A 113323-nucleotide genomic window follows, 5' to 3' on the forward strand; every position below is an offset into this window, starting at 1 on the left:
GGTTCCCCTCAAACCCCGAAGGCTTTTCGCTGAACCGAGCCGCCCATCATAGCGGCTTTTTTGTTGCCGTCAATACCCTGATTTATCAGGAGGTTGACGCCGCTTCTTGCGGAAGACCCTGAGGTCTTTTCGTTGAAGCGAGCCGGCCATATTAGCCGTTTTTTTCACGCCGTCAACACCCGATGTTCGCTAGGTGTTTCCGGCCCGTTTCGCTTCTGTCGAGCCGAAGATCGGCAGCTGCGTAGCGGGCCGCGCAGTCTACCGGGCCAGGAAAAAACGTCAACCGCTTTCTTGCGCGCGGTGCGTATGCGGCCATTGCAGGCGCTTCCGGCAGCGTTCCCATCAGTAGAACGCGCACGCGCCGCGTCCGCGCGCGGCGGCGACCCCATGCCGCTGCTGCCGTTGGCGGCCGCTTCGCCGAGAATGCGGGTTCACCCCCTGCAGGATCTCGCAATGCCCTCCACTGCCGGACGCTCCCTATGGCGCGACGCCTCGCTGCCGGCGCTGGTCGCCGGCTTCGTCACTGTCCTGGTCGGCTTCGCCAGTTCGGCGGTGATCGTGTTCCAGGCCGCGCGCACGCTGGGCGCCTCGCAGGCGGAGATCGCCTCGTGGATGTGGGCGCTGGGGCTAGGCATGGGCGTCACCTGCATCGGCCTGTCGCTGCGCTACCGGATGCCGGTGGTGACGGCCTGGTCCACCCCCGGCGCGGCGATGCTGATCAGCAGCGGCGGCGGCTTGCCGCTGTCCGATGCGATCGGCGCGTTCGTGGTGGCGGCGCTGCTCGGTACCGCAGCCGGATTTTCCGGCGTCTTCGAGCGGATGATCCGGCGCATCCCGGTGTCGCTGGCGTCGGCGATGCTGGCCGGGGTGCTGCTGCGCTTCGGCCTGGACGTGTTCGTGGCGATGCAGAGCCGGCTGGGCATGGCGCTGGCGATGTTCGCGGTCTATCTGCTGGGGCGCCGCGCGTTCCCGCGCTATGCGGTGATCGCGACGCTGGCGGTAGGCATCGCGATCGCCGCCGGCAGCGGCACGCTGCATCTGGAGACCGCGCAGCTGAGCCTGGCGCGGCCGGTGTTGGTGTGGCCGACACTGTCGTGGCAGGCGCTGTTCGGCATCGCGCTGCCGTTGTTCGTGGTGACGATGGCCTCGCAGAACCTGCCCGGGGTGGCGGTGATCCGCGCGTCCGGCTATGCGGTGCCGATCTCGCCGACGATCGGCTGGATCGGCGTGGTCAATACGCTGCTGGCGCCGTTCGGCGCCTATGGCCTGAACCTGGCGGCGATCACCGCGGCGATCTGCATGGGCCGCGAAGCGCAGGAGGATCCGCAGCGGCGCTACATGGCCGCGGTGTTCGCCGGCCTGTTCTATCTGCTGATCGGCCTGTTCGGCGCGACCGTGGCCGCGCTGTTCGCCGCATTCCCGAAGGAACTGGTGATGGCGATCGCCGGCATCGCGCTGTTCGGCACCATCGGCAACAGCCTGGCGATGGCGCTGAAGGACGAGGGCGAACGCGAGCCGGCGCTGATCACCTTCCTGGTCACCGCCTCGGGGCTGTCGCTGTTCGGCATCGGCGCCGCGTTCTGGGGCCTGCTGGCCGGCGCGGCGACGTCGCTGCTGTGGCGGCGCACGCGCTGAGCGTGCGCCGCCACGGATTCGCTCAGCGCGGATCGCGCAGCTGCAGCAGCCAGTGGGTGGAGACGCCGGACGGACTGGGCAAGGGTTCGAAATCGAACTGGCGATGCACCGGCGCGGCGGCTTCGATGCGCAGCGGCAAGGTCACGTAGGCGGCGCGGCCCTGGCGCAGCAAGGTGGCGATGCGCTGGATTTCGGCGGGCGCGGCGTCGCTGGCGTACAGCTGATCCAGTTCGCAGCCGATCAGCTCGGCGACCTCGCGTTGGTACAGCACCGCGAAGGCGTCGTTGACGAACGCCAGCCGGCTGGGGCGGCCGTCGCTGCCGCGCTCGATGATCGCCACCGGTTCGCGCAGCCGCGACAACGAGGCCTCCAGCAGCGCGAAATCCTGCTGGAAGCGCTTGCGCTCCATCAGTTCGATCAGTACCCGCAGGCTGCGCGCCGACTCCAGGCTCAGCGGCGACCACGGCCGTGCGCGGCCGCGCACGGTTTCCTGCCACAGGTCGAAGCTCTTGCGCGGCGACAGGCGCGAGTTGGGAATGTCCTGCAGCTTGGACAGCTGCGGGTTGCCGGCCCAGTTGACCGTGCGCACCTGCTCGCGCCGCGTCCACAGCAGCGCGCTGCGCGCCTGCGGCATCAGCGGCACGAAGATGAAGCCGGCGGCCAGCGGCGCCAGGTCGGCCAGTTCCGGGAAGGTCGCGCCGATCTGGTCGGTATGCAAGGCGCCGACCGCGTCGTGGCGCAGCGCTTCATGATGGCTGGACTCGATCTGTTCGCGGATCCGGGCAAGTTCGGCGGCGCTCGGCACGGTGCCGTGGCGGGTGACGTGGTCGCCGTGGAACACCGCCACGCCGTCGGCATCGACCACGTCGAGCAGGTCCGACGCCATGTCGTCGAGCATGTCGCCGGTCAGCGTCTCGGCTTCGTTGAAGTTGGTGATCAGCTTTTCGCGCACGGTCAGCAGCACCGTTTCCACGCGCGCGCGCGACACCGCGGTCAGCGCGCCGATGCGCCCGGCCAGGGCGCGGCTGACCGCGTCGGTGACGTCGCGCATCTCGTGGTTGCAGAAGTACGGGCGGTAGTGGTGGCAGGCGATCAGCCCCCACAGCGCGTCGTTGACCACGATCGAGGCCACCAGGGTGGCGGTGACGCCCATGTTGGCCAGGTATTCCAGGTGCACCGGGGAGACGCTGCGCAGGCTGACGTCGCTCAGGTCCACCGGCGCGCGCAGTCGCGGATGCAGGGTCGGCTCGATCGGCGAGGGAACATAGCCGACGTCGGCGATCTGGCGCACGCGGTTGCGCAGGTACAGCGTGCGCGCCTGCACCGGGATGTCGCTGGCCGGATAGTGCAGGCCCAGATAGGACTCCAGCTCGGGCGTGCGCGCCTCGGCCACGACGTCGCCGTTCCACTCGTCGTCGAAGCGGTAGATCATCACCCGGTCGTAGCCGATCAGCGTGCGCAGGCTCTTGGCCGCGCGCTGGCAGGCTTCGTCGATGCTGTTGTCGGTCTCGAGCCGGCGCAGCAACGGCAATGCCTCGCGCAAGGTGGCGTCGGCCAGCGGCGCATCGCGCGGCTCCAGTTCCAGCAGCCATTGCTCCGGGTACAGATGCCAGGCGCCGACCCAGCGCTGGCGCGGAGCCGTGGCGCGGCGCGGGAAACCGACGTCGACGTACGCGAGCTGGGTGCGTTCGGAGGCGTCCGCCGACAGGCGCGGTTCCTGCAGCGTCAGCAGCGCGTCGTAGCGCTGTCCGAGCAGGTCCGCCAGCGGCACGCCGAGCAGGTCGGCGGCGCTGGTGCTGGCCTGCACGATGCGGCGGTCGCCGGGTTCGATCACCAGCAGCGCGCCGTGCGGCTGGATCGATCCGGGAATATGGATCGGCTCGCGCGCGCAGGCGTCCATGTCCAAGGGCACGGCGGTCTCGCTCATGCGACTGTCTCCAGGGAAAAGTGGGTGTGGAAGTGCGCGAACATCGCGCGTGCGCCAGCGACGGCGGCCTGCCGCGATTGCGGCGTCGGCAGGGCCTGCTCCAGGCGTTGCTGGAAACGCCGCCAGCAGGCCGGATCGGCATGACCGAGCTCGAAATAGGTCAGCGCCGGGGCGGCGGCGGCGAGGCTCTGCCGCAGTTGCCGGGCGATCAGGCGCCCGCCCAGGCGCGAGCCTTCGACCACGTACAGCATCCCCCAGCGGCTGCCGGCGTCGGGCGCTGGCGGCGCTGGCGCCGGCAGCGGCGGCGTGGCCCGCAGCGCGGCCAGGTCCTGTTCCAGCAGCGGACTGCGCGGCTGGTAGCGCCAGGGGGCGTCGCCAATGGCGTGCAGCCAGGCGCCCTCGCGCTGCTCCCAGCCGGCCAGCGCGGCGTGATGGCGGCGCAGCACCTGGGCGTAGTCGTGCACGGACAGGGAATCGCGCATCAGCGCGCGCATCGCCGGCAATTGTTCGACGGCCAGATGCTGTTGCGCGGTGGCTTCGCGCAACAGGCGCGAGGCGGTGAGGGGCGCGGCGGAACCGTCGGGGGGCGACATCATGGAGGGCGTGCGGTCTACAGCAGCCGGACCGGCCGCGACGGCGGAGAGGCCGTACAGCGTAGCATCGTGGACGCGTGGCACCGGGCGACAAGGCGGCCACGCGCGGCTGCGCGCCGGTTCAAGCTGAGCAATTCATCCGCCAGCGGCGGGCGCCACGCCCTCCAGGCGGGCAACGGTCCGCCGCAACGCGGTTCGGCGTGCTAAGCGGTGGCGCTGGCGGGCAGGCGCGCACGGCGCCAGGCCACGACCCAGCCGGCAGCCAGCAACAGCGCGGCCAGCAGCCACGGCGCGCCGGGCAGATGCGCCGGTGCGTGCGTGCCGATGAACAGCGCGAACACCCACGTGTACAGCAGCGGCCCGACGATGCCGGCCAGGCTGACCAGGCTCATCAGCGCGCCCTGCACGCGGCCTTGCGCATCGGCACCGACGTGGCGGGTGACGATGGCCTGCGCGGACGGCGATGCCACCGCCCACAGCGCGCTGACCGGCACCCCGAGCAGGAACATCGCGCCGCTGCCGGCGACGCTGTAGATGGCGAAGCCGGCCACGCCGCAGCCCAGCCCGAACAGCAGCGCCCCGCGTTCGCCGAGCCGGCGCACCACGCGCGCGACCAGCAAGGCGTTGACCACGATGCTGCACACCCCGACCAGGGCCAGCACCCAGCTGACCTGCTTCGGTCCCCACTGGTACTGGTACTCGGCGAACAGCACGAAGATGCTCGGATACACGTAGTGCGCCAGGTTGGCCAGGAAGATCACCGCGGCCAGCGCGAATACCTGCGGGTAGCTGCGCAGCAGCCGCAGCGCGCCGAACGGATTGGCGTGCTTCCAGTCCAGGCGCGGGGTGCGCCGCTCCGGCGCCAGCGATTCGGGCAGCACCCATAAACCGTAGAGGAAGTTGAGCAGCGCCAGCGCCGCGGCGAACCAGAACGGCGCGCGCAGGTGGTAGCTGCCGAGCCAGCCGCCGAGCAGCGGCCCGATCACGAAGCCGAGCCCGAACGCGGCGCCGATCATGCCGTAGGCCTGGGCGCGCTTGTCCGGCGTGGTGATGTCGGCGATGTAGGCGTTGGCGGTGGTGAAGCTGGCCGAGAACACGCCCGACACCACCCGCGCCAGCAGCAGCAACGGCAGGCTCTGCGCCAGCGCCATCACAACGAAGTCCACGCCCAGGCCCAGGCACGAGGCCAGGATCACCGGGCGCCGGCCGTAGCGGTCGGACAGCGCGCCCTGCAGCGGCGAGCTGACGAACTGCAGCGCGGCGAACAGGAAGCCGAACCAGCCGACCCACTTCGCCGCCGCGGCGAAATCGCCGCCGGTGAAGCCGCGCACCAGCCCCGGCAGCACCGGAATGATGACGCCGAAGGCCAGCACGTCGATCAGCAGGGTGATGAAGATGAAGACCAGGGCGGCATTGCGCGTGCGCGCGGCAGGGGGCGAGGAATGCACGGCATGGTCTCCCGGTGGAGGCGGCAGTGTAATCGGCGGGCGCGGGGTTTCGGGGTGGGGCCGAGCGGCGGCGGTGGGAATGGTACGGTCCCGGCGCCTGTCGGTAGCGCGCGTCGGGACTGAAGTCCCTCCCACAGAGGGATCGAGGCGGCCCCACGCTTGGTCGATAGAGCGGCTGGAGCCGACAGCCTGAAACCACCGAAAGTCCCTACCTGGACGAGTCGCCCGGCAGGAGCGTCTTTGCGAAGGGCGCGAGCGCGGCGGCGAGGTTCGGCCCCGATACCGCGTCGGTAAAGCACGTCGGGACTGGAGTCCCTCCAACAGGTGGGTCGAGGCGGCCTGATGCCTGGTCGATAGAGCGGCTGGAGCCGATGGCCTGAAACCGTCGAAGCCCCTGACTGGACGCGCCGCCCGCAGAGCGTCTTTGCGAAGGGTGCGAGCGCGGCGGCGAAGATGGGTTCCGACGCATTGTCGGTACAGCGCGTCGGGACTGAAGTCCCTCCCACAGGGGGTCGAGGCGGCCTGATGCCTGGTCGATAGAGCGGCTGGGGCCGATGGCCTGAAACCGCCGAAGCCCCCGCCTAGGCGCGCCGCCCGCAGAGCGTCTTTGCGAAGGGCGCGAGCGCGGCGGCGAAGATGGGTTCCGAGGCATTCTCGGTATAGCGCGTCGGGACTGAAGTCCCTCCCACAGGGGAGCGGATCGGCCTGGGCCGGTCTATTCCTTCTAGTGCCGGTCGATCTGGTAGCGGTCGATGACGCGGTTGCGACTGATGGCCAGAGGCCGCCGCCTATCCGCAGCGAACCCTCGCGGCAGCGCGCGCCGTTACAGCGGCGCGACCGCGATGGTCTGCTGCAGCACGTGCTGCGCGCCGGCGGCCAGTTCGATCACCTCGGGGCCGGCGTTGGCCGCTTCCAGGCACACGAACTGGCGCCAGTGGGCGCCGACGTCGACCATCTTCTGCGCGCCGGCTTCGCCCGGATTCCAGGCCACCAGGGTGCGGCTGCCGGCGGTGGCGATCTCGATGCGGCGCTGCAGGCCGGGATCGAGCAGCGTGTAGCGGCCGCCGGCGCCGGTGTAGATGCGGTCGCTGCGGCCGGGATCGCGCGGGTCCTGCAGGCTCCAGTCGCCGTGCTGGCGGTGCGGCGTGGCGTAGTTTTCGAACTTGTCCAGGTAGTCGAGCCCGTCCAGGCCCTGCACCCGCACCCGGGTGGCGTCGGCGACGTGGAAATAGTTGTGCAGCGCCTGGGTGAAGCGCGCCGGTTCGCGGCCGACGTTGTCGGTGATCAGGCGCTGCTCCAGGGTCGCGCCGATGCGCAGCTGCATGCGCAGGCGCAGCGGCAGGTCGTCGAAGTCCGGCGGCGCCAGGGTCAGCAGCATGCTGCCGTCGGCCTCGCGGCGCGCGTCCTGCAGCTGCCACGGCACGGTGCGCACGAAGCCGTGCGCCGGCACGTCGGCGCTCTGGTCCTGGCGGCCGAAGTACGGCCAGCACACCGGGGTGCCGCCGCGGATCGGGGTGGGCGTGGGCTGCGCGCTCGGCGACAGCCACATCACCTCGGTGCCGCCCTTGGGCACGAACGACAGCAACTGGCCGCCGAACAGGCTGATCGCGGCAGTGGAGTGCGGAGTTTCCACCAACAGCGAAGGGTAACCGTGGAAATCGCCTGTGCTCAGGCCGGGGATCTCGGACATGGGGGGGATGCTCCGTGGCGCGGGGGATTGGACGAAGGCCGGATAGCGCGCCGGCACGCGGAACGCGGTCGCGGGCTTGCCGCCGAACGGCGTGGGTGGCGCGGGTGTGAGCGTGGTCGGCGCGGCGGGTGCGGTGGCCGGAGCCCCAGACGCCTCGCGGCGCAGCGCATCGAGGATGCGCTGCCCGGCGCGGCCGTCGGCCGGCTGCAGGCCCAGGCGCAGCTGCTCGGCCTGGATCGCGCGGCGGCTGGCGCTGCCGATCATGCCGTCGGCCTGGCCGATGTCGTGGCCGCGCGCCAGCAGCAGGGTCTGCAGTTCGCGCCGCTCCGGACGGCCCAGGCCGGGATCGTCGGTGGGCCAGGCGGTGACCAGGCCGGGCTTGCCGCGCAGTTGGTCGGACAGCAGCGCGATCGCCAGCGCATAGCTTTCGGCGGCGTTGTAGGCGTAGATCGCGTCGTAGTTGCGGAACACCAGGAACGCCGGGCCGTTGGTGCCGGCCGGGATCAGCACCGCGGCCGGCGTCTGTGGCGCCAGCGCAGGCAGGTCGAGCGCGCTGCCGTCGATGGCGGTCACGCCGCGCGTGCGCCAGTCGGACAGCGGCCGGCGCTGGGTGCGCCCGGCCAGGGCCGGGTCGAACCCGGCCGGCAACTTGACCTCCATGCCCCACGGCTGCCCGCTCTGCCAGCCGGCCAGCTTCAGGTAGTTGGCGGTGGAGGCCAGCGCATCGGGAATGCTGGCGACCAGGTCGCGGCGGCCGTCGCCATCGCCGTCCACGGCGACGCGGGCATAGGTGCTGGGCATGAACTGGGTGTGGCCGAACGCGCCGGCCCAGGAGCCGCTCAGGCCGTCGGCCTGCAGGTCGCCGGCCTGCAGCAGTTTCAGCAGCGCGAACAGTTCGCCGCGGAAGAACGGCTGGCGGCGGCCGTTGCACGACAGGGTCAGCAGCGACACCAGCAGCGGGCGCTTGCCGGAGACGCGGCCGTAGTCGCTCTCCACGCCCCACACCGCGACCACTGTCTCCGCGTCCACTCCGTATTGCTGCGCCACCCGGGCGAGCAGATCGCGATGCGTGACCAGCATCGCGCGGCCGTCGGCGACGCGCTGGGTGTCCACCAGCCCGGCCAGGTAGTCCCAGATCGGCGTGGTGAATTCGGGTTGCGCGTCGAGCAGCGGCAGCACGCTCATGTCCGGCTGCACGCCGGCGGTGAAGCGGTCGAACGCGGTGGCGGCCACGCCGCTCTTGGCGGCGGCGGTGCGCAGCGTGGACAGGCAACCGACGAAGGCGGGGTCCGGCGCCACGGGCGGCGCGGGCAGGGTCTGCGCGGCGGCGCAGGGCGCGGCCAGCAGCAAGGCCCAGGCGAAACGCATCATCGGAACTTCCTCGCCAACAGCAGGCCGGACATCATAAACAACCGCCGGGAATGGCTGCTCACGCGCGGTGGCGGGTTCACGGGGGTCCGGCGCGTTTGTAGGAGCGGCTTCGGCCCCGACAGGCGTTACCGATAGATCCTGTCGCGGCTGAAGCCGCTCCTACACGGGTCCTGCGCCGGCTCAGTGCACGGCGACCACGCGGTTGCGGCCGCCGCTCTTGGCCGCGTACAGCGCTTCGTCGGCGCGCTGCACCAGGCCGTTGGCGTCGTCGCCGGGGCGCAGTTGGACCACGCCGATGCTCACGGTCGGCTGCAGCTCGGGAAAGGCGAGCGCGGCCTGCGCGCGGAAGCGTTCGCGGATCCGCTCGGCGATCGGGGTGGCCTGCGCCGCATCGAGGCCGGGCAGCGCGATCACGAATTCCTCGCCGCCGTAGCGGCCGATCAGGTCGTCGCCGCGCAGTTCCTCGCGCAGCGCCTGGGCCAGCGCGCGCAGGCCGTCGTCGCCGGCACGGTGGCCATAGCGGTCGTTGAGCCGCTTGAAGTGGTCCACGTCCAGGAACATCAGCGCCAACGGTTGCCGCCGGCGCCGGGCGGCCTGCTTCAGCGCGGTCAGGCGCTCGTGCCAGGCGCGGCGGTTGAGCAGGCCGGTCAGCGGATCCAGGTCGGCCAGCTGCCGCGCCTGGTCGCGGTCGCGGCGCAGCGAGGTGCTGCGCTCGGCCAGGCCCAGCGACAGCACCAGCGCCTCGAACGCACCGGCGGCCAGTGCCGCCTCTTCGCTCCACGTCCAGTGCGCCACCATGCCGAAGCCCTGCAGGCTGCTGAGCGCGGTGACCAGCAGCAGCGGCGTCCAGCCGAGCAGGAACAGCCCGGCATAGCGCGAGCCGCGCCATGCCGCCACCACGGCGATGCCGATCAGCAGCGGCCCGCCGAGGATCAGCAACGGGTTGACCAGCGCCCGGCCGAGCGCGTCCAGCCACGGCAACGGCAGCAGCGCCGGCAGCGCGATCAACGCGACCAGCAGCGCATAGCCGCGCAGCCAGCGCCGCGCGCGCGGCAGGTACTGCGCCAGGTCGGCGAAGCGTTCCAGGAACAGCACCGCGGCCACGATCGACGTGGTGACGCCCAGGCGGCCCCAGAACCGCGCGGCCTGGCCGATCGCTTCCAGGCCCAGCGGATGCACCACGTAACCGGTCTCCAGCGCCATCACCAGGCCGTAGCCGAGCACGTAGACGGCGTAGTACAGGAACGTCGCCTCGCGCAGCCGCCAGGCGAACACCAGCGCCATCGCCGCCATGCTCAGCATGATCGCGAAGCTCAGGCTGGCGACCACCAGCCAACGGCTGTCCTGGCGCAGGTAGTCGGACTCGCTGCGCAGCTGGAAGCGCAGCGAAGCGGCCATGACCCCGCGCTGGTCCACCCACAGCCGCAGCGGCTGCCCGGCGGCCGGTGCGGCATCGATGCGGAAGCCGAGGCGGCCGTTGCCGGGCAGCGCCTGCGGGTCGTCGCGCATCAGCCCGCGCTGCTGCGGTGCCGCGCCGGCGACCGGCGCCAGCAGGGTGACCCGCTGCAACGCAGGACTGGGCACTTCCAGCACCCACGGCGCCGGCGGCCACTGCCCCTGCGCCGGCCACAACAGCACCCAGGCGCCGGCATCGCCGCCGTGCAGCTGGGTCATCCGGTTCGGATCGAAACGCTGCAGCGCCGGATCGGCGCGCGAGGGCGGCACCCCGCGGTCGGCGGCGGCGACCGGGCGCCAGGCGCCTTGCAGCGCCGGCATGGGCGCGGGCGCCGCCGCGGCAGCGTCGCAGGCGAGCAGCAGGCAGCACCACAGCAACGCCCGGCCATGGCTGCGCCAACGGCGCAACCGGGCGAAGAACGCGGCAAACACGAAAGACATCACGACTGCAGGGGCGGCGGACACTGCAACATCATCGGCCAGCGCCGCGCAAACCTGATGCCACGCCTGCCCATCGGTTCAGTCCAGCGCATCCAGGTAGTACCAGCGGCCGTCCTCGCGCACGAAGCGGCTGTGCTCGGTCATGCGCACGGCGCTGCCGCCGCCGATGCGATAGCGCGCCAGGAAGGCGACCTCGGCGCTGTCGGCGCCGCTGGCGACGACCCGCTGCACGGTCAGGCCGAGCCAGGCGGTGTGCGTATCCAGTTCCAGTTCCGCCGGGCGCGTGGACGGGTGCCAGCTGGCGCGCAGGTAGTCGGCGTCGCGGCGCACGTAGGCGCTGTAGCGCGCGCGCATCAGCGTTTCGGCGTCGGGCGCGGCGGCGCCGGCGTGGTAGAGCCCGCAGCACTGCGCGTAATCGCGCGGGCGGCCGCAAGGGCAAGGATCGGCGAGGCGCGGGGCGGACGGAGACATGCGCCGATTGTGCCGGCTGCGGCGGCGCGGCGCACGCCGGCGCTGCCGTGCGCGGCGGCCCCGGCTATGCTTGCGCGCCCATCGCCCGGAGCGCCGCCTTGCTGGAGCTGATCCCGACCGAACTGCCCTGGCTGCTGTGCATCGCCTTCGTCGCCGGGCTGGTGGATGCGGCGGTGGGCGGCGGCGGCCTGATCCAGTTGCCGGGGCTGTTCGCGACCCTGCCGCAGCAGGCGCCGGCGGTGCTGCTGGGCACCAACAAGTTCAGCGCGATGGCCGGCACCGGCGCGTCGGCCTGGCGTTATGCGCGCAACGTGCGCTTCCCGTGGCGGCCGGTGCTGTACGCCACCGCGGCGGCGTTCGCGTTCTCCTTCCTCGGCGCCACCGCGGTCAGCCTGTTGCCGAAACAGGCGGTACGGCCGCTGATCCTGGCGCTGCTGATCGCGATGCTGGTCTATACGCTGATCAAGAAGGATTTCGGCGCGCTGCACCGGCCGCGCCACATCGGCCGCCGCGAACTGGCCATCGCGCTGGCGATGGGCGCGGCGATCGGTTTCTACGACGGCTTCTTCGGGCCCGGCACCGGCAGCTTCCTGATCTTCCTGTTCATCCGCTTCTTCGGCCTGGACTTCCTGCGCGCCTCGGCCGCCTCCAAGGTGGTCAACCTGGCCACCAACCTGGCCGCACTGTGCTTCTTCGTGCCCAGCGGGCAGGTGCTGCTGGCGGTGGCGGTGCCGATGGCGGTGGCCAACATCGCCGGCGCGGTGGCCGGCACGCGGCTGGCGCTGCGCGGCGGCACGCCGTTGATCCGGCAGCTGTTCCTGGTGCTGGTGGTGGTGCTGATCGGCAAGATGGGCTGGGACCTGCTGCGCTGAGGCGCGGCGGTCGCTGCGCGCGCCGATCGCATCCGGCGTCGATGGAGCCGACGCCAGCGGCGCGCCGCTGCCGTGATCGGTGTCGGCGCGATTGACGCACGCGCGTCGACGGCGCCGTCCGTGAGCGCGATCGGCCGGACGCGCTCAGCGGCGGCTGCGCGCCTTCGGCGAGGCAGGGGGCTTGGTCTTGGAGGCCGGCGGCGGTGCCTTCACGGGCGGTGCCGCGCGCTCCGGTGCCGCGCGCCTGGCGGCGGAAGGCTTGGCTGCAGCAGGCTTGGTTGCCGCGGTCGCCGTGGCGGGCTTGGCCGCTGCTCTCGCCGATACCGGCTTGGTCGAGGTTGCCGCCTTGCCGCCCTTTGCCAGCGTGCCGCTGGCGGCAGGCTTGGCAGAACGAGTCGGTTCCGCGGATCTGGCGCCGGGCGCGGCGACGGCAGCAGCGGTGCCGCGCTTCGCGGCCCGGCGCTTGTCGCCATGGGGAGCGTGCACCGCATCGGCGATGTCGGTCGCCGCAGGCACGGAAGCGGCGCTCCCGACATCCGCAGCGGCACGCGCAACCGCGATGGCAGCAACGTTCGCGACCGTCGGCGCAGCCGGTACCGTCTGCGCGCGCGCCGCCTGGGCCGGCGCCGCCTCGTGCAGCGCCGGCTCGTCGCCGCGCGTGCGTTCCGGCAACTTGAGCCGATGCTGCTGCTCGTCGTACTCGATCAGCAACACGCCGGAGGTGTGGCGGCCGCTGATCTCGACGAAGCAGGCGCCGCCGATGAACGGCTCCAGCGTCATCACCGACTTCAGCGGCGTGGCCACCACCATCTGGAAGCCGAAGTTCTCGAAGATGTTCATCGCCAGCGCGGTGAACTCGTTGTCGGCCTTGTCGAACGCCTCGTCCAGCACCACCGCCGCGTAGCGCGGCAGTTCGCCGTCCTCGCCGCCGAGCTGGTAGCGCAGCGCCGCGGCCAGGCAGGTGGTGGCCAGCTTCTGCCGCTGGCCGCCGGACTTGCCGGCGCCGCTGCGGTAGATCTCCACCTGCGCGCGGCTGTGCGCATCCAGCTCCACGCCGACGAACTCCACGTGCTGGCGCACGTCCAGCACCTGCTCGCGCCAGCGCCGCAGTTCCGCGTCCTGCGCACCGAGCCGCTGCACCAGCGTGCGCAAGGTGGCGAACTGGGCCTCGGCCAGCGCGCGGTCCTCGGTCTGCTGGTGGCCCAGCACCTCGCGCAGTTGCTGCTGGAATTCCTGCACCTCGAGCAACCGGCGGTCGCTGACCTCGATGGTCAGCAGGGTGCCGCGGTTGAACGGGACCTGTTCGAGGCTGGCGTTGACCTCGTCCATGCGCTGCTTGATCGCCTTGTGCGCTTCGGCGGTATGCCGTTGCAGGGCCAGCAGGTTGTTCTTGCTCTGGGTCTGCAGCAGGTCGAAGAAGCGGCCCTCGTGGCGCGGCAGGCCGTCGCTCTCCAGCCGCTGCAGGCGCGCCAGGAAATCGTCGGCGCTGGCCAGGCTGACGGTGAAGTCGCCGCTGTCCTCCGGCCATTGCTGGCAGTAGCGGCGGAAGCAGTCGAGCAACTGCTGGCCCAGCCGCGCGTCCTGGCCATGGCTCTGCGCCAGCTGCTCGCCGAGGCCGCGCTCGACGCTGCGCAGGTGCGCTTCCAGGTTGTCCAGGCTCAGCGGCGACAACGCCGCCAGGCGCGCGTCCAACCCCTGCGCCTGCGCCGGCGTGATCGCCGCGGTCGCCACGCGCGCGGCGCAGGTCTCGCGCTGCGCCTGCAGCCGGCTGCGCTCGCGGCCCAGTTGCGCGCGTTCCAGGCGCACGTCCTCGTAGGTGCGCCGCGCCTGGTCGCGCAGCGCCCGCGCCACGGCGATCTGCTCGCCCAGCGCGCGCAGCGCGGTGTCGCCTTCGCGCAGCTGCAGCAGCTGCTCGGCGATGTCGCTCAGGCGCTGCAGCTTGGGCGCCACGTCGATCTCGTCCCAGTCGCGCTCGGCCAGGGTGTGCGCGGCCAGCTGGCGGCCCTGGTCGAGTTCGCGCTGCTTGCGCAACGCGGCGACGTCGGCGTCGCAGGCGGCGATGCGCTGCGCCAGGGCCTGGCCCTCGCGCTCGTAGACCTTGAGCTTGTCGCGGTTGTCGTAGCCGAGCAACCAGCGCTTGCGGTCGCCGACGGCGTGGCGGTCGTCCTTCTCGTAGCGGTCGCCGGGATGCTTGAGCTGGCCTTCGCGGGTGATCGCGCGCTCGGCGTTGCGCAGCTGCGCGGCGCTGTCGACGCAGGCGTAGTCGAAGCGCCGGCCCAGTTCGTGGCGCAGCCAGGTCGCGTAGGGATGGTCGCGCAGCTGCAGCTTGCGCAGCAGCGAGCGCGGGTCCGGTTCGCGGCTGTGCAGGGCTTCGTTGTGGCGCACCCGGTAATAGACCAGGCGGGTGCCGAGCTGGGTCTGGTTGACCCACTCGGCGACCGTGGCGTGGTGGCGCTCGTCGACCAGCAGCGACTGCGCGAAGCCGTGCAGCACGCGCTCGATCGCGCCGCGCCAGGCGGCCTGCGCCTCGTCCACCTGCATCAGCTCGCCGACGAACGGCAGCGCCGCCTCGGCCAGGCCGGTGTCGGCGCACAGCCGCGCGCGCAGCGCCTGCATCGGCGCGGGGATGCTCGACGGCGCCTTGTGCAGCGCGTCGATCTCGGTGCGGATCGCGGCGAAGCGGCGCTCGTCCTCGCGGCGCTCGGCCATGCGCTCGGCGATCGCTTCGTCCAGCGCGCTGGCGTCGCCGGCCACGCCCTCGCGCAGCGCACGCGCCTGCGCCACCTGTTCGGCGAAGCCGGCGGCGCTGCCGGCCAGGCCCATGCCGAGCTGGCGGCAGGCCTGCTCGACCTGGCTGCGCCGGCGCATGCGTTCGTCGCGTTCGCGCTCGACCCGGCCGCGCTCGCGCTCCAGCGCCTCGACCCGCTCGCCGCCCTGCGCGCGCTGCTCGGTCTCGCGTTCGGCCAACTTCTGTTCGTGGTTGTCCAGCGCCTCGCGGCGTTGCCCTTCCTCGCCGGCCAGGCCGCGGTCCTGCGTGTCCAGTTCCTGCAGGCGCGCGTCCAGCAGCGCCAGCCGGCGCTGCTCGCGGTAGCCGTCGATGCCCAGCTGCAGCTCGCGCAATTCGCCGACGCTGCGGCGCAGGGCCATCAACTCGGCGTAGTGCTGCCGCGCCGGGACCAGCGTCTCCACCTGGCGCCGCGCGGTCACCACCGCATGGTGGGCGCCGTCGAGTTCGGCGAAGTCGTCGACCAGGCGGTCGGCGGCCTCGAAGGTGCGCGGCTCGTCGAGCATGAAGCTGCGCAGGAACGCATTGAGATCGCCCAGGTTCTTCGCCGACTGGGTCTTGTGCAGCAGCCGCAGCGCCATCTCGTTGCCGATGCCGAGCAGGTGACGGAAGCGCTCGGCATAGCCGGCGAAGCTGTCGAAATGGTGCACCTCCTCGCCCAGGCGCTGCTTGAGCCGGCGCAGGTCCAGGTCGAAGCCGTCCAGCTCGGCGGCCACGTCGAAGCCGCGCGGCGCCACCATGTAGTGCTTGCGCACGTCGGCCGCGGCGGTGCCGCTGCCGGCGATCCAGAACAGGCGCACCAGGCTCACCGCCTGGCCGTGCGCGTTGCGGTATTCCAGCGCCAGCGCCGACCAGGTCGCGCCCTTGCGCAGGTACTGGGTGGCGATCTCGCCCGAGGCGCTGTCCTGCTGGTCGGCCCAGGCGCCGCGCACGTACGACACCAGGCTGCGGTCGCGGCCGCTGCGCTCGGCCTCGCGCGCGGCGGCGTTGAAGTCGACGATGCTCGGCGGGGTCAGCAGCGCCGACATCGCATCGAGCAGGGTCGACTTGCCGGAGCCGGAGCGGCCTACGAACAGGAAGCCCTTGTCGGCGACCGGCACGTCGGTCAGGCCGTTGAAGGTGCCCCAGTTGTGCACCTGCAGGCGGCGCATGCGGTATTGCTGCGCGCGCTGCTCGGCCAGCGTGTCGGCGAACAGCGACGGCGCGGGGACGGATGCGGACGCAGACGGATCGGACAGGGACGTCATCGGGTGCTCATCGGAAAATCGAGATCGCCAGGGCGCCTGGCGGTGGGCTGGGCGGGCCGGCGGTGGGTCGCGGCTGACGCCGCTCCTGCAGTCACTGCGGGGCGTCCGCGGCCGTGCCTTCGCGCAAGCCGCGGTAGGCGGCGGCCAGCGCCTGCACGTCCTCCGCGGAGAACAGCAGTTTCAGCGCCGGCGACACCTCGTAGCGGTCCTCGCTGCCGCGCAGCTTGGACAGCAGGTGGTTGTCGCGCATCTTCGCGATCGCCGCCAGCACCCGCCGCGCAAAGCCCGCACGGTCGGTGGACACGTTCTTCTCGTACACCGACAGCACTTCCAGCAGCTGCGCCTCCTGCACCACCGCGCGTTCGCCGCGGGTGTCGGCTTCGGCCAGCTGCTGGCGCAGGAACAGCAGCAATACCGACTCGATGAAGGTCAGCGGCGCGGTGCGCAGCAGCGCCGGGGTCTCCAGCTCGGCGGTCTCGGCCTGGCGGGCGAAGGCCACGCCGCCGTCGCGGTCCAGCACCAGTTCCAGGAACAGTTCGCATAGCACCCGGCGCACCGCGGCCTCGTGGCGCAGCAGCGCCGGCCACAGCGGTCCGTGGCGGTAGGCGTCGATGCTCGGCCCGGACAGCAGCTGGCACAGCGCGCGGCGCGCCTCCAGCGGCAGGGTGCCGGTGTCGCCGGCGAACAGCTCGCTGCGGCCGTCGGCCTGGGTCGCGGCGGCGGCCGCGGGGTCGAAGCCGTCGGCGTCGCCGCCGGGCATATCGTCAGACCAGTTCATTGCGTTTTTCCTTGGTGAACCACACCAGCGGGATGCGGGCGCGCCGCAGCTGGCCGTCGTTGCCTTCCCACTGCACCGCTTCCCATTCGTCCGCGACCACCACGCCGTGGCGCGTGCCCAGCGCCAGGTAGCCGATCACGCTGCCCAGCCCCTGCTGCGCCGGACGCTGCCGCAAGGCCTCGCCGATGGTCAGCTGCGGCTGCTGGCCGAGCAGCGCGTGCAGGTCCTCGCGCAGGCCGCGCAGGTCGATCTCCGACTGCGCGACCAGGTCGCCGACGCTGTCCAGCGAGATCATCGCCGCCTCCGCCGCCTGCACCCGGCCATCGACCTGCTGGCTGCGCGGGTCGTGCAGCCGCCACTGCGACAGCGAACGCAGCCGCGCGCTGCTCAGCGGCAGCGTGTAGCCGGTGGCCGCGGTGGCGTGCAGCCGGTCGCGCAACTGCAGCGCCTCGCCCTGCGCCTGCTTCAGCAACTGGTTGAGCCGGCGCTGCTCCAGGTAGCCGCGGCTCTGCACGAAGCCGCGCAGGCTGCGCGCGAAATGCTGCATGACCTCGTGCACCTGGCCGCCGCGCTCGAGCAGGGTGCCGGTGAGTCCGCGCAGGAACGCGCGTTCCTGGCGGTCGAGCCGGCGCGCGAACCCGCGCGCCAGCAGCGTGTCCAGCGCCGCGTCCAGCTGCACGCTCTGTTCGGCGTCGTTGAGCAGGCTCCAGAACGCCTGGAAGCTGCGCCCGGCGTCGCTCTCGCCGATCACGTCGATGCCGGCGAACAGCTTCTCCAGCACGTCGCCGCGCGCACCCTCGTCGTCGATGATGCGCTCGCGGAAATCGCGGTTGAGCTGTTCGAAATCGTCGCGAACGCGGCGGAAGTCCTCGGCCAGGTCGTCGGACAGGCGGATGATGTCGCGGGTGCGCTCCAGCGCGCGCTTGCCGTCCAGCGCGGCCAGCTTGCCGGCGGCCACGCGCTCGATCTCCGCGTCCAGGCGCGCGCGTTCGGCGCGCAGCGCGGCCAGCCGCGCGTCCGGATCGGTCTCGGTCTGCCCGGCCAGCTGCACCAGCTGCTCGATCACCAGCGACAAGCGGCTCTCGGTGGCGACGCTGGCGCTGCCCTGCACCCCGGCGATGAAGCGGATCGCCTGCGCGGCCTGGCGCGACAGCTCGTACTCTTCCTCGGCATCGCCTTCGGGCAGGCGCCGCTCCAGCCAGCCCTGCGCCAGCCAGTGCGCCAGGTAGGCCTGCGCGGTGCGCGGCAACTCGCGCGACAGCTCGTCGTCCTTCAGCGCATCCAGCTGGCGCTGCAGGCGCTCGTGCAGCACCGACGACGGCAGCCGCCGCTGCGCATCGCCCAGCAGGGTCTGCAGCAGGCCGATCAGTTCCGGCGCATGGTCGGCGGCGAGCAGCTTCCACAACGGCTGTTCGCGCAACTGGCGATAGCCGGCGATCCGGACACGGTGCTTCATGCAGGAACCGACGACCGCCCCATCCGCACGCTCAGCGCACGCCGCCGTCGATGAAGCGCAGGAACTCGGCGCGGGTGCGCGCGTCCTCGCGGAAGGTGCCGAGCATCTTCGAGGTGACCATGCTGACGCCGCGCTTGTGGATGCCGCGGGTGGTCATGCACTCGTGCGCGCCTTCCACCACCACGCCCACGCCCAGCGGCTGCAGCACGTCCTGGATGCACTGCGCGATCTGCGCGGTCATCTTCTCCTGCACCTGGAAGCGCCGCGCATAGGCCTCGACCACGCGCGCCAGCTTGCTGATGCCCACCACCTTGCCGCGCGGCAGGTAGCCCACATGGACCTTGCCGATGATCGGCGCCATGTGGTGCTCGCAATGGCTTTCGTATTCGATGTCGCGCAGCACGATCAGCTCGTCGTAGCCGGCCACTTCCTCGAAGGTGCGCAGCATGTACTCGCGCGGATCGGCCTTGTAGCCGCTGAACCAGTCGCCATAGGCCTCGGCCACGCGCCGCGGCGTGTCCAGCAGGCCTTCGCGGTCCGGGTCCTCGCCGGCCCAGCGCAGCAGGGTGCGCACGGCGGCTTCGGCCTGGTCCTGGGTCACAGGGGAGTCGGGGGTCTTCTTGGAGTCGGCCATGAGCGAAAACGCCCGTGAGGGGGGCTGCATGGTACCCGAGTCGCACGCGCGCCGCCGAACCCGCAGGCCGACGCCCCGCCGGGAGCGCGGTGCTTGCCGCGGCACGGGCGCGGTGGTCGCGCCCGTGCCGCCGCCGGCCTCAGCCGCGCCCGGCCGCCGCCTTCGCGGCCTTGCGCTCGCGCATCGCGCGCTCGTCGTCCAGCCAGTTCGCGCCCTTGTTGGTCAGGAAGAACATGTACACCACCAGCGACACCGCGATCACCGCCGTGGCGTACCAGACGAAGGTGGTCACATGGCCGGTCTTCAGCGAGGCCTGGTACAGCAGCGGCGCGGTGCCGCCGAAGGCCGAGTTCGCCAGCGCGTAGCCCAGGCCCACGCCCAGCGCGCGGATGTGGGTCGGGAACAGCTCCGCCTTGACCACCGCGTTGATCGAGGTGTAGCCGGTCAGGATCACGAAGCCGCCGGTCAGGATCGCGAACGCGGTCAGCCAATCGCTCTGCTTGGGCAGCTCCAGCACCAGGAACCAGGTGTAGAGCACGCCGCCGATGCCGAAGAACACCAGCAGGGTCTTGCGCCCGATGATGTCCGACAGCCAGCCGCCGACCGGCTGCATCAGCATCAGCACGGTCAGCGCGACCAGGTTGATGATGGTGCCGGCCATCACGTCGTCGCCGGCGAACGCGGTCTGGATCATCTTCGGCCCGGTGACCGAATAGGTGTAGAAGGCGATGGTGCCGCCCGCGGTCACCAGGAAGCACAGCAGCAGCGGCCGCCACTGGTGCACGAACAGCTCGTGCAGCGAACCGGCCGAGCGCGCCCCGCCCTTCTTGGCCTCGGCGATGGAGTCCGAGCCCAGCGACTCGTCCATCGTGCGGCGCAGCCAGAACACCACCAGCGCGCCGATGCCGCCCAGGCCGAACGCCAGGCGCCAGCCCCATTCGGACACCCAGCCCTTGTCGGCGAAATGCAGCATCAGCAGCAGCGTGGTCTGCGCCAGCACATGGCCGCCGACCAGGGTCACGTAGTGGAACGAGGACAGGAAGCCGCGCCGGCCCGGGATCGCCGCCTCGGACATGTAGGTGGCGCTGGTACCGTACTCGCCGCCGGTGGCGAAGCCCTGCAGCAACCGCGCCAGCAGCAGCACGATCGGCGCGGCGATGCCGATCGTGGCCACCGTCGGCGTCACCGCGATCACGAACGAACACAGCGCCATCAGCGACACCGAGATGGTCAGCGCCAGGCGGCGGCCGAAGCGGTCGGCGAAGCGGCCGAAGTACCACGCGCCGATCGGCCGCATCAGGAAGGTCATCGCGAAGATCGCCCACACGAACATCGTGGCGTTCTTGTCTTCCTTGGAGAAGAACTGCGATTCGAAATAGGTGGCGAACACCGAGTAGACGTAGACGTCGTACCACTCGACCAGGTTGCCGGCCGAGCCCTTGAGCGTATTGGACACCGAGCGGCGCAGGCTGCCGGGTGCGGCGCCGGAAGCGGCGGTGGTCGGGGATGCGGGTGCGCTTATGCGATGAGACCCTTCAGCAGATGGACACCGCCGGAGTATAGGTGGCGGTTTGCGAGGACGATGTCGCGGCAGCGGCGGCCCTCGCGCTGCGCTAGCGCTGCAACGTATTGCGGCGCGTCATTGCGCCGCCTTCGGCGCGCCGAGCGACTGGCTGTACATGCCCGAGCGGTCGAAGCAACAGGCGCGGCGCTTGCCCGAGGCGAGCATGTCGCAGGCGCTGGCGATGCGCTTGGCGCGTGTGTCGGCCTTCTTGCCCGAGACGATCCAGAAGATCCAGTCGCGCCGCGCCAGCGCGGTGATGGCGTCCCAGGTCACACGCGCGGCCGGATGCGCGGCCAGCGCCGCGCCCAGGTCGGGCGGCAACACCGGCTCCGGCTCCACCGCCATCGGCGCGATCGCCAGCGCGACCGTGTCGCCCGCGGCGACCCCGGCCGCCACCCGCAGCGCTGCTTCAACCTTCAGCCAATGGCTGCCCTGCCCGTCCGGTTCCAGCGTGGCTTGGAACGGCTGCCCGGCGAACGTGCCGTCCACGCTGACCATGCTGCGCGTCGGTAGCTTGGCGCTGGCCTCGGCGGGCAGCACCAGGAACGTCCAGGCCGAGTCCGGCGGCGTCGCCGGCCGCAGCAACGTCGCCTCGAAGCGGAGGGTGGCGGTGGCCTTGGACATGGCGCGGACGATAGCACTGGGCGGCGGCGCCCTGCCTGCACGCGGGCACATCCCCGTGCCGAGCGTCCCGCGGGAGTGGCCGCCCGATCCGCGCGCAGTTCCCGCTGATGCTGTACGCCGCCGACCACAGGCAGGCGCGGCCTGGACGCATCCCCTGTCCCGCCAACAGCAACAGACCCTAAGCGTGGTGTGGCCCGACAAATGAACCGGCCCTCGCACGCGTTACGATGGCGCCCCCACCGGCCGCACCCTGCAGACCCCCCATGAAGGCCCGCACTCCCGACGCCCCCGCGGCGGCATGAGCAACGCGTCGCATCGCGCGGACCCCCGGGCCAAATCCTGGGTCGAACGCCTGGACCCGTGGATTGCCGCCATCGTCAGCGCCGTGCTGCACCTGCTGATGTTGCTGCTGTTGCTGCTGGCCGACCCGCCCACCATGAGCACGCCGCAAGGCGCGGCCAGCGGCGGCCGGACCAAGGTGGACTTCATCGGCGCCACGCGCCAGCCGGTGCATCCGGCCAAGACGCCGCCCAGCCCCACCCCCGCGCAGAAGCCGGTCGCGGCCAAGAAACGGCGCGCCACTTCGCCGGTGCAATCCACGCTGGTCGCGCAGTCCGACCACCCGGTGCCGCCGCCCGATCCGGCCGCCACGGCCAGCACGCCAGCGCCGCCCGCGCCCACGCCCGCCGAGCAACCGGCGCCGCCGCAGCCGGACCCCGCCACGCAGCAGCAGGCCCAGGCCGCGGCCAGCGAACCCGAACCGACCCAGCGCCGCGAGACCTGGACCGGGCGGCCGCCGGGCGCGATCGACCAGGACCTGGGCCCCAACGAGACCGGCCTGGTCCGCGACGGCGGCGGCCGTGGCGGGCGCCGCGGCGACCCCAGCGACGCCGGCCCCAGCATGGAACTGGGCGGCTACCTGGTCTATTACGACCTGCGCAGCGAAACCCTGCTGCGCGCCTGGATGGACCAGGGCATGAAGGAATTCTTCATCCTGCTGCCCGGCACCCAGTACCGCATGGCCTGCCCGCTGGAGATCGCGATGAAGCGCGGCTCCGGCAAATGCCGCGCGCTGCCGCCGGACTCCCCGGAACTGAAGGCCATCGGCGACGCCCGCGAGGTCATCACCATGCTGCAGGTCTACAAGCAGGGCGAACTGGTCTGGCGCGGCCCGGGGCCGTACAAGTAAGCCCCTCTCCCCTGGGAGAGGGATTGGGGCGAGGGTCCGGCGCGAAAGCGACTCACGGAGTTGGGTGCACGAGGCTGCGCCCGTACCCTCATCCGCCCCTGCGGGGCACCTTCTCCCGGTGGGAGAAGGAACAGCCTTAGCCCCTCTCCCCCCGGGAGAGGGGTTGGGGTGAGGGTACGGCGCGAAAGCGACTCGCGGAGTCGGGCGCGCAAGGCTTCGCCCGTACCCTCATCCGGCCCTGCGGGCCACCTTCTCCCGAGGGGAGAAGGAACCGCCTTAGCCCCTCTCCCCCCGGGAGAGGGGTTGGGGTGAGGGTCCGGCGCGAAAGCGACTCGCAGAGTTCGGGCGCGCAAGGCTTCGCCCGTCCCTGCATCCGGCGTTGCTGCACGGAGACGACAGCGCTTCCACCCCGATGCGCAGTGCAGCAACTCGAAACGTTCGCTCACCCTCCGCAGCGATGCCGACACCTGAGCGCGCCAGGCAATGCGCACGCGCGTGTCGCCGCGCTCCCCGCATACCTACCGCCACTGGGCCAGTGCCTTTTCGCCGCCGCCATCGATCAGCACATGCAAGGTGAATGGAAGCGTGCACGAGGTCACGCGCCATCACGCTTCATTTGCAATTGTCCATCGACCTTGTTGATAGAGTCGCCGCGCGTCCCCGGCAGCGGCCCACCTATGCAGCGTGGCCCACCGCGACGTCTGGAGTAATTCATTCAATAGGAGGTGTCACGTGCACTGGAAGTCCACTGTCGCAATGCTCGCCCTGTCCGCCGCCGCCCTGCCGGCCTTCGCCCAGCCCGATCGGCAAGTGGTCGAGGACATGCTGCTCCGCTCGGCCAACGTCTGCCCCGGCCACAGCACCGACCGCACGGCGCCCACCGTGAAAGCCGTCCCCGTTGGCGCACTGCGCGTGATGCTCGATCGCGGCCTGGTCATGTGCCCCGACCGCCGTCTCGACGCCGACGCGCCGGCCGTGTTCTACGGCAGGCTCGGCGTATTCGCCTGGAACCCCGAAGTGAAGGCCGGCTCGACGGTGATCGTCAAGCAGATCGGCGCCATGACCCGCAACGAGGAATACCCCGCCGAGACCCTGGTGTGGGATGCCAACGGCAAAGCACTCAAGCAGCAGACCGTGCCCATGTTCGAACCGAAGCCCGGTGCGGCGGTGCTGTACAAGGTGCGCTGATCCGCTGCGTCCGGCCTGCGCAGCCGTGCAGGCCGCTACACCCGGCCGGCATGCCCTGATGGGGCAGCCGGCTTTTTTTCGTCTACGCCGCGCGCGCTGCTGGACGCCTCCACGCGCGCGGCATGCGCCATGACCTACGGCGAAACCAGGCGGCCCCCCGACGCCGCTGCCTCGCCGCTTCGCGCCCCCCAATCGATGCGATCGCCCATCCCCGACATGCAAGGCATGCCGGATTATCTTTCAGTGCGCGGCGATCACCTTTATCTCGAGATTATCGAATACCGAAAGATCCATTATTGAATGAAGCGCGGCGCCATTTTTTATTTTTCCGCCATTGGCGAAACAGGCAGAAATCCATCGAAATCATGCGGATTTAAGGCGAATTTCTGCATCAGTGTGCCGCTCCGCACGCCGCCACACATACGCGGTACAAGATTTATTTTCGCTCCGTGTCTCGATATTCGCCAGATTGCCGCGCGAATCCATACTGCAGATAAACATTGCCGCGAATTGTCAGAAAAACCATCGCAGCGCCGTAGTAGTGTTTGGCCCTCAACCCCACGGCCCCGTGCAACCGGGATTTAATTGCGAGGACGTTGTTCATGGCCACACTGCGGAATCGGCTGGCGCTGCGCGTACTGTCCACCATCGGCGTTGCGGGCGCGATGCTGCCCCTGGCCGCGTCGGCCGCACCGGCACGCGGCACCCTGCTCAAGAGCAATGTGCTGACCAGCTACACCCACCAGGCGATCGGCACCCTGCTGGCCAACGACCAGTCCACCGACCAGGCCAAGTGCGACGTGCGCGTCGCCGAGTTCACCTACGCCACCATCGGCGTCGACGGCGAACCCGCCACCGCCTCCGCCGCACTGCTGGTGCCGGGCGGCAGCCAATGCGCCGGGCCGTTCCCGCTGGTGAGCTACAGCCAGGGGACCGAGTCGCTGCGCCGCGCCGAGCAGGCCAAGGAGATCCGCGACGCCAAGGGCGACGACACCATGGTCACCCACCTCGCCACCCAGGGCTACGTGGTGGTCAGCAGCGACTACCTGGGCATCGGCCAGTCCACCTATCCGTTCCATCCCTACCTGCACGCCGCGTCCGAGGCCAGCGCCACCATCGACGCCCTGCGCGCCGCGCGCCAGATGCTGCAGCGGCTCAACATCCCCCTGTCGGGCAAGGTCATGCTGACCGGCTTCTCGCAGGGCGGGCATGCCGCCATGGCCACCCAGCGCGAGATCGAAGCGCACCTGTCCGACGAATTCCACCTGGTCGCCAGCGCGCCGATCTCCGGCCCGTACGCGCTCAGCCAGACCTTCCGCGACAGCTGGAGCGGCCGCAGCGCCGTGGGCGAGAACACCTTCGGCATCGTGCTGGCCAGCTACGCCATCGTCGGCATGCAGCACACCTACCACAACCTCTACCTCGACCCGGCGCAGGTGTTCCAGGATCCGTGGGCCAAACAGGTCGAAGCGCTGTTCCCCGGCACGCAGAGCCTGACCGACCTGGTGCTCGGCGACACCCTGCCCGGCGTCGACAAGATCCGCCAGTACTTCCAGCCCGGCTTCTACAAGGACTTCGCCAGCAACGCCAACGACCCGTTCCTGCGCGACCTGGAGCGCAACGACCTGCTCGACTGGGCGCCGCGCACCCCGACCCTGCTGTGCGGCTCGGACAACGACGCCACCGTGCCGCTGAAGAACGCCACCACCGCCGTCGCCGCGTTCAAGGCCCGCGGCAGCAACCAGGCGTCCGTGCTCGACCTGGGCAGCGGCAAGCCCAGCGACAACAGCGCCGTCGAGCACCTGCTGACAGAAGACGCCTGCACCGTCGCCGTGCGCCAGCAGCTGTTCGACAAGCGCCGCTGAGTTCGCCGCAGAGGATCGCAGGGGCAACCTCCTCCCCCATGCCCTTGCGATCGCCAGCGAACGGACGCTGCCGCGCCTGACCATCGGCGCGGCAGCGTCCGGGGCGATGGCCGCGCGGACTGCGGCGATCGCACATCGCGGCTAGCGGGCGTGGCCGAACCGGCGTGTCGCGAACGCGGACCAACAAGGCGCGGACCTTCCGCGCAAGCGCGACGCACCACCGCACTCCCGGCACGCACTCCTCGATCAGCCGGCATCGCCCCCGATGCGGGCAGCTCCCGCAACCGGCGCTGCCTGCATGCCACCGCGCAGCGCATGCACCACCGCGCGACCAACCGCATACAGCAGCAACGGCACCATCCAACTGGCCCACAGCAACAGCGCGATCAGGCCGGGCGATGGCGTCATGCCCAACCCGATCGCCGTGGGAAGCGCCAGCCGGAACAGCACAGGTGCCAGCGTCGCCAGATAGGCGCGCACCATCCAGCGCTGGTGGCGCAGCACCTGGCCGCGCAGGATCGCCAGCAACCCCATCGACGCGGTGACCAGCCACACCAGCGCCGTCACGGAAAACGCCAGCCGGATCGACAGCGGCGCCGGCGACGTGGCGATCAAGCCGACCGCCCCGACCATCGCCACCGCCATACCGGCGAAGTAGACCCGCCCCACCCAGCGGTGCAGCCGCGGCCACCGCCGCCAACGCTGCGTCGCGAACTGCAGCGCGCCGAGCAGCAGGCCGACTGCGCCGCCACCCAGATGGCACCACAGCCAGCCGCGCCGGGTCAGGAACATCGCATAGGCCGGCGACTGCAGCGATGCGTACTTCGCGTACACCGAGTGCACGAACTCCCCCGCGAACACCGACAAGGCCAGCCACAACAGCCACCAGGCCAGGCGCACGCCTGGCTTGGTGCGCGGCGCCACCACGCGGCGCTCCACTGGCACTGACTCAATGCGCATGCCTGCCCCTTCGCATTGCCGGACTCTCGGCAGCGGCACGCTAGCACGGCGGCGCCCACCGGGCAGCCGCAGCGCCAGGCCATCGTCGGACCGACCCGACGCACAGCGGAGCATGCCGCAGCGGCCGGCCGGGCCGGTGTTCAACCGTCCATGCGCACGCCCGCGCGTGGCCGTACGCGCGTCACTCCTCCCCGGCCATGCGCACCACCAACGCGCCATCGCGCACCTCGATCCGCAAGGTGCTGCCGATGGCAAAGCCCAACTGTTCCAGCCAGCGCCCACGCAGGCGCAGCGACGGCACCACCTGGTTGCTGGCCGGGTAATAGCCGTAGCCCATCTTGCAGCGCTGCGGTGGGCGCCGGCGGCGGGGTGCGCGCGGCGTGCGGGCCTCCTCGGCGGCAAGTTCGGCGGCGATCTGGTCGGGCGTCAGCATCGGCGTGAGCGATGGCTCCACGATGGTCCAGTCGCGAAATTGCGCTGTCTGGCGCGGCGCACGCTTGCGCGAGGCGGCGGCGGTAGGGGAAGGCGGCTTACGCATGGCGCGGCTCCCCGTGCGACACCGGCGCCAGGCCATCGCCGCCCAGCCGCTGTGCGTGGATCTCGTCCACGATCCCGCGCACCGCGCGGGCGGCCGTGAAGATGCTCTCGCCCAGGATCGACACGCTCTTGTCGTCCAGCGGCGCCCCGCTGCACACCGCCACCATGTCGCTCTGCGCGGTGATGGTGCGTAGCAGCGCGTGGAAGCGGTCGATCTGATCGAGCGTGACGCCGAAGGAGAAGTGCTCCTCTTGCGAGTCTAGGGTGCCCGCCGGCGCGACGCGCGGCCGGGCAAGGGTGGTGCGGGCTTGCGAAGTCGTCATGGCATCCGTCCTCGACGTGGGCGGACTGGGTGTCCGCACAACCACCGTAACGCGCTCTTTTTGATATCCAAAAGTCAGATATTCACTGGGAGCTTCAGCCGCGAAATGCCCCCGTGGCCGTCACCTCGAACCGGCCGCTCGACCGCTACGCCTGAAGCACCTCATGTCTCGTTTCGTAGACGCCGCAATCGCCAGGCGGACAACTGCTGATTCCGGCGCTATGTTTGGTTCTGGGACGGGGGTCGCATGGGACGCAAACGGGGAAATACCACTTTTGATGCGCTGGCTGCATTGCCGTGGCCACTTGGGCTAGCGGTGGGCATCGCTGGCTTTCTTACCGTGCGCTATGGACTCGCATGGTGGCTCTCCCAGCACGGCGGCATGCTGGCGCAAGGCATCGTGCAGCACTCGGACAGCACGCTTGCACCTTTTGCGTGGATTGTGCTGATCGTCTGCTGGATCGCTGCGCTCTTCTCCTTCCTAGGCGCGCGCCATCGCCGCCGCTTGCTGGACACCCGCACCACCCTGGAAAGCCTCGCCGCCGGCGGCTGGCGCCAATTCGAACTACTTGTCGGCGAAGCCTTCCGCCGACAGGGCTACAGTGTGGAAGAAACCGGCCTGGGCGGCGCCGACGGCGGCATCGACCTGGTCCTGCGTAAGGACGGCCGCCGCACGCTGGTGCAGTGCAAGCAATGGAAGCGGCAGCAGGTCGGCGTCAGCGTCGTGCGCGAGATGTATGGGCTGCTGGCGCATCACCAAGCGGATGCAGTGAAGATCGTTTGTGTGGGTGGATACACGGCCGATGCAGCGCGGTTTGCGCTTGGTAAGCCGATCGAGCTGATCCGCGGAGAGCAGTTACTGGACATGATCCAAACGGCGCAACGTGGCAGCGCTCTTGGAATACCTCTCTATTCCCTCATCGAACCGGCGCTCGGCTCGACGATCGAAACTCCCTCTCAATCACCAACCTGCCGACGGTGCGGAAGCGTACTCGTACAGCGGACAAACAAACGCACGGGTGAGGCATTTCTTGGCTGCAGCCAGTTTCGGCGCTGCCGAGGAACTGGGTAAGTGAACATGACCCGTCACTTAGACCCAGTTACCTAGCTGCGATGGGTCTCGCGACGCAGGACGCTTCTTGAACGCCCTAGGCGCGCGAAGTGAACTAGTCCCTCCTTTCCACAATCTCGGCATTCTGCAAACCCTCCAACTACAACCGGGCAGTTTGATCATGCAACTAATTACGGCGATCGAGATAGCTTACTTCCGGTCAATATATAAAGAGTCATTAAATGAACTCAAGGACATCACAATCCTCTTTGGAAGGAACGACTCCGGGAAGAGTAATTTCCTCAGGGCCCTCAATCTGTTCTTTGAATCTCAAACCAATCCAGGAACTTCTTTTGATTTTTTAACAGATTTTAACCTAGCAAGAAGAAGCGAAACGGATTTGAGCAAGGGCGCCAGAAAGTTTGCTTATATAAAAATCTGGTTCGCCGCACCCAGCAGCTGGAAGAATTCTCTTGGAGAATCCTTTTGGGTTAAAAAGCAGTGGAGCACTCTTAACCAAGAAGAGCCAAATATAGAAAGCTCGGTCGCACAGAACAAACGGCATTATCTAACAAGATTTCTCAATACCGTCAGATTTCACTATATTCCCGCCATCAAAGACCGAAGAATTTTCGAATACCTTCTTGGCAATGTTTACAGCATTCTTTCGAATAAGGCGAGCTTTAGAGAGTCACTGGGGCCATTCTCCAATGCAATTCGGGACGAAACGGAGAATCTGAGTAACTTCTTAAAGTCAACACTCAATCTAGATAGCGTCATAACTCCGCCTACAGACCTAACCAATCTTTTTAGGTCGCTTGATTTCGGCACAACTGACGAGTACGGAGATAAATTTTCTCTCACAACTCAGCGGGGTGATGGAATACAAGTTAGACACATTCCTGCTGTTTTGAACTTTCTCTCCGAACATGGCAAAGAGGACTATCACATATGGGGCTTCGAAGAACCAGAGAACTCGCTTGAGCTTGCTAGCGCCATTGAGGAAGCAGATGAATTCAAGAAATACGGGAAAAGCTCAAAAAAGCAAATATTTGTCACCAGCCACAGTCCCGCATTTTTCAGGCAACAGGGCCCCGAAATTAAGAGATTCTTTATTTTCAAGAAAGTGCCTGACACCCTCAGTAAACCTTGCTCCTCAGTGCTCGAAATAAACGGCTTGAAGCCTGGAAGCCTACCGGGTGAACTCATGGGTGAAACCCCGCATCTAGCAATTATGGGGTCGCATCTAGAGGAAATCTCCAAGCAGATTGAAAGATTAAAATCTGACGGGGCTGACCTGACGCGACAAATAGAAGCAGCCGCCGCACCAATACTATTTGTGGAAGGCGAATCAGATGCTAAACTGATGGAGTGCGCTTGGAGTCTTTTCGCCGGGGAAATACCAGCCCCATCCATCCAATCTTGCCAAGGAACCACGAAAATGGAGAGCTTAGCAGGTGATGGATTGGTTCTTAGCAGTCTTGTCCCAGGAAAACAAATATATGTGCTTGTGGACAATGACAGAGACGGCAGAGAGCTAAGAAAAGACAAAAGACTCACGGCCCGGGGTGGCATTTGGAAACAACACAATTCCAATAAGACATTTTGGTGTCGACTAGCTGCCAGTGATGAATTTGTTTCAATGATGTCTTCAAAAGGAATTCCCGAACAAAATTGGCCAGCAACTCTTGAGAATATATTTCCATCTTCCACTCGAGTTCGAGCGGGAGATAACTATCAAAGATCAACTACTCCATTCAAAGAACTTTTGGAACCGTCAATCTACCCTAAAATCTCCGGATCTCTACAAGAAAGTGACGAAGAAAGTTTCTATTTTTTAGCTCCAACTCCAGAAACCAAAGATCTGTTCGTGGACTGGCTTATAGAGCAGTCTCGACATAACTCTGATTTGTTGGAACCGGTAAGATCAGTAATCGAGGACCTCAGGAACCTGATCGTTCAGTCGGAGCAAGGCGCTGGCTAGCTACTTCCTAATAGGAGCTGAAGTCGGATGACTGGAGCTAGATTTCAATTTACCCTTGCCACCAAAGCATGCGGGGCATTGATTTCGGCTCCAGCCCACCCCCGGTTGTCCGATTGACGGCCACCCAGAGTGCGCACAGAATCCATTCCCGCCCCACAGTAGGTTCTCTTTGCCGTTGCGCCTCATGCGGCACTCTCCCACAGAGTACGACTGTCCGTTCTGCGGGATCGCGGCCACGCGGCCGTCGCCTGCACCAGAATCGGCCGTTGTCCTGCCGGATGCCAGCGCGCCCTTGGCCACGATGCTTCTGCTATATCGTTGAGACCAAGTTCCACTGTTTCGCTTGCATCAAGCCCCGTCATCAATCCCGCAAGCCAACCACGGCTACTGCTAAGTGAACCTGAGCCCGTTGCTCGCTAGAATAACATCGACCGAAAGCATCAGCTGAAACGTCCAACGCAACCGCATCCACGATGGAAGCCAAAATGAACGAACAGACTGCTATTCCCGTCACGATTGCGAGCATATCTCAAGGGAAATTTTTTGTCCTTGAGCCAAGCTTTTGGGGCAATGGCAAACAGCCTGGCATAGAGATTGCCAACAAGAAGCAGCTTAGGCTTCCCGGGACCTTCATGATCGAGCCACCCAACGGCGATCCAGGCCAGTACCCAGAAATGCCCCATCTGGTCCAGGTACCGGAACTGGGCGGGATGCCAAGAGATTTTGAAAAGGTGGCGGGCAAATGGATCGTCTCCGATGCGTTGAAACGCGTCTTTGAGTCTGTTGATCCACATGGATTCGCCTTTGCCTCCTGTAACTTTACTCTCGCCGATGGCTCGACAGGGCCACAATATTATCTTTGTGGGGTACTGCGTTCGCTTGATGCGCTTGATGAGGAGAATTCGCAGGTAAAAGTCGAATACGAGCGGGATCATCAAAGCGGAGAGGATCTCAAGTTCTACAGCGTGGCTGGTGGCGCCAGCCTCGTTTTCAGACAAGACATTGTTGGGGACGCACATGTCTTTCGGCAACCACGAATTGGACTGGATGCGATTTGCGACAACGTGCTTGCAGATGCGCTAAGGGCTGCGAACCTCGATGGTGTTCGACTACGGGACGCTGCGGAGATTTGATTTCCCCATCGGTTTGAAGCGTTTCGCCGCAGGAGCATTGTCATGTCCGACACACCTGTCTTCCAGGGGCATCACGTCATCGAGCAAGCTGCGTATGGCCGCAGCGAGCTATTGCAAGCGCTATCAGAACGCGGCTTGTTCGATCTCCATGGTCCGCGCAATATCCTCAATCTGCCCGCCGACAAAGCGTTGGCAGCACAGATGGGGTTATCGCCTCACCCGGGCGGACCACTCGGCGCCTACACTGACGAACTTGCGGCCGCGCTTCAGCGGCTGGAAATTTCTCCGGACGGCCAAGCCACGCTGCTTGGGGACCAAGCAGCAGCGCAACGCATCGCGGCCAGGGTCAATGGCCTGACCGACACGCTTAAAGCGGGGCTGGTCAATGGCGACCTCGTAAGCAACACGCCGCAAGGCATGACACCAGAGCTGGCAAATGCGCGGATCCGCGCGTTTCATGGCGATCTCGCGGGGTACCAACAGCGCCACGCTGCCCAGATTCGCGACTTGGGAAGGATGGCAGGGGCCGAGGCGCAATGGGCTGGGGTCACGCGGTCGGAAGGCAACGTCAGGCTGGCATTGGACGCCATCGACCAGCCTGGGTCTTCGACCCTCAGCGACAGATGGGGTGGCCGGCAATCACTCGGCACAGCGATTGCCGAGGCGAACCAAGCCGGCCGCTTGCCACTCACCGAATCGGTGGAAACGCGTCTACGCCTCGCGTTCGCCAGGGAGATGCCGCCGGTTCTCGCGCGGCCGCCGGCTGCGCCCCGGATGCCCGGTGCCCCAGGCGAAGGCGGCGGCGTGGCAGGTGAAGGTCTCGCAGCAGAAGCGGCTGTAGCACGCGGGTCGATTTCTGGGGCTCGCGTCCTCGGTGCTGCCGGCGTAGCGCTGATGGCTTATGACTTCACGGTTACCGGCCACCGCGTCGTCCAACTTCATACGCAGGGCAACGACACCGGTGCTGCGTCGGCAGCTACCCACTTTGTTGGCCGCAACGCTGGCGGCATCGCTGGCGGTTTTTTGCTCGGTGCAGGCTATGGGGTCGCCACCGGCTCGTGGACCGGTCCGGGCGCGCTCGCGACCGGTCTGGTCGGTGGCGTCGCTGGCGCCTACCTTGGCGAGCGCTGGGCCGAGAAACAGGACATCGACCGGATCTACACGCAGCCCGACCGCAGTGGCAACGAGTGGACCCGCAACCCGGAGGATCCACAAGGCACGTGGACGCGCACCGTCAGCGCTCCGTTGCCGAACGGCGGCTATCGGGAGACGCGCCTGGTTGCCGCTGGCCGCCTTGCCGATGAGCTGAATTATCGCGCGGCCAACGACTCGTATTCACTCGGACTGGCGAATCCACCCAAACCCCAGGATCCGTACCGCCTGGATGCCAAGGCCGAAACGCATCCGCCACGCGAGCCTTTTGAAACCGGCCGCGACTACGTGCGCGATCCGCAGACCGGAGGTTGGCAGCTTGAAATCAGGGAGAATATCGACGGCAAGATACCGATCACCCGTAACACGCCGGTCAGCCCGGAGCGTGCGACTGCGTTGGAGCAACAATCGCAGACGATCATCGCGCAGAACGCCGCCAACACTCCGGAAGCGATAGCGGCCCGTTACCAGATCGCCTATCACCAGTTCGGCTGGAGTGAGTTCACCAATCGCGAGCCAGTGCCACAGGCAATTACCAACGCCCGTACGCAACCGCAGCCGCTCCAGGCTTCCGACGGTAATGCCTATACCCGCGACGCCAACGGCGAATGGAGCACACCTGGCACGTTCTATGGCACCAATCCAGCGACCGGCAACACGCGCGAGGAATTGAACCGTACGTGGCAGAGTCAGCAGACCGGGCTTCAGGACATGGCGGCGATGGCTGAGGTAGCGCGCAACAACCCTACGCCCACGCAGAGCGGCTTGCGCAGCCAGGTCGCCGGCATCTACGCACGCGCTCACATTCCACGCACCGACGCGCAGATCGACGCGGCGACGGCCGCAGTGGCGCAAGACCACGCGCGTGACACAGGCAAGCAGATGCCCTTCTTTCTGCAGCTGCAGAAGGATGGTTCGATCAACACCGTGGTTGGCGAGAATGACGACCGCATGGAGATCAGAACTACCACGACGGCAGAAGAGATATCGCAAGCAGAAAGACAGCAGGCGAAGCCGGCCGACGCTACCCAACCCAATCCCTCCACTCAAGCGCCCCAGACACAGCAACCTGCAGCGCCGTCGTCGGGAGCGCCCTTGCCCAGTACGCCGTCGCCGGAGGCGGTACCCGGGAGGTCGTCATCGCTGGATAGCCCGACACCGAAGCATGCAGCGGCTACAAGCGCGATTACGGCGCAGGTCGACGCACCGGCAATGCAGGTGGGCGCACGCTCGAACATAGCGCAGGATTCGCACGTAGACGATCAGCCGCCCGTGGATCGTCAGAGCATTGCCGGCCCGAAGCCGCAAGACGCCGCGTTGGTGGGCCAGATACGGTCCTCCATTGCCAAGCTCGATGAAAGCGCCAACAAGCCTTGGGACGAGCGCAGTGATCGCATGGTCGCTAGCGCCTACAAGATGGCAGTTGAAGCAGGATTCAAACCCGGCGACAAGGTGGACGTTGCATTGAATGCGCCGACCGATAAGTTCGCTGGGGGGGAGACGATGTTCGTGATGCGCAGTGGCCCTGGCGCCTCCCCGGATCCTTTCGCCAACCGTGCCCAGATGCCAACCAGCGAGGCGCTGGCCGCAGCCCCGGAACAACAGTACCTGGCCGCTAGCCAGGCACGCGATACCCAGGAGCAAACGCGATTGCAAGAGCTCGCGCAGGCACGCGACAACAGCCAGAACGACCCGAGCAGAAGCGGGCCAAGAATGTCCTAGCCGGGCTAAGCATCTGACTGACACTAATTTGAGACTTTGACGCTGAAAGAAGCCATCTTCCGCGCTAGTGTCTCTACGGTGCTTCAAGCTAGGAACAACAATGGCCAAGAAATCTGACGCAAAACGAAGATCTAAGTTGAAGGAACGCCGAAAAAGAGCTGAAGAAGCTCAGGCGAGACCAAAGACTGGGCTGAGTAAGGTTGAAAGGTGGATGGCGGCTTTTGATGCTGAGCGCAACATCATTGCTGAACTCATAGGGGAAGACGGAACTGTTCTCGCCTACGTTGAAGGTGACGATACCGATTCCTGGACGGTCGTAGTGGATAATGACCCTGTCGCCGGCACAAGTGATGAGGTAGCCACGCTTGGCTGGCTTCTCGATGCAGCGGTCGATGACATCGCAGCTGGCAACGCGCCTGTACTGGTTTTATCGCTCTGGCTCGTTGAGCAAGTTGAAACACGCTGTGAGGCAGCGAACATCGAATGGCACGATTTCCTGCGCTCTCTCTTGCCCATTGAGAAGCAACATATGCCGCTCCCACAACAACGCACGATGTGATAGCTCTTGCACCAAAGATCGGGGCAGCTCAACCTGACCCCATTACTCGGACGTGGCAGGAATTGAAAGCCGTGTTGGGTGCACGCATCGACGAGGGGCTTGCGGGCAAGGTGTCCGCCAAGAGCGTCGGCGACATTCTCGATGAAGAACTGGCCGGGGGCCGCCGCGTTTGACCAAGCGCTACGTCCTCACCGAGGCGGCGGAGGCCGATCTGCGCGGGGTCGTCCGCTACACGATGCAGCGCTGGGGCGAACCGCAGGGGCGCCGTTACATCGCAGACCTGGAACTGGGCATTGCTCGCCTCGCAGAGGGTGACGGACCTTTCAAGGAGCTGAGCACGCTCTACACCCGGCGCTGCGGGTGGCGCACTACGCACACCACTACGTCTTCTGCTTGCCCCGTGAGAGCGCACCAGCGTTGATCGTGGCGATCTTTCACGAACGCATGGACTTGATGGCTCGCCTGGCCGACAGGCTGTAGTTCCACTTCCAGGCCACCGTCCGGCCATCCAGGCCGCTCCGCTTAGCCCGTGCCCCACCACTCGAACAGGGCCGACATTTGCGGCCGCCGGCCAACTTCTCGCCCTGTGTGCCAGCAGCCATGCGCATGCGCTGCAGACAGAATTTGGTGCGACCTAGCAAACGGCGTCGCGGTGGCGGATGACAGAAGCCACTAGCGCGCGCCTACGCCCGCACAGGTTCCCGAGACGGAGACCAGTGTCCGGTTGTGGTTGAACCCGTAGGCGACGTGCTCTCCCTCGAATGTCGCCCCTTCGAGTTTGCCGACATAGGCGTCGTAACTGTCGCAGAGTTCATTGACCAGCAAAAAGTCCCGACCCCCCAGTATTGACAGAGCCGACCAGCGTCACAGTTCAATGCCGCTTAGGCCTTTGTCTAAGCGGCATGCCCTACACGCGTAGTAACATTGGGTCGATGCATACGATTTGCATCGCGTAGACCATAAGGAAATCAGATGATTAAGTATATTTTCGGCGTATCGCTTCTTTTGGCTTCCACAGGTGCGAATGCGGCGATTCCTGTCCCTTGCAGCACGTGCAAAACGGACGACGACTTCCGGACGCGGGCCATGCTTGAGGAAGCCATCGGAAATCGGGGTGGCACTTATTGGGTCTACAATCTCGCTGACAACACGGTTCAGAAGTGGACGATCAAGGCAAGCAGTGGCGGAGGCGGCGGTCCAGTCCCTACCTCAGTGCCAAGCTATCTTCGAGGCGTCGCACCGGCAAGCAATGGTCAAACGAAGGGCACAGTGGAAGCCTCCGTAGTCGGCGAGGTTCAAGCAGGGCACAAGGTATTTATCGAGGGCGGCGGCTCTCTCCGCCCGATCTACAGCGTGCCAGTTTCAATGCTAAATATGGCCGTTACGAACAACCAGACGGCGTACGACGTAGTTTGGGACCAAAATCTCAAGGGTCAGATCGAATCAAAGTTTGCGAACAGAGATTTCGTTTTGAGTGTGGTCAAGGCAACCTTCTTGGCCGAACTGACCAACATGCTTCAATACACATCAAACTATCTTGGCCTTAAGGATCAAGCGCGGGTCGTATTTCGTCTAGTCCTGTCAGATGGCTCGTACGTCGATTTCTTCTGGGATCCCCTAGACACGACCGCGGATGCTCAGGAGAACAGCGCCAGAACCGCTACCGGCCAAGTCATCCCCGAGAATATCCAACAGCTGCAAGGAAAGTGGGTCGGCGAGACCGATAATTTGGGCGCTTTCGTCGAGCACGCGGCTAGGCTCGGTGCTTCAATCGAATATGTGGGTGAAGGCAACTGGATAAATTCCATATCTTGCTCGCCGAAGAGCTGTATCGTTGAGCGCAACATGCGCTGACGCTTGGCTTTTTTTCTAAGCTCCGGAATTGAGCTACCTAACCGGTCCTGGACGCCCAGGACCGGCGAAGTTACGACACGCGGAACGTGGATGTATGGTCGTGGAATTCGCAGCGGAGAGCCGCAGCGCCCTGAGCTTATCCCTCGACTAGAGTCAACTTTTCACCTAATTCGCCCGGACAGGCATACCAAATGCGGCAGAAGCTAGGGGTAGAGTGCACTTCCCTTCGGCCATCATCGCCTGGCGACGCAAAGATCTGTTATAGCTCACCACCCGGATTGTCCGATTGACGGCTAGCCAGAGCGCCCCACAAAATCCGTTCCCGCCCCACAGTGGGTTCTCTTCGCCGTTGCGCCTCATGCAGCACGCTCCCCCCGGGTACGACTGTCCGTTCTGCGGGATTGCGGCCACGCTGCCCTCGCCTGCACCGGAATCGGCCGTTGTGCTGGTGGATGCCAACGTGTTCGCCTTGGTGCCGACGCACCACTATGGCGGCATCCAAGGCAACTGCCTGGTGATCCCGCGTGGCCACTACGAGAACGTGTTGGACATGCCGGACGACCTGGGCCGCGAGGTCTTCCGCGCCACGCGGCGCCTGGCGCACGCGATGCTGGCGGCCTTCGGCTGCGACGGCATCTCCACGCGCCAACACAACGGGCCGGCCGGCAATCAGGATGTGTGGCACTACCACCTGCACGTGTTCCCGCGCTACACGAATGACGGGCTGTATGGGGGGCAGAAAGTGCGCTACGCCACCGAGCAACGCATTGCGCTGGCCGCACGTCTCCGGGCTGCTTTGCCGTAGCGTGCCCGCCCTGGTGGTGCCGGACTTCGTGGCGCTGTGCCGGCGCGTGCTGGAACATCATGGCTACGCGGTGACGCTGCTCGCCGGCTGACGCCGCGCAGGGCGTGCCTCCTCGGTAGCCGGCGGGCCACGTGCCCCGCAGCGCGCTCTTCCCGTGGCCGGTTGCCGCCAGTTTCGACGTGATGGCAATGCGCCAGGAGCGGGTTTTGCGCGCGCTCCGGTGCTCCGCCCCCGATGTGCGCGCTGCGAGGTCGGCGCTGCTGCCTGCCAGGCGCATCGCGATGGACTTTCGAACAGGACAGGGGAAAGATGCAGCGAGCTCCGTCTCTCAACGGCCAGGTGTCATGAGCGCCAAACGCTTTGTTGCCGCATCCCTCCTGGCCATCGTGGTTGCGGCCGATGCATCGGCTCACGACCCCATGCACGACCATGCCGCGATGGAGCGGCTGGGCAGCGTCAGCTTCGCGACCTCGTGCAATGCGGCGGCGCAGCCGCGGTTCGATCGTGCGGTGGCGTTGATGCATTCCTTCCAGTTCGGCCCGGCGATCGAGGGTTATCGCGCGGTGCTGGAGGCCGACCCCGGCTGCGCCATCGCCTATTGGGGCATCGCGCTGAGCAGTTGGAGCAATCCGTTCGCCGGGTTCAAGTCTCCCGCGCAACTGCAGCAGGGGTTGAACGCGGTCAACGCGGGGCGGGCGCTGAAGGCCAAGACCCCGCGCGAGCAGGCCTATCTGGAGGCGGTGGCGCATCTGTATGTGGACGCCGACCGCCTGGACCAGGACGCGCGCACCCTGGCCTACGAGCAGGCGATGGCACGGCTGGCCGCCGCCTACCCCAAGGACACCGAAGCGCGCATCTTCTACGCCCTGGCGCTGGCCGCGGCCGCCAATCCCGCGGACAAGACCTATGCGAAACAGCTGAAGGCCGGCGCGATCCTGGAGACGCTGTTCGCCAAGTATCCCGATCATCCGGGCCTGGCCCACTACATCATTCACGCCTACGACGAGCCGGCCCTGGCGTCGCGCGCCGCGGGCGCCGCAAAGCGCTACGGCGCGATCGCGCCGTCCACGCCGCACGCGCTGCACATGCCCTCGCATACCTTCACCCGGATCGGCGACTGGCAGGCGTCCATCGACACCAACCTGGCCTCGGCCGCGTCGGCGCGCGCCGCAGGGCAGCCGGCCGATGAGCTGCACGCCAGCGACTACATGATCTACGGCTATCTGCAGACCGGGCAGGACAAGGCCGCCGGGCAATTGGCCGATGCGTCGGCGCAGGTCTTCGCGCGGTTCGATCCGGCCAAGGCGAACGGCGCGGCGCCGGCCTCGGCCGCCTATTACGCCCGCGCCGCGATTCCGGCGCGCTACGCGCTGGAGCGCCGCGATTGGGCGCAGGCGGCCACGCTCGAGTCCGTGCCGAGCCGTTTTCCCTATGCCGATTCGATCACCTATTTCGCCCGTGGGCTGGGCGCGGCGCATCTGAACGACGGCGCCGGCGCACGCGCGGCAATCGCGTCGCTGGACCAACTCCACGCCACGTTGGCCAAGCAGGGCGAGGACTATTGGGCCGAGCAGACGGATATTCAGCGGCGGGAAGTGGCCGCGCTCCTGGCGCTGCAGGAAGGGCATGTGGCCGACGCGCTGACGGGCATGCGCCAGGCGGCCGATCTGGAGGACAAGACGCAGTTGGCCTCGGTCACGCCCGGCCCGCTGGCACCGGCCCGGGAAATGCTGGGCGAGATGTTGCTGGCCCAGAATCAACCGGCCGACGCGCTGACGGCGTTCGAAGCCTCGCTCGTGCAGGAGCCCAATCGCTTCTGGTCGCTGTACGGCGCGGCCGCGTCGGCCAGGCAGGCGGGCGACGGCGACAAGGCCCACGTCTATTTCCAGAAGCTGCTGGCCGTGGCGCAGCGCGCGGACCGCCCCGAGCGTCCGCAATTGATCGAGGCGCGCCAGCAAGCCCGGCAGTGAAGGCGCCGCGCTGGTGCAACGGAAACGCAGGCCATTGATCCGCGCGCCGATGGCGATCCATCGGCGCCAACTCGCCAGCCATCCGCGGCCTGGCACATGGGGTCACCATTCCTGCGGGATGCATCTGGCGATGATGGGACGACGCCTGGTCAGGTTCACCGCTCGCCGCCAGCCGACCTCGCCCGGGTCACGACGTGGCGATGCCCATCTGCCGGCGATACCGGCTCAGTTCGTCACCGCCTTGCCTGGTTCGCCCTGCTTGGTTGGATAGGTCAGCAGGTAGAGAAGGACCAGGATGCCTGCGACCGGCGCCAGGCTGATCAGCTGCCACCACGGGCTGAGTCCCGCGTCGCGCAGGCGGCGGGTGCAGGCCGCAAGCCAGGGCAGCAGGACCAGCAGGCCAGTTAACTGCGCCGGCAGCGGCCCGGTCGCGTCGGCGAGCAGTTGCGCGAAGGCCAGCAGCATGGCCACGGCGAGCGCGAACCACCAGAAATCCGCCCGCGCGGTGGTGCCGCCGAAGTCCAGGCCACGCAGCACGCCCTCGCGGATCGCGCCGAGGGCCGGTTGGCCAGGCGTCGGGCGGCCCGCCAGCAGGCTCTCCGCAGGCACCTCGAACACGGCCGCCAACGCCTGCACCGACTCGGCCGAGGCCTTGGCGCCCGATTCGAGCCGCTGGATGGTGCGTAGATTCAGGCCGCTCAGCGTGGCCAGCTGCTCCTGCGACCAGTGGCGGGCGGTGCGCAGCGCGCGCAGTCGGGCAGCATCGAGGAACATCGGCGTCTCGGCATCGGGCTTGGGTGCAGCCATCATCCTGCCGCATCGCGCCATCCCGTGACGACGGCGATGCGACACGGGCACGACAGGACCCCGACAGTGCGCTGTCGGGCGTGCCGTGGACGAGGCCGACGGGGTGGCAGGGCGGCCGGCCTTGCTGTTCGGCGCAGTGCCATGGGCGGCGTTCGGCCTGCTCCCGGCATTTTGACCTCCCATACATCCAGCACTGCGCATCCTTGCCCCGACTTCAATACCGGAGCGCTGGAAATGACGAAGTGGATGGGTGCCGCGCTGGCCGCGGCGATGCTGATGACCGGCTGCGCCAAGGTGGAGGGCGAGAAGTTCGTCGGCCATTGGGTCAATGTGGAATCGCAGGACGACACGATGGACATCGAGCGCAACGGCGACTCCTTCATGGTGCGCAACACCACGCCGCGGTTCTTCAGCCGCAAGCCGAAGACCGAGAGCTACCCGGCCATCTACAAGGACGACGTGCTGCAGGTCTCCAACGACGGCGAAACGGTGAACTTCGCCATCGACCAGGCCAATGGGCACCTGCGCACCGGCAGCGACGAGTACCAGCGCGTTCCGGCCAAGTGAGCGCGTCGCCGGGGCGCTAGGTCTGGAAGGAACGCCGCGCCGCTGCCTCTCGGGCCGGCGCGGCGGCTCCACGCGTCGCGATGGAGCACCGTGCGACGGGCGTGCCTCGGGTAACGCGGCTAACTGCGCCGGGGCTCCATTTCTCCCCTCTGCCGTTCTTCGCTAAAGTAGGCCTGTCCCTGTAGCGGAGCACACCCATGCCCAACAGCATGAAAACCGAAGCCGAACAGCTAGTGCGCAGCCTGCCGGAACAGGCCAGTTGGGACGACCTGATGTACGAAATCTACGTTCGCCAGAAGATCGAACAAGGCTTGCGTGCAGCCGAAGAAGGTCGTGTGGTACCACATGATGAAGTCAGAAGGCGCTTCGCTCTCGACCGATGAACATCGTCTGGGCCGAACCTGCCGTCGATTCCCTGCAAGCCATCCGCGACTATGTCGCCCACGACAGCGTTTTCTACGCCGACCTCTTCGTCAATCGCCTCATCGACGCAGCGGAGTCGCTGCAAGCGTTCCCCGAGCGCGGCCGAGAAGTGCCTGAGGCCGGCAATTCTGCAGTGCGCGAGTTGCTTTTCCAGAATTACCGCATCATCTATCGCTCGCACGCGGCAGTTGTCGAAATTCTCGCCATCGTGCATGGCGCGCGCGACCTGTCGCTGATGCCCCGTCCGCCGTGGGAAGCCGGCTGATCTGTGCGATGAGAGTGTTTCCATAACGCTTGCGGCACGCGGATCAGATCAACGTTGTGGCTCGTCCGAATAGGTTAGAACAATGCGCCTTGGAGGGGGAACGGCTGGCCTTCTGTTTGAAGTGTTGACGACGGCGGTGCAGAAACCTGTTCCACCCCACCCAAGCGCCACGCCAATCCCGAGATCCGCGCGGCATGCCTTGCCAGCGCGCCACGCAACACAGCCTCGCTGGCGGCCAGGTGCAGGCTCTGCCGCGCGCGGGTGATGCCGGTATAGACCAGTTCGCGGCTGAGCACGCGAGCGTCGCGGGTGGGCAGTTGCAGCCAGACGTCGTCGAACTCGCTGCCCTGCGCCTTGTGCACGGTCATGGCGAAGGCGCTTTCGTGCGCGGGCAGTGCGGCGGGGTGGAAGCCGCGGACCTGGCCGTCGCCCTCGCCTTCGAACCAGCCCACCAGGGCGCCCTGCGTATCTCTGAGGCAGATACCGACGTCGCCGTTGAACAGGCCGTGGCGGTAGCTGTTCTCGGTGATCAGCAGCAGGCGGCCGTGGAACCAGGGCGAGGCCGCGCCCAGGCGGCGCGCGCCGGCGCCGCTGTCGGCCAGCAGTTGTTCGATGCGGGCGTTGAGGCCGCGTGCGCCTTGCGCGCCGGCGCGTACGGCGGTGAGCAGGCGCAGGCGGGCGGCGTCGCGCAGGGCGGCCGCGGGATCTTCGGCGTCGGCCAGGGCGCGCCAGTGCGCGAGCAGGGCGTCGCGGCGGGTGGCGAGCGGGTCCTCGCTGTCTTCGTGGAAATGCACGCCGGCCAGTTCGCCGCTGCGCAATAGGGCGAGCGCGGTGTCGGCGTCGCCGGCGCGTACGGCGTCGGCCAGTGGCGCGAGTTCGAAGCCCTGCGCCTGGCGGTAGCCGCGCAGCAGGTGCACGCGGTGGCCGGCGAGTCCGCCGCTGCTGTGCGTGTCGCTGGGGGTATGGCCGAGCAGCGGGTGCAGCGCTTGCGCGTCGTCCGGCTGCAGGGCGTCGCCGGGGCCGGCGGCCTGCAGGATGGCGGCGAGCACGTCGCCGGCTTCGACCGAGGGCAGCTGGTCGGCGTCGCCGAGCAGGATCAGTTGGGTGCCGTCGGCGACGGCTTCGACCAGTTTGCACATCAGCGGCAGGTCGACCATCGAGGCTTCGTCGACCACGATCAGGTCGAACGGCAGCGGGTTGTCGGAGTCGTGGCGGAAGCGCGGCAGGTCGGGGATGACGCCGAGCAGGCGATGCAGCGTGCTGGCGCCGGCGGGTAGCGCGGCGGCCAGGGCCGGGTCGATGCCGTGGTCGAGCGCGCGTGTCACCGCCGCGCGCAGACTTTCGGCCATGCGTTCGGCGGCGCGGCCGGTGGGAGCGGCCAGGGCGATGCGCGGGGCGGTGGCCGCGCTGGCCTGCGCTTGCGCGATGCGCAGCAACAGCAGGCGCGCGATGGTGGTGGTCTTGCCGGTGCCGGGGCCGCCGGTGACCAGCAGCAGGGCGCGGCGCAGGGCGAGTGCGGCGGCCTGGGCTTGGCGGTCGGTGGGGTGGTCGGGGGCGGACGTACCCTCGCCCGCGCTTCGGGCACCCTCTCTCCCACGGGGACTTCCTTCGGTCGCCGATGGGAGAGGGGAAGCGGCTGCGTTTGGAAACAGCTGCGCGAACAGCGGAGCGAGCGTAGCGACGTCGAAGGCGGGCAGCGGTTGCGCGGCAAGGCGGCGCAGGCCTTGCGCGAGGCGGCGCTCGTATTCGCGGTAGCGGCGCAGGTAGAGCAGGCCGTGTTCCAGCACCAGCGGGCAGTCGGCGGCCGCCGGCTCCTCCGGCGCGGGCTGGGCGATCCAGCGCGAGGCGGCGAGGACGCGTTGCCAGTCGGTGTGGTCCGGGAGTTGCGGCGGCGGGCCGTCGCGTGGGTCGAGCAGGACGTTGGCGTGGGCGGGATCCAGGCCGGCTTGGCCGCTGGCGACGGCCAGGGAGGCCAGTGCGGCGCCGGCCAGGACCAGGTCGGGGGTTTCTGCGTCCAGGCGGCTCAGGGTTTGGGCGAAGGCGTGGTCGAGCGTGCGCAGGGTGCCGCTGCGGTGGAGGGCGGCCAGGAGGTTGGGCTGGTTCACGGGGTGGGCGCTCCGTGGGCGGACGTACCCTCACCCCAACCCCTCTCCCGGGGGGAGAGGGGCTCGAGCGCGGCGCCGGCGGACAGGGCGTCGACGGCTTTGAAGGCGTGGTCGAGGGGACTTAGCGTGCCGCTGCGATGGAGGGCGGCTAGGAGGTTGGGTCGGTTCACGGGGTGGGCGCTCCGTGGGCGGACGTACCCTCACCCCAACCCCTCTCCCGGGGGGAGAGGGGCTTGAGCGCGGCGCCGGCGAGCTGAGTGTCGGCGGCTTCGACCTGGCTCTGGGCGAAAGCGTGGTCGAGGGTGCGCAGGGTGCCGCTTCGGTGGAGGGCGGCTAGTAGGTTGGGTCGGTTCACGGGGTGGGGGCTCCGTGGGCGGACGTACCCTCACCCCAACCCCTCTCTCCCACGGGGACTTCCTGCGGTCGCCGAGGGGAGAGGGGCTCGAGCGGGGCGCCGGCGAAGAGGGCGTCGACGGACGCGACCAGGGCGGGGTCGAAACGCCAGGCGTGGACGCCCGGCGAGGGGTCGCGGGTGGCGTCCAGGCCACGGCAGAACAGGTAGCGCACGCCGCCGAAGTCGCGGGCGTAGTCGTAGGCTTCGCCCAGGCGGAAACGCAGCCAGCGGTGCAGCGCGACGGTGTAGATCAGCGCCTGCAGTTCGTATTCGCTGTGCGCCATCGCCCGCGCCAACGCGTCGGGGTCGTAGCTGGGCAGGCGGTTGGATTTGTAGTCGAGCACGTACCAGCGCCCGTCGTGCTGGTAGGTGAGATCGATCAGGCCGGTCATCAGGCCTTCCAGGCGCTGGCGCGCGCCGAACGCCTGGCGTTCGCCGACCACGCCGAAGCGGTGCAGCAGCGCCAGCAGCGCATCGACCCGGGTGGGGCGCATGGCGAAGTGGAATTCCATTTCGTTGCGGCGTTGCGGTTCGGGCACCGCGGCCAGGTGGGTGCCTTCGGGCAACGCGACGGTCAGGGTGTGGCCGACCAGGGCGGTGAGCATGGCCGCGCCATCCTCCAGTTCGTCCTGGGCGTAGCCGCCGCGTTGCAGGGCTTCGAGCAGTGCCGCGGTCTGCCCGTCCGGCGCCGGCTGGCCGGGATGCCAATCGCGCCAGGCGGCGAAGTCGCAGCGTTCGAACACGTCGTGCATGGCCACGCCGAAACGGTTGCCGGTGAAGCGCCGGTCGAACGCTTCCACGTCCAGCGTCGTCGCGACGGCCTCGCTGGTGGACGGCTCGTCGCTGCCGCCGCTGCCGACCACGGTGGCGCTGGCCATCGGGTCGGCGGCGGCGCCGGCATCGGCATTGGCCAGCTGGGTGAAGCTGTACACCCACCACTCCGGCACGACATGCCGCTGCGGCACGCGCGCCGGCGGCACCTGGATCGCGTCGGCCAGCGGCAGGCGCGGCAGCGTGGCCGGCGGCGGTGTGGTGTCGATGGCGATCGCGCCCTCGCCTGCGGCGGCCTGCAATGCGTCCAGGTCGCCGACCATCGCCGCCAGCGCGGTGCGCTCGTGCTGGTGGAAGGGGCCGGTGGCGATCCACAGTGCGTGCTCGGCGCGGGTCAGGCCGACGTAGAGCAGGCGCGCGTCCTCGGCGCGCTGTTCCTGTTTCCACGCGGCCTCGGCGGCGCTCCAGGCCGGGTCGTCCTTGCCCGTGTTCCAGTGCAGCTGGCGGCCGAGCGGCGGCGCGTGCACGACGCAGTGGCGGCCGGCGCCGCGGTCGCTGCGGCCGATGCCGACGTAGGGCAGGAACACCAGCGGATACTCCAGGCCCTTGCTCTTGTGCAGGGTCACGATCTGCACCCGGCGCGCGTCCGATTCCAGGCGCAGCTGCTGGGTCTCGTCGTTGTCGTCGGCATTGGCGATGCGCCGCGACAGCCAATCGACCAGTCCGTGCGGGCCGAGCGCGCGGGTGTCGGCTTCCTGCAGCGTTTCGGCCAGTTGCAGGTAGTTGGTCAGCCGGCGCTCGCCATCGACCAGCGCCAGCAGGCGCTGCGCGTGCGCGGCGCCGAGGTCGCCGATCAATGCCAGCGGGCCGCCGCGCTGCCAGCGCTCGCGCCAGTCCAGCGCCTGCTGTTGCCAGCTGCGGTGCCGATCGCCGTTGTGTTCCAGCGCGGCGATCGCCGCGGCGTCTTCGCCGATCAGCACCGTCGCCAGCGCCGCGCGCAGGCGGCTGTCGTCGCCCGGATCGAGCAGCGCCTGCAGAATGGTTAAAAGCTCCAGCGCCTCATCAGTCGCAAATATGCTTTTTTTGCCAGCCACCACCGCGGGAATGCCAATCGCGCCCAAAGCCTGTTGAATACGCGTGGCTTGCTTATGCTCGCGCACTAGCACCGCAACGTCGCTAGCCTGCACAGGACGACCTTCAATAGTTGCCTCGCCAGCGCGGCCATCAGCGAGCCAGCCATGGATTGCAGCTACACAGGCATCGGTGCACATCTCCTGTGAAAGTCCCGATTTCCAGGTAGGTCTGCTGCTAGGAGATTTCTTGGATGCCGTCGCAGCAGCTGGCGCTAATTCGGCAGGTTGCGGCGCGCGCCACAGGGTCAGCGCCGGCGCGGTGGCGCCGTTGCGCTGCAGCTCCGCGTCGTGGCGCTTGCTGCCGGGCTGCACCGGATGGAAGGCGATGCCGTCGGTCAGGAACGCCTGCGCATAGCCGGCCTGCGCGTACAGCGCATCGATCGCCGCCAGCAGCACGGGGCGCGAGCGGAAGTTGTGGCCGAGCGGCGGCGCCGGTTCGGCATCGGCGGCCGCGGCCAGGTAGGTCTGCACGTCGCCACCGCGGAAGCCGTAGATCGCCTGCTTGGGATCGCCGATCACGAACAGCGCCGGTTCCAGCCCCGCCTCGCGCGCCAGCGCGCCTTCGCCGAACACGTTGGAAAAGATCGCCCACTGGCGGTCGTCGGTGTCCTGGAATTCGTCCACCAGCGCGATGGCGTATTGCGCGCGCAGCCGCCGCGCCAGCGCTTCGGCCTGCGCACTGTCGGGCCGCAACGCGTGCGCGACGCCATCGACCAGATCGTCGTAGGTCTGTACGCGGCGCTGGCGCTTGAGCAAGGCCAGCCGCTTCACTGCATCGCCGCGCAGCGCGTGCAGCAGGCGGATGCGGCGCCTGGCGCGCGCTTCTTCCAATCGCGCCAGTGCGGCCAGATAGCCGTCGATCTCGTGACTCATCGGCGAGGCCGGCGTGCGCCCGACGAATTTCTTGTTGGTGCCGGACGCCAGTTCCGCTGCCGTGAGCTTGATCAGCTTGGCGTGCGGCGCGAGGCCCGCCGCAGGCGCGGCGGCGAAGCCGTCGCACCAATGCCAGAGCGATGCCAGCCATTCCGGCTTGTAGCTGACCTTGCTCAACACGCCGTCTTCGATGGCGGCGGCGATCGCGTCGAAGAATGCGGTGCCGTGCGCGTGGAACGCGGCGGCGAGCGCGGCGGCCGCGTCCTGCACCTGCTGCGTGGCCGCGGCGACATCGTCGGCCAGCACCGGTGCCGCCGGCAGCAGGTGCGGATGCCGCACCAGTTCGCGCAGGTCGCTGGCCAGCGCGTCGGGTCCGCCCGGCCATAGCGCGACCAGGTCGTCGGCCATCGCTGCGTCGGCGGCGCGCTGACGCCACAGGTCGGCGGCGACTTCGCCGAGCAGGTCGCGATCGTTGGCCAGCAGTTCCGGCGCGGCGAAGGTCTGGCCACTCTCCAGCGCGTGCTCGCGCAGCACGCGCGCGCAGAAGCCGTGGATGGTGAAGATGGCGGCGAGGTCGATTTCCTCCACCGCCTGCTGCAGGCGGCGGCGCAGGGCGGCGGAGGTTTCGTCGCTGGCGGCCAGGTGCGCGTCGAGGATCGCGCGGGTGAGAACGCCGTCCGGCGCTTCCTGCAGGAGCGGCTTCAGCCGCGACGGGGTGTCTGCGCTCCGGGACGGCGACAGGTCGTCCATGCTCTCTGTCGCGGCTGAAGCCGCTCCTACAGGAAGCGGGGCAGCGTCGGGCACCAGCGTCGCCGCGAGCGCCAGGCGCTCGCGGATGCGCCGGCGCAGTTCCTGGGTGGCGGCTTCGGTGAAGGTGACCGCCAGGATCTGGCCGATGCGCAGGCCGCGCTCGACCACCAGCCGGGTGAACAGGGTGGCCAGGGTGAAGGTCTTGCCGGTGCCGGCGCTGGCCTCGATCAGGCGCACGCCGTGCAGCGGCAGGGTCAGGTACGGGTCGTGGGCGGGGGCGCTCATTCGGCGTCCTCCTGCGCGCCGCGCCACTGCCGCCAGCTTTCGGCCAGCCGTGCCGGATCGAGCGCGCTGTCGGCGCTGCCGCGTTCCAGCAGGGAGTACAGCGTGTGGCTGGTGGCGGCGAACTCGGCGAAGCGCTGCGCATCGGCGAACGGGTCGCGCCCGCGATGCACCAGGCGCAATTCCGGCGTGGCCGCTTCGCTCCAGCCGAAGCTGGCCTGCCATTGCGCGGCGGCGTCCTTGATCGCCTTGTCGAGGTCGTCGTTGCGCGCGGTCTGGTAGTACTTCCAGCTGCTGTAAGGCGCGAACGCCAGCGGCGCCTGCAGGCCCTGCCGATACAGCCGCAGCAGGTCGGCCAGTGCCGCCTGCGCCTGTGCTGGCGGCAGCGGTTCAGCCGCGGTCGCGTCCATCGGATGCGGACCGAGGCCGTCGTCGTCTTCGAAGAAACGCACGAACGGCGCGCGCTCGCCGGCGGCGCGCAGCAGCAGCCATTCCAGGCCGTGGCGGATCGCGGCGCGGCCGCCGATCGCACCGACCTGCACCCGGCCCACGCCGTTCGCATACCAGCCGGGCAGGCGACCATGCAGATCGACGCCGTCGAGGTGCAGCTGCAGCCGCTGCGATTGCGCCGGCGCGTCGCCACGCCACTGCGCGAACGCTTCCGCGTACGGGCGCAGCTGGCGCAGGCGTTCGTCGAGCAGGCGCCGGCCCAGCGGCCCGGACGGCAGCAGCGCGCGCGCGCGCAGGCGGGCGTACAGCGCATCGGTGGCGCCGCTCAGCACCGCCTCCAGCACCTGTTGCTGCAAGTCGTGTTGCTCCAGCCCGCTGCCCGGCGCCAGCAACGGTTCCAGATCGCTGTCCTCGCCGGCCGGGTCGGGCAGGCGCATGCCCAGGCGATGGCGCAGGAACTGCCCAGCCGGATCGGCGAACAGGCGGCGCAGGTCGTCGATCGAAACGCTGGTCGGCGCGGCCATGTCATCCGCGGGCAATGCCGCGGCGACCCAAGGCAGCAGCGCCTGGCGCTGTCCGGCCAGGCTGTCCACCGCCGGTCGCCACTGCCGGCGATAGCTGAAGCGGCGCGGATCGGCGCCGTCCTCGCCGAGCGCGCCGAACGCGGCGGCGGCGAACGGCTGCAGCGGGTGGCGCACCACGAGGGTTTCGCTGGCCTTCGGGTCGGCGTGGTACTGCGCGGCGCTGGCCAGCAGTTCGCTGACCAGCACCGACGGCTCGCGCACGCTGCCGTCGCGCGCATCGGCGCCGAGATAGCTGAGGTAGAACACGTCCTGCGCCGAGGCGAACAGTTGCAGGAACAGGAAGCGGTCGTCTTCGCGAGTGGAGCGGTCGCCGTGGCGGCGGCGCTCGCTGCCCAGCTCGGCGGTGAGGCGGTTGAGCCCGGCGGCCGGGTCGCGGCGCGGGAAGTCGCCATCGTTCATGCCGAGCAGGCAGATGACGCGGAACGGCAGCAGCCGCATCGGCACCATGCGGCCGAAGCTGATGCCGCCGGTGAGCAGCGGCGCGCGCGTGTCCGATTCGCCCAGCACCGCGGCGAAATGCGCGCGCACCACCTCGGCCGGCACCTTGCCGGCGTATTCGGCGCGCGCGGCGTCGCGGGCGAACTGGTCGATCACGCTGCGCAGCCGGTCCAGCGCGCGTTGCGCGCGCGGCGCCGACGGCGCCTGCGGGATCAACGCATCGAGCAGGCCGAGCAGGCATTCGCGCCAGTCGGCCGGGGCCATCGGCTCGGCCAGCATGGCCTGGTGGCGGTCCAGCACGCGCAGCAGCCGCAGCAGCGTATCCAGCGCCACCAGCGCGCTGCCTTCCAACTGCGGCCATGGCGCGACGCCGGCGATATCGTCCTCGGCGCCGCTGGCGTGGCCGAGCAGCAGCCGGTCCAGCGCGAAGCGCCAGGTGTAGGCGTCGTCGGCGGGCGCCTGGTGGTGGAACCGGTGCGCCGCATCCAGGCCCCAGCGCACGCCGGCGGCGTGCAGCCAGCCGCGCAGGCGCTCCAGCCCGGTCTCGTCCAGCCCGGCGGCCTCGGCGATCGGCGCGCTGGCCAGCAGGTCGAGGATCTCGTGCAGGCCGAAGCGCGACAACGGCAGGCCGAGCAGGCTCAGGAACACTTCGGCCAGCGGCTCGCTGGCCAGCGGGCTGGCGTCGGCCAGCGCATACGGCAGCGCGTCGTCGCGGCCGTGGCCGCCGAACACCGCGTCCAGGTACGGCACGTAGGGATCGATGTCCGGCGACAGCACCGCGATCTCGCGCGGCTGCAGCGGCGGGTCGAAGCGCGGGTCGTCGAGCAGCGCGCGCAGCTGGTCGTGCAGCACCTGCAGTTCGCGCAGGCGGGTATGGCAGGCGTGGATCTGCAGGCTGGGATCGGCCAGGTCCACCCGCGGCAACGGTGGCGACACGGCGGGCGCGCGGCGGTGGAACAGGTCGCTCTGCATGCGCCGCAACAGGCTGTCGCCGAGGCCGCCGTCGGCGAGTGGGCGCTGGCCGGAGGCCAGCGGATCGGCGTAGACCGCGATCTCGGCCAGCGGATGCACCACTTCGTAGTCGCCGACCAGCGCCATGAAATCGCGCCCGGCCGCGCCCCAGGCCTGCAGCAGCGGGTTTTCCTGCACCTGCGCGGCGAACAGGTCGACGGCGCCGTCCTCGCGGCGGCGCTGCCACAGCGTCTGCAGATCGCCCCAGTAGCCCTGGGTCGGCGTGGGCAGGTAGAAGTGCAGCGTGCCCACCCGCGCCTGGGTGGCGAGCACGCGCAGCACGTCGGGCGAGATGTTGAGGATGGCGAAGGCGAACAGCCGTTTCGGCAGGCCCTGCGGCAACGGGCCGTCGGGTCGCGCGTAGCGGTCCAGGTACTGGCCGATGCGGCGCGCGCGGTACTGGCGGCCGCTGGCGATCCTGCGCCACAAGCGCGCCTGTGGGTCGTCGGCGTCGGCGCCGCCTTCCCAGCGCAGCAGCCAGTCGCGGCGCCAGGCCTGGTATTTCTCGAACACGTTGCCCAGTTCGCCGGCCAGCGCCCAGGGCTTGAGCACGTCGCCGTCGACCAGGTAGCCGGCCAGCGGTGCCAGTGCCGCGTCGCTGCCGAGATCGGCCTGCAACGCCGCGTACAGCCGCCACTGCGTGGTGGCCATGTCCAGATCGTCGGCGGCCGCGCCGAGGTTGGCGTCCAGCGCGCGCGCGACGAATTCGCCGGGGGTGAGGAATTCCAGATTGGCGGCGACGCCGTGCGCGGCGGCCAGCGTGGACTGCAGCCAGCGCCGCATCGCCACCTGCGGGATCAGCACTACCTCCGGCGCCAGCAGGTGCTGCTCCGGCACCGGCCGGCGCAGTTCCTCGGCGAGCAGGGCGGCCAGGGTATCCAGCGCGTTGGACGGGTACAGGCGGAAATCGGGCGCGGAAGGGGCGTGCATGCGTGCGGCATTGTGCCGGATGCGCGGGTGCGGCGTCGTTGCGGGATGGTGGTGGCCTAGGGTTGTTCCTTCTCCCATCGGGAGAAGGTGACGCGCAGCGCCAGATGAGGGTACGAGCGCAGCCTCGTGTACCCAAACTCCGCGAGACGCTTCGCACCGGACCCTCACCCCAACCCCTCTCCCGGGGGGAGAGGGGCTAGTCGGCTGTTCCCTTCTCCCCTCGGGAGAAGGTGCCCCGAAGGGGCGGATGAGGGTACGGGCGCAGCCTCATGTACCCGAACTCCGCGAGACGCTTCGCGCCGGACCCTCACCCCAACCCCTCTCCCGGTGGGAGAGGGGCTAGAGCCGTTCCCTTCTCCCATCGGGAGAAGGTGCCCCGCAGGGGCGGATGAGGGTCCGGGCGCAGCCTCGTGCACCCAAACTCCGCGAGACGCTTCGCGCCGGACCCTCACCCCAACCCCTCTCCCGGTGGAGAGGGGCTATAGGTCAGTACTTCTTCTCGACGTTGAACATCCAGGTCTGGTCGTTGCCGCTGTCGCCGTCGGTGACGCCGCGGTATTCGACACGGGTGGACAGGCCCTGCTCGGTGGTGAACACCGCGCCCAGCCCCAGCATCAGCCGGTTGCGATCGAACACGCTCAGCCCGGTGCGGTACAGCAGGCCAGCGTCGACGATGTCGGCATAGCTCAGCGTGGCGTCGCCGCGGCCCTGGAAGTCGCGCTGGTATTCCACGCGCAGCTGCGGGGTGAACTGACCCCAGCTCGTCTCGCGACGCCACTCCAGGCGCAGGCCGAGGTTGCCGGTGGTGGTGGACACGTCCATGTCCGCGTAGTGCAGCGCGTACGGCGCCATCGCCGCTTCGCTGTACGCGTCCAGCGTGGCGCGGGCCATGTCCACGCGGGCATACGGCGTGATCTGCCAATCGCCATGCTGCAGGTCGGCGCCGGTGGACACCGAGCCGATCCACTGGCTGCCGTCGCGGCGGCCTTCGGCCAGTTCGCCGTTGCCGGTCACGTAGCGGCGCAGGTCGTAGGACAGCAGCTGGTAGCCGACCAACGTGTCGAAGAAGAAATGCCGGCCCGGGTGGAAGCTGGCATACAGCGCCAGCGTGTACGCGGTGGCCTTGCTGCGGCTGCCGTTGTTGCCGACATCGCTGTCGTCGCGGCCCCAGCCCACGCCCGCACCCAGCGCCAGCGCATCCGACGCGCGGTAGTCGGCGCCCATGCTCAGGCCGTCAGTCTGGAAGTCCACGCCGGCACGCTGGCTCTGCTTGTCCAGGCTGCCGGAGCGGATCGCACCGCCCACCCACAGGCCGAGTTCGCCGTTGACCGCGGTCTTGCCGGTCGACGGCGCCGCCGCCGCATCGCCGGTGTCGGTATCCGCATCCCAGGTCGGCTGGCTGCACGGCTGTGCGCCCATACCACGCTCGGCTTCGCGGCAATGCGACCGCGAGGTGGACTGGAAGCTCAGGTTGTTGTCGAAGCCGCGATCGCCGCGATGGGTCGCCTCCAGCCGGCGCTGGAAGTTGTCGATCTGCGCCTTGGCGAAGCGCCGGGTCGATTCGGCCTGCGCATCGATCAGGCCACGCACTTCCGCATCCAGGCTCGGATCCGGACGCGGCGCGACGACGAACACGATGGCCGCTTCGGCCGACGTCGCATACGCGTTGGACAGGGTGAAGCGCACCGTGGCCTGGCCGGAGAACGCCGGGTTCGGGGTGAAGGTCATCACGAAACTGGGGCCATCGGCCGCCGCCGCGGTCGGAACGCCCGCCGCCGCCGCACCGCCGCTGCGGGTGATGGTCGCGCTACCGGCATTGGCCGGCATGATCGCCACCAGCGCGGCGGCCACGAATGGCCCGCCGGTCGCGTTGCGGGTCAGGTCGACCGTTTGCGCTTCGCCGGGTACCGCCTGCGCCGTCGCCGAGACCGCAACCGGGCGCGCATTGACGGTGATGGTGACCGTGGCCGGCGCCGACGTGCCGCCGGCACCGGTGGCGGTATAGCTCAGGGTGTCGGCGCCGACATAGCCGGCCGCCGGCGTGTAGACCAACTGCACGCCACTGACCACCGCGGTGCCGTGGGTCGGCGCGGTGGTCACCGCGATCGTGTCGATGCTGCCGGTGTCGTTGCCGGTCACCGCCAGCGTCAGCGCGGTATCGACCAGCGTGCCGCCAGTGTCGTTCACCGCCACCGGTGCCGGCACCGCCGCAGCGATCGCCAGGGTGTAGGCCTGCGCGGCGCCGAAGCCATGCGCGTCGGTCGCGCTGACGGTGAAGGCGGCGTTGCCGGCGGCGGTCGGCGTGCCCGCGAGCACGCCGGCGGCGGTCAGGGTGAGGCCGGCCGGCAGCGTGCCGGCGCTGACTCTGTAGCTGTACGGCGCAGTGCCGCCACTGGCGCTCAGGGTCTGGCTGTAGCCGGTGCCCACCGTGCCAGCGGCCAGCGTCGGCGGCGCGATGACCAGCGTCGGCGCGGCGACGCTCAAGGTGTAGGCGTAGCTCACCTGTGCGGCCACGCCGGCCGTGCTGTCGGTCGCGGTCACGGTGAAGGCGAAGCTGCCGGCCACGGTCGGAGTGCCGGACAGCGCGCCGCCCGTGGTCAGGGTCAGCCCGGCCGGCAGCGCGCCGGCGCTGATCGTGTAGCTGTACGGCGCGGTGCCCCCGCTCGCGCTCAGGGTCTGACTGTACGCGGTGCCGGCGATGCCGGCGGGCAAGGTCGGCGGGGTGATGGTCAGCGTCGGCGAAGCGATGCTCAATGTGTAGCTGCGGCTCGCCTGCGCGGCCACGCCGGCCGTGCTGTCGGTCGCGGTCACGGTGAAGGCGAAGCTGCCGGCCACGGTCGGGGTGCCGGACAGCGCGCCGCCCGCGGTCAGGGTCAGCCCGGTCGGCAGCGCGCCGGCGCTGATCGCGTAGCTGTACGGCGTGGTGCCGCCGCTCGCGCTCAGGGTCTGGCTATACGCGGTGCCGATGGCGCCGGCCGGCAGCGTCGGCGGCGCGATGGTCAGCGTCGGCGAGGCGATCGACAGCGTATAGGCCTGCGCGGCGCCGAAGCCGTGCGCGTCGGTGACGCTGATGGTGAAGGCGAAGTTGCCGGCCACGGTCGGGGTGCCGGACAGCACGCCGCCCGTGGTCAGGGTCAGGCCCGTCGGCGCTACACCGGCGCTGATCACGTAGCCGTACGGCGCGGTGCCGCCGCTGGTGCTCAGGGTCTGGCTGTAGGCCGTGCCGATGGCGCCGGCCGGCAAGGTCGGCGGCGCGATGGCCAGCGTCGGCGACACGATGCTCAGGCTGTAGCTCTGGCTCGCCTGCCCGGCGGTGCCGGTAGTGCTGTCGGTCGCGGTCAGGCTGAAGTTGAAATTGCCGGCCACCGTCGGCGTACCGCTGAGCGCACCGGTCGCGCTGTTGACGGTGACGCCGGCCGGCAACGCGCCGGCGCTGAGCGTGTAGGTGTACGGCGCGATGCCGCCGGTCGCCGGGTTGATCGCGGCCGTATACGCCTGGCCGGCGGTGCCGCCGGCCAGGGTGGTGGCCGGCAGGGTGATCGTCGGGCTGGCCACGGTCAGCGTGTAGGCGCGGCTGCCGCTGGTGGGGCTGCCGCCGCTGTCGGTGGCGGTCGCGGTGAAGTTGAAGCTGCCGCTGGACGTCGGGGTGCCGGACAGCACGCCGCCCGGGCTCAACTGCACTCCGACCGGCAACGTACCGGCGCTGACGGCGAAGCTGTACGGCGCAGTGCCGCCGCTGGCGCTCAGGGTCTGGCTGTAGGCACTGCCTGCGGTCGCCGCCGGCAGCGATGCCGGACTGACCGTCACCACCGCATCGTCGTTGAGGATGGTACCGGTGCCGGTGGCGCGGGCGATGCTCGCGTTGCTGGCGCCGGACAGGCCGACGCTGAAGGTTTCGTTGGGTTCGACCGCGGTGTCGCCGTTGACGGTGATGGCCACGCCCTGCGCGGTGACGCCCGGCGCGAAGGTCAGCGTCCCGGAGCGCGCGACGTAGTCGCTGCCGGCGGTGGCGGTGCCGTCGGCGGTGGCGTAGTTGACCGACACGGTCTGGCCGCTGGCCGCACTCAGGCTCACCGTGAAGGTGGCCGTGGTGGTGCCGCTGTTGCCTTCGTTGACGCTGACGTCGTCGATCGACAACGCCGGCTGCGCATCGTCGTTGACGATGGTGCCCTGGCCCTGCGCATCGGCGACGGTGGCGCCGGTGACGTTGCTGACGTTGACGAAGAAGGTCTCGTTGGGTTCGTTGAGCGTGTCGCCGTTGACCAGCACGGTGAAGGTCGCGCTGCTGCTGCCGGCGGGGATGGTCTGCCCGGTCAGGCTGGCGGCGACGTAGTCCACGCCCGCGGTGGCGGTGCCGTCGGCGGTGGCGATGTCGAAGCTGACGCCGCCGGTGCCAGCCGGCTGGTCGAGCGAGACGGTGAAGGTGGCATTGGTGGTGCCGGCATTGCCCTCGTTCACCGACACGTTGTTGATGTTCAGCACAGGCTGATCGTCGTTGGTGATGGTGCCAGTGGCACTGGACGGCGAACCGACCGTGTAACCGGTTCCGGCATTGAGGCTGATCACTACCGTCTCGTCGGGTTCGACGGTGGTGTCGAGGGTGGGATTGATGGTGATGGTGCCGCTGGTCTGGCCGGCGGCGATCACCAGCGGCGAACTCACGGCCGCGTAGTCGGTACCCGAGGTGGCGGTGCCGCCGACGCTGAAGGCGACCGACACCGCGCTCTGCGCGGCCTGGTCGAGGCTGACGGTGTAGGTGAGATTGGTGGCGCCGTCCTCGGATACGCTGGAGGGGGACACCGTGATCGACGCGGTGGGCAGGTCGTCGTTGAGGATGGTCGCGGTCGCGCTGGACGGATTGCCGATGCCATAGCCGCTGCCGCTGGCCACACTGAACACGACCGTCTCGTCGGCCTCCACCGTGGTGTCGGCGACCGGGGTGACATTGAAGCTGACCGAAGCGGTATTGGCGGGGACCACGACGCTGGTCACCGCACCCGTGTAGTCGGTGCCGCTGGTGGCGGTGCCGCTGCGGGTGAGGTTCACCGTGGTCGCCGAGCTGCTGGTCTGGCTCAGGGTCACCGTGTAGGTGAAGACGGTGCCGCTGTCTTCGTTGGCGCTGGACGGCGAAACCGCGATGCTGGCGCTGATCGCAGGATTGATGGTGATGTTGAAGACGACCTGGTTGTTGTCCTCGTCCAGCAGGTAGAACGAGTCCGAGGTCGCACCGTCGCCATTGTTGGTATAGGTCACCGTTTGCGTGCCCGGACCAGACTGTCCGCTGAGGACGTAGCTGCCATGCGCAGGCGGCACGCCGTCATCGGTCATACCGGTATTGGAAGGACCGTCGCAGTCGCTGACATCGAAGGTCACCGAGCTACCGGAGTTGATGGTGGCGCTTTTCGGGCTTGTGCAATAGGCCGCCAGCGCGACGTGAGATGTCGCCAGCAGCAACAACCCCAGCATCCAACGCAACAGCGGGCGCACGCCGCCCAACGCGGTGCAATTCGTAGACATATTTCGATTCCCCCAAAACGCGCCACCCCATGGGCGCTGGCAGCCATCCTGGTGCCTCGGACGACGCGGAATATCGATCCAGCAAGGATCGGCACGCGCGTTGCGCGGCTATTGAAACAACAAGTGATCCGCCACGTAAAGCAACAAATGCGTCATGTCTGTCTGGTTCAGCGAAATCGTCGCTTGCATGTCGCCAGCGTCGTGCTTAAGTATTCTCGCGTCAGACACGAGGTCTGGCGTTACCAACTCCGGGGGGAGATCCGCATGAGCGAGTTCTTCATCGGTCAGATCATGCTGACCGGTTTCGCGTTTGCGCCGAAGTATTTTGCGCAGTGCAACGGGCAATTGCTGCCGATCAATCAAAACCAGGCCCTGTTCAGTCTGCTCAGCACGCGCTTCGGCGGCGACGGCAAGACCAATTTCGCATTGCCGGACATGCGCGGGCGCACACCGATGGGCTACGGGCCCTCGGCCGATCCGAGTTGGCAGCCGCCTGCAATGCCGATGGGCCAGGCCGCCGGTGCGGAGACGGTAACGCTGGTGGTCGACAACCTTCCCGCGCATACCCATCTGATGGATTGCAGCAGCGCCAATGGCGACAACCGCACGCCGACCGGCCGCCTGTTCGCGAACAACAGCATGAATACCGGGACCCCGCATGCGTTGTATGCCGCGCCCGGCGCAATGGTGCCGCTGTCGCAGTCCACGGTCGCCAACAGCGGCGGCAGCCAGGCGCATCCGAACCTGCAGCCGTACACCACGATCAATTTCTGCATCGCGCTGTCCGGCATCTTCCCTTCGCGCAGCTAGGCGCATCCGCATCCGGGCGCGCGCAGCGCACGCAGCCTTGCGCAGGGCGCCTCATCGACCAGGAAGAATTTCATGGGCACTCCCTTCATCGGCGAAATCCGCATGTTCGGCTTCGGCCGCACTCCCCAGGGCTGGCAGGCATGCGACGGCTCGCTGCTGCAGATCTCCGAATACGAACCGTTGTACGTCCTGCTCGGCACCGTTTACGGCGGCAACGGCACCAGCACGTTCGGCGTGCCTGATCTGCGCGGCCGCGTGCCGATCCACCAGGGTCAGGGACCGGGCCTGAGCAACTACGTACTCGCCCAGCGCGCCGGCACCGAGACGGTGACGTTGACCGACCTGCAGATGCCGGCGCACACGCACACCGCCCAGGCCACCACCGCGGCAGCGACCGCCACCGCGCCAGCCGGTCTGCTGCCGGGCACGGTCAACGGCAGCCTGTTCTACGCAAGCGACACCACCGGCTCCACCACGCTGGCAATGTCCGGGCAGAGCACCTCGTTCACCGGCGGCAACCAGCCGCACGACAACATCATGCCGACGCTGACGGTGCAGTACTGCATCGCCACCACCGGCATCTTCCCGCAACAGGCCTGACCCCATGCGCCGCGCCGACATGGCTGCGGCACGCATCCGCTCCATCGGAGGAATCCGCTCATGACCGAACCCTATATCGGCGAAATCCAGCTGTTCGGCTTCGACTACAACCCCTACGGCTGGGCGTTCTGCAATGGCGCCACGCTACCGATCACGCAGAACACCACGCTGTACTCCCTGCTCGGCGTGGCCTATGGCGGCAACGGCAGCAGCACCTTCCAGTTGCCCAACTTCTCCGCGCGCGCCGGCTGCCAGCAGGGCGCGGGGCCGGGGCTGACCCCGCACACGCTGGGCAGCGACTTCGGCTCCGCCTCGGAAAGCCTGCTGAGCACGCAGATCCCGCTACACCAGCACGGCGTCAACGCGTTCTCGCAATCGGACGCGACCAAGAAGACCGGCACACCGGCCAACGGTGTCGCCCTCTCATCGCTGAACGTGAATACCGAGCGTCCGTTCCTGGCGGTCGCGCCGGACAAGCAATTCTCCCCGACCATGCTGTTGCCCACCGGCACCGGCCTGGCGCACGAGAACCGGCAGCCCTATCTGGCGGTGAACTTCTGCATCGCGCTGCAGGGCAACTACCCGGCGTTCAACTGAGACGCAGATGAGCGCTAGCGCCGCCGCGCAGGCGCCGGACTTTCCGGACCGCGCTGTTTCCTTCGCCCCGTCGGCGGCGTTGCAAACGCGTGGCCTCGGTCTGCGACCGGCGCGGGCGGCGGACCTGCCCTGGCTGCGCGACCTGTACGCCAGCACCCGCAGCGCGGAGCTGGCGGCAGTGCCATGGCCGGAAACGGCCAAGCGCGCGTTCCTCGACCAGCAGTTCGCGCTGCAGCACGCGCACTACCTGCGCCACTTCGCCGACGCAGACTTCCTGATCGTGGAAACCGCGCAGGCGCCGCTGGGCAGGCTCTACCTGCAGCGCGGCGCGGCGCAACACGTGCTGGTCGATATCAGCCTGTTGCCGGCCTGGCGCGGGCAAGGCGTGGGCACGGCGCTGATCGCGCAGGCGCAAGCGCTGGCGGCCGCGGCCGGATGCGCGCTGTCGCTGCACGTGCTGCATGCCAATCCCGACGCGCAGCGCCTGTATGCGCGACTGGGCTTCGTCGCCGGCGACGCCAGCGACACCCACCTGGAGATGCATTGGCGCGCCGCCTGTGCGGCGCCGGCGCTCAGTTGAAGACCGCCTGGTACAGGAAGCCGTCGCGTTCGCGCGCCACCGGCACCAGGAAGATCCCCAGTTCGCCCAGCCGCGCGTGCCGCATCCGGTAGGTCTGCTGCGGGAACAGGAACGAGGAGGTATTGCGGAACAGCAGCGAGAACGGCGCACGCAACGCGGCTGGTTTGGCCGGCAACGGCCGCGCCTCGACCAGCACGAACGAAATCTCGCCCTCGTTCAACTCCGCCGCGAAGGTCTCGTTCACGCTCCCGGCGAAATGTTCCAACGTCAGCAATTCCATGCACGACTCCCTGTCGCGGCGCCATCGCCGCCCTGCATCGTGGCGCGACCCGGCACTGCATACAAGACCGGTACCGCGACGGCACCCGGATCCAGCGATTCGGCGATGGAGGCGGCCTGGCTTGAGCGGCACCGGACCGCGCGCAGCGGCGGCGGCGACGGCCATGCGGTTCCTGCCGCGACGCGTGATCGCAAGGCCTGCGGACACCCGCGCCGGAGCCGCCGGCGCTGTGTCACCCGCACCGGCAAACCGGACAGCCCCAGGCCCAATACACGCTGTTGCATGTACGGCATCCCCGGACCACGCGCACACGGGCTTCACGGATGCGACAATACTGCACGGCCCAGTTCGGTTAAGTTCAGCGGACTGGTTCAATCCTGTGTTGATTTTTCGTTAAAGGCCGCGATGGCGTCTTCCGAATCCAATGTGGTGCAGCTGTTGGGCGTGCGCATCGACCGTGGCGGCCGCGCGATCCTGCGCGATGTCTCGCTGGTGGTGCCGCGCGGCAGCATCACCGCCGTGCTCGGCCCGTCGGGCAGCGGCAAGTCGACCCTGTTGGCGGCGCTGACCGGCGAGCTGGTGCCGGTCGCAGGCACGGTCGAGGTCTTCGGCCAGCCCTTGCCGCGCGGCAGCCGCGCGCTGCGCGAGACGCGCAAGAGCATCGGCGTGCTGCTGCAGGGCAACGGCCTGCTCACCGACCTGAGCGTGGCCGAGAACGTGGCGCTGCCGCTGCGCGCCCACACCCGCCTGCCCGAGCCGGTACTGCAACGGCTGGTGGCGCTGAAGCTGCATGCGGTGGGCCTGCTCGCCGCCGCCGACGCCTGGCCGCGCGAGCTGTCCGGCGGCATGGCGCGGCGCGTGGCGCTGGCCCGCGCGCTGGCCCTGGACCCGCCGCTGATGATCTACGACGAACCGCTGACCGGCCTGGACCCGATCGCCTCCGGGGTGATCATGAGCCTGATCCAACGCCTCAACGACACCCTCGGCCTGACCAGCATCATCGTCAGCCACCACGTTCACGAGACCCTGCCGATCTGCGACCAGGCGGTGGCCATCGCCAATGGCGGCGTGGTCTTCGCCGGCACCCCGGACGCGTTGCAGGCCAGCGCCGATCCGCTGCTGCAGCAGTTCCTGCACGGCCGCCCGGACGGCCCGATCCCGTTCGATGCGCCGGCGCGCCCGCGGAGTGCCGCCTGATGGGCGCCGTCGCCTCGATCCGTGCGCTGGGCCGCGCCGGGCTGTTCTCGATCACCGTGCTGCGCGGTTCGCTGCCGACCCGCGATTTCCTGGCCGAACTGGTCCGCGAGATCTACAAGGTCGGCGCGCGCTCGCTGCCGATCATCGCCGTCGGCGGCGCCTTCGTCGGCCTGGTGCTGACCCTGCAGGGCTACCGCACGCTGCAGACCTACGGCGCCTCCGATGCGCTGTCCACGCTGCTGGGGCTGTCGCTGTACCGCGAGCTGGCGCCGGTGCTGACCGCGCTGCTGTTCATCGGCCGCGCCGGCAGCTCGATCGCCGCCGAACTGGGGCTGATGCGCGCCACCGACCAGATCAAGGCGCTGGAGCTGATGGCGATCGACCCGGTGGCCAAGGCGGTGGCGCCGCGCTTCTGGGCGGCGGTGCTGACCGTGCCGCTGCTGACCGGCATCTTCTGCTCGCTGGCGATCAGCGCCAGTTACTTCGAAGCGGTGCACGTGCTGGGCCTGGACAAGGGCACGTTCTGGTCGGCGCTGTCGAGCAGCGTGGATTTCTGGGACGACTTCGGCGTGGCGATGCTGAAGTCGGCGGTGTTCGGCGGCACCGCGGCGCTGGTGGCCTCGTATGTGGGCTTCCACGCCGAGCCGACCATCGAGGGCACCTCGGTGGCCACCACCCGCGCGGTGGTGAACGCCTCGCTGCTGGTGCTGATGTTCAATTTCGTCCTGTCGGCGCTGCTGTTCCAGTAGGGACCGCGCGCCACCCTCCGCCCTCGCCGGCGGGCGCTTGCGCAACACCGGCCGCGGCACTGTCGCCGCGGCCCAGATGAATCAACAAGGTAGACACGTTATGGCTATCCGTGGTCCCCGTCTCGAGTTCGCCGTCGGCGCCTTCCTGCTGCTGGGTCTGGCCTCGCTGCTGGTGCTGGCGCTCGCTTCCACCAACCGCCAGTGGGGCTTCGGCGGCGGGCGCTACGAGCTGACCGCCCGTTTCTCGCAGATCGGCCAGCTGCGCCAGCAGGCGCCGGTGAAGATCGGCGGGGTGATCATCGGCCAGGTGGCCAAGATCGAGCTGGACCCGGCCAAGTTCGACTCGGTGGTGACCCTGGCCATCGACGACCGCTACAAGGACCTGCCGGCCGACACCTCGGCCGGCATCCTCACCAGCGGCCTGCTCGGCGAGAGCTATGTCGGCCTGCAGCCCGGCGGCGACCCCGACACGCTCAAGCCCGGCCAGGAGATCGCCTTCACCCAGCCGGCGGTGGACCTGATCCAGCTGGTCGGCAAGTACATGTTCGGCGGCGGCAGCGGCAGCGGCGGTAACGCCGGCGCGACGCCCGCTGCCGCATCCTCCGCGAACACCGCCACTCCCTCTACGGAAACGGAACCCAAGCCATGACCAACAAACTGCTTTCCGCCGCTCTCGCCGCCGCCCTGGCCGCCGCCGCACCCGCCATCGCGCTGGCCCAGGCCGCGCCTGCCGCTGCCGCCGCCCAGCAGGGTTCGGCCAGCAAGGTCGTGCTCGACAACAGCACCCGCATCCTGACCACGCTGGAACAGCGCCGCGCCGAGTTCAAGAACAACAACGCCGCGCTCAAGCAGTTCATCGACAGCGAGATGAACAAGTCCTTCGACCGCGACTACGCCGCGCGCCTGGTGCTCGGCGTGCACGGCCGCGGCGCCTCCGATGCCGACGTCAAGCTGTTCGCCGACGCGATGGCCGACAACTTGATGCAGCGCTACGGCACCTCGCTGCTGACCTTCGAAGGCAAGCCGCAGGTGCGGGTGAAGTCGGAAACCCCGCTGCCGGGCGGCCGCGGCGCCAAGGTCTCCACCGAACTGCTGCGCAGCGGCGGCGACCCGATCCCGGTCGATTACCTGGTGCGCAACGTCGGCGGCAGCTGGAAGATCTTCGACGTGATGGTGGAAGGCGTGTCGTACGTGCAGACCTTCCGCAACCAGTTCGACACGCCGCTGCGCACCAAGTCGATCCCGCAGGTCGCGGCCGATCTGCGCAACGGCGCGCTGCAGGTGGCACCGGCGAGCAACAGTGGCAAGTGAGCCACGCCTGCGTCGCGACGGCGACACGCTCGCGCTGAGCGGCGTGCTCGACCGCGCCGCGGCCACCGCGCTGTGGCCGGCGGCGCTGCCGCTGCTGGCCGGCGCGCGCGCGCTGGACCTGCGCGAGGTGGCGCAGGTGGACAGCGCCGGCCTGGCGCTGCTCGCCGAACTGGCCGCACGCCTGCGTGCGCAGGGCCAGGCCGAGGTCGCCATCCATGGCGCCCCGGCCGGCCTGACCGAATTGAGCGCCGCCTACCGGCTGGCGCCGACCCTGGATTTCCAATCTCCCCTGGCGGCGAGCTGACCCCATGAACGTGCTGCGTATCCTCACTTCCCTGGCCCTGGCCGCCGCCCTGGGCGCCTGCGCCGGCGCCCCCAAGCGTTCCCCGCCGCCGCCGGCCGCGACCGCGGTGCCGGCCACGCCGGCCGACGCGGCCGTGGCCGATAGCGGCGCCATGGACGCGGCGCCAGCGGCCGATGCGCAGGCCGCGCCGGCCGCCGTCGCCGGCGACACGCTGGCCGCACCGGCGAGCGTGCCGCCGACCGCTGGCGCAGCCACCACGGCCGAAGACGACTACGCCGCGCTGTACGGCGGCGACCCGTACAACCCGGTGGCCGATCCGACCCTGCCGGCCGGCGTCGCCGTGCCGCAGAGCTACGATCCGTGGGAGAAGTTCAACCGCAAGGTGCACAAGTTCAACAACGTGGTCGACCGCACCGTGGCGCGGCCGCTGGCGCGCGCCTACGTCAACGTGGTGCCGCGGCCGGTGCGGCTGGGCGTCACCAACTTCTTCGACAACCTCAGCTCGCCGCTGACCATGGTCAATCAGCTGCTGCAGGGCCGTCCGCTGCAGGCCGGGCAGACCCTGGGCCGGTTCGTGATGAACAGTACGCTGGGCATCGGCGGCATCTTCGACCCGGCCAGCGACGCCAAGCTGCCGCGGCGCAGCGAGGACTTCGGCCAGACCCTGGGCGCCTGGGGCTGGCGCCGTTCGCGTTACGTGGAGCTGCCGCTGTTCGGGCCGCGCACGGTCCGCGACGTGTTCGGCCTGGCCGGCGACGCGCCGCTGTCGCCGCTGCGGCAGATCGAGGAAGACACCGTGCGCATCGGCCTGCAGGGCCTGCAGTTGGTGGATACGCGCGCGCAGTTGCTGTCGCTGGACAGCATGCGCGACAACGCGCCGGACGAGTACCAGCTGACCCGCGACGCGTGGATGCAGCGCCGTGCCTACCAGATCGAAGGCGACCTGCGCAGCCACAACAAGCGCCAGGACAACGACCTGCCCGACTATCTGCGCGAGGAAGAGACCAATCCGACCGTCCCGGTGGACGCGATGCCGATCCCGGAATGGCGCGGCGGCAGCCGCTGAGTCGCGCCGATTCGGGCGACCCTGAAGAAACCCGGCTTCGGCCGGGTTTTTTGTGGCTGGATTTTTCCTGCCACCGCCAAGGTAGGAACATCGCGCTCGCAAGCGGTTATTGGTGCACGCCACGTAGCGCAGCACGCGATGGGCACGACGAATGTCCCGCACCCCAACGTACTTGCTGTTGCTCCTGCTGTTGCTCCTGCTGTTGCTCCTGCTGTTGCTGTTGCTGTTGCTCTGCTTTTGATCTACCGGGTCCCCTCAGCGCGGCAGGTCCGGCGGGCGAATACCCGAAGGGCGGCGCGCAGGATGCGCGACGTTTTTCGTTGGCACATGGGTGAGCCGGATAAAGGCGAAGCACTGCTTCGCCCCGGCGAACGGGCAGGCGCCGCGAGGCGCCTGCCCCGGGCTTGGCCGCGTAGCGGACAAGTGCCATCGAAAAATGCCCGTCGGGCCTGCGGACCTGGAGCGCGCAGCGCGGAAGGCGCGCTGCGGGGTGTGCTTGACCAGCCTTCGGCTGTGGTAAAGCGCCTCTTTTGGTTAATTTTCTTTGCACAAGCAAAGAAAAGTGACCCGCCGTAAGGCGAAAGCTGTTGCTGCTGCTCTTACTGTGCGGTGGAAGAATCTTTGTAGGAGCTGCTTCAGCCGCGACGCCTTCCTGACAGAACCAGTCGCGGCTGAAGCCGCTCCTACAAAAACAAACGCCGAAGCAAACAAACGCCGAAGCAAAGGCTTCCGCCCTGGGGCGGGTCACTTTTCTTTGCTCGCGCAAAGAAAAGTAACCAAAAGAAAGCGCGCCCTGCCGAGCGCCCTCCGCGCTGCGCGCTCCGGGTCCGCGGATGCACCGGGGATTCGCGGAAGGGGCATCCTGCCCCTGCCGCGAACGGCGCACATCCATGTGCGCCGCCCTTCGGGTTTTTCCCCGGTCCATCCGCCGCTGCGGAAGGGAACCCGGAAAGTCAAAAGCAACAGCAATGCCAAAGCAACTGCAACTGCAAAGGCAAAGACGGCGGCGACGAAAGTGCCGGCAGGAACCGCAGCAGACTGAGCGCCATCGCGGCGACCATCGGGACGCCTTCGCATCAGATCGCTGGCTGTAATGCCCTGACGGCCGCCGTGAGACGACTCCGAATGCGTTCGGCCTTCCGAAGCGATGAACGCATGGAAGCAGCTCCGACCTCCGTCGATCCCGGAACCGATGACCAGCGTCCCTCCTATCGTGCACTCGGCAAGCCAGCCGCGCTCCTGTAGGAGCGGCTTCAGCCGCGACGAACGGAGCCAGGAATCGTTACGCGCTCGGCGAATTGTCGGAGCTGAAGCCCCTCCTGCAGTGCATCCGGATAGCCAGCAGCGCCTGCGGCATCCAGCAGGCTGCGGACACCGCGGGCGTTTAGGCGGCCAGCGCCGCCTCGAGCGCCGTGCGCAGGCGCGGGTCCTCGGCGGTCACGTCCGGGGCGAAGCGGCCCAGCACCTGGCCATCGCGGCCGACCAGGAACTTCTCGAAGTTCCACAGCACGCCCGGCGCCGGATTGGGCTCGATGCCATAGCCGACCAGCTTCTCGCGCATCGGGCCTTCGCCCTCGGTGTGCGGCTGCGCCTGGATCAGCGCGCGGTACAGCGGATGCGTGGCCTCGCCGGTGACCGCGATCTTGGCGAACATCGGGAAGGTCACGTCGTAGGTGAGCTGGCAGAACTGCTGGATCTCCGCCTCGCTGCCCGGCTCCTGGCCCTTGAAGTCGTTGGCCGGGAAACCGAGCACGTCCAGCCCGGCGGCGTGCTTTTCGCGGTACAGCGCTTCCAGCCCTTCGTACTGCTTGGTCAGGCCGCACTTGGAGGCGACGTTGACGACCAGCAGCACCTTGCCGCGATGCGCGGCCAGCGAAGCGGGCTGGCCGTCGATGGTGGTCAACGGGATGTCGTAGATCGATTGGTTCACGTGCGACTCCTGCAACAAGATGGAGCGCAAGCATAGGCGCCTGGCCGCGCAGCGGCTATCGCGCCGCGACCTGGGCGTGTCCTTTATCCAAGCAAGCCGCACCGCTCCTGTCCGTCCACGGGGCAGGAAGCGCGCATGCGTCCAAGCCGCAGTCATGACGCTGCCCCGCGCGCAGGAGCGGCCCTGCGGGTTGGTGACGGCAGACCCAGCGCGCCCCGCTCGGCGCTGGAGCGCGCGCCGCCCTCAGTCGATGCAGACCTGCGATCCGCCCACGCCGCCTTGCACGGCCTGCCGGCAGCCGTAGTTCTCGCTGATGTCGCGCTGGCATACGCCCTGCGCGGCGGCGCCGGTGGGCACCGGCGTGACCGCCAGGCAGTCGCCGCGGCACTGGCTCTTGTCGCTGCACGTCTTGCCGGCATCGGCGAACGGGATCACGCACTTGAGCAGTCCGCGCCGGCCGAGCGGGCGCAGGCTGCCGCCCTGCGCCGTGCACGCCGCGGCGTCGGCCGCAGCGGCGCCGTCGCCGCCCGCCTGCGGCGCGGATGCCGCGGGGGTCGCCTGCGGGCGTGGACCGCTACTGCAGGCAGCCAGCAGCAGGCAGGACAACAGGGGCATGCACCATCGCATCGACATCGGCGTCTCCATTCGGCCAGGTTTCGGCGCGCAGTATCGCAATGCGCCTGTGGCGAGCGGGTGCATGGGCGTGCGCGATAGCGCCGCTTTCTTGTCCTGGCGCGTGAGATCTCGTCGCCGGTATCGGCGATGGGCAACTCGAAGCAGCGCGGCGAGGTGTGTGGCGTGCCCGATACCGCCTATTCCTGCTCGTCGCGCGCCGGATCCTCGTCCGCCTCGGCATCGGCGATGGGCAACTCGAGATCGAGCAGCGGGGTGAACTGCGCGTCGGCCAGCGTCTCCACCCCGCGCAGGCGGCGCTCGATGGTGCGGGTCTTGCGGCTGGCATCGCCCAGGCTCTTGCCGACGGTGCTGATCTGCTTCTCGGCCTTTTCCAGGATGCCGGCGAACTTGCCGAACTCGCTCTTGACCGCGGCCAGCACGCCCCACACTTCGCTGGAGCGCTTCTCGATGGCCAGCGTGCGGAAGCCCATCTGCAGGCTGTTGAGCAGCGCGGTGACGGTGGTGGGGCCGGCGATGACGATGCGGTGCTCGCGCTGCAGCAGGTCGGCCAGGCCGGGCCGGCGCAGGGTTTCGGCGTACAGGCCCTCGGTGGGCAGGAACATCACCGCGAAATCGGTGGTGTGCGGCGGCGCGATGTACTTGTCGCTGATCGACTTGGCCTGCACCCGGATCGCGCGCTCCAGCTGCGCGCCCATCGCCAGCACCTGGTCCGCATCGCCCTGTTCCTGCGCGTCGAGCAGCCGCTCGTAGTCCTCGCGCGGGAACTTGGCATCGATCGGCAGCCACACCGGCGTGTCCTCGTGGCCGCGGCCGGGCAGGCGCACCGCGAAATCGACCGCCTCGTTGCGCTCCGGGCGCACCCGCACGCCGTGCGCATACTGTTCCTGGGTCAGGGTCTGCTCGAGGATGTTCTCCAGCTGCACTTCGCCCCAGCCGCCGCGGTTCTTGACGTTGCTCAGCACGCGCTTGAGATCGCCGACGCCGGTGGCCAGCTGCTGCATCTCGCCCAGCCCGCGCTGGACCTGCTCGAGCCGTTCGGAGACCAGCTTGAACGAGGCGTCCAGGCGCGTGTTGAGGGTGGTCTGCAGCTTCTCGTCGACGGTGCCGCGCATCTGCTCGAGCTTGGCCGCGTTGTCGGCCTGCAGTTCCTTCAAACGCTCTTCCAGGGTGCTGCGCATCTCGCCGATGCGCTGCTCGTTGCGCTGGATCAGTTCGTTGAGCCGCTGGCCGAGCGTGTCGGCGAAGCGCTGCTGCGACTCGGCGCCTTCCAGGCGGCCCTTGCGCGCATCCTCGACCAGGGTCTCGCGCAGCGCGGTCAGGTGCGCGTCGATGCGCGCGATCAGCTCGCTCTGCTGCTGGCCGAAGTGCAGCATGCGCGCGTCCTGCTGCTGGCCGAAGGCGTCGAGCTGGCTGCGCATTTCGACCAGGCGCTGGTTGAGCAGTTCGGCCACGCGTTGCTGCGCCTCGCCGGCCTCGACCCGGCCGCGCCGCGCGTCTTCGGTCAGCGCCTCGCGCAGCAGGTCCAGGCGCTGGTCGGTGCGGGTGGACAGGTCGGCGAGATGGCGGGCGAAGCCTTCGCTGCGCGCATCCTGCTGCCGCGCCAGGCTGTCGAGCTGCTCGCGCAGTTCGCCGCGGCCGCCGCGCTGTTCCTCGCGCAGGGCCTGCTCCAGCGCCGTGTGGTTGGTCCGGCGCAGCAACAACGCCAGCAGCAGCACGAGCACGGCGCACAGCAGGCCGGCCAGGATCAGGAAATGGGGATCGGTTTGCATGCCGCCAGTGTAGCCGGCCGCGTCTAAGGCGCTGCGCCATGCGGCGACCTTCGCACTGCCGTGCCTGCGCGGAGGGCCTGCCGATGGTGCAAGCCAGGCGCGCCACGGTACGCGCCATCTCGGCGACCGCGCTGCGGCTGCATTGCACAGGGCGACGTACTGATGCAGGCTCGATCGCTCCAACCTGGCCCGGATTTCCATGCTCACCCTCTACGGCAAATCGTCCTCGATCAACGTGCGCAAGGTGCTGTGGCTGTGCGCGGAACTGGAGCTGCAGATCGAGCAGCTGCCCTACGGTACCGGCTTCGCCGCGGTGGACACGCCGGCGTTCCGCGCATTGAACCCGAACGCGCTGGTGCCGGTGCTGCGCGACGGCGACTTCGTGCTGTGGGAGTCCAACAGCATCTGCCGCTACCTGGCGGCACGCCAGCAGCGTGCGGACCTGCTGCCGACCGCGCCGCAGGCGCGGGCAACGGTCGAGCAGTGGATGGACTGGCAGGCCACCGAACTCAACAACGCCTGGCGCTACGCGTTCATGGCGCTGGTCCGCGACAGCCCCGCGCATCGCGATGCGCAGGCGCTGGCGCAGGGCGTGGCCGGCTGGCACCGACACATGGGCATTCTCGACGCGCAGCTGCAGCGCACCGGCGCCTATGCGGCGGGCGCGGACTTCACCCTGGCCGACATCGTGCTCGGCCTGTCCACCCAGCGCTGGATGGCCACGCCGATGCAGCGGCCGCCGCTGCCGGCGGTGGCGGCGTACTACGAACGCCTGTCGGCACGCCCGGGCTTTCTGGCGCACGGCCGCAACGGCATGCCGTAACCGTTCCTGCGCAGCGCGCGCCGCCGCGGCGCTGCCTTTGCCCATGGCGATACGTTGGTATAGGCGGGCGATGCGCATGGCCATGAAAAAGCGCCGCATGCGCGGTGGCCGTCGCCAGGCCACGTATGCCAAGCTTTGCCGCGTCGCGAAGCTGCAGCCCGGCCAGCGCGGCAAGACCTCGTGCGTCCCCACTTTCGCCCGCGTTGGCGGCGTGCGGACGCCGTGTCTTGTCGCAGCGCCAATGCCGCCGCCGCGTCCACGCCCGCAACGCCTGCGTCCGCCGCCGACGCCGCAACCGCGCACGTTCCGCCCTCATCAGGAGACCGCCATGGACCCCGACCCGCATCCGCGTGGCGCCATCGCCACGCTCCCGCCTGCGCTGTCCTTTTCCCGCTTGCCCGGTCCCGCCCCGGAGACGTCCGCCCATCCGCAAGGGTGAGGCGCCCCTTCCGGCAGCGCGCCGGAAGGAGCTTCTCATGCTGCTGTACACGTCCCGTTTCCAACGCACCCTGCAACGCGCGCTGCGCGCGGCGGTGGCCATGCACCGCGCCGATATCCTGTGCCAGCTGCTCGCCGCCCATGGCGTGCGCGCGTTTGCCAAGGCCTTGTCCGGCTTCCCCGGGCGCGTGCTCGCCGATGCGCTGTCGTTGCTGCCGGGCGAGGACCGCATCCGCGTGCTGGTGCGTCTGTCGCGGCCAGCGCGGCGGCGCCTGTGCCAGCCCGGTCCCGCCGTGGCGATGCTGCCGGGCTGGCGGCAGAGGATGCTGGAGTGGTGGTCGGATTCGGTGGCGGCGCTGCGACGCGCGATTGCCACGCATCTACCGCATCATGCCCGGTCCCTGTCGTCCGACATCTCCGCAGGCATTGCGATGACCCCTCCGCTCCGCCACCGGTCGCCGCGCTGATGGAAGCGCTGCGCCTGTTCAATCTCGACTCGCTGCTCGACACCCTGGTGAGCCTGTCCACCGCTTTCGCGCTGGGCGCGCTCATCGGCTTCGAGCGGCAGGTGCGGCAGCGCACCGCCGGCCTGCGCACCAACACCCTGGTCGCGGTCGGCGCGGCCATCTTCGTCTCGCTCGGCGACCGCCTGTTCGAAATCCATGGCGGTACCCAGGGCGCGGTGCAGGTGGTGGCCTACGTGGTCTCCGGCATCGGCTTCCTCGGTGCCGGCGCGATCATGAAGGAAGGCGCCAACGTCACCGGCCTGAACACCGCGGCCACGCTGTGGGGGTCGGGCGCGGTCGGCGCCTGCGCCGGCGCCGGGCTGGTCGCCGAGGCGGTGCTGGCGGCGCTGTTCGTGCTGCTCAGCAACACCTTGCTGCGCCCGGTGGTGAACCGGATCAACCGCCGGCCGCTGGAGGAATCCTCGATCGAGGCGACCTACGTGTTCTACGTGATCTGCGCCCGCGGCGTGCACGGCGAGGTGCGCGAGCGGCTGATCGAGCTGCTGGAAACCGCCCACTACCCGGCGCGCGAGGTGGACCAGCATCCGTTCGGCCAGCACGACGTGGAGATCGCCGCGACGCTGTACGCGACCGCGGTGCGCGCCGAAGAGCTGGATACGGTGATCCAGCACCTGGAAGGCGAACCCGGTGTACAACAGGCGTTCTGGAACGCCGGGGCCGAAGGCTGATCGCCCGGCCCCGCACCCGCATTCGCCCACCGCCATGACGCCGATGACCCGCTGCTTCACCTCGCCCTCGCCGCATCGCCGCCTGCTCGCGCTGGCGGCGCTGCTGCTGGCGCTGGGCGCGATCTTCGCCGCCGATACGCTGACCGACTACGGGGTGGCCGCCGCGTTGTTCTACACGGTGGTGATCCTGTTCGCGGTGCGGTTGCTCACCCGCATGGGCATGCTGCTGCTCGCCGGCGCGTGCATCGTGCTGATCGTGCTCAGCTTCCAGCTCAGCTCCGCCGGCGCGTACCGGGTGGGGGTGATCAACTCGGCCATCAGCATCGTGGTGGTGGCGGTGACCACGTCCATCGCGGTGCAGATGGAACGCGCCAAGGCGGCCGCGCACGCCGCGCAGGCGCAGCTGCTGCGCCTGGCCCGCGCGCGCAGCCTGGGCAGCCTGACCGCCTCGATCGCGCACGAGGTCAACCAGCCGCTGGCCGCGATCGTCACCAGCGGCAATGCCTGCCAGCGCTGGCTCGGCCAGCAGCCGCCGAACCTGGAGCGGGCGCAGGCGGCGTTGCAGCGGATCCTCGACGACGCCAACCGCGCCAGCGAGGTGATCGCGCGGATCCGCAGCCTCAGCAAGGGCGAGGCGCCGCGCAAGAGCGCATTCGACCTCAACGCCGCGGTGCTGGACGTGCTGGCGCTGTCGCGCGGCGAACTGGAGCGCAACGCCATCGCGGTGCGGGTGGAACTGGCGCCGGCGCTGCCGCCGGTACTGGCCGACCGGGTGCAGAGCCAGCAGGTGGTGGTGAATCTGTTGTTGAACGCGATGGAGGCGATGGCGGACACGCCGGCCGAGGCGCGGTCGATCCTCATCGGCACCGCGCAGGAGGATGCGGGTTCGGTGCGGCTGACCGTGGCCGATGCCGGCGTCGGCCTGTCGGCCGAGGCGCAGGCGCGCCTGTTCGACGCGTTCTGGACCACCAAGCCCGACGGCATCGGGATCGGTCTGAGCATCAGCCGCAGCATCATCGAAGCCAGCGGCGGGCGCATCTGGGCCGCGCCGCGCAGCCCCTGCGGCGCGGTGTTCGGCGTGTGCCTGCCGATCGCAAAACCAGGAGCTCGCCCATGAACCTGCCGCTGTCCGAACAGCGCCCGGTGGTGTATCTGATCGACGACGACGCCTCGATCCGCGCCGCGCTGGAAGACCTGTTCGCCTCGGTGGACCTGCAGGTGCACGCGTTCGGCTCCAGCCGCGAATTCCTGCAGCACCCGCTGGCCGACGCGCCCAGCTGCATGGTGCTGGACATCCGCATGCCCGGGCAGAGCGGCATGGAATTCCACCGGCAACTGCTCGAGACCGGGCTGAACCTGCCGACCATTTTCATCACCGGCCACGGCGACATCGCGATGAGCGTGGAAGCGATGAAGAACGGCGCGATCGAGTTCCTGACCAAGCCGTTCCGCGACCAGGACCTGCTCGACGCGATCCAGCACGGCATCGCCCGCGACCGCGAGCGCCGCCAGCGCGAGGCCGCGCTGGCCGAACTGCGCGGCCGCTGGGCGACGCTGACCCCGGGCGAGCAGGAGGTGACCCGGCTGGTGGTGCAGGGGCTGCTGAACAAGCAGGTCGCCGCGCGGCTGCAGCTCAGCGAGATCACGGTGAAGGTGCGGCGCGGCCAGGCGATGCGCAAGATGAAGGCCGGCTCGCTCGCCGAACTGGTGCGGCTGGCCGAGCGGATCGGGTTGTAGCGAGCGCGACAGCGACGGTGGCCGCGCATCGCGATGCCAGCGGCGTTCGCCACCGTCCCGCCGGCGGGCAAGGCGGCCGGGCATAGCATTGCTGCACCGCATTCGGCGACACTCGCGGGCTTGTCCTGTCGCTCCCCGAGGCCCGCATGTCGTTCCTGTTCCGGCGCAAGTCGCTCGATCTGGTCACCGTCCACGAAGCCGGGCGCCGGCTGGTGCCCACGCTGAGCTGGCCGCACCTGGTGGCGCTGGGCATCGGCGCGATCGTCGGCACCGGCATCTACACCCTGATCGGGGTCGGCGCGCACCTGGCCGGGCCGGCGGTGCTGCTGTCGTTCGCGGTGGCCGGGGCGATCTGCGCCTGCGCCGCGCTGGCCTACGCGGAAATGGCGACGCTGATGCCGGCCGCCGGCAGCGCCTACACCTACAGCTACATCGCGCTGGGCGAGAGCATCGCCTGGGTGGTCGGCTGGAGCCTGATCCTGGAGTACTCGCTGGTGGTCAGCACGGTGGCGGTGGGCTGGTCGGGCTATGCGGTCGGCTTCCTCAAGGGCGTAGGCGTGGACCTGCCGCTGTGGCTGACCGCCGGGCCGCACGCCGGCGGCGTGGTCAACCTGCCGGCGGTGCTGATCACCTTCGTGGTCGCCGGCATGCTGATGCTCGGCACCCAGGCCAGCGCCACGGTCAACGCGGTGCTGGTGGCGGTGAAGATCGTCGCCCTGACCGTGTTCGTGGTGATCGCGCTGCCGCATTTCGACAGCGCGCGGATGGAGCCGTTCATGCCGTTCGGCTTCGCCAAATCGATGGGCGCCGACGGCGTCGAGCGCGGGGTGATGGCGGCCGCGGCGATCATCTTCTTCGCCTTCTACGGCTTCGACGCGATCTCCACCGCGGCCGAGGAAACCAAGAAGCCCGAGCGCGATCTGGCGATCGGCATCCTCGGCTCGATGGTCGGCTGCACCCTGATCTACGTGCTGGTGGCGCTGTCCGCGGTCGGCGCGATGAGCTACACGGTGTTCGGCCAGAGCGCCGAACCGCTGGCGCTGATCCTGCGCGAACTTGGCCAGGGCAAGGCGGCGACGCTGATCGCCGCGGCCGCGGTGATCGCATTGCCGACGGTGCTGCTGGCGTTCCTGTACGGGCAGAGCCGGATCTTCTTCGTGATGTCGCGCGACGGCCTGCTGCCGCGCGGCCTGTCCAAGGTCAGCGCGCGCACCGGTACGCCGGTGGCGACCACGCTGTTCACCGCGATCCTGGTGGCGGCGCTGGCCGGCGTGGCGCGGCTGGATGAGATCGCCGCGCTGGCCAACGCCGGCACCCTGGCCGCGTTCATCGCGGTGGCCGCGTGCCTGCTGGTGCTGCGCGTGCGCGAGCCCGACCGGGTGCGCAAGTTCCGCACGCCGCTGGCGTGGGTGGTGGCACCGCTGGCGATCGGCGGCTGCCTGTACCTGTTCTGGAGCCTGCCGCACACCACGCAGAAGTGGTTCGCGTTGTGGAACGGGATCGGCGTGGTCGCCTACCTGCTCTACGGGCGCCGTCACAGCCTGTTGCAGCGCGGGGAACCGCGACCGTGACGCCGGCCTTCCAGGCCCTGCTGGCGCGCCATATCGGCACCGCCTTCGCCCGGCAGATGGCGCTGGCCGACCTGCTCGGCGAACGCGGCTGGCGCCTGGATCTGGCCGAGGGCATTGCGCACTTCGGCGACGACCTGCACTTCCCGGTGCAGCTGCTGGGCAGCGCCGCCGAGGACAGCGCCAGTTGGCTGTGGGCCTGGGCCAACACCGCCAGCAACCTGCCGGAGAACCTGCTGGTCGCGGCGAACGCGCTGCGCGAGCGTGGCGAGCGCGACGGTCCGGCCGAACTGGCCACGGCGTCGCTGCCGCTGGACGACGAAGGCCATACGATTGCCCTGCTCGCCGCCGCGCTGAGCGCGCGCTGCTACTACCGTGGCCCGTACCGCGGCGGTGCGCTGTTCTTCCTGCTCGACGACGTCCCCGCCGCGGTGTTCGCGCCGTGCGACGATCCGCGCGTACTCAGCCTGCTCGGACAATTGGTCGCGCAGTTCCCGCTCGACCACCGCGCGATGACCGAAGGCTTCCTCGACGACCAGGGCTATGCGCTGCAGCGCGAACCCGGGCAGACCGTCGCCACGCGCGGCGGCAGCCGGATCACGCTTGGCTTCGATGCGCTGGATCGCCTGATCCAATTGCAAGGCAGCCTCGCCCCGCCATCAACCCCCACGGCGGCGAGCAAGCCGGCGCCGAAATGGCAGTTCTGGAAAAAATAACGACCGCCACGCATCGCCCCTCTCCCCTCGGGAGAGGGGTTGGGGTGAGGGTCCGGCGCGAAAGCGTCTCGCCGAGTGTGGATGCACGAGGCTGCGCCCGTACCCTCGTCCGCCCCTGCGGGGCCTGCTTCCAACGGGAGAAGGGACAAATCGTGCGGCGCCGGGTCCTGCCGGTTGCCATGAATGCATGCCTTGGAACGGATGCGAGCGTCACCCGATCCAGGCAGAAGCGCACTCAACGCGCCGGCACCACCGCGCGCCTGAATTCGCTGAAGTAGAACAGCAGCGCGGCCGTGCCGAAGCCGGCGCCGAGCAACGACAGCCCCGGCCAGCCGGCATAGGCGAAGACCGCCGCGGCCAGCAACGACCCGGCGGCGCCGCACACGAACACCGAAGTCATGAACAGGCCGTTGAGGCGGCCGCGCTGCTCCGGGGCCAGCATGTAGATGCTGCGCAGGCTCAGCACCTGGCACACCTGTACCGCCGCATCCAGCACCAGCGCGGCGATCACCAGCCACAACAGCGCGTGCGCGTGCGCGGCCCAGGCGCCGATGCCGAACGACAGCGCCGCGGCAGCCAGCGCCCAGCCGGTGGCCGGGCGGGTCCAGCCGCGGTCCGCCATGCGCCCGGCCAGCGGCGCGACCAGGGCGCCGGCGGCGCCGGCCAGGGCGAACAGCGCGATGTGCCGCTGGTCCATGCCGAAGGACTGCGCCAGCAACAGCGGCGAGCCGGTCCAGAACACGTTGAACGCAGCGAACATCATGCCCTGGTAGAACGCGCGCCGGCGCAGCAGCGGGGTGGCGGCATACAGGCGCGGCAGCGAGGCCAGCACCGCGGCGTAGGACGCGCGCTGCGCGGGCCGGCGCTGCGGCAGGCGCCAGCGCAGCACCGCCATCAACAGCAGCATCATGCCGGCGGACAGGAAGAACACCGCGCGCCAGCCCAGACTGGCGGCGACGAAGCTGGAGAACGGCCGCGCCAGCATGATCCCGGCCAGCAACCCGCCCATCACCGTGCCGACCACGCGGCCGCGGCTGGCCTCCGGCGCCAGGTGCGAGGCGAACGGCACCAGGATCTGCGTGGCCACCGCGCACACGCCGACCACGAACGAGCCGATCAGGAACCCGGCCGCCGACTGCGACAGGCCGATGCCGAGCAGGCCCAGCACCACCCCGCCCAGCAGCAGGATCGCCAGGCGCCGGTTCTCGGCCACGTCGGCCAGCGGCACCAGCAACAGCAGGCCGGCGCCGTAGCCGAGCTGGGTCAGCGCCACGATCAGCCCGGCCAGGCCCGCGTGCAGGCGCAGTTCCGGCGCGATGATGCCGATCAGCGGTTGCGAGAAATAGATGTTGGCCACCGCCAGGCCGCAGGCGGCGGCGAACAGCGCGATCAGGCCGGAGGACAGGCCGGCGGGTGCCGCATCGGCCTGGGAAGCGTGTGGGGACATGGGGGAGCCTGGCAGCGAAGGCGCCACGGTAGGCGCCGACGCCGGCAGACTCAAGCCGTCCCGCCACGACACAGCGTTGCGTCGTGGCCAGGGCGTGTGCCCAGCCCCCGCGCGATCTGCGCGGGAAGCGGCGGCATGGCCTGGGCGCGCGCCGCGCGGACTCAGCCGGCGCGGCGCGAGCGGGTTACCACCAGCGCATGCCTTCGAAGGGGTTCCAGCTGGTGCTGCCCTTCTTCACTTCCAGGTAGTAGGCGTAGTTGGCGATCATGCCGACCAGCACCGAATAGGCCACGCCCAGGCCGTTGACGACCATCTTCGGCAGGAAGAACGACAGCACGCCGATCAGCAGCGAGATGCCGATCAGCACGATCGCCTTGCGCCACAGGCCGAGGATGAAGAAGTAGATCCAGCCGAAGAAGAACGCGAAGAAGTTCATGTTGATCTTCAGGCGGTCGCCGAACGACGGCAGCGCCTTGAACGCCGGCTTGAAGCCGGGCGAGGCCGGCCCGCCGTGGCGGTCGAAGAAGTCGAAGCGGAACTGCCACTTGGGGCTGAGCGGCGCGCGTTCGGGGAGGTTCTGGGTACTCATGGAGAGGCAATTCCTTTTCTTGTAATCGTTTTCATTGTAGCTGAATAGGCCCGGTGCGCACCAGATGCGGCCTGGATTGGCACCATTGTGGTGCGTATGGTCCGCCATGAATCGGGCTGTATAGGAGTCGGGCACCCGATCGATACCAGGCCGGTACGCGTCCGCAACCCGGCTTGCGGACGCGGCAGACGCCGCATGCGTGCACCTGGCGGGAGCGCCGCCGCGATCCGGTCAGCGCCCCAGCTCGCGCCCGATCCTGATCGCCTCGGCCACGTTCCTGGCCGCCAGGCGCAGGTTCGCCGCGGCCTCGGCCAGCGCCTGCTCCAGCGTGCAGGCGCGCTGCACGGCGCCGAACATCGCGTCGATGCCGTGCGCGTGCAGAAGCTCGGCGCCGACACCCAGCCCGCCGGCGATCGCGACCACCGGCTTGCCGTGGCGTCTGGCGATGCGGGCCACGCCGAGCGGCGTCTTGCCGTGGACGCTCTGGCTGTCGAGGCGGCCTTCGCCGGTGATCACCAGGTCGGCGTCGGCCACCAGCGCGTCCAGCCCCAGCGCCTCGGCGACGATGTCCGCGCCCGGGCGCAGCTGCGCGCCCAGAAAGGCCACCAGCGCCGCGCCCACGCCGCCGCCGGCGCCGCCGCCGGGCAACCCGGCGAGCGCGATGCCAAGGTCGGCTTCGATCACCGTGGCGTAGTGCTGCAGGTTGGCGTCGAGCTGGGCGACCAGCGCCGGCGTGGCGCCCTTCTGCGGCCCGAACACCGCCGAGGCGCCCGCCGGCCCGGTCAGCGGATTGTCGACATCGCAGGCGACCTCGATCACGCACTGTCGCAAGCGCGGATCCAGGCCGCTGGCATCGATCCGCGCCAGCCTCGCCAGTGCACCACCGCCCACGCCGGGATCCAGCGCATGGCCCTGCGCGTCGAGCAGACGCACGCCCAGCGCCTGTGCCATGCCGGCACCGCCGTCGTTGCTGGCGCTACCGCCGACCCCGACGATGAGCTTGCGCGCGCCGGCATCGAGCGCCGCCAGGAGCAGCTCGCCGACGCCGTAGCTGGTGGCGGCCAGCGGGTCGCGCCGCGCCGGCGGCAGCAGCGCCAGCCCGCTCGCCGCGGCCATTTCGACGACGGCGGTGCGGCCATCGCCGGTGATGCCGAAGAAGGCCTCGACCGGCTCCCCCAGCGGTCCGGTCACCGTGCGGCCGACGATGCGGCCGCCGCTGGCCGCGACCAGCGCCGCGACCGTGCCCTCGCCGCCGTCGGCGACCGGCACCTTGAGGTAGGTCCACGCCGGGAACACGGCGCGAAAGCCCGCCTCGATCTGCGTGGCCGCTTCCAGCGCCGACAGGCTTTCCTTGAACGAATCCGGGGCGATGACGATCTTCATGGTCGCCCCGATGCTAGCCGATGCGACGGCGCCGGTTCGGCGCGTGCGGCACCGCGCACTCCGGCGACCGGGCTACGCCCCCTTCGGCCCTCGGCGGGCGCCAGGCCAAGCGCCACCGCCAGGCGCAATCGCGCGAGACGGCCGCGCCGGCACAAGGTCTCAGGAAGACCCGGCGCGCGCCTGCGCCGCCGCCCACTCCTGCGCCTGCTGCATCACCCGCAGCACGTTGCCGCCCCAGATGGCGGCGATCTGCTGCTCGCTGTAGCCCTTGCGCAACAGCCAGGCGGTGATCTTGGGCAGGTCGCCGACGTCCTCCATGCCGACCACCCCGCCGCCGCCGTCCCAGTCCATGCCGATGCCCACGTGCTCGGGGCCGATCAGCGCCAGCACGTGGTCCAGGTGCGCGAAGAAGTCGTCCAGCGTCGCCTGCCGCACCGGATATTTGGCATCCAGCGCCTTCATCTCTTCGCCGAGCTTGGGTCCATCGGCCAGTTGCAGATGCTCCCAGCCGCCATATTTGGCGATCAGTGCCTGCTCGGCCGCCTTGCGCTCGGGGCTGGCGCCATTGTCGATCAGGTAGCCGCCGTAGGAATTCATCTGGATCACCCCGCCGTGCGCGGCCAGCACCTTCAGCCGCGCATCGTCGATGTTGCGCGGATGCGCATGCACCGCGCGCGCGCCGCTGTGCGAAAGCAGGATCGGCACCGGCGACAGCGCGATCAGCTGGTCGAACACCGCATCGGAGGCATGCGACTGGTCGATGACGATGCCCAGCTTCTGCGCCTGCTGCACCAGCGCCCGCCCGGCAGGACTCAAGCCATGCCATTCCGGTCCCTTCGGATCGGTGGCCGAATCGGCGAACTCGTTGTTGAGGAAATGCGCCGTGCTCATCAGCCGCAGGCCTTGCGCGTGGTAGAAGCGCAGCAGCGTGGGATCGGCGACCAGCGGGCTGGCGTTCTCCATGCTCAGGTACACCACGCGCTTGCCGGCGGCCTTGATCCGCGCCGCATCGGCCGGCGTGGTGGCCATGCCGAACTGCTGCGGGTGCGCCGCGAGCAGCGCGTGGATCGCCATCAGGCGCTGCAGCCCGGCGTCGCGATCGTCCAGGTGCGCCTGCGCGCTGCAGTCGCCCTGGCCGGTGTAGATCGCCCAGAAGCCACCGTCCAGCGCGCCGGCCACCATGCGCGGATAGTCCACCTGCGCCAGGCGATTGCCGGCGTGCGCGGCCATCATGTCGAAATCGCCGCGCTCGAAATTGGCCGGCGTATCCAGATGCGAATCCAGCGTCAGCAGGCGCTGCTGCAGCGCGGTGGCGCGCGCCAGTTCCGCCTTGGTGAAGTCGACGGCATGCGCCGGCAGCGCCGCGGCCAGCGCCAACGACACGGAAAGACACAGGGCGTGCAGGTTCATGCGCAGGAACTCTCGAACGGGGCGACGATTCGATGATAGCCATGCCACGCCTGCCGGGTTGCCCCGCGACGGGTAGGTGAGTGCATCCGGGTGGCACGCAAGGTCGCCCTGCACGATCGAACCTGCCGCGCGGCGCGGCGGCGCCGGCTCAGCCAGGCGCAGGCGACGCGCAGGCTTCGGCGCAGGCCGCGCCCGCCGCCACCAACGCATCGACCACCTCGCCCAGGGTCCACGTCGCCGTGCCTTCCCAGAAGGACGCCGGCAGTGCGATCCCGAGCTGCGTCTGGATCTCGCCGATCGCATCCTCCACGTCGGCGCCGGTGTCGAGCATCTCGAAGCGCGGTCCGCCGCAGACGACGCCGAACACGTCGTCGGGCAGGAAACACGGACCGGGCCAGCGTAGCCGCCGCGCCAGGATCGCTCCGATTGCGCTTGCCGCCCGCTGCCGCGTGCCGCCACCCCACAGTTCCATGAGATCGACGCTGCGCGCCTTCTGCTGCGCCGACAATCGACCGAAGAACGACAGATCCGGGCCGAGCCATCTGACGCCGATGAAGAATCGTTCGCGCCTGCCGGTCGGCGGATAGCCGGGCGGGTAGCGCAGCGGCGACGCCGGGTCCGGGCAAGCGGTTGCTGCTGGTCTGTGCACGACGACCTCCCCCTCGATCCGCGGCGAGGCCGCGCCGCACTATGCCACCGACCGGGCGTCCGCTGGCACGGCAAGCGGCACGCGCCGCGGCACGCCGCGAGCGGCGGCACGCATCATCATGCCGACACCGGCGCCGCGGTTGCAGCGCGTCCCGCCCACACCTCCGGCCCGGCCTGGCAATAGCGCGCGATGAAGTCCTGCTGCGACGGCATCTGCGCCACCGCGCGGTCGATGGGCTGGCGGATCGTGTCGAGGAACTGCTGCAGCTGCTGGTCCGGCAACGCGCGCGCCAGCAGGTGGTGCTGCGCCGGCACGATGCCCTGGCCGAGCAGCACGTGGATCCACGAATCCACCCGGAACAGTTCGTCGCTGCCCTGCCAGGCGTGCGCGCGCTCGCGCCAGGCGCGCAGCCGCTGCTGCAGCGAGTCGGGCAATGTCATCTCGCGGCAGGCCCGCCACATCGGTTCGTCGCGCTGGTTGGCGTGGTAGTGCAGGATGATGAAATCGCGCACGTGTTCCATCTCGGCGCGACTGACGTCGTTGTAGATGTCCGCCATCGACGGGGCGATGCCGTCGGTGGGGAACAGCGTGAGCAGCCGCATCACCGCGGCGATGGTCAGGTGGATGCTGGTGGATTCCAGCGGTTCGATGAAGCCGCTGGCCAGGCCCAGCGCGACCACGTTCTTGTTCCAGGCCTTGAGCCGGCGGCCGGTGCGGAACGGCACCAGCCACGGCTCCTTGATCGGCGGCGCGGCGGCGTCGTGCAACAGCTTGGCGCGCGCTTCGTCGTCGGACAGGTGCGCGCTGGAGAACACCAGCCCGCAGCCGACGCGATGCTGCAACGGGATATGCCAGCGCCAGCCGGCGGCATGGGCGATGGCGCGGGTGTACGGCACCGGCGCCGTCACCGCCTCGGTCTGCACCGCCACCGCGCGATCGCACGGCAGCCACTGCTTCCAGTCTTCGTAGCCGGTGTGCAGGGTCTGCTCGATCAGCAGGCCGCGGAAGCCGGTGCAGTCGATGAACAGGTCGCCTTCGATCAGCGTGCCGTCTTCCAGCAGCAGCGCCTCGACGAAGCCGCTCTCGGCGTGCTGCCGCACCTGCTGGATCTTGCCCTCCACGCGCTTGAGGCCGTGGCGCTCGGCGTGGCGGCGCAGCAGGCGCGCGTACAGCCCGGCATCGAGGTGGTAGGCGTAGTTGACCGGCGGCGACTGTTGCAGCGCGAAGCGGTCCACGCGCGAGGCCACGGTTTCCAGGCAGTAGTCGCCCAGGTCGGAGACCATCCCGCGCCGCTGCGCCTCCAGCCAGAAATGGTGGAACGCGCAGACCAGGGTGCTTTGCCCGGTGAGGCCGAACGGGTGGATGTAGCGCTCGCCGTGCCGTGGCCAGTTCTCGAAGGAAATGGAGAGCTTGAAGGTGCCCGCCACGCTGCGCAGGAACTCCTGCTCGTCGATCTGCAGGAAACGGTGGAAGCTGCGGATCGGCGGCACCGTGGATTCGCCGACGCCGACCGTGCCGATCTGCTCGGACTCGATCAGGGTGATGTCCAGCAGCTCGCGGAACTGGTGCGCCAGCGCGCAGGCCGCGATCCAGCCCGCCGTGCCGCCGCCCGCGATCACCACCTTGCGTATCTGGGCCATTGCGTCGTCTCTCCTGCAGTGATGAATGGTGGCGCGCGCGGCGGCGCGCGGCCCTGGATGGGGGTCCGTGGTCAGCGGTTGAGCTTGGCCAGCAGCATCGCGCGCAGCTGCCGCGCCTGGGTGTCGTCGATCGGGCCGAGCAGCTGCCGCGCCGGCGCCGGCAGGTGCGCGCCGGCGCGCTCGGCCGGGCCGAACACGTAGTAGTCGAAGATCTCCCGCCACGCCGCCTTCTCCGCCTCGGGCCGGTCGCGGATCGCCCACAGCGCGTGATACAGCGCCTGCATCGGCGCCGGCAGATGGGCCGGCGCGCTGCTCCACCAGTAGTTGACCAGCACGTTGAACGGCTCCAGCCCTTCCACGTGATGCCACCACAGGCTGGGCAGGAACAGCGCATCGCCCGGTTCCAGCACCGCGCTGCGGCCGTGCGCCAGCGCGTCGCGAAAGCGCGGGTAGCGCGCGACATCGGGCGCGGCGAAATCCACCACGCTGATCGCCTGCCCGCCCGGGGTCGGCTCCAGCGGGCCGGGATAGAGATTGCCGATCTGCTCCGGCGGGAACACGGTGAAGCGGCGCCGGCCGACCGCGCAGCAGGCCAGGTTGTTCGGCGCGTCGTAGTGGCAGGACGCGGTGATGCGGTTGCCGATCCAGATGCTCGGCCGCACCTGCATGCCATGCGCGGCGAAGTCCACATCGTTGCCGTCGCGGAATCCCGGCAGGCTGTCGTCCACCGGCAGCGAGGCCAGGTAGTAGGCCGGCGGCCGCGGATCGTCCAGGTGCGCGGCGATCGCCTCCAGCAGGCCGTGCAGGTCGCTGCGCCGCACTTCGAAGTTCAACGCGGTGAAGTCGTCGTTGTAGAACGGCCGGCCGGCGATCTCCGGCGCGCCGTAGGAGTACTGCAGCGCGCGGCCGTTGCTGTGCCCGCGCAACAGGTCCATGGCCTCGCGCGTGCCGCGCAGGCCGGCCTGGACCAGCGCCCAGTCGCGCGCCACGCCACGCAACACCACCGGTTCGCCGGCGGCGAGCAGGTCGGCCAGCGGCACTGCGCCGGCCCGGCAATCGCTGCGCTCGGCAATCGCCGCCAACGCGTCCACGCCGCTCAGGCGGCCTGCCCGGAGGCGACCGCGTCCACGCCGACGTGCTGCAGGCGGCGCTGCTTCTCGGCCATCAGCCGGCGCATGTTGTGCAGCGACGCCAGCAGCAGATAGACCCCTTCCAGATACCCGGCGCGGTGCAGCCCATGCAGCGACGCCGCATCCAGCGCCGCCAGCCGTTCGCGGTCGATGCCGTACAGCCCGGCCAGATGCACGTTGTGTTCCTGCCCGAGCTGCACGTCGATGCGCAGCGGCTGGATCAGGCCCAGCGCATCGAAGGCGGCGAACATGGCGTCGCCGCCTTCCACGCCGTCGCGGATGCCGCGCAGCACGGTGATGATGTGCTCCAGATACGGGCTGTTGCCGCCTTGCGGCAGGAACACCCGTTCGCCTTCGTCGAAACTCACCCGGGGGTGGTCCAGATCGACGTGGATCACCGGTTCGCGGCGCAGCACGCCGTCCTCGTGCTGTTCCTGGAATCCGATCAGGAACGGTCCCTTGGCGACGATGCCCGGCAGGTACGCCGCATTCCAGTGCGCGTCCTGCAGGAACAGGTTTTCCTGCTGCTCGAAGCCCAGCAGCGCCACCGACTGGAAACCGCCGCCGTCCGGGTCCTTGCGCAGCAGGATCGGATACTCGCGCTGCAACTCGGCGTATTCGGTCGGGAACGCCTGGACCACGCCGGTGGCGTCGCCGAACTCCGGGCCGAAGCGCAGGATCACGCGCAGGTCCTGGTGGGCCACGTTGTTGAGCAATTCGTATCGGGCCATCTGGACTCCGGCGGATCGGTGGCGGAACTGGGTGGGGCGCCACGCGACCATTGCAGCAAAGCGCCGCGCCCGCAAGACGCGCTGCGGCGTGGGCGCCGTTGCCGCACGCGGCCATCGCCGCGCGCGGCTTGCCGGGCTCAGAAGTTGTAGCGCACGCCCAGGGTATAGCGCGGGCTCTGGTCCAGCACCTTGATCACCTGCTTCTCCGAGCGGCCGTGCCAGCGCACGTCCTCGCTGGTGATGTTGATCGCCTCGAAGCCGATCGACAGGTTGTCGGTGATCGCGTAGCTGACGCTCAGGTCCAACTGCTGGTAAGGCTCGACGTAGTACGGGTTGCGGTTGGAGCCGTTCTGGTTGGCCGCGATCAGGTACTCGTCGCGCCAGTTCCAGGCCAGGCGCGCGCTCCAGCCGTACTTCTCGTACATCAGCATGACGTTGGCGGTGTCGCTGAGGCCGAGCAGCGCGAACTGGTCGCGGTCCAGCACCGTGTTGTCGAAGCCGACGTCGCCCTTGACCAGGGTGTAGTTGGCGTAGACGCCGAAGCCGGTGTCGCCGAGGAAGTACTGCCCGCCCAGTTCCCAGCCGTGGATCTTGGCCTTGTTCTGGTTGACCGGGCGCGACACGTCGAATTCGTACAGCGGATCGTCCGCCTCGCCGACCAGGTCGTAGGCGTTCTCCAGCGCCAGGGTCTGCGCCGAGCTGCCGTTGTAGGCGCCCAGTCCACCGGTGGCCGCGGCGTTGCGCAGCAGCGCCATCGCCGAGAACAGCGAGGTGTCGTTGGCCGAGCAGGCCGCCGCCACGTCGTTGCCGGCGGCGCCGACCTGCGCGGCGCAGGCACCGCTCTGCAGGAAGGCCAGCGCCGCCTGCGCATCCGGCCCGGAGGTGGGGTCGCGCAGGCCGTACATGGTTTCGCGGGTGACGCTGGTGCCGATGAAGTTGGACACGCGCTTGTCCCAGAACGTCAGCGACACGTAGCTGGCGTCGGCGAAGTACCACTCCAGCGCCAGGTCCAGGTTGTTGGATTCCAGCGGGTCCAGGCTGGGGTTCTCGGTGCTGCCGGACGCGCGCGTGGAGGGGTTGATCAGGATCGAGCCGCCCGGCGTGCCCGGGGTCGAGCCGACCACCAGGTTGTTGTACGGCGCACGCGCGATGCTCTGCCCGAACGAAGCGCGGGCTTTCAGCGTGTCGGTGAGGTTGATGCTGAAGTCCAGGTTCGGCAGCACGTAGCTGTAGCTGTGCTTCTCGCTGAACAGCTGCACCTCGTCGGAGCGCAGCAGCTGGAAGTCGTTGTTGGCCTGCCATTCCAGCGCGACCGGGGTGGCCACCTCCGAGGAGGAGATCACGTCGGTCTTCTCGTAGCGCACGCCGATGCGGGTATTGGTGGTCATGCCGCCGAGCTCGCCGTCGAACTCCAGCTGCATGTAGGCGGCGCGGGTCTTCTCCTCGACCTGGTTGTCGGAACTGAACTGCGGGTTGTAGCGCGTGGTCGCGCCATAGGCGTTGCCCGCCCACAACGCCAGCTGGTCGGCGTTGCCGCGCCAGGCGCCCGGCGCGGCGCCGTTGGCGTTGAAGTCCTCGAACAGGCCGGTGATGCCGACCGGCTGCAGCAGCGCCAGCATGCCCGGCTCGTTGCCGGCATTGGCCACGCCCCAGTCGCCCAGCGTCGAATAGGTGTCGCTGATGCGCCGGTTCATCGTGGTCTTGGCGCTGTTGACGCCGAACTGGAAGCGGCCGTTGTCGAAGTCGAACTGGCCGTCGACGCGCCCTTCCTTCACCTCCGTCACCTGGCTCTGGTAGTAGATGCGCAGCACCTGCGAACCGAGTTCGGCCGGGGAGAAATCCTGGTTGACCAGGCCGTTGGTGCCGGCGATGGAATCGGCCGCGGTCGGGTACCAGGTGCGCGCGCCGATCGGCAGGCCGTTGTTGAACCACAGCTCCTGCGCCCACTGTCCGCCGCACTGGGTGCCGGCGGTGCAGTTATTGGTGCCGGCCAGGCTGAAATAGGTGGCGCTGCCGCCGGTGACCGGATCGTTGGGCAGGCTCTGGGTCTTGGAGTTGTGCGCATCGAAGGTCAGGCGCAGGCGGTCGGTGGCCTGCCAGTCGGCATTGAAGCCCAGCGAGCCGAGCTTGTACTTCTGCATGCTGCGCTGCTGCTCCATGCCGAAGTCCTTGGCGCCGTTGGGCACGTCGCGCAGGTACACCGGCGTGGCCACCGCCTGCCCGGTGTCGAACACCAGGTCGGTGAAGCTGTTGGCGCGCTGCAGCCAGATGCCCTGCTCGCCACGATTCTCGGTGATCTCGTTGCTCGAGTAGGTGTAGTCCAGGGTCAGGGTCAGGCTGTCGGTCGGCGCGAACTGCACCACCGCCTGCCCATTGAGCCGCTCGCGCTCGAAGTCGGAGAAGGCGTAGCGCAGGTCGTTGGGCATGCCGTAGAGCTGGCCGATCGCCGGCGCGTTCTGCACGTTGGCGTCCGGGCGCAGCGCCGGATCGGTGCCGGTCCAGGGCTGGATGTTCCAGGCGTTCTCGGTCGCCTGCACCGATCCGCCGCGGCGCTTCTGGTAGCTGCCGCTCAGGCCGATGCCCCAGGTCTTGTCCGGGTTGGTGTAGCTGAAGATGCCGGACACTTCCGGCGTGACCTTGTTGTCGAACGGCTGCGAGTCGTCGTACGCGGCCTTGGCGCCGGCGCTGGCGACCAGGCCTTTGTGGTTGAACGGGCGGTCGGTGAGGATGTTGATGGTGGCGCCGATGCCGCCGCTGGGCGCATTGGCGCGGCTGGTCTTGTACACCTCGATGCCGGTGATCGCCTCGGAGGCGAGCTGGGCGAAGTTGAAGGCGCGGGTGCCGCCGTCCACGCCGCCGCTGGGCACCGCGCCCGGCGCGCCGAACGCGTCGGCACCGGGGATCACCCGGCCGTTGAGGGTGACCGCATTGAACTGCGGACCGAAGCCGCGCGCGGTGACCTGCGCGCCTTCGCCGTCGCGGCGCTCGATCGAGATGCCGGTGATGCGCTGCAGCGACTCGGCCAGGTTGGTGTCGGGAAACTTGCCGATGTCCTCGGCGCTGATCGCATCGACCACGCCGGCGTTGTCGCGCTTGATCCCCATCGACTGGTTGAGGCTGTTGCGGATGCCGGTGACGCTGACCGTGTCCAGCGTGGTCGCGTCAGGAGAGGACTGCTGCTGGCTGGTCTGGGTCTGCGCCTGGGTCTGCGGCGCCTGCTGGGCGAACGCCGGATTGATCACCAGCACCCCGCCGACGAAGGTGAACATGGCCTTGGAGCGGAACTTCTTCAACTGCTGACGCATCAGAATGTCCTCGGTGCTGGAGTCGGACGGGCAACGCCGTCTGCGGCGTACGACGCGGCGCATGCCTACGTCGAAGCGGTCCCTGGTACGTGACACGCATCGCTGCATGCCTGCATGTGATCCCCTACGTCTCGATCGATGGATGGATCGCGCCTTCCCCCGAAGGGCGCCGGGCGCCATCGCTGCCCGTTGCAACCCGGACGCTGACCAAGCCGCCCGCTACAGCGAATGCCGATATGCAAACCCGAATCGAAATCCGTGCGGCGCTGCCGCCGCGGCGAGTGAGGCGACGGCACCAGATCCCGGCACCTGGCCGAGAGTGATAGCGCTATCACCCGACGGCGCAAACCTAATCCCGCGTGCCGGCGTTTGTCACCGTGCGGCGCAACAAAGCTACGTTATGCCTACATCCGCTGGGATGCAGACCACGATGTAAGCGTTATCAGTGCCGACGTTGCGCAATTCGCGCGGTATGCGATCGACGAACGTCGTTGCCGTTGCGCACGTCGCCGCGCGCCGCAGGCGCGTTGCCGGGTGGGCAATGGCGTGATGCGTGCGATGCAGCGCGGTACGCGCTGTGGCGTGAAGGCGTGGCCGACTCGGCACACGTAGCCGTGCGGGCGCTGATCAGCCCGCAGCAGTGCCAGCGGTGTGTCGGCAACCCGCCCGGCGTGTCCGTGGTAACGCGATCTCGCGGCGCGCGGCGAACGCCGGCGCGCCGCGGCGGCTCAGTTCAGCACGCGGCAGAACACCGCTTTCAGATAGCGCGATTCCTGCACGTGGGCCATGAACGGGTGGTCGGCGCCGGCGCCGGCCACCTTCAGGATCTGGATGGTGCGGCCGGAGAAATACGCGGCGCGGCGCAGCATGTCCAGGAACTCGTGCTCGGCGACCAGGCCGGTGCAGGAGAACGTGGCGAACAGGCCGCCGGGCGCGACCACGCCCAACGCCAACTTGTTCATGTCCAGGTATTTCTTCAGCGCCGGGATCACCTGGTCGCGGTCGCGGGTCATCTTGGCCGGGTCCAGGATCACCACGTCGTAGCGGTCGCCGCGCACCGCGGCATCGCGCAGGTACGGGAAGATGTCGGCCTGCACGAACTTGAGCCGCACGTCGTTGAGTTTGGCGTTGCCCTTGGCGATCTCGATCACGTCCTCGTCGATGTCCACGCCGACCACTTCCTCGGCGCCGCGCACCTTGGCGTAGACGGCGAAGCCGCCGGTGTTGCAGCACAGGTCGAGCACGCGCTTGCCGGCCACCTGCTGGCTCAGCCACTGCCGGTTCTCGCGCTGGTCGGCGAAGAAGCCGGTCTTGTGCGCACCGGCCGGATCGGCGCGGAAACGCACGCCGTATTCGCTGATGATCGCCGGCTCCGGGCGCTCGCCGCTGCTGGACACCGGGCGGTAGTCGAAGCTCTCCTGCTTCTGCACATGCTCCTCGGCGAAGCTGTAGAAGCGCGCGCCGGGGAACTGGGTGCGCAGCGCGGCGTAGATCCAGTCGCGGTAGCGGAACATGCCGGCGCTGAAGAACTCCACCACCAGCAGGTCGCCATAGCGGTCCACCACCAGCCCGGACAGGCCGTCGCCTTCGGCATGCACCACGCGCCAGGCGTCGGACACCGCGTCCAGCTTGAGCACGTCACGGCGCAGCGACACCGCCTCGGCGATCTTGCCGGCGAACCAGGCTTCGTCCACCGGCACCTCGCGATCGATCTCGAGGATGCGCACGGCGATGCGCGAATGGCCATTGTAGAAACCGCGGCCGATCCACTCCCCGTCCACCCCGACCACGTCGACGAGGCTGCCCGGCTTGGGCTTGGCGGCGGGTTTTTCGACCAGTTTCTGGAAGATCCACGGATGGCTGGAGCGCCAGGCGTTCTTGAGGCGGACTACGGGCAGGGGAGTATTCATGAACGCCATTGTATCCGCCCCGATTGACGCCACCGCCGCCAGCCGCAAGAATGGGCGCAGAAGGGGAGTAGCTCCCAACGTTGTCGCCGTCAATTCGAGCCAGCAGGCTCCGGTGCAACGGCAGCCAGACCACCGGCTGCGAGCGAGACCTTCGCCGCAGTGGCGAAGGCATTCCCTGGAACGAACCCCATCGTTTCCGTCCAGGACGCCTCGCCGCCGCGGCCCGAGGTTCAACCTTCACTGACGGGAATTCCCCATGCAAACGATAGGCAACGTGTGGTTGTGGAGCGGTTTCGCGATCGTGGTGATCGCGGCGCTGCTGGCGGATCTGGTGCTGATGCGCCACGGCGGTCCGCACAAGGTCACCTTCAAGGAAGCGCTGTGGTGGAGCCTGGGCTGGATCGGGCTGGCGCTGGCCTTCAACGCCGGGCTGTGGTGGTACCTGCGCGAGACCATCGACGTGGCCACCGGCAACCAGTACGGGCTGGAGTTCCTGACCGGCTACCTGGTGGAGAAGTCGCTGGCGGTCGACAACATCTTCGTGTTTCTGATGATCATGAGCTACTTCGCGGTGCCGGAGGAGCAGCGCCAGCGCGTGCTGGTGATCGGCGTGCTCGGCGCGATCGTGCTGCGCGCGGTCATGATCTTCGCCGGCTCGGTGCTGCTGACCAAGTTCCACTGGCTGCTGTACGTGTTCGGCGCGTTCCTGCTGCTGACCGGCATCAAGATGTGGTTCTCGGCGGGCAAGGAACCGGACCTGGAAGCCAACCCGGTGCTGCGCTTCATGCGCAAGCACCTGCGCCTGACCCCGCAGTACCACGGCAACGCGCTGAGCGTGACCCAGGAAGGCAAGCGCTGGTACACGCCGCTGTTCGCGGTGCTGATGCTGATCGCCATCACCGACGTGATCTTCGCGGTGGACAGCATCCCGGCGATCTTCGCGATCACCACCGACCCGTTCCTGGTGCTGACCTCCAACGTGTTCGCGGTGCTGGGCCTGCGCGCGATGTTCTTCCTGCTGGCGGGCATGGCCGACCGCTTCCACCTGCTGCCGTACGGGCTGGCGATCGTGCTGGTGTTCATCGGCACCAAGATGCTGATCATCGACCTGTACAAGATCCCGGTGCTGGTCTCGCTGCTGGCGGTGGCGCTGATCATCGGCGCGACGGTGGCGCTGAGCCTGCTGCGCCCGGCCAAGCCGGCGCACTGAGGCGCGCCACGGCCGCGGGATTGTCCCGCGGCCGTGGCCAGTCCCTCCCACCGGCGGCGCCTTGCCTTGGACGACAGGCGCCGCCATCCAGGGACCATGGACACCTCTCCTTCGCTCTCCCCGCCCCCGCCTGCCGACGATGCGCAGGCGCAGGACCGCTTCGACCGGGCCCGGATCCTGCGCGCCTTCAACGCCAGCCTCGCGCTGATCGCGGTGTTGGTGGCGGTGTTCGCCAGCCAGGGCCTGTTCGACTGGCGGCCGTGGTCGGTGGGACCGCAGCAGGCCAGCGGCCTGCTCGGGCTGCTGACCGCGCCCTTGCTGCACGGGTCGCTGGAACACCTGGCCGCCAATGCCGGCGCGCTGCTGATCCTGGGCACCCTGGCCGGCAGCGTGTACCCGCGCGCCACCCTGGCCGCGCTGCCGTTGCTGTGGCTGGGCTCGGGCCTGGGCGCATGGCTGCTCGGCGAGCCCGGCAGCCACCATCTGGGCGCCAGCGGCGTCACCCACGGCCTGCTGTTCCTGGTGTTCGTGCTCGGGCTGCTGCGCCGCGACCGCGCCGCGATCGCGGCCAGCATGATCGCGTTCCTGTTCTATGGCGGCATGCTGGTGACGGTGCTGCCGCACGAGGCCGGGGTGTCCTGGCAGTCGCACCTGGGCGGCGCGCTGGGCGGCGCGGTCGCGGCGCTGCTGCTGCGCCACCGCGACCCGCTGCCACCGCGCAAGCGCTACAGCTGGGAAGACGAGGACGAGGAAACGCTGGCGCCGTTGAACGACGAGCTGGAGCCGCCACCGCCGGCGCAGGTGCCGGTGCTGTGGCAACCGCCCCCGGTCCCGCGCGGGGTGGTGTTGCGCTTCCCGCCGCGGCAGGAACGCGACGAGGGCTGAGGCCTCCGCCGCGGGCGTGGCCCCCGCTACGCAGCACGACAGCGGCTGCCTGCCTGCTGCGCTTCCCGGCGCTGCAACATGCGGTCCAGGTATTTGCGGTTGGCGCGCGCTTTTGTAGGAGCGACTTCAGTCGCGACGGGCCTTACCGGCAATGCGTCGCGACTGAAGTCGCTCCCACAGGGTGGCCGCCCGTTTCGGCATGATTGCTGCCGCCCCGGTCCGACACCGCCGCGCGCGCACCGGACGCATCGACCTGGCTGCTGCAGGCAGTACCGCTCCAGGCCCTCCGACCTGCGCCATGGCGGCCTGCCGCGCCACGGCACCGGCCGTACACTGAACGATCCCTCCTCGCCCGCCCGAGATCGCATGCCCGCGTCCCCTGCCTTCCGTTTCCGTTCTGCCGCCCTCGCCCTGCTGGCGCTGGCGCTCGCCGGGTGCAGCACGTCGCCCGCCCGTGCGCCGGCGGCGCCGGCACCGGAGCAGGCCGCGTCGGGCAAGGCGATCGGCTACCTCGCTGCTGCCGCGGTCCCGGCCAGCCTGCAGTTGCTGCCGGCACCGCCGGCCGAGGGTTCGCCCGGGCAGGCGCTGGACCAGGCGGTGAACCGCGAGGCGCTGGCGCTGCGCGGCAGTGCGCGCTGGCACCAGGCCGCGCGCGACGCCGACCTGAGCTTCCCGGCCGGCGCCGGCCAGTTCGCCTGCGCGCTGGGCGTGCCGATCGATGCGCAGCGCACGCCGCACCTGTACACCTTGCTGGAACGCAGCCGCATCGATGCCAGCGCCGCGACCAAGGCGGCCAAGAACCACTACCGGCGGCCGCGCCCGTTCATGCTCAACCAGCTGCCGGTCTGCACCCCGGACGACGAGGACGGGTTGCGCCACAGCGGCTCCTATCCCTCCGGGCACAGCGCCATCGGCTGGGCCTGGGCGCTGATCCTCGGCGAGATCGCGCCCGACCGCGCCGACGCCTTGACCGCGCGTGGCCGCAACTACGGCGAAAGCCGGCTGGTGTGCAACGTGCATTGGCAGAGCGACGTGCTGGCCGGCCGCTTCATGGGCGCGGCGACGGTGGCCCGGCTGCATGCCGACCCGGCGTTCCGCGCCGACCTGGAGGGCGCGCGCAGGGAGATCGCGGACGCGCGCGCGCAGGGCCTGACGCCGGCCCAGGACTGCGCCGCGGAAACCACGACCCTGCAGGTGCGGCCGGAAAGCGCGCTGTAGGCGTGCTGTCGCGGGCATTCCTGGCGCCCGGTCGCGGCTGAAGCCGCTCCTACAAAAGCGTGCGTGTCGCTTGTACCGATCCAGGCATGCTTTTCTGTAGGAGCGGCTTCAGCCGCGACGCGTTTCGATCCAGGGATCGTGCCACTTCGTTTCGTCGCGATTGACGTTGCTCCTGCAGGAAACATTCGGCGAACATCCCGCCCCATGCCTTTGGGCAGATGCGAACCGACCGGGCCGGCGGGCTAGACTCGCCGCAGATTTCCGCCAAGGACCCGCAGCCATGACCCAGTGGTACTTCCTGACCGGCAGCGAGCAGACCCGCTCCGGCCCGTTCGACGACGCCGACGCCATCGCCTTCGCCCGCAACAATCCCACCGCCATGGCCTGGCGCCAGGGCCAGAGCGGCTGGAAGCCGGCCAACCAGATCGACGAGCTGCGCGGCGCGAACGCGGCCAGCCTGCCGCCGGACCTGCCGCCCCCGCCCGGCAGCAGCGGTCGTGCCGACGACATCGACTTCCGCATCGTCGGCCACGAGATGCAGTTCGTGGAGATCGAGCTGGATCCGGGCGAGAGCGCGGTCGCCGAGGCCGGCGCGCTGATGTTCAAGGACGCCGTGGTGCAGATGGACACCGTGTTCGGCGACGGCTCCAACAGCCAGGGCGGCGGGCTGATGGGCAAGCTGTTCTCGGCAGGCAAGCGCCTGGTCACCGGCGAGAGCCTGTTCACCACCGTGTTCACCCACCAGGGCCAGGGCAAGGCCAAGGTCGCCTTCGCCGCGCCGTATCCGGGCACGGTGCTGGCGATGAAGCTGGACCAGCACGGCGGCCGCCTGATCTGCCAGAAGGACAGCTTCCTGGCCGGCGCGCGCGGCGTGTCGCTGGGCATCCACTTCCAGCGCAAGATCATGACCGGCCTGTTCGGCGGCGAGGGCTTCATCATGCAGAAGCTGGAAGGCGACGGCTGGGTGTTCGTGCATGCCGGCGGCTGCGTGGTCGAGCGCGAGCTGGCCGCCGGCGAGCGCCTGGACGTGGACACCGGCTGCGTGGTCGCGTTCCATTCCACGGTGGACATGGACGTGCGCCCGGTCAGCGGCATCAAGAGCATGTTCTTCGGCGGCGAAGGCATGTTCCTGGCCACCCTGACCGGCCCGGGCAAGGTGTGGCTGCAGTCGTTGCCGTTCTCGCGCCTGGCCGGACGCATGTTCGCCGCCGCGCCGCAGGGCGGCGGGCAGAACCGCGGCGAAGGCTCGGTGCTCGGCGGCCTGGGCCGGATGCTGGACGGCGACAACAACTTCTGAGCCGTGCCGGCGCGGTCGCGGCGGCGCAAGCGTGCGCCACTTACGCCGGTGCGACCGCCTCCAGCAGTTCGTCGCGCAACCACTGCTCCAGCACCTGCCCGATCAGCGCCGGATCATCGCCAGGCGCGTGCCGGCACAACACTCCGAACGGAACCCCGGCGAGCGCATCGCGCAGCATGCGCGCCTCCAGCGGCGACATGCTCTGGAAATAGGGCGACAAGCCCTTGCGCCAGACCCGGATCACCATCGTCTCTGGCAGGCGTACCGCAGCTGGCGGTGGGGTCCCTTCGGACAGCGCCCGCCAGATCATAGCGGCATTGCTGCGCATGCCGCGCCGGCGCAAGGTGGGCACGAAGCGCAGGCGCGCCTGCTCCCAGTCCACGCCGGCCAGTGACGCCAGCGTCACCGGCGCCGCGTCGGTCCCATCGAAGGCGCGGCGCAGGGCCAGGTCGAGCCAGGCCAGGTCCTCGATCTCCGGGCGCTCGGGATGGCACACGGCCAGGTGCGCGCCGAACCGATCGCCGTAGGCGCCAAGCGACCAGGCCGACGGCGGATGGCTCGCCACATAGCAGGCAGCGGCGGCATCGAACGCGGCCTCGCCCAACCAGGCCAAGGTCTTAGCGTAGGTATCGCGCAACGCATCGCCCAGCTGCGCACTGTAGGCGTGCCGGTACACGCGCAGGCCCGGACGCTGACGCGCGTCCAGCCAGGCATCTGCGTCGGCCGCGGGGTCACGCAGCCAACCCGAGAAGCGACGCTGCAGTTCCAGCAGGCTCATGCGGCCGCGCGTACCGCGCTGGAGGCGATGTCGCGGGCGATCTGAAGTTCGTCCAGCAATTCGGCCAACGGCGGTATCCGGTCGTCGCGCTCGATCATGGTGGCCACCGCACCGATGCGCTGGCATACCCTGGCGTAGAGCGCCCAGACCGGATCGCATATCGGCTGGTCGTGGGTATCGATCAGCAACTCGCGGCCCTGGCTGTGGCCGGCCAGGTGCACCTGGCGCACGCGGTCCCAGGGCAGCGCATCCAGATAGGCCTGCGGGTCGGCACCGTGATTGCTGGCGCTGACGTAGACGTTGTTGACGTCGAGCAGCAGATAGCAGCCTGTCCGCGCGCATATCTCACGCAAGAAGTCCGCTTCGCTCATGCTGGCGCCCGAGAAGGCCAGGTAAGTGGAAGGATTCTCGAGCAGCAGCGGCCGTTCCAGCACGTCCTGGGCGTGGGCGATGTTGGCGCAGACGACGTCCAGCGCTTCGCCGTCGTAGGGCAGCGGCAGCAGATCGTGCGCGTTGAACCCGCCGACCGCGCTCCAACTGAGGTGATCGGAAACCCACAACGGACGCACGCGCCGCGCGAGGCGCTTGAGCCGCAGCAGATAGTCGCGATCGAGCCCATCGGCCGAGCCCAGCGACATGGACACGCCGTGCAGCGCCACCGGGTAGCGCTCGCGCACGCGGTCCAGCACGTGCAGCGGCCGGCCGCCGGCGACCATGAAGTTCTCCGAGATCGCCTCGACGAAATCCAGCGCGGGCGGTTCCTCGAGATAGAGCGGATAGTGCGGCGGGCGCAGGCCCAGCCCGAAGCCGTGGAAAGGGGCGATCGTGTCCATCTGGCGCAAGGTCTCGTGCGTCGTCCCGGCCGGGCGCGCGGCGCCGGCCGGAACAGGGGCGTCGCCTCAGGCGGCGGGTGCGGTCAGCGAGCCGCCGGCCGACGTGCACTGCTTCACCGTCACATCCTTGAAGCCCTGGCCCTTGCACGCGTTCTGGCCCTTGCACTCGTGGCTGCCGGATTTGCAATCGGACTGGCCCTTGCAGCTGTTGATGCCATAGCAGGCGACGAGCTTGGCATCGCCCTTGGCGGCGGCGCTGGCGGTAGCGGGGACGCTGGCGGCGGCGACGGCGAGCAGGGCGGCGGTGGCGGCGAAACCGGTGACGGTACGGGTAGCGATCATGGACGTTCCTCGGGGATGGACAGATGCCGAATTGGCAGCGGGTACTTCGCCGCAAGCGTCGCTGCGGTTACAGCGCGCTGCGCGTGTCAGGCGATGCGCAACACACGGTCCAGCGATAGCGTGCCGGCGCCGCGCACCAGCAGATACGACAACAGCGCGGCCCAGCTCAGGTGCGTGGGCCAGGCATCGGGATAGACGAAGATCTCGATCACCGCGGTCATGCCCAGCAATGCCAGCGCCGACAGGCGCGTGCACAGGCCCAGTATCAGCAGCAACGGGAACAGATGCTCCGCATAGGTGGCCAGGTGCGCGGCCAGTTCCGGCGGAAGCAGCGGCACGCGGTAGTCCTCGCGAAACAGTGCGTAGGTGCTGTCGGTGATGGTCAGCACGCCGCTGACCTTGGTACGTCCGGACAGGAAGAAGATCGCGGCGATCGACAGCCGGAACAGCAGGGCCAGCGCGGAGTGGCCGACCCGCTGCGACAGCGCGGCGGCGAGACGATTCCACGCTGTGCGCGGGTCCGAAGAAGCGAGAGGGGGCGTCATGGAATTCCTTGCGTGGAAGAAAGGTCGAGGGAAGAAAACGCGCCGGCGCGCAGCAGCGTGGCGAACGTGTCCGCCAAGGCCAGCGCCGGCTCGGCCTGCTGCGCCCGCGCTGCGGCGGCCTGCAGCGTGACGCCGCCGCGGCAGGCCTCCAGCAGCGCGCAACCGCCCAGGCCCAGCGCCTGCCGATGCACCTGGCCGCCGTGCCGCAGCAGCAGCGCGCCTTCGCCGCGCCACGCAAGTTCGGGCACCGGCGCCGCATCGCGCTGCGCGCACCAGATCGCGTACACCGGCAGCGCCTCGAACCAATGCCAGCGCGCGCTCGGATGCACGGCCACGCGCGCGCCGGCCAGTTGTTCGCGCGGCAAGGCGGCCACGGCCTGCGGATCGAGTACCGCGGCATCGGCCGCGACATGCGCCTCGCGCCAGCTGCGATCCAGTTGCGCCACGCCCGGCAGGTAGGGCAGTTGCCGGGCCTCGGGAAGCGCGGCGAGAAACGCATCGAAGTCGTCGCCGTAGTTCAAAAGGCGCACATCGTCGGGTGGGCAGCGGCGGGCATAGGCACGCGCCGCCTCCTCGAACCATGCCGCGCCCACCAGCCGCTGCACGCTCGGAAAATTCGCCTGCAGCGCGTCGATGCAGGCACGCAGCACGGTGTTGCGATAGATGCGGAATCCCGGTTGCGCCGCCAGGCCGCCGGCGTCGCCATCGCCGTACAGCGCGCGCGCGAAGCCGTCCTGGAACTGCGCCAACGCATTCATGCCGCCCACCGCCGACGCGTCGCGGCCCGCTCCAGCAGCCGTTGCGCGCGATCGCGCTCCAGCAGCAGCGCATCGAACGCGGGCACGTCGCCATCGCGCTCGATCAACGTCGGCCGCGGCCCGGCGAGGTCCAGGAAATGCGCGTACAGGTCCCAGACCGCGTCGTCCACCGGCGCATCGTGCGAATCGATCAGCAGGGTCCGCTCGTCCGCCGCATCCTCGGCATGGCCGGCCACATGCACTTCCACCACCGCATCGGCGGGGAAGGCGTGCAGGTAGGCGTAGGCGTCGAAACCGAGGTTGTGCGCGCTGACATGGACATTGTTGATGTCCAGCAATAGCCGGCAGCCGCTGCGGCGTACCAGTTCGGCCAGGAACTCCGGTTCGCTCCACGCGTGCCCGGGCAGCGCCAGGTAATGGCTCGGGTTCTCGATCGCCAGGGGGCGGCCGAGCGCCTCCTGCGCCTGCTGGACATTGCTCACCACGCGCGCCAGCGCCGCGGCGCTGCGCGGTACCGGCAACAGGTCCGGATGGTAGCGGCCGCGCCAGACCGACCAGGCCAGGTGCTCGGACACCTGCCACGGCCGGACCCGCTCGGCGAGCGCGGCCAGACGGCGCAGGTGCCGCGCGTCCGGGTCGGCATCGGCCGCCAGCGACAGCGATACGCCGTGCAGCGACAGCGGGTGGCGCGCGGCGATCGCCTCGAGCCAGGCGAGCCGCGGCCCGCCCTGGACCAGATAGTTCTCCGGGTGCACCTCGAACCACAGCCCTGGCGCAGTGCAATCCAGCGCCTGCGCGTAGTGCTGCGGCTTCAGGCCGATGCCGGCGCCGAGCTGCATGGCCGCGGCGCCGCGCTCAGGCGCCGACCGGGGTCAGCGTGCCATGGCCCTTCGGCGTCTTGATGCCGACGCAGGTGCCGGCCGGCACATTCTTCCAGGCGTTGCCTTGGTAGTCGCGCTTCGACGTGCCCGCGCAACTGGTCCCCGCGCCGGCCTTGCAATCGTTCTGGCCGGCCTTGGCGATGCCGTAGCACTTCTCCATCGGCTTGGGCTGGGCAGCGGGATCGGCGCCCTGAGCCATCGCGGCTCCGGCGACGAGAGCGGCCAGGGTCAGGGCCGCCGTTGCAGCGTTGCGTACGTTCATGAGAATGCTCCTGCGGAAAAGGGAAGGGACGGACCGGGCCGCGAGTGCACGCGGCGGCCGGAACCCTTCTGCATTCGCGGCGAACGCCGCCGCGGTTACAGCCGGTCGCCGATGCGGGCGAAAAAGAATGAAGGCGGCGTCGGCTGTAACCGCCGCCGCGGATGCGGCGAACTACCGCTGACATGACCATAGACGGGGAAGCAACCGTGAACAGCCAGATGCCGGTGGCGGCCGTGGACGGACGGGCTGCGCCTGCAGCGCGATCCGTCGCGGCGGCGGGCGCGTGCGTTGCCCGCCTTGCACGACCGGCTGCGGCGCCTGGCGCTGCCTGGCGGCGGCAGCGATGACGGGCGGGCACGGGGGGCCGGTCCTGCGGCCAGGACAGCGCCGTCGTATCCTGCCTGTCCGGCGTCCGCCAGGCCGCCCTGGAGAACGCCGCATGTCCGTCCTCCGCCGTTCCCGCCGCGCCCCTCGCCCGGCCGCCGGCCGCGTGGCGCAATGAGCCGCCTGGACGCGCTGCAGGCGGTGGAGGTGCGTCTGCGCCTGTTGTTCGTGGCCGGCCTGGATGGCAACGCGCGCGACTACCGCGCCTTCCTCGACGAACTCAGCGCCCACTTGCGCGGCTTCCTGCGCCGACGCCTGACCCACGCGCCCGATGACGTGGAGGACATCTTGCAAGAGACCCTGCTGGCCATCCACAACAGCCGCCACACCTACCGCCGCAGCGAACCGTTGACCGCGTGGGTATATGCGGTCGCCCGGTACAAGCTGCTGGACTTCTACCGGGCGCACGCGCGCAAGCGTCCGCTGCAGCTGCCGCTGGATGACGCCGACGACCTGTTCGCGCATGCGGACGACGCTCCGGCGCACGCACGCCATGAGATCGGCCGGCTGCTGGAACAATTGCCGGACCGGCACCGCCTGCCGATCGTGCACGTGAAGCTGCAAGGCCTGTCGGTCAGCGAGACCGCCAGGCTGACCGGCATGTCCGAATCGGCGGTCAAGATCGGCGTGCATCGCGGACTCAAGGCGCTGGCGCTGAAGATCAGGAGTACGACATGAAGACCGATGAGCTGATCGCGCTGCTGGCGCAGGAACCGCTGCGCGTGGACCGGCATGTCTCCGCCCGGCGGTTCGCACTGGCACTGCCGTGCGGGATGCTGGGGGCGCTGCTGCTGGCGGCGGCGGTGTTCGGTGTCCGCCCGGACCTGGCCGCGGCGGCCGCCGATCCGGCGTTCTGGGCGAAGCTGGGCTTCGCCGCCTGCATGGCCGCCGGCGCCGGCCTGGCGACCTGGCGCCTGGCCACGCCGGGGCGGCGGGTCGGCGCAGCCGCCATCGCGATCGGCGTCCCGGTCGCAGCGGTGTGGATCGCCGCCATCGCCGTGCTGTGGACGGCACCGGCGGACCTGCGCCTGCCGTTGCTGCAGGGCCAGAGTTGGCACAGTTGTCCGTTCAACATCGCGCTGCTGTCGATTCCGACCTTCGCCAGCGTGTTCTGGGCCTTGCGCGGACTGGCACCGACCCGCCTGCGCGCGGCCGGCGCCGCTGGCGGGCTGCTCGGCGGCGCGCTGGCGACCATGGCCTATTGCCTCCATTGCCCGGAGATGGCGGTCCCGTTCTGGGCACTCTGGTACGCGCTGGGGATGGCGCTGCCGACCGCGCTCGGCGCCGCGCTCGGCCCGCGCCTGCTGCGCTGGTAGCCGGCGGCTCCGCGTGCGCCAGCGTGCATGACCTCCGGTCGTGGGCGGTGCAGGCCGATCCCGGTATGCTCGCGCCGGCTCCGCCCTCTCCTTCCACGACGCCGCATCCATGACCGCCTTCCGTTCCCCGCGCCTGCTCCTGTCCCTGTCCCTGTTCGGCCTGCTCGCGGCGTGCGGCGGCGAGCCCAAGCCGGCGCCGCCGGCACCGGTGGTGGTGGGGCCGGCACCGACCGCCGCGGCCAAGCCGCTGCGCATCGGCATCGCCCTGGGCGGCGGCGCGGCCAAGGGCTTCGCCCATATCGGCGTGATCAAGATGCTGCAGGCCAACGGACTGGAGCCGGTGGTGGTGTCCGGCACCAGCGCCGGCAGCGTGGTCGGCGCGCTGTACGCCAGCGGCATGGACGCGTTCCAGATGCAGCAGGCCGCGGTGGCGCTGGACGAGACCAGCATCCGCGACATGCGCCTGTTCTCCGGCGGCCTGGTGCAGGGCCAGGCCCTGCAGGACTATGTCAACGCCCAGCTCAAGAACCGCCCGATCGAAAAGCTAGGCAAGCCCTTCGCCGCGGTGTCCACGCGCCTGGAAGACGGCGAGCGCACCGTGTTCGTGCGCGGCAACGCCGGCCAGGCGGTGCGCGCCTCCAGCAGCATTCCCGGGGTGTTCGAGCCGGTGACCATCGGCAAGTTCCATTACGTGGACGGCGGCGTGGTCAGCCCGGTGCCGGTGGACGCCGCGCGCCAGCTCGGCGCCGACTTCGTGGTCGCGGTGGACATCTCCAGCAAGGCCAGCGGCAAGAACCCGGCCGGCATGCTCGGCATCGTCAACCAGTCGATCGCGATCATGGGCCAGCGCCTGGGCCAGCAGGAGTTGGCGCGCGCGGACATCGTGATCCGGCCCAAGGTCAACGACATCGGCGCCGCCGATTTCGCCCAGCGCAACGCCGCCATCCTGGAAGGCGAGAAGGCCGCGCTGGCGGCGATGCCGCAGATCAAGGCCAAGCTGGCGCAGCTGCAGCAACAGCGCGCGGCGGCCGCCGCGGCCGCGGCCAAGGCCGCGCAACCGGCGCCGCCGCCGTGCGAACCGCGCTCGCGCCTGGGCCGCCTGATCGGCCGCGACGATCCGTGCAAGGAACAGAAGTGAGCTAACCCCTCTCCCACCGGGAGAGGGGTTGGGGTGAGGGTACGGCGCGAAGCGGCTCGCGGAGTTGGGTACACGAGGCTGCGCCCGTACCCTCATCCGCCCCTTCGGGGCACCTTCCCCCGAAAAGGGGCCATGGTCCCGAGGGGAGAAGGAAACAAGCCGCTAGCCCCTCTCCCACCGGGAGAGGGGTTGGGGTGAGGGTACGGCGCGAAGCGGCTCGCGGCGTTTGGGTACACGAGGCTGGCCCGTACCCTCATCCGCCCCTTCGGGGCACCTTCTCCCGAGGGGAGAAGGGAACAGCCGACTAGCCCCTCTCCTCCCGGGAGAGGGGTTGGGGTGAGGGTACGGCGCGAAGCGGCTCGCGGCGTTTGGGGTGCACGAGGCTTCGCTCGTACCCTCATCCGGCCCTGCGGGCCACCTTCTCCCGATGGGAGAAGGAACAGCCACCGCCTTGCCGATCCTCAGTAGCGCCAGCGCAGGGTGAAGCTGACGAAGCGCGGCTCGCCGTAGTTCTGGTAGTCCAGGTTGGCCCAGTACTTCTTGTCCAGCGCATTGCGCACCGCCAGCGTCGCGGTCCACTGCGCGCCGAGCTGGTAGTTTGCGTTGAGGTGCACCAGCGTGTACGCGTCCTGCACCACGGTGACCGCGGTCTCGGCGCCGCTGCCGTCGCCGACCGGGCGCGGGATGTTGTAGCCGCGCACCGCGCTCTGCCAGCTGAGCCCGCCGCCGATGCTCAGCCGCTGCCAGGCGCCGGGCAGACGCAACTGCGTGGACAGCTGCAGATAGTCCTCAGGCAGGTTGGCGTAGATCGCGTCGGTCGGCGCACGCGTGACCTTGGCGCGGGTATAGCCGGCGTTGAGCGTCCAACCCGGGCGCAGCTCGCCGTTGAAGTCCAGTTCCCAGCCGCGGCTCTTGGTGCCGTCGATGCCGATGTAGGCCGAACTGCCGTCGGGCAGCGAAGCCTCGGGCTGGCTCATGTCGCGCACCGCGTAGTTGTCCTGGCGCGCCTCGAACAGTGCGGCGCCGAGCAGCGCGCGGCCGCCGAACAGCGTGGCCTTGAGGCCCGCTTCGCGGTTGGATCCTTGCACCGGCGCCAGCAGGTTGTTGTCCTTGTCCTTGTAGTTCTGCGGATTGAAGATCTCGGTGTAGCTGGCGTAGGCCGAGATGTCCGGAGTGAGCGCGTAGACCAGGCCGACGTAAGGCGTGACTTCGTCGCTGACCCGGTAACGCCCGCTGGTGCCGGTGTAGACGCCGCTGGCGTTGAAGTTGTGCGTGCGCGTCGTCCACGAACTGAGCCGCGCGCCGGCGATCAGCGACAGCGGCTTGGCCAGGCGCAGGCGCGTGGACGCGTACACGCCGCGCTGGGTGGTGCGGGCCACGCGCGAGGCGCCGGTGCGCGCGTAGGTGATCTCGGAAATGTCGCCGTCCCAGTCGTAGACGTTGGGAATGTAGTAGCAGCGCTCGCGCCCGCACGTTGCCCAGTCGCCGGGATAGCGCAGCGCCAGGGTGGAGGCGGTCGACTGCAGGTCCTGCCAGCTGCCGCCGACGACCAGGTCGTGGTCGCGGCCGAACAGCGGGAACGAACCGGACAGGTATACATCCGCGCCGTCGCGCCTGTCCGTGGTCTCGCCTGCGGCGGCGCGCAGGTAGATGCCGCTGCCGTCGCGCGTGTCCGGATAGCCGCTGCCGTACACGCGCAGGTTGCGCACGTCGCCGTCGGTGCGGGCCAGGTTGACCTTCAGCAGCCAGTCCTCGCCGAAGCGCTGCTCCAGATTGGCGAAGGCGGTATGCGTGTCGCGCTTCCAGTACGCCCATTTCGGCGCCAGGTTGGTCGAGCTGGGCAGGTCGGCGAAGGAGCCGGCGGCGGCGAAGTACGGCACCGTGCCCCAGGTCGAGCCGACCGGATCGTTGTCCTGGCGCTGGTAGCCGACGGTCACCGTGGTGGACTCGGTCAGGTCGCCTTCCAGCACCGCCATGCCCGACATCTTCTGCTCGTGGTAATGGTCGTAGTAATAGTCGCGGTCCTGCCAGGCGGCGACGAAGCGGCTGCGGAAGCGACCATCGTCGGTAAGCGGCGCGGTCACATCGGCCTGGGTGCGGCGGAAGTCCCAGCTGCCGGCGCTGGCCGCGAACGACGCATCGAAGGTCTTGCCGGGGCGCTTGCGCAGCATGTTGACCGTGGCCGAGGGAATCCCCGCGCCGCTGAGCAGGCCGTTGGCGCCGCGGATCACCTCGACGCGGTCGTAGAAAACCATGTCGTATTCCTGGTTGGTGGAGCCGCTGTAGGTGGGCAGGCCGTCGACCTGGAAGTCGGTGATCTGGAAGCCGCGCGCGAAGTACAGCGGGCGCTGCGTGTCGTAGAAGGACACGTTGACGCCGGTGACGTTGCGCAACACGTCGTTGATGCTGAACAGCGATTCCTCTTCCAGCCGCTGCAGCCCGAGCACGCTGACCGACTGCGGCGTCTCCTGCAGCGTCAGCGGCAGCCGCGTGGTGGTCGATGGCTGCGCGCGGGTGGGGCTGCCGTTGACCTCGACCTTGTCCAGCGTGGTGGGCTGGCTGGCGTCGGCCTCGGCGGCGCGCAACGGCACGGCGGCGGCGGACAGGATGGACAGCAGGGCGAGGTGCAGCAGGTGGCGCGGAGCGGAGCGGGTCATGGAATCGGCGTCGTCGTTGGGCGGCGGCACCAGCGCTGGCGCACCACCGGGAAAGGGAGAGGAAGCGGACGGGCGCAGACGGGCTCCACGGCACGGATATCCGGCATGGCTGGCCCAGGGACGGGGCTGGCGGGATCGAGCGGGGAGGCGCTGGCCGGTTGCGGCCGTCGTAGACGCAAATGTAAATCGTTAGCAACAACTTAACAAGCGTTGTCACACTTCGACACGCATCCGCCGTTGCCCGGGCGGCCCGGACGCAGGCTCAGCCGCGCGGCAGCGGCAGGCCGGCGAAGTCCTTGACCGTGCGCAGCACGAAGCTGGAATTGACGTCGGCCACGCCGGCGGCGTTGAGCAGCTTGTCCAGCAGGAATGCGGAGAAATGGGTCAGGTCGCGCACGTACACGTGCAGCAGGTAGTCCATGTCGCCGGTCAGCGCGTGGCAGGCGACGACCTCGTCCCAGCCCTGCACGCTGTCGGCGAAATGGGCGATGCCGGATTGCCCGTGCTTTTCCAGCTGCACACGCACGAACGCCTGCAGACCCAGGCCGATCGCGCCGGGCACCAGCCGTGCGGCATAGCCGGCGACCACACCGTCTGCCTCCAGCCGCTGCACCCGGCGCAGGCAGGCCGACGGCGACAGGTTCACCTGCGCGGCCAGTTCGGCGTTGCTGGCCCGGCCCTGACGTTGCAGGAGCGCCAGCAGGCGCAGGTCGGTGCGGTCGAATAGGGCCGATTCGGTCATTTATTGCTCTGCAGCATGGGTTCTCTGCAATAATCTTGCGCGCAACCGCTGGAATCGCGCAACTTCGCAAGCTCATTGCGTGGCCTGGCGCCTACCATCGTCGGTATCCCTTTCCGGAGCCGCCGCCCATGGACACCGCCCCGCGCCGCGTCGAACACCAGCAGACCGACAAGGGCTACGTGCCGGTCTACACCACCGCCGTGGTCGCGCAGCCGTGGGACAGCTACAGCGCCGACGACCACGCCACCTGGGGCACGCTGTACCAGCGCCAGCGCGAATTGCTGGTCGGCCGCGCCTGCGACGAATTCCTGCAGGCGCAGGACGCGATGGGCATGAGTCCGCAGGCGATCCCGCGCTTCGAGCAGCTCAACGAGGTGCTGGGCGCCGCCACTGGCTGGACCCTGGTCGGGGTCGAAGGCCTGCTGCCGGAACTGGATTTCTTCGACCACCTGGCCAACCGCCGCTTCCCGGTGACCTGGTGGATCCGCCGCCCCGAGCAGATCGACTACATCGCCGAGCCGGACCTGTTCCACGACCTGTTCGGCCACGTGCCGCTGCTGATGAATCCGCTGTTCGCCGACTACATGCAGGCCTACGGCCGCGGCGGGGTGAAGGCGCACGGCATCGGTCCGGACGCGCTGCAGAACCTTACCCGCCTGTACTGGTACACGGTGGAATTCGGACTGATCGCCAGCGCCGACGGCCTGCGCATCTTCGGTGCCGGCATCGTCTCGTCCAAGGGCGAATCGCTGTACGCGCTGGAATCGGCCGCGCCCAACCGCATCGGCTTCGACCTGGCGCGGATCATGCGCACCCGCTACCGCATCGACACCTTCCAGAAGACCTACTTCGTCATCGACAGCTTCGAACAGCTGATGCAGGCGACCGCGCCGGACTTCACTCCGCTCTATGCGACGTTGGCCGACCAGCCGCACCTGCCGGCCGGCCAGGTACAGCCGGAGGACCGCCTGTTCCACGCAGGCAGCGGCGAAGGCTGGGCCGACGGCGGCGATGTGTGAGCGATGGCGCTTGCGTCGTGCCTCTGTGCGGCGCTGTGGCACCACACCAAAGAATTCTGGCGCTGGATGCAGCTCGACCTGATTAGGCCCAAGCGGAAATCTGATCGTTCGGACCGTCCCTCGGAACGTCTCCTGCGACTCAGGGCAGCCCGATCCAGTTCTTGGATGCCATTGCGTCGAGCAGCGGAAAGGAAAGCGCCTTCAGCTTGTGGCTGGAGGACGCTGCCTGCACCAGTTCCGCAAGGCTTTTCCTGTATGTGGCGATGACTTTGAACAACTCGTAGACCTGCTTGTCCTCGATCTTCTTTGCGGGGTCCCTCGCGATTTGCTCAAGAATCCTGGCGGTCGAATATTGAGGGATCTGCTGCTTGAGCGAACACCAGAGCAAGATGGCTCGATAGACCTCCTTGTTCAATGGATCGATGCTCGCCGCTGAGAGGCCGGCAGCCGAAGAACTGCTGCCGGTTCCAGGGGAAGGCGCGCCCTGCGGTGCTGCGAACGGAGTGAACGCCTCGGGCATCACCTGGCCGATCCGCTGCAGGAATTGTTCGGCGCAGTCCTTGCCTACCGAAAACTGTCCTGCATCGGTGGGCCGGGTATTTGAGGTGTAGGTGAATACGATCTGCTCGTCCGACAGCTCGCCGCAGCATCCTTCGATCGTGGCTCCTGGTGCGATTGCGAAGCGACCGATCGCCAGCAATGTGTACTCGCGGACGATCCTGGCTTTGTTCGCGTCGCCGCGGCAGTCGTTCTTGTTGATCGGCATAGCAGATTCCCGTTGTTGCGTGTCGCCGCTTCATACCAGCATGGCGCGCTTGTCGCTACTCCGACGCCACCGGATAGGCCAGCATCACCACCAGGTCCTCCTCCCCCACCTGCTGCAGCGCATGCGTGCTGCCCGGCCGCGTCAACAGCGCGTGGCCGGGACCGACGGCATACTGCTTGCCGTCCAGCGCGTACAGGCCGCGGCCGCTGACGATGTAGTAGATCTCGTCCTTGTCGTGCAGGTGCAGGCCGATGCCGGCGCCCTTGTGCAGCACGCGCTTGCGCAGCACGAAGGCCAGGCCGGGGGCGTCGGCGAAGAACGGATAGGCGGTGGTTTCGCCTGGCCCGCCGTGCGGGCCGGGTTGCGTGCGGGCGAGCTCACGTTCCTGCAGCACCAGCGATGTCGACGACGTCGATTGCGCGACCGGCGAATGCGCTGCCGCCGCGCTGCCGGCCGGCATCCCGCAGTCGATGTCGCGGCGCAGCTGCGCCTTCAACGTCGGCTGCAACGCCGCCCAGTCGCGCACCACCAGGCAGGCCACCGCGGCCGCGCCGGCGTGGCTGAAATGGGTGCCGTCGGCCTTGCCCTGTTCCGGCACGAACAGGAAATACGGCCTGGCCGCCTGCTCGCCCAGCGCGCGGATCCAGGCGCTGCTGCTGGCGTTGAGATCGATCAGCGCCACCTGCTGCTCGGCGGCCAGGCGCTGCATCGCCTGGGTGTACAGCCCGTGGGTGTCGAGCAGGGAACCGAAGTCGTACAGCAGGCGCGCGGCGGGGGTGAGCAGGATCGGCGTGGCGCCCTTATCGCGGGCCAGCGCCACGTAGCGCGCCAGGAACTGCGGATAGGCCTGCTGCGGATCGTCGTAGCGGCTGGGGTCTTCGACCTTGGCGTCGTTGTGCCCGAACTGGATCAGCAATACGTCGCCGCGACGCAGGTCCTTGGCGATCGCGTCGAGGCGGCCCTCGGCGATGAAGCTGCGCGCGCTGCGCCCGCCCTTGGCATGGTTGCGCACCTGCCAGGCGGCCGGATCCAGATAGCTCTGCAGGGCCTGGCCCCAGCCGGCCTGCGGCGCGCGCTCGGGGCCGTAGTCGGCCGCGGTGGAATCGCCGGCGATGAACACGCGCTGCGGTTCGGCGCAGGCGCTATCTGCGCAGAGCAACAGCAAGACGGACAAGAGCAGGCGCATGGTGGGCTCCGGTGCGCGGTGTCCGCGCTTGCGCCGCCGCCGCTGTCACGGCGAGCGGGGCGAGGCAGTAGGGAAGCACGGTGCGGGTCGCTCAAACCGCCGGCCCTCACCCCCAGCCCCTCTCCCGCGGGAGAGGGGCTTGATGCGGTCAGGCCGCGGCGGCTTCCGGCTTGCCCAGCACGCCGGCGACGAAGGCGCGGATCTCCGCGTCCTGCGCGTTGTCGAAGAAGCACTGCTGGAAACGCGCGCCGCCGACCGCCTGCTTGACCAGTTCCGGATCGAGCGCGCGCAGGCCGTCCAGGTAGGACTTGGCGGTGGCCTGCTTGACCTGCGCCAGGATGCCGGCGTTGGCCTGCTGCGATTCGCGGCGCTCGGCCGGATAGCCCATGCCGCGTTCGCCGCTGAAGGCCTTCTCGAAGATGTAGCGCACGTTGATCTCCGCGCCCCAGCCGTAGCCCTTGGCGAAGGCCAGCGCCAGCGCGTTGCCGTTGTTGACCTGGGCGAACAGGTAGGCGTCGGTCGGCTCGATGCAGTAGCCGCAGAACACGCCCGGGTAGGCGTTGAGCGACATCATCGCGCCCTGGCCGGTACCGCAGCCGGCGACGACGAAATCGACCGCCTTCGAATTCAGCAGCAGGCTGGCGACGATGCCCAGGTGGATGTAGGTCAGGCGGTGATCGTTGTCGCCGTCCATGCCGACGTTGAACACGCTGTGGCCCTGTTCGCCGGCCACATCGGTGAGCTGCTGCAGGATCACCGGGTTTTTGCCGGCCTGGCTGAACTCGTTCATTAGTGCGATTTTCATGGGTGTCTCCGATTGCGGGGGAAGAGTGTTGCGTGTGATCGATGCGGTGCCTGCGGTACCGACCTTCATTTGCATCTGGTTGGTATGCGTGCGGGCCGACCCTCATCCGCCCTGCGGGCATCTTCCCCCAAAAAGGGGGCCATGGTCCCGCAGGGAGAAGGGAGGAGCGTCGGCTGCAGCGGCACGTGCTTGGCTCAGCGCGCCAGCCAGCCGCCGTCGACCGGGATGACGGTGCCGTTGACGTAGTCCGAGGCGCTGCTGGCCAGGAACACCGCGGTGCCGCCCAGGTCTTCCGGCACGCCCCAGCGCCCGGCCGGGATGCGTTCCAGGATCGACTGGTTGCGCGCGGCGTCGGCGCGCAGCTGCGCGGTGTTGTCGGTGGCCATGTAGCCGGGCGCGATGGCGTTGATGTTCAGGCCCTTGGCGCCCCATTCGTTGGCCAGCAGGCGGGTGATGCCGGCGATGCCGGACTTGCTGGCGGTGTACGAGGGCACGCGGATGCCGCCCTGGAACGACAGCATCGAGGCGATGTTGATGATCTTGCCGCTGCCCTGGGCGATGAAGTGGCGGCCGGCGGCCTGCGACATGAAGAACGCGGACTTGATGTTGACGTTCATCACGTCGTCCCAGTCCTGCTCGCTGAAATCCACCGCGTCGGCGCGGCGGATCAGGCCGGCGTTGTTGACCAGGATGTCGAGGCGGCCGAGGCCGGCCAGGGTCTCGTCGAGCACGCGCTGCACCGGCTCGATGCTGATCAGGTTGGCCTCGATCGCGACGAAGCGGCGACCCAGCGCCTTGACCTTTTCCTCGGTCTCGGTGGGCGCCTGGATGCCGGCGGCGGCGATGTCGGCGCCGGCCTGCGCCAGCGCCAGCGCGATGCCCTGGCCGAGGCCGGTATTGGCGCCGGTGACCAGTGCGACCTTGCCTTCGAGACTGAACGGATTCGTCATTGCGGGTGCTCCCTAGAGTGATGCGGATACGGTGGCGGGCGGCGGCGCAGGTGGCGCGCGCGGCGGCTTACTTGAGCTGGCAGATGTCCAGCACGTGCATGTCGGTGTAGTCCAGGTTCTCGCCGCCCATCGCCCAGATGAAGGCGTAGTTGCTGGTGCCGGCGCCCATGTGGATCGACCACGGCGGCGACACCACCGCCTCGTCGTTCTGGATCACGATGTGGCGCTGCGCGTCGGGCTCGCCCATGAAGTGGTAGACGCGGTCGTTGGCGCCCAGGTCGAAGTAGAAATAGACCTCGCTGCGGCGGTCGTGCAGGTGCGGCGGCATGGTGTTCCAGACGCTGCCCGGTTTGAGCACGGTCAGGCCCAGCAACAGCTGCGAGGACTGGCAGGTGGCCGGCACGATGTACTGGTAGATGGTGCGCTCGTTGCTGGTCTCCAGCGCGCCGCGGTCCAGCGCCACCGCATCCTTGATCGACAGCTGCCTGGTCTCGAAGCGCGCATGCGCCGGGGTCGAGGCCAGATAGAACCGGGCCGGGTTGGCCGCGTCGTCGGAGGCGAAGCTGACCTCGCTGCTGCCCATCGCCACGTACAGCCCGTCCTTCGGTCCCAGCGCATAGGCGGCGCCGTCCACGGTGACCGTGCCGCTGCCGGCGCCGACGTTGATCACGCCCAGCTCGCGGCGCTCCAGGAACGGGTGGCCGGCGGCCGAGGCCGGTTCGGTCTGCTGCGGCAGCGCCACCGGCTTGCTCACCGGTGCGGCACCGCCGAGCACGAAGCGCTCGTAGTGGGTGTACTTCAGCGTGACCGCGTCGGCGACGAACAGGCCATCGAGCAGGTACAGCTCGCGCAGCTGGTCGTTGCTGGCGCCCTTGATGGCGTCGGGATGGGTGGCGTAGTGGGTCTTGCAGTACAGGGACATGGGGATCTCCGGGGCAAGCAGGGACACGCGGCAGCCCGCATGAGGGCATTCTAGCGGCTCTGGTAAACCGGTGTCATTGCGCAGTGCACGAAAGGCTGGGATTCGGGATTGGGGATTCGAGGCCAGCGGCGGAGAGTTTGGACGGGCAATCGGTCGGCGCCGCGCGCCGCTGGCGCTCACGGACACGGCGACATATCGGGCAGGCCGATCTTCTTGGCGACGATTGCTGCATCCCGTCTGGAGCAAAGCCCCCTTTGGTAAAGGGGGCGCGCCGAAGGCGCGGGGATTCGGCAGGCTCGGCGCCGGGGCCCAAGGTTCTGCAACGCAGAACCTTGGGGGCACCTGCCCGCGCAGCGGACAGGTGCCGCGCTTCAGTCTTCCGGCGGCTGGCAGGAGTCGCGCACGATCAGGTGCGGACGCACGCTGGCGATCGCCAGCGCCGGGGTGCCTTCGGGCTGGATCAGCATCGCCGCGGCGGTGCGGCCGGTGTCGCGGGTGTGGCGGCGCACCGAGGTCAGCGACGGCCACAGGCGCGAGGCCAGCGGGCTGTCGTCATAGCCGATGATCGACAGCTGGCGCGGGATGTTGATGCCGGCGCGCAACGCGACCTTGTACACGCCGGCCGCCATCTCGTCGTTGCCGGTGAAGATCGCGCTCGGGCGCTGCTTGCCGAGCAGCAGTTTCTCGGCCGCGGCCACGCCGGATTCGAAGGTGTAGCCGGCCTCGACGATGCGCTCCGGCGGCAGCTCGATGCCGCGCCGGGTCAGCGCGTCGATGAAGCCGGCGGTGCGCTCGTGCGCGGAGCGGTAGGCACTGGGACCGGTGATCAGCGCGATCTCGCGGTGGCCCAGCGACAGCAGGTAGTCGGCGGCTTCGGCGGCGCCGTCGCGGTCGTGGGTGACCACCATCTGCGAGGTCTCGTCCAGCGGCAGCGAGGCGATGCGGGTGTAGCGCACGCCGATGCCGGCGAGCATGTCGGCCAGCGCCTGGTCTTCCGAGGCGCGCGGCACCAGGATCACGCCATGCAGTTTCTGCTGCTGCACGAAGCGGCGCACGCCCTCGATGTAGCCCGGGCTGCGGCTGTCGCAGGGATGCACCACCAGTTCGAAGCTGGAGCCGCGCAGCGCGTCCAGCGCGCCGTACTGCATGTCCACGATGTACTGCGCGGTCGGGTTGTCGTAGACCATGCCAATCAGGAACGAGCGCCGGAACGCCAGCCCGCGCGCCAGCGGATCCGGCGCGTAGCCGACTTCGCGCATCAGCGCCTCGACCTTCTCGCGCGTGTCCTTGCGCACCAGCGGCGAGTTGTTGATGATCCGCGACACCGTTTTCTTCGAGACCCCGGACAGGCGCGCGATGTCGTTGATCGTCGCGGCCTTGCCGTGGACGGAGGCGTGGACATCGGCGGAAGGGGGTTTGCTCGGCGCCATGGACGGAAAACCGGACGGAAGAGGACGGATTCTACCGGTAGTCATGTTCACTCCAGCGCACGGTAGCGGAATTGGCGGAAATGCACCTTTCCATTTCCGGCCGCATACAGCGCCGGCTTCAGCGCCAGGAACTTGCCGGCGACGTTGTGGTGATAGCCGGACACTTCCATCTGCACCGGGTACTTGGTCCAGGTGGTGCCGTCGCGGCTGCTGTGAATGGTGACGATGTGGCGGTCGTTGCGCACCCGCAGCCACAGGCGGCCGCCCTTGGCGCTGGGCGCCAGCTGCGCCGGGCGCTCCTCGCCGTAGCGGTGCATGACGAAGGCCTCGCCATTGCTGCCCACCCCGGCGTACAGGCGCTCGCTGTAGAACAGCAGCGCGCCGCCCTGCGCGCCGGGTTCGATCTCCATCTCCACCTCGAACTGGTAGGCGGGATCGGGCGCGATCACGGTCAGCGGCGAGCTGTCGCGCGGGGCGCGGCCCTTGCCCTGCACGCTCAGCGTGCCGTCGCCGAAGGACAGACGCTGGGACTCGTCGCGGCCCGGATTGAAGAACGACCACTGCGGGCCGAGCCGGCCGCCGCGGAAATCGTCCGACAACGCCAGCCCGTGCGGCAGCGCCTGCCCGCTGGGCTTTTTCAGCGGCATGCCGAGATCGCCGCCCTTGGCCACGAACCAGCCGTCGGCGGTCCACTCGATCGGGTCCAGCAGCGCCTGCCGGCCCAGCGTCCAGTAGCCGTTCTCGTAGCCGTGGTAGAGCATCCACCAGCGCCCGTCGGTGCCTTCGACCAGGGTCGCATGGCCGCGCGACCACCACGGCTCGGCCGCGCTCGTGGTGCGGGTGATCGGGTTGTTCGGCGCGTTGCGCCACGGCCCGTGGATCGAGCGCGCGCGCGCGGTGATCACCATGTGCCCGGTCGGCGGACCGGCGGTGCCGCCGACCGCGGTGGTCATGTAGTACCAGCCGTTGTGACGGGTGATCTTCGGCCCTTCCTGCGCATAGGCTTCCACGTCCCAGCTTTCCGGGTACGTCCAGCCGTCGTAGACATGCCTGGGCGTGCCGACGACCTTCAACCCGTCGTCGGACAACTGCACGTAGTCGCCGCCGCTCAGGAACAGGTAGCGCTTGCCGTCTTCGCCGACCGCATGGCCGGGATCGATGTACTTGCCCAGGCCGATGTCGATCGGCGCGCTCCATGGACCCCTGATGTCGTCGGCCCAGACCACGAAGTTGCTGCGCTGGCCCTGCTCGCCGCGCCGCGCCGGGAAATAGATGTAGTAGCGGTTGCCGTGCTTGATCAGGTCCGGCGCCCAGATCGCGCCGACGTTCTCGCTGATGGCATGGCCCAGCGGCTGCCAGTTGACCAGGTCGCGCGAGTGCCAGATCGGCAGGCCGGGGTAGGCGTCGAACGAGGACAGGGTGAGGTAGTAGTCGTCGCCGTCCTTGAGCACCGACGGATCGGGATGGTCGCCGGCCAGCACCGGATTGAGAAAAGTCCCGTTGCCCTGGTCGGCGACGCGTTGGTGTTCGATGCCGCGCTTCCAGTCGGCCGCCGCCGCCAGCGTGCTGGCGGCGAGCAGGCCGGCCAGCAGCAGCCAGCGCAGAGGCGAGGTTGTAGGCGAAGCCATGTCGTGCACTCCTTGGTTCGCGCCGCAGCGGCTGCGTGCGGCGCCGCGCATCAGGCACGCAGCGCGCGCGGCAACCACAGCGACAGTTCCGGGAAGAACGCCACGATCAGCAGCACGCACAGCGCCGCCAGCCAGAACGGCCAGATCGTGCGCATGCTCTGGGCCACGGTGATCTGGCCGATCGAGGTGCCGATGAACAGCACCGAGCCGATCGGCGGGGTGATCAGGCCGATGCCGCCGGCCAGCACCATCACCAGGCCGAAATGGATCGGGTCGATGCCGTAGGCCT

General features: G+C 69.0%; 95 protein-coding genes and 2 pseudogenes (1 of these 97 cut by a window edge). 44 read left to right on the forward strand and 53 right to left on the reverse strand.

The window, feature by feature from the left end:
* Positions 1-453 precede the first annotated feature (453 nt).
* Positions 454-1635, forward strand: coding sequence for a benzoate/H(+) symporter BenE family transporter (locus JR064_RS10885; RefSeq protein WP_206229726.1), 1182 nt, complete (start codon positions 454-456; stop codon positions 1633-1635).
* Positions 1636-1657: 22 nt separating this feature from the next.
* On the opposite strand, the gene bphP is transcribed toward JR064_RS10885, so the two are convergent.
* The 6 genes from bphP to JR064_RS10915 form a co-directional block, all read right to left on the reverse strand.
* Positions 1658-3562 carry a bacteriophytochrome BphP gene (gene bphP, locus JR064_RS10890; protein WP_206229727.1) on the reverse strand — a complete coding sequence of 635 codons (1905 nt, stop codon included), beginning with the start codon at positions 3560-3562 and terminating at the stop codon, positions 1658-1660.
* Positions 3559-4158 carry a biliverdin-producing heme oxygenase gene (locus tag JR064_RS10895; protein ID WP_206229728.1) on the reverse strand — a complete coding sequence of 200 codons (600 nt, stop codon included), beginning with the start codon at positions 4156-4158 and terminating at the stop codon, positions 3559-3561. Before JR064_RS10895 ends, bphP begins: the two co-directional genes overlap by 4 nt.
* 200 nt (positions 4159-4358) lie before the next feature.
* Positions 4359-5603 (reverse strand): TCR/Tet family MFS transporter, encoded by a 1245-nt coding sequence (locus JR064_RS10900; RefSeq protein WP_338123884.1) that lies wholly within the window; start codon positions 5601-5603, stop codon positions 4359-4361.
* A gap of 823 nt (positions 5604-6426) precedes the next feature.
* Positions 6427-8661: a lytic murein transglycosylase gene (locus tag JR064_RS10905; RefSeq protein ID WP_241092999.1), complete on the reverse strand. Its 2235-nt coding sequence runs from the start codon at positions 8659-8661 to the stop codon at positions 6427-6429.
* Positions 8662-8844: 183 nt separating this feature from the next.
* Complete coding sequence (locus JR064_RS10910) at positions 8845-10560, reverse strand: GGDEF domain-containing protein (protein WP_206229729.1); 1716 nt, start codon at positions 10558-10560, stop codon at positions 8845-8847.
* Positions 10561-10638: 78 nt separating this feature from the next.
* The gene (locus tag JR064_RS10915; RefSeq protein ID WP_179570523.1) at positions 10639-11031 is read right to left on the reverse strand and encodes a YchJ family metal-binding protein; all 393 of its coding nucleotides are present in this window, start codon (positions 11029-11031) and stop codon (positions 10639-10641) included.
* A 98-nt stretch (positions 11032-11129) separates the two neighbouring features.
* On the opposite strand from JR064_RS10915, the gene JR064_RS10920 reads away from it, so the two are divergent.
* Positions 11130-11903: a sulfite exporter TauE/SafE family protein gene (locus tag JR064_RS10920; RefSeq protein ID WP_179570522.1), complete on the forward strand. Its 774-nt coding sequence runs from the start codon at positions 11130-11132 to the stop codon at positions 11901-11903.
* A gap of 144 nt (positions 11904-12047) precedes the next feature.
* Here JR064_RS10920 and JR064_RS10925 read toward each other — a convergent pair whose 3' ends face one another.
* The 6 genes from JR064_RS10925 to JR064_RS10950 form a co-directional block, all read right to left on the reverse strand.
* Positions 12048-15935, reverse strand: a complete 3888-nt coding sequence (locus JR064_RS10925) for an ATP-binding protein (RefSeq protein WP_206229730.1) — start codon at positions 15933-15935, stop codon at positions 12048-12050.
* Positions 15936-16026: 91 nt separating this feature from the next.
* A complete protein-coding gene (locus JR064_RS10930; protein WP_206229731.1) occupies positions 16027-16713 on the reverse strand; it encodes a DUF4194 domain-containing protein in 687 nt (228 codons plus the stop codon).
* Positions 16700-18169 carry a DUF3375 domain-containing protein gene (locus tag JR064_RS10935; RefSeq protein WP_206229732.1) on the reverse strand — a complete coding sequence of 490 codons (1470 nt, stop codon included), beginning with the start codon at positions 18167-18169 and terminating at the stop codon, positions 16700-16702. The genes JR064_RS10930 and JR064_RS10935 overlap by 14 nt, the downstream gene beginning before the upstream one ends.
* 31 nt (positions 18170-18200) lie before the next feature.
* Positions 18201-18803 carry a GTP cyclohydrolase I FolE gene (folE, locus tag JR064_RS10940; RefSeq protein ID WP_179570518.1) on the reverse strand — a complete coding sequence of 201 codons (603 nt, stop codon included), beginning with the start codon at positions 18801-18803 and terminating at the stop codon, positions 18201-18203.
* 139 nt (positions 18804-18942) lie between these two features.
* On the reverse strand, positions 18943-20325 hold the full coding sequence (locus JR064_RS10945) for an MFS transporter (RefSeq protein ID WP_206229800.1): 1383 nt from the start codon (positions 20323-20325) through the stop codon (positions 18943-18945).
* A gap of 117 nt (positions 20326-20442) precedes the next feature.
* The gene (locus tag JR064_RS10950; RefSeq protein ID WP_206229733.1) at positions 20443-20991 is read right to left on the reverse strand and encodes a DUF1905 domain-containing protein; all 549 of its coding nucleotides are present in this window, start codon (positions 20989-20991) and stop codon (positions 20443-20445) included.
* Between the two features lie 298 nt (positions 20992-21289).
* Here JR064_RS10950 and JR064_RS10955 point away from each other — a divergent pair, with 298 nt between their 5' ends.
* From JR064_RS10955 to JR064_RS10970, 4 genes are all read left to right on the forward strand, one after another.
* Positions 21290-22180, forward strand: coding sequence for a type II toxin-antitoxin system RelE/ParE family toxin (locus tag JR064_RS10955; protein WP_206229734.1), 891 nt, complete (start codon positions 21290-21292; stop codon positions 22178-22180).
* A gap of 756 nt (positions 22181-22936) precedes the next feature.
* Positions 22937-23368: a hypothetical protein gene (locus JR064_RS10960; protein WP_206229801.1), complete on the forward strand. Its 432-nt coding sequence runs from the start codon at positions 22937-22939 to the stop codon at positions 23366-23368.
* A gap of 129 nt (positions 23369-23497) precedes the next feature.
* Positions 23498-23668: a hypothetical protein gene (locus tag JR064_RS10965; protein ID WP_206229735.1), complete on the forward strand. Its 171-nt coding sequence runs from the start codon at positions 23498-23500 to the stop codon at positions 23666-23668.
* Between the two features lie 302 nt (positions 23669-23970).
* On the forward strand, positions 23971-25233 hold the full coding sequence (locus JR064_RS10970) for a lipase family protein (protein WP_206229736.1): 1263 nt from the start codon (positions 23971-23973) through the stop codon (positions 25231-25233).
* Between the two features lie 246 nt (positions 25234-25479).
* Here JR064_RS10970 and JR064_RS23315 read toward each other — a convergent pair whose 3' ends face one another.
* From JR064_RS23315 to JR064_RS10985, 3 genes are all read right to left on the reverse strand, one after another.
* A complete protein-coding gene (locus tag JR064_RS23315; protein WP_206229737.1) occupies positions 25480-26193 on the reverse strand; it encodes a DUF2306 domain-containing protein in 714 nt (237 codons plus the stop codon).
* 181 nt (positions 26194-26374) lie between these two features.
* Positions 26375-26731: a SymE family type I addiction module toxin gene (locus JR064_RS10980; RefSeq protein WP_206229738.1), complete on the reverse strand. Its 357-nt coding sequence runs from the start codon at positions 26729-26731 to the stop codon at positions 26375-26377.
* On the reverse strand, positions 26724-27053 hold the full coding sequence (locus JR064_RS10985; RefSeq protein WP_206229739.1) for a hypothetical protein: 330 nt from the start codon (positions 27051-27053) through the stop codon (positions 26724-26726). The genes JR064_RS10980 and JR064_RS10985 overlap by 8 nt, the downstream gene beginning before the upstream one ends.
* A 246-nt stretch (positions 27054-27299) precedes the next feature.
* On the opposite strand from JR064_RS10985, the gene JR064_RS10990 reads away from it, so the two are divergent.
* The 10 genes and pseudogenes from JR064_RS10990 to JR064_RS11035 all read left to right on the forward strand — a co-directional run bounded on the left by JR064_RS10990 (position 27300) and on the right by JR064_RS11035 (position 39282).
* Positions 27300-28124, forward strand: a complete 825-nt coding sequence (locus JR064_RS10990) for a restriction endonuclease (protein ID WP_206229740.1) — start codon at positions 27300-27302, stop codon at positions 28122-28124.
* A gap of 67 nt (positions 28125-28191) precedes the next feature.
* On the forward strand, positions 28192-30087 hold the full coding sequence (locus JR064_RS10995) for an ATP-dependent nuclease (RefSeq protein ID WP_206229741.1): 1896 nt from the start codon (positions 28192-28194) through the stop codon (positions 30085-30087).
* A 473-nt stretch (positions 30088-30560) separates the two neighbouring features.
* Positions 30561-31220, forward strand: coding sequence for an imm11 family protein (locus JR064_RS11000; RefSeq protein ID WP_206229742.1), 660 nt, complete (start codon positions 30561-30563; stop codon positions 31218-31220).
* Between the two features lie 894 nt (positions 31221-32114).
* Positions 32115-34094, forward strand: coding sequence for an XVIPCD domain-containing protein (locus tag JR064_RS11005; protein WP_425510293.1), 1980 nt, complete (start codon positions 32115-32117; stop codon positions 34092-34094).
* 100 nt (positions 34095-34194) lie between these two features.
* Complete coding sequence (locus JR064_RS11010) at positions 34195-34653, forward strand: hypothetical protein (protein WP_206229744.1); 459 nt, start codon at positions 34195-34197, stop codon at positions 34651-34653.
* A complete protein-coding gene (locus JR064_RS11015; protein ID WP_425510291.1) occupies positions 34650-34826 on the forward strand; it encodes a hypothetical protein in 177 nt (58 codons plus the stop codon). The genes JR064_RS11010 and JR064_RS11015 overlap by 4 nt, the downstream gene beginning before the upstream one ends.
* Positions 34823-35133, forward strand: a pseudogene (locus JR064_RS11020) (type II toxin-antitoxin system RelE/ParE family toxin). Before JR064_RS11015 ends, JR064_RS11020 begins: the two are co-directional and overlap by 4 nt.
* A 492-nt stretch (positions 35134-35625) precedes the next feature.
* Positions 35626-36507, forward strand: a complete 882-nt coding sequence (locus JR064_RS11025; protein ID WP_206229745.1) for a hypothetical protein — start codon at positions 35626-35628, stop codon at positions 36505-36507.
* 442 nt (positions 36508-36949) lie between these two features.
* The gene (locus JR064_RS11030) at positions 36950-37312 is read left to right on the forward strand and encodes an HIT domain-containing protein (RefSeq protein ID WP_206229746.1); all 363 of its coding nucleotides are present in this window, start codon (positions 36950-36952) and stop codon (positions 37310-37312) included.
* A 131-nt stretch (positions 37313-37443) separates the two neighbouring features.
* Positions 37444-39282, forward strand: a complete 1839-nt coding sequence (locus JR064_RS11035; protein WP_206229747.1) for a tetratricopeptide repeat protein — start codon at positions 37444-37446, stop codon at positions 39280-39282.
* 225 nt (positions 39283-39507) lie between these two features.
* Here JR064_RS11035 and JR064_RS11040 read toward each other — a convergent pair whose 3' ends face one another.
* A complete protein-coding gene (locus JR064_RS11040; protein ID WP_206229748.1) occupies positions 39508-40140 on the reverse strand; it encodes a DUF805 domain-containing protein in 633 nt (210 codons plus the stop codon).
* Positions 40141-40323: 183 nt separating this feature from the next.
* Here JR064_RS11040 and JR064_RS11045 point away from each other — a divergent pair, with 183 nt between their 5' ends.
* The 3 genes from JR064_RS11045 to JR064_RS11055 all read left to right on the forward strand — a co-directional run bounded on the left by JR064_RS11045 (position 40324) and on the right by JR064_RS11055 (position 41344).
* On the forward strand, positions 40324-40656 hold the full coding sequence (locus tag JR064_RS11045) for a hypothetical protein (RefSeq protein ID WP_179570493.1): 333 nt from the start codon (positions 40324-40326) through the stop codon (positions 40654-40656).
* A 197-nt stretch (positions 40657-40853) separates the two neighbouring features.
* A complete protein-coding gene (locus JR064_RS11050; protein ID WP_080627620.1) occupies positions 40854-41039 on the forward strand; it encodes a hypothetical protein in 186 nt (61 codons plus the stop codon).
* Positions 41036-41344 (forward strand): type II toxin-antitoxin system RelE/ParE family toxin, encoded by a 309-nt coding sequence (locus JR064_RS11055; protein WP_206229749.1) that lies wholly within the window; start codon positions 41036-41038, stop codon positions 41342-41344. Before JR064_RS11050 ends, JR064_RS11055 begins: the two co-directional genes overlap by 4 nt.
* A gap of 74 nt (positions 41345-41418) precedes the next feature.
* On the opposite strand, the gene recD is transcribed toward JR064_RS11055, so the two are convergent.
* From recD to JR064_RS23395, 6 genes and pseudogenes are all read right to left on the reverse strand, one after another.
* Positions 41419-43449 carry an exodeoxyribonuclease V subunit alpha gene (gene recD / locus JR064_RS11060; RefSeq protein WP_206229750.1) on the reverse strand — a complete coding sequence of 677 codons (2031 nt, stop codon included), beginning with the start codon at positions 43447-43449 and terminating at the stop codon, positions 41419-41421.
* A gap of 166 nt (positions 43450-43615) precedes the next feature.
* Positions 43616-43804 (reverse strand): hypothetical protein, encoded by a 189-nt coding sequence (locus JR064_RS23385; protein WP_425510292.1) that lies wholly within the window; start codon positions 43802-43804, stop codon positions 43616-43618.
* Complete coding sequence (recB, locus tag JR064_RS11065) at positions 43801-47655, reverse strand: exodeoxyribonuclease V subunit beta (RefSeq protein ID WP_206229751.1); 3855 nt, start codon at positions 47653-47655, stop codon at positions 43801-43803. Before recB ends, JR064_RS23385 begins: the two co-directional genes overlap by 4 nt.
* Positions 47652-51065, reverse strand: coding sequence for an exodeoxyribonuclease V subunit gamma (recC, locus tag JR064_RS11070; RefSeq protein ID WP_206229752.1), 3414 nt, complete (start codon positions 51063-51065; stop codon positions 47652-47654). Before recC ends, recB begins: the two co-directional genes overlap by 4 nt.
* A gap of 486 nt (positions 51066-51551) precedes the next feature.
* Positions 51552-53549, reverse strand: coding sequence for an autotransporter domain-containing protein (locus tag JR064_RS23390; protein ID WP_425510294.1), 1998 nt, complete (start codon positions 53547-53549; stop codon positions 51552-51554).
* Positions 53532-56582 (reverse strand): annotated as a pseudogene (locus JR064_RS23395) (beta strand repeat-containing protein); the annotation flags it as partial. The gene JR064_RS23390 and the pseudogene JR064_RS23395, both read right to left, overlap by 18 nt.
* 264 nt (positions 56583-56846) lie before the next feature.
* Here JR064_RS23395 and JR064_RS11080 point away from each other — a divergent pair.
* The 4 genes from JR064_RS11080 to JR064_RS11095 all read left to right on the forward strand — a co-directional run bounded on the left by JR064_RS11080 (position 56847) and on the right by JR064_RS11095 (position 59169).
* Entirely contained in the window at positions 56847-57392 is a 546-nt protein-coding gene (locus tag JR064_RS11080) for a phage tail protein (RefSeq protein ID WP_206229803.1), read from the forward strand.
* A gap of 72 nt (positions 57393-57464) precedes the next feature.
* A complete protein-coding gene (locus JR064_RS11085; protein ID WP_206229753.1) occupies positions 57465-57992 on the forward strand; it encodes a phage tail protein in 528 nt (175 codons plus the stop codon).
* Between the two features lie 60 nt (positions 57993-58052).
* The gene (locus tag JR064_RS11090; protein ID WP_206229754.1) at positions 58053-58589 is read left to right on the forward strand and encodes a phage tail protein; all 537 of its coding nucleotides are present in this window, start codon (positions 58053-58055) and stop codon (positions 58587-58589) included.
* A gap of 7 nt (positions 58590-58596) precedes the next feature.
* Entirely contained in the window at positions 58597-59169 is a 573-nt protein-coding gene (locus JR064_RS11095) for a GNAT family N-acetyltransferase (protein WP_206229755.1), read from the forward strand.
* Here the strand turns inward: JR064_RS11095 and JR064_RS11100 are convergent.
* Positions 59162-59449, reverse strand: coding sequence for a DUF6916 family protein (locus JR064_RS11100; protein ID WP_206229756.1), 288 nt, complete (start codon positions 59447-59449; stop codon positions 59162-59164). The two genes, JR064_RS11095 and JR064_RS11100, sit on opposite strands and share 8 nt — an antisense overlap.
* Positions 59450-59854: 405 nt before the next feature.
* On the opposite strand from JR064_RS11100, the gene JR064_RS11105 reads away from it, so the two are divergent.
* From JR064_RS11105 to JR064_RS11130, 6 genes are all read left to right on the forward strand, one after another.
* Positions 59855-60646, forward strand: coding sequence for an ABC transporter ATP-binding protein (locus tag JR064_RS11105; RefSeq protein WP_206229757.1), 792 nt, complete (start codon positions 59855-59857; stop codon positions 60644-60646).
* Complete coding sequence (locus JR064_RS11110; RefSeq protein WP_003466288.1) at positions 60646-61395, forward strand: MlaE family lipid ABC transporter permease subunit; 750 nt, start codon at positions 60646-60648, stop codon at positions 61393-61395. The genes JR064_RS11105 and JR064_RS11110 overlap by 1 nt, the downstream gene beginning before the upstream one ends.
* 100 nt (positions 61396-61495) lie before the next feature.
* Complete coding sequence (gene mlaD / locus JR064_RS11115; RefSeq protein WP_004425475.1) at positions 61496-62044, forward strand: outer membrane lipid asymmetry maintenance protein MlaD; 549 nt, start codon at positions 61496-61498, stop codon at positions 62042-62044.
* Complete coding sequence (locus JR064_RS11120) at positions 62041-62706, forward strand: MlaC/ttg2D family ABC transporter substrate-binding protein (RefSeq protein WP_191826395.1); 666 nt, start codon at positions 62041-62043, stop codon at positions 62704-62706. Before mlaD ends, JR064_RS11120 begins: the two co-directional genes overlap by 4 nt.
* Positions 62696-63010 carry an STAS domain-containing protein gene (locus tag JR064_RS11125; protein ID WP_179570474.1) on the forward strand — a complete coding sequence of 105 codons (315 nt, stop codon included), beginning with the start codon at positions 62696-62698 and terminating at the stop codon, positions 63008-63010. Before JR064_RS11120 ends, JR064_RS11125 begins: the two co-directional genes overlap by 11 nt.
* Before the next feature lie 4 nt (positions 63011-63014).
* Entirely contained in the window at positions 63015-64076 is a 1062-nt protein-coding gene (locus JR064_RS11130; RefSeq protein ID WP_206229758.1) for an MlaA family lipoprotein, read from the forward strand.
* 1384 nt (positions 64077-65460) lie between these two features.
* Here JR064_RS11130 and JR064_RS11135 read toward each other — a convergent pair.
* The 3 genes from JR064_RS11135 to JR064_RS11145 all read right to left on the reverse strand — a co-directional run bounded on the left by JR064_RS11135 (position 65461) and on the right by JR064_RS11145 (position 68411).
* Entirely contained in the window at positions 65461-66006 is a 546-nt protein-coding gene (locus tag JR064_RS11135) for a glutathione peroxidase (protein ID WP_206229759.1), read from the reverse strand.
* Between the two features lie 243 nt (positions 66007-66249).
* Positions 66250-66639 carry a hypothetical protein gene (locus JR064_RS11140; protein ID WP_206229760.1) on the reverse strand — a complete coding sequence of 130 codons (390 nt, stop codon included), beginning with the start codon at positions 66637-66639 and terminating at the stop codon, positions 66250-66252.
* Between the two features lie 179 nt (positions 66640-66818).
* On the reverse strand, positions 66819-68411 hold the full coding sequence (locus JR064_RS11145; RefSeq protein WP_206229761.1) for a DNA recombination protein RmuC: 1593 nt from the start codon (positions 68409-68411) through the stop codon (positions 66819-66821).
* A gap of 199 nt (positions 68412-68610) precedes the next feature.
* Between JR064_RS11145 and JR064_RS11150 the strand changes: the two genes are divergently transcribed.
* From JR064_RS11150 to JR064_RS11180, 7 genes are all read left to right on the forward strand, one after another.
* Positions 68611-69234, forward strand: coding sequence for a glutathione S-transferase family protein (locus tag JR064_RS11150; protein WP_206229762.1), 624 nt, complete (start codon positions 68611-68613; stop codon positions 69232-69234).
* A 476-nt stretch (positions 69235-69710) separates the two neighbouring features.
* A complete protein-coding gene (locus JR064_RS11155; RefSeq protein ID WP_191826389.1) occupies positions 69711-70139 on the forward strand; it encodes a hypothetical protein in 429 nt (142 codons plus the stop codon).
* The gene (locus tag JR064_RS11160; RefSeq protein ID WP_206229763.1) at positions 70139-70867 is read left to right on the forward strand and encodes an MgtC/SapB family protein; all 729 of its coding nucleotides are present in this window, start codon (positions 70139-70141) and stop codon (positions 70865-70867) included. The genes JR064_RS11155 and JR064_RS11160 overlap by 1 nt, the downstream gene beginning before the upstream one ends.
* A gap of 43 nt (positions 70868-70910) precedes the next feature.
* Positions 70911-71984: a sensor histidine kinase gene (locus JR064_RS11165; protein WP_425510295.1), complete on the forward strand. Its 1074-nt coding sequence runs from the start codon at positions 70911-70913 to the stop codon at positions 71982-71984.
* A gap of 8 nt (positions 71985-71992) precedes the next feature.
* Entirely contained in the window at positions 71993-72604 is a 612-nt protein-coding gene (locus tag JR064_RS11170; RefSeq protein WP_179570563.1) for a response regulator transcription factor, read from the forward strand.
* A 146-nt stretch (positions 72605-72750) separates the two neighbouring features.
* Entirely contained in the window at positions 72751-74175 is a 1425-nt protein-coding gene (locus JR064_RS11175) for an amino acid permease (protein ID WP_179570460.1), read from the forward strand.
* Positions 74172-74888, forward strand: a complete 717-nt coding sequence (locus tag JR064_RS11180) for a DUF6882 domain-containing protein (protein WP_206229765.1) — start codon at positions 74172-74174, stop codon at positions 74886-74888. Before JR064_RS11175 ends, JR064_RS11180 begins: the two co-directional genes overlap by 4 nt.
* Before the next feature lie 235 nt (positions 74889-75123).
* Here JR064_RS11180 and JR064_RS11185 read toward each other — a convergent pair whose 3' ends face one another.
* The 10 genes from JR064_RS11185 to JR064_RS11230 all read right to left on the reverse strand — a co-directional run bounded on the left by JR064_RS11185 (position 75124) and on the right by JR064_RS11230 (position 89082).
* A complete protein-coding gene (locus JR064_RS11185; RefSeq protein WP_191826386.1) occupies positions 75124-76335 on the reverse strand; it encodes an MFS transporter in 1212 nt (403 codons plus the stop codon).
* A gap of 184 nt (positions 76336-76519) precedes the next feature.
* Positions 76520-76924 (reverse strand): DUF2628 domain-containing protein, encoded by a 405-nt coding sequence (locus tag JR064_RS11190; protein WP_179570456.1) that lies wholly within the window; start codon positions 76922-76924, stop codon positions 76520-76522.
* 231 nt (positions 76925-77155) lie between these two features.
* A complete protein-coding gene (locus JR064_RS11195; protein ID WP_206229766.1) occupies positions 77156-78307 on the reverse strand; it encodes a glycerate kinase in 1152 nt (383 codons plus the stop codon).
* Positions 78308-78466: 159 nt separating this feature from the next.
* Complete coding sequence (locus JR064_RS11200; RefSeq protein WP_206229767.1) at positions 78467-79717, reverse strand: dipeptidase; 1251 nt, start codon at positions 79715-79717, stop codon at positions 78467-78469.
* Between the two features lie 148 nt (positions 79718-79865).
* The gene (locus JR064_RS11205; RefSeq protein ID WP_206229768.1) at positions 79866-80189 is read right to left on the reverse strand and encodes a hypothetical protein; all 324 of its coding nucleotides are present in this window, start codon (positions 80187-80189) and stop codon (positions 79866-79868) included.
* A 293-nt stretch (positions 80190-80482) separates the two neighbouring features.
* Positions 80483-82006, reverse strand: coding sequence for a tryptophan halogenase family protein (locus JR064_RS11210; RefSeq protein WP_206229769.1), 1524 nt, complete (start codon positions 82004-82006; stop codon positions 80483-80485).
* A 71-nt stretch (positions 82007-82077) separates the two neighbouring features.
* Positions 82078-83097: a cupin-like domain-containing protein gene (locus JR064_RS11215; protein ID WP_206229770.1), complete on the reverse strand. Its 1020-nt coding sequence runs from the start codon at positions 83095-83097 to the stop codon at positions 82078-82080.
* Positions 83098-83102: 5 nt separating this feature from the next.
* Complete coding sequence (locus JR064_RS11220) at positions 83103-83867, reverse strand: SapC family protein (protein WP_191826380.1); 765 nt, start codon at positions 83865-83867, stop codon at positions 83103-83105.
* Between the two features lie 137 nt (positions 83868-84004).
* Positions 84005-87172 (reverse strand): TonB-dependent receptor, encoded by a 3168-nt coding sequence (locus tag JR064_RS11225; RefSeq protein WP_179570446.1) that lies wholly within the window; start codon positions 87170-87172, stop codon positions 84005-84007.
* A gap of 728 nt (positions 87173-87900) precedes the next feature.
* Complete coding sequence (locus tag JR064_RS11230) at positions 87901-89082, reverse strand: class I SAM-dependent rRNA methyltransferase (RefSeq protein WP_179570444.1); 1182 nt, start codon at positions 89080-89082, stop codon at positions 87901-87903.
* 256 nt (positions 89083-89338) lie between these two features.
* Between JR064_RS11230 and JR064_RS11235 the strand changes: the two genes are divergently transcribed.
* The 4 genes from JR064_RS11235 (at position 89339) to JR064_RS11250 (ending at position 93692) form a co-directional block, all read left to right on the forward strand.
* Positions 89339-90292: a TerC family protein gene (locus tag JR064_RS11235; protein WP_206229771.1), complete on the forward strand. Its 954-nt coding sequence runs from the start codon at positions 89339-89341 to the stop codon at positions 90290-90292.
* A gap of 96 nt (positions 90293-90388) precedes the next feature.
* A complete protein-coding gene (locus JR064_RS11240) occupies positions 90389-91177 on the forward strand; it encodes a rhomboid family intramembrane serine protease (RefSeq protein ID WP_206229772.1) in 789 nt (262 codons plus the stop codon).
* A gap of 366 nt (positions 91178-91543) precedes the next feature.
* A complete protein-coding gene (locus tag JR064_RS11245; protein ID WP_206229773.1) occupies positions 91544-92395 on the forward strand; it encodes an acid phosphatase in 852 nt (283 codons plus the stop codon).
* Between the two features lie 280 nt (positions 92396-92675).
* Positions 92676-93692: a TIGR00266 family protein gene (locus JR064_RS11250; RefSeq protein WP_206229774.1), complete on the forward strand. Its 1017-nt coding sequence runs from the start codon at positions 92676-92678 to the stop codon at positions 93690-93692.
* Positions 93693-93732: 40 nt separating this feature from the next.
* Here the strand turns inward: JR064_RS11250 and JR064_RS11255 are convergent, their stop codons facing one another.
* The 7 genes from JR064_RS11255 to JR064_RS11285 all read right to left on the reverse strand — a co-directional run bounded on the left by JR064_RS11255 (position 93733) and on the right by JR064_RS11285 (position 98091).
* A complete protein-coding gene (locus JR064_RS11255; protein WP_206229775.1) occupies positions 93733-94470 on the reverse strand; it encodes an HvfC/BufC N-terminal domain-containing protein in 738 nt (245 codons plus the stop codon).
* On the reverse strand, positions 94467-95303 hold the full coding sequence (gene bufB, locus JR064_RS11260) for an MNIO family bufferin maturase (RefSeq protein ID WP_206229776.1): 837 nt from the start codon (positions 95301-95303) through the stop codon (positions 94467-94469). The genes JR064_RS11255 and bufB (JR064_RS11260) overlap by 4 nt, the downstream gene beginning before the upstream one ends.
* Before the next feature lie 66 nt (positions 95304-95369).
* Positions 95370-95645 carry a BufA2 family periplasmic bufferin-type metallophore gene (gene bufA2, locus JR064_RS11265; protein ID WP_191826372.1) on the reverse strand — a complete coding sequence of 92 codons (276 nt, stop codon included), beginning with the start codon at positions 95643-95645 and terminating at the stop codon, positions 95370-95372.
* 86 nt (positions 95646-95731) lie between these two features.
* Positions 95732-96190, reverse strand: coding sequence for a DoxX family protein (locus JR064_RS11270; RefSeq protein WP_206229777.1), 459 nt, complete (start codon positions 96188-96190; stop codon positions 95732-95734).
* Positions 96187-96948: an HvfC/BufC N-terminal domain-containing protein gene (locus tag JR064_RS11275; RefSeq protein ID WP_206229778.1), complete on the reverse strand. Its 762-nt coding sequence runs from the start codon at positions 96946-96948 to the stop codon at positions 96187-96189. Before JR064_RS11275 ends, JR064_RS11270 begins: the two co-directional genes overlap by 4 nt.
* Positions 96945-97787 carry an MNIO family bufferin maturase gene (gene bufB, locus JR064_RS11280; RefSeq protein WP_206229779.1) on the reverse strand — a complete coding sequence of 281 codons (843 nt, stop codon included), beginning with the start codon at positions 97785-97787 and terminating at the stop codon, positions 96945-96947. The genes JR064_RS11275 and bufB (JR064_RS11280) overlap by 4 nt, the downstream gene beginning before the upstream one ends.
* 16 nt (positions 97788-97803) lie before the next feature.
* Positions 97804-98091, reverse strand: a complete 288-nt coding sequence (locus JR064_RS11285) for a BufA1 family periplasmic bufferin-type metallophore (protein ID WP_145704495.1) — start codon at positions 98089-98091, stop codon at positions 97804-97806.
* Positions 98092-98589: 498 nt separating this feature from the next.
* Between JR064_RS11285 and JR064_RS11290 the strand changes: the two genes are divergently transcribed.
* The 3 genes from JR064_RS11290 (at position 98590) to JR064_RS11300 (ending at position 100929) form a co-directional block, all read left to right on the forward strand.
* On the forward strand, positions 98590-99153 hold the full coding sequence (locus tag JR064_RS11290) for a sigma-70 family RNA polymerase sigma factor (protein ID WP_206229780.1): 564 nt from the start codon (positions 98590-98592) through the stop codon (positions 99151-99153).
* Positions 99150-99791 (forward strand): NrsF family protein, encoded by a 642-nt coding sequence (locus JR064_RS11295; RefSeq protein WP_206229781.1) that lies wholly within the window; start codon positions 99150-99152, stop codon positions 99789-99791. The genes JR064_RS11290 and JR064_RS11295 overlap by 4 nt, the downstream gene beginning before the upstream one ends.
* 109 nt (positions 99792-99900) lie before the next feature.
* Complete coding sequence (locus JR064_RS11300) at positions 99901-100929, forward strand: patatin-like phospholipase family protein (protein WP_206229782.1); 1029 nt, start codon at positions 99901-99903, stop codon at positions 100927-100929.
* A gap of 461 nt (positions 100930-101390) precedes the next feature.
* Here the strand turns inward: JR064_RS11300 and JR064_RS11305 are convergent, their stop codons facing one another.
* Positions 101391-103586, reverse strand: coding sequence for a TonB-dependent siderophore receptor (locus tag JR064_RS11305; protein ID WP_206229783.1), 2196 nt, complete (start codon positions 103584-103586; stop codon positions 101391-101393).
* Positions 103587-103848: 262 nt separating this feature from the next.
* Positions 103849-104328, reverse strand: coding sequence for an Lrp/AsnC family transcriptional regulator (locus tag JR064_RS11310; protein ID WP_206229784.1), 480 nt, complete (start codon positions 104326-104328; stop codon positions 103849-103851).
* Between the two features lie 128 nt (positions 104329-104456).
* Between JR064_RS11310 and phhA the strand changes: the two genes are divergently transcribed.
* Complete coding sequence (gene phhA, locus JR064_RS11315; protein ID WP_206229785.1) at positions 104457-105347, forward strand: phenylalanine 4-monooxygenase; 891 nt, start codon at positions 104457-104459, stop codon at positions 105345-105347.
* 139 nt (positions 105348-105486) lie between these two features.
* Here the strand turns inward: phhA and JR064_RS11320 are convergent, their stop codons facing one another.
* From JR064_RS11320 to JR064_RS11355, 8 genes are all read right to left on the reverse strand, one after another.
* Positions 105487-106113: a hypothetical protein gene (locus tag JR064_RS11320; protein ID WP_206229786.1), complete on the reverse strand. Its 627-nt coding sequence runs from the start codon at positions 106111-106113 to the stop codon at positions 105487-105489.
* Between the two features lie 55 nt (positions 106114-106168).
* A complete protein-coding gene (locus JR064_RS11325) occupies positions 106169-107299 on the reverse strand; it encodes a GDSL-type esterase/lipase family protein (protein WP_206229787.1) in 1131 nt (376 codons plus the stop codon).
* Between the two features lie 148 nt (positions 107300-107447).
* Positions 107448-108104 (reverse strand): RpiB/LacA/LacB family sugar-phosphate isomerase, encoded by a 657-nt coding sequence (locus JR064_RS11330; protein ID WP_179570404.1) that lies wholly within the window; start codon positions 108102-108104, stop codon positions 107448-107450.
* A gap of 194 nt (positions 108105-108298) precedes the next feature.
* Positions 108299-109054 carry a 2-dehydro-3-deoxy-D-gluconate 5-dehydrogenase KduD gene (kduD, locus tag JR064_RS11335; protein ID WP_179570402.1) on the reverse strand — a complete coding sequence of 252 codons (756 nt, stop codon included), beginning with the start codon at positions 109052-109054 and terminating at the stop codon, positions 108299-108301.
* 67 nt (positions 109055-109121) lie between these two features.
* Entirely contained in the window at positions 109122-109976 is an 855-nt protein-coding gene (kduI, locus tag JR064_RS11340; protein ID WP_206229788.1) for a 5-dehydro-4-deoxy-D-glucuronate isomerase, read from the reverse strand.
* Positions 109977-110347: 371 nt separating this feature from the next.
* Positions 110348-111406 (reverse strand): LacI family DNA-binding transcriptional regulator, encoded by a 1059-nt coding sequence (locus JR064_RS11345; protein WP_179570398.1) that lies wholly within the window; start codon positions 111404-111406, stop codon positions 110348-110350.
* 47 nt (positions 111407-111453) lie between these two features.
* Positions 111454-113034, reverse strand: coding sequence for a family 43 glycosylhydrolase (locus tag JR064_RS11350; protein WP_206229789.1), 1581 nt, complete (start codon positions 113032-113034; stop codon positions 111454-111456).
* A 50-nt stretch (positions 113035-113084) separates the two neighbouring features.
* Positions 113085-113323 carry the 3' portion of a TRAP transporter large permease gene (locus JR064_RS11355; protein WP_191826358.1) on the reverse strand. 1045 nt of this gene lie beyond the right edge of the window, so 239 of the gene's 1284 nt are visible here — the last part of the coding sequence; its start codon lies beyond the right edge, outside the window; its stop codon occupies positions 113085-113087.

It is taken from the genome of Xanthomonas bonasiae, assembly GCF_017163705.1.
Classification (GTDB): domain Bacteria; phylum Pseudomonadota; class Gammaproteobacteria; order Xanthomonadales; family Xanthomonadaceae; genus Xanthomonas_A; species Xanthomonas_A bonasiae.

What these genes read in the sequence shown, in the direction of transcription:
- JR064_RS10885 (WP_206229726.1), top strand. Translation starts at nt 454, where the DNA reads ATGCCCTCCACTGCCGGACGCTCCCTATGGCGCGACGCCTCGCTGCCG.
- bphP (WP_206229727.1), bottom strand. Translation starts at nt 3,562, where the DNA reads ATGAGCGAGACCGCCGTGCCCTTGGACATGGACGCCTGCGCGCGCGAG.
- JR064_RS10895 (WP_206229728.1), bottom strand. Translation starts at nt 4,158, where the DNA reads ATGATGTCGCCCCCCGACGGTTCCGCCGCGCCCCTCACCGCCTCGCGC.
- JR064_RS10905 (WP_241092999.1), bottom strand. Translation starts at nt 8,661, where the DNA reads ATGCGTTTCGCCTGGGCCTTGCTGCTGGCCGCGCCCTGCGCCGCCGCG.
- JR064_RS10910 (WP_206229729.1), bottom strand. Translation starts at nt 10,560, where the DNA reads ATGTCTTTCGTGTTTGCCGCGTTCTTCGCCCGGTTGCGCCGTTGGCGC.
- JR064_RS10915 (WP_179570523.1), bottom strand. Translation starts at nt 11,031, where the DNA reads ATGTCTCCGTCCGCCCCGCGCCTCGCCGATCCTTGCCCTTGCGGCCGC.
- JR064_RS10925 (WP_206229730.1), bottom strand. Translation starts at nt 15,935, where the DNA reads ATGACGTCCCTGTCCGATCCGTCTGCGTCCGCATCCGTCCCCGCGCCG.
- JR064_RS10930 (WP_206229731.1), bottom strand. Translation starts at nt 16,713, where the DNA reads ATGAACTGGTCTGACGATATGCCCGGCGGCGACGCCGACGGCTTCGAC.
- JR064_RS10935 (WP_206229732.1), bottom strand. Translation starts at nt 18,169, where the DNA reads ATGAAGCACCGTGTCCGGATCGCCGGCTATCGCCAGTTGCGCGAACAG.
- folE (WP_179570518.1), bottom strand. Translation starts at nt 18,803, where the DNA reads ATGGCCGACTCCAAGAAGACCCCCGACTCCCCTGTGACCCAGGACCAG.
- JR064_RS10950 (WP_206229733.1), bottom strand. Translation starts at nt 20,991, where the DNA reads ATGTCCAAGGCCACCGCCACCCTCCGCTTCGAGGCGACGTTGCTGCGG.
- JR064_RS10955 (WP_206229734.1), top strand. Translation starts at nt 21,290, where the DNA reads ATGAGCAACGCGTCGCATCGCGCGGACCCCCGGGCCAAATCCTGGGTC.
- JR064_RS10960 (WP_206229801.1), top strand. Translation starts at nt 22,937, where the DNA reads ATGCTCGCCCTGTCCGCCGCCGCCCTGCCGGCCTTCGCCCAGCCCGAT.
- JR064_RS10965 (WP_206229735.1), top strand. Translation starts at nt 23,498, where the DNA reads ATGACCTACGGCGAAACCAGGCGGCCCCCCGACGCCGCTGCCTCGCCG.
- JR064_RS10970 (WP_206229736.1), top strand. Translation starts at nt 23,971, where the DNA reads ATGGCCACACTGCGGAATCGGCTGGCGCTGCGCGTACTGTCCACCATC.
- JR064_RS23315 (WP_206229737.1), bottom strand. Translation starts at nt 26,193, where the DNA reads ATGCGCATTGAGTCAGTGCCAGTGGAGCGCCGCGTGGTGGCGCCGCGC.
- JR064_RS10980 (WP_206229738.1), bottom strand. Translation starts at nt 26,731, where the DNA reads ATGCGTAAGCCGCCTTCCCCTACCGCCGCCGCCTCGCGCAAGCGTGCG.
- JR064_RS10985 (WP_206229739.1), bottom strand. Translation starts at nt 27,053, where the DNA reads ATGACGACTTCGCAAGCCCGCACCACCCTTGCCCGGCCGCGCGTCGCG.
- JR064_RS10990 (WP_206229740.1), top strand. Translation starts at nt 27,300, where the DNA reads ATGGGACGCAAACGGGGAAATACCACTTTTGATGCGCTGGCTGCATTG.
- JR064_RS11000 (WP_206229742.1), top strand. Translation starts at nt 30,561, where the DNA reads ATGGAAGCCAAAATGAACGAACAGACTGCTATTCCCGTCACGATTGCG.
- JR064_RS11005 (WP_425510293.1), top strand. Translation starts at nt 32,115, where the DNA reads ATGGCTTATGACTTCACGGTTACCGGCCACCGCGTCGTCCAACTTCAT.
- JR064_RS11010 (WP_206229744.1), top strand. Translation starts at nt 34,195, where the DNA reads ATGGCCAAGAAATCTGACGCAAAACGAAGATCTAAGTTGAAGGAACGC.
- JR064_RS11025 (WP_206229745.1), top strand. Translation starts at nt 35,626, where the DNA reads ATGATTAAGTATATTTTCGGCGTATCGCTTCTTTTGGCTTCCACAGGT.
- JR064_RS11045 (WP_179570493.1), top strand. Translation starts at nt 40,324, where the DNA reads ATGACGAAGTGGATGGGTGCCGCGCTGGCCGCGGCGATGCTGATGACC.
- JR064_RS11050 (WP_080627620.1), top strand. Translation starts at nt 40,854, where the DNA reads ATGCCCAACAGCATGAAAACCGAAGCCGAACAGCTAGTGCGCAGCCTG.
- JR064_RS11055 (WP_206229749.1), top strand. Translation starts at nt 41,036, where the DNA reads ATGAACATCGTCTGGGCCGAACCTGCCGTCGATTCCCTGCAAGCCATC.
- recB (WP_206229751.1), bottom strand. Translation starts at nt 47,655, where the DNA reads ATGAGCGCCCCCGCCCACGACCCGTACCTGACCCTGCCGCTGCACGGC.
- recC (WP_206229752.1), bottom strand. Translation starts at nt 51,065, where the DNA reads ATGCACGCCCCTTCCGCGCCCGATTTCCGCCTGTACCCGTCCAACGCG.
- JR064_RS11080 (WP_206229803.1), top strand. Translation starts at nt 56,847, where the DNA reads ATGAGCGAGTTCTTCATCGGTCAGATCATGCTGACCGGTTTCGCGTTT.
- JR064_RS11085 (WP_206229753.1), top strand. Translation starts at nt 57,465, where the DNA reads ATGGGCACTCCCTTCATCGGCGAAATCCGCATGTTCGGCTTCGGCCGC.
- JR064_RS11090 (WP_206229754.1), top strand. Translation starts at nt 58,053, where the DNA reads ATGACCGAACCCTATATCGGCGAAATCCAGCTGTTCGGCTTCGACTAC.
- JR064_RS11095 (WP_206229755.1), top strand. Translation starts at nt 58,597, where the DNA reads ATGAGCGCTAGCGCCGCCGCGCAGGCGCCGGACTTTCCGGACCGCGCT.
- JR064_RS11100 (WP_206229756.1), bottom strand. Translation starts at nt 59,449, where the DNA reads ATGGAATTGCTGACGTTGGAACATTTCGCCGGGAGCGTGAACGAGACC.
- JR064_RS11105 (WP_206229757.1), top strand. Translation starts at nt 59,855, where the DNA reads ATGGCGTCTTCCGAATCCAATGTGGTGCAGCTGTTGGGCGTGCGCATC.
- JR064_RS11110 (WP_003466288.1), top strand. Translation starts at nt 60,646, where the DNA reads ATGGGCGCCGTCGCCTCGATCCGTGCGCTGGGCCGCGCCGGGCTGTTC.
- mlaD (WP_004425475.1), top strand. Translation starts at nt 61,496, where the DNA reads ATGGCTATCCGTGGTCCCCGTCTCGAGTTCGCCGTCGGCGCCTTCCTG.
- JR064_RS11120 (WP_191826395.1), top strand. Translation starts at nt 62,041, where the DNA reads ATGACCAACAAACTGCTTTCCGCCGCTCTCGCCGCCGCCCTGGCCGCC.
- JR064_RS11130 (WP_206229758.1), top strand. Translation starts at nt 63,015, where the DNA reads ATGAACGTGCTGCGTATCCTCACTTCCCTGGCCCTGGCCGCCGCCCTG.
- JR064_RS11140 (WP_206229760.1), bottom strand. Translation starts at nt 66,639, where the DNA reads ATGTCGATGCGATGGTGCATGCCCCTGTTGTCCTGCCTGCTGCTGGCT.
- JR064_RS11145 (WP_206229761.1), bottom strand. Translation starts at nt 68,411, where the DNA reads ATGCAAACCGATCCCCATTTCCTGATCCTGGCCGGCCTGCTGTGCGCC.
- JR064_RS11150 (WP_206229762.1), top strand. Translation starts at nt 68,611, where the DNA reads ATGCTCACCCTCTACGGCAAATCGTCCTCGATCAACGTGCGCAAGGTG.
- JR064_RS11155 (WP_191826389.1), top strand. Translation starts at nt 69,711, where the DNA reads ATGCTGCTGTACACGTCCCGTTTCCAACGCACCCTGCAACGCGCGCTG.
- JR064_RS11160 (WP_206229763.1), top strand. Translation starts at nt 70,139, where the DNA reads ATGGAAGCGCTGCGCCTGTTCAATCTCGACTCGCTGCTCGACACCCTG.
- JR064_RS11165 (WP_425510295.1), top strand. Translation starts at nt 70,911, where the DNA reads ATGACCCGCTGCTTCACCTCGCCCTCGCCGCATCGCCGCCTGCTCGCG.
- JR064_RS11175 (WP_179570460.1), top strand. Translation starts at nt 72,751, where the DNA reads ATGTCGTTCCTGTTCCGGCGCAAGTCGCTCGATCTGGTCACCGTCCAC.
- JR064_RS11185 (WP_191826386.1), bottom strand. Translation starts at nt 76,335, where the DNA reads ATGTCCCCACACGCTTCCCAGGCCGATGCGGCACCCGCCGGCCTGTCC.
- JR064_RS11190 (WP_179570456.1), bottom strand. Translation starts at nt 76,924, where the DNA reads ATGAGTACCCAGAACCTCCCCGAACGCGCGCCGCTCAGCCCCAAGTGG.
- JR064_RS11195 (WP_206229766.1), bottom strand. Translation starts at nt 78,307, where the DNA reads ATGAAGATCGTCATCGCCCCGGATTCGTTCAAGGAAAGCCTGTCGGCG.
- JR064_RS11200 (WP_206229767.1), bottom strand. Translation starts at nt 79,717, where the DNA reads ATGAACCTGCACGCCCTGTGTCTTTCCGTGTCGTTGGCGCTGGCCGCG.
- JR064_RS11205 (WP_206229768.1), bottom strand. Translation starts at nt 80,189, where the DNA reads ATGGAACTGTGGGGTGGCGGCACGCGGCAGCGGGCGGCAAGCGCAATC.
- JR064_RS11210 (WP_206229769.1), bottom strand. Translation starts at nt 82,006, where the DNA reads ATGGCCCAGATACGCAAGGTGGTGATCGCGGGCGGCGGCACGGCGGGC.
- JR064_RS11220 (WP_191826380.1), bottom strand. Translation starts at nt 83,867, where the DNA reads ATGGCCCGATACGAATTGCTCAACAACGTGGCCCACCAGGACCTGCGC.
- JR064_RS11225 (WP_179570446.1), bottom strand. Translation starts at nt 87,172, where the DNA reads ATGCGTCAGCAGTTGAAGAAGTTCCGCTCCAAGGCCATGTTCACCTTC.
- JR064_RS11230 (WP_179570444.1), bottom strand. Translation starts at nt 89,082, where the DNA reads ATGAATACTCCCCTGCCCGTAGTCCGCCTCAAGAACGCCTGGCGCTCC.
- JR064_RS11235 (WP_206229771.1), top strand. Translation starts at nt 89,339, where the DNA reads ATGCAAACGATAGGCAACGTGTGGTTGTGGAGCGGTTTCGCGATCGTG.
- JR064_RS11240 (WP_206229772.1), top strand. Translation starts at nt 90,389, where the DNA reads ATGGACACCTCTCCTTCGCTCTCCCCGCCCCCGCCTGCCGACGATGCG.
- JR064_RS11245 (WP_206229773.1), top strand. Translation starts at nt 91,544, where the DNA reads ATGCCCGCGTCCCCTGCCTTCCGTTTCCGTTCTGCCGCCCTCGCCCTG.
- JR064_RS11250 (WP_206229774.1), top strand. Translation starts at nt 92,676, where the DNA reads ATGACCCAGTGGTACTTCCTGACCGGCAGCGAGCAGACCCGCTCCGGC.
- JR064_RS11255 (WP_206229775.1), bottom strand. Translation starts at nt 94,470, where the DNA reads ATGAGCCTGCTGGAACTGCAGCGTCGCTTCTCGGGTTGGCTGCGTGAC.
- bufB (WP_206229776.1), bottom strand. Translation starts at nt 95,303, where the DNA reads ATGGACACGATCGCCCCTTTCCACGGCTTCGGGCTGGGCCTGCGCCCG.
- bufA2 (WP_191826372.1), bottom strand. Translation starts at nt 95,645, where the DNA reads ATGATCGCTACCCGTACCGTCACCGGTTTCGCCGCCACCGCCGCCCTG.
- JR064_RS11270 (WP_206229777.1), bottom strand. Translation starts at nt 96,190, where the DNA reads ATGACGCCCCCTCTCGCTTCTTCGGACCCGCGCACAGCGTGGAATCGT.
- JR064_RS11275 (WP_206229778.1), bottom strand. Translation starts at nt 96,948, where the DNA reads ATGAATGCGTTGGCGCAGTTCCAGGACGGCTTCGCGCGCGCGCTGTAC.
- bufB (WP_206229779.1), bottom strand. Translation starts at nt 97,787, where the DNA reads ATGCAGCTCGGCGCCGGCATCGGCCTGAAGCCGCAGCACTACGCGCAG.
- JR064_RS11285 (WP_145704495.1), bottom strand. Translation starts at nt 98,091, where the DNA reads ATGAACGTACGCAACGCTGCAACGGCGGCCCTGACCCTGGCCGCTCTC.
- JR064_RS11290 (WP_206229780.1), top strand. Translation starts at nt 98,590, where the DNA reads ATGAGCCGCCTGGACGCGCTGCAGGCGGTGGAGGTGCGTCTGCGCCTG.
- JR064_RS11295 (WP_206229781.1), top strand. Translation starts at nt 99,150, where the DNA reads ATGAAGACCGATGAGCTGATCGCGCTGCTGGCGCAGGAACCGCTGCGC.
- JR064_RS11300 (WP_206229782.1), top strand. Translation starts at nt 99,901, where the DNA reads ATGACCGCCTTCCGTTCCCCGCGCCTGCTCCTGTCCCTGTCCCTGTTC.
- JR064_RS11305 (WP_206229783.1), bottom strand. Translation starts at nt 103,586, where the DNA reads ATGACCCGCTCCGCTCCGCGCCACCTGCTGCACCTCGCCCTGCTGTCC.
- JR064_RS11310 (WP_206229784.1), bottom strand. Translation starts at nt 104,328, where the DNA reads ATGACCGAATCGGCCCTATTCGACCGCACCGACCTGCGCCTGCTGGCG.
- phhA (WP_206229785.1), top strand. Translation starts at nt 104,457, where the DNA reads ATGGACACCGCCCCGCGCCGCGTCGAACACCAGCAGACCGACAAGGGC.
- JR064_RS11320 (WP_206229786.1), bottom strand. Translation starts at nt 106,113, where the DNA reads ATGCCGATCAACAAGAACGACTGCCGCGGCGACGCGAACAAAGCCAGG.
- JR064_RS11325 (WP_206229787.1), bottom strand. Translation starts at nt 107,299, where the DNA reads ATGCGCCTGCTCTTGTCCGTCTTGCTGTTGCTCTGCGCAGATAGCGCC.
- JR064_RS11330 (WP_179570404.1), bottom strand. Translation starts at nt 108,104, where the DNA reads ATGAAAATCGCACTAATGAACGAGTTCAGCCAGGCCGGCAAAAACCCG.
- kduD (WP_179570402.1), bottom strand. Translation starts at nt 109,054, where the DNA reads ATGACGAATCCGTTCAGTCTCGAAGGCAAGGTCGCACTGGTCACCGGC.
- kduI (WP_206229788.1), bottom strand. Translation starts at nt 109,976, where the DNA reads ATGTCCCTGTACTGCAAGACCCACTACGCCACCCATCCCGACGCCATC.
- JR064_RS11345 (WP_179570398.1), bottom strand. Translation starts at nt 111,406, where the DNA reads ATGGCGCCGAGCAAACCCCCTTCCGCCGATGTCCACGCCTCCGTCCAC.
- JR064_RS11350 (WP_206229789.1), bottom strand. Translation starts at nt 113,034, where the DNA reads ATGGCTTCGCCTACAACCTCGCCTCTGCGCTGGCTGCTGCTGGCCGGC.